This is a genomic window from Enterobacter sp. CRENT-193, from assembly GCF_002787395.1.
GTDB classification, from domain to species: Bacteria; Pseudomonadota; Gammaproteobacteria; order Enterobacterales; family Enterobacteriaceae; genus Enterobacter; species Enterobacter hormaechei_C.
Genome location: NZ_CP024812.1, coordinates 3,597,905 through 3,710,368, shown reverse-complemented (window position 1 = coordinate 3,710,368; position 112,464 = coordinate 3,597,905). Strand labels below are relative to the sequence as shown.

Genomic DNA, 112,464 nt, shown 5'->3' with positions numbered 1-112,464 from the left:
GTCCGTCCTACTTCCCGTTCACCGAACCGTCTGCGGAAGTTGACGTGATGGGTAAAAACGGTAAATGGCTGGAAGTGCTGGGCTGCGGCATGGTGCATCCAAACGTGCTGCGCAACGTGGGTATCGATCCAGAAGTGTATTCCGGCTTTGCGTTCGGTATGGGCATGGAGCGTCTGACCATGCTGCGCTACGGCGTAACCGATTTACGTGCGTTCTTCGAAAACGATCTGCGTTTCCTCAAACAGTTTAAATAAGGGCAGGACAGAACAATGAAATTCAGTGAACTGTGGTTACGCGAATGGGTGAACACCACGCTGGACAGCGACGCGCTTTCCAACCAGATCACCATGGCGGGTCTGGAAGTTGACGGTGTAGAGCCGGTTTCTGGCGCCTTCACCGGCGTGGTCGTGGGCGAAGTGGTTGAATGCGGTCAGCACCCTAACGCTGACAAACTGCGCGTAACAAAAGTCAATGTGGGCGGTGATCGTCTGCTGGATATCGTCTGCGGTGCGCCAAACTGCCGTCAGGGCCTGAAAGTGGCCGTGGCGACCGTCGGTGCGGTACTGCCGGGCGATTTCAAAATCAAAGCGGCTAAGCTGCGCGGTGAGCCGTCTGAAGGTATGCTGTGCTCCTTCTCCGAACTGGGTATTTCCGACGATCACTCCGGCATTATTGAACTGCCGCAGGATGCGCCAGTCGGTACCGATATCCGCGAATACCTGAAGCTTGATGACAACACCATCGAAATCAGCGTAACGCCAAACCGTGCCGACTGCTTAGGCATCATCGGTGTGGCCCGCGACGTGGCCGTGCTGAACCAGACCGAACTGAACGTGCCGGAGATCGCGCCGGTTGAGGCAACCATCAGTGACGTGCTGCCGATTCAGGTAGACGCGCCTGAGGCCTGCCCACGCTACCTCGGTCGTGTGGTGAAAGGTATTAACGTTAAAGCGCCAACCCCGCTGTGGATGAAAGAGAAACTGCGTCGCTGCGGTATCCGTTCTATCGACGCCGTGGTGGACGTCACCAACTATGTTCTGCTGGAGCTGGGCCAGCCAATGCACGCCTTTGATAAAGATCGTATCGAAGGTGGGATCGTCGTGCGCATGGCGAAAGAGGGCGAAACCCTGGTTCTGCTGGACGGCAGCGAAGCGAAACTGAACGCCGACACCCTGGTGATTGCCGATCACAACAAAGCGCTGGCGATGGGCGGTATCTTCGGCGGCGAGCACTCTGGCGTTAACGACGAGACGCAAAACGTCCTGCTGGAATGCGCGTTCTTCAGCCCGCTCTCCATCACTGGCCGCGCACGCCGTCACGGTCTGCACACTGATGCTTCTCATCGCTACGAGCGTGGTGTGGATCCTGCGCTGCAATACAAAGCGATGGAGCGTGCAACTCGCCTGCTGATCGATATCTGCGGCGGTGAAGCGGGTCCGGTAATTGATGTGACCAACGAAGCGACACTGCCGAAGCGTGCGACCATTACCCTGCGCCGCAGCAAGCTGGATCGCCTGATTGGTCACCACGTTGCCGATGCGCAGGTGACCGACATTCTGACGCGTCTGGGCTGCGAAGTCACAGAAGGTCAGGACGAGTGGAAAGCCGTTGCGCCATCCTGGCGTTTCGACATGGAGATCGAAGAAGATCTGGTGGAAGAAGTGGCCCGCGTTTACGGCTACAACAACATCCCTGACGAGCCGGTGCAGGCGGGTCTGGTGATGGGCAGCCATCGCGAAGCCGATCTGTCTCTGAAGCGTGTGAAAACCATGCTGAACGACAAAGGCTACCAGGAAGTGATCACCTACAGCTTCGTTGATCCTAAGCTGCAACAGCTGATCCACCCGGGTCAGGAAGCGCTGATCCTGCCAAGCCCGATTTCCAGCGAGATGTCAGCGATGCGTCTGTCCCTGTGGACGGGACTGCTGGGCACTATCGTTTATAACCAGAACCGTCAGCAAAACCGTGTACGTATTTTCGAAAGCGGTTTGCGCTTTGTACCGGATACTCAGGCGAATTTAGGCATCCGTCAGGATCTCATGCTGGCCGGCGCCATCAGCGGTAACCGCTATGAAGAGCACTGGGACCTGGCAAAAGGGACGGTTGATTTCTACGATATGAAGGGTGATCTGGAAGCAATTCTCGATCTGACCGGTAAATTATCCGAAATTGAATTCCGCGCAGAAGCGATTCCAGCCCTGCATCCGGGTCAGAGTGCGGCGATCTATTTAGACGGCAAACGTGTTGGTTTCATTGGGGTTGTTCACCCGGAACTGGAACGTAAGCTGGATCTGAATGGCCGTACCATCGTATTCGAACTGGAGTGGAACCCGGTTGCAGACCGCGTCATTCCTCAGGCGCAGGACGTCTCACGCTTCCCGGCAAACCGCCGTGATATCGCGGTTGTGGTCGCTGAAAATGTGCCCGCAGCAGATATTTTGGCCGAATGTAAGAAAGTTGGCGTAAATCAGGTAGTTGGCGTAAACTTATTTGACGTGTACCGCGGCAAGGGCGTAGCAGAAGGTTTCAAGAGCCTCGCTATTAGCCTTATCCTTCAGGATACCAGCCGTACACTCGAAGAAGAGGAGATTGCCGCTACCGTCGCCAAATGTGTAGAGGCATTAAAAGAGCGATTCCAGGCATCATTGAGGGATTGAACCTATGGCGCTTACAAAAGCTGAAATGTCAGAATATCTGTTTGATAAGCTTGGGCTTAGCAAACGGGATGCCAAAGAGCTGGTAGAGCTGTTTTTCGAAGAGATCCGTCGTGCTCTGGAAAATGGTGAGCAGGTTAAACTCTCCGGCTTTGGCAATTTTGATTTGCGAGACAAAAACCAACGTCCGGGCCGTAACCCGAAGACGGGGGAAGATATTCCCATTACAGCCCGCCGCGTGGTGACCTTCAGACCCGGACAGAAGTTAAAAAGCCGTGTCGAAAACGCAACGCCCAAAGCAGAGTAATATGAACTAACTAAAAAGGCCGCTCACGCGGCCTTTTTTCTTTGCGCTATTTGCTAAACCCGCCGTAAAATCAATGATATCTCAACCGGATAACCTATCGTCTATGCTTGATTTTGCCCGACTTCAGCACCGCTCCGATCTCCGCCGCCTGTGTCTGCTCGGGGTGCTGTTGATTGTCGCTACCACCGTCAGCCTGTGCGCGGGCGATCGGTGGCTGGGGCCGGAAAGCTGGTTTACGCCTGAAGGGCAGCTCTTTGTCTGGCAGATCCGCCTGCCGCGGACGCTGGCTGTCCTTTTAGTCGGCGCTGCGCTGGCGCTGTGCGGTACGATCATGCAGGCATTATTTGAAAACCCTCTGGCAGAACCCGGGCTTCTCGGGGTCTCGAATGGTGCAGGCGTCGGGCTTATCGCCGCCGTGATGCTGGGGGGAGGCGAGCTCTCCGCCTGGGGGATTAGCCTCAGCGCCATCCTAGGCGCGCTGTTGATAACCCTTATCCTTCTGCGCTTTGCTCGTCGCCATTTGTCCACCAGCCGGCTGCTGCTTGCCGGGGTAGCGTTGGGGATCATCTGTAGTGCGCTGATGACCTGGGCCGTCTACTTCTCCACCTCCTTCGATCTGCGCCAGTTAATGTACTGGATGATGGGGGGATTTGGTGGCGTCGACTGGCGTCAGGGGTGGCTGATGGTGCTCCTGATCCCGGTTATTCTGTGGATGGTTTTCCAGGCGCAGCCGCTGAATATTCTCGCGCTGGGCGAAACGTCTGCTCGCCAGCTCGGGATGCCGATTGGATTCTGGCGCAACGTGCTGGTTATCGCCATCGGCTGGATGGTGGGCGTAAGCGTGGCGCTGGCGGGGGCGATTGGCTTTATTGGGCTGGTGATCCCGCATATGCTGCGTCTGTGCGGCATGACGGACCACCGAACCCTGCTCCCGGCCTCGGCGGTTGCCGGGGCGGCAACGCTGCTGGTTGCCGATATCATCGCCCGACTCGCCCTGACGGCCGCTGAGTTGCCCATAGGCGTGGTGACCGCAACGCTGGGCGCGCCGGTCTTTATCTGGCTACTATTAAAAGCTGGACGTTAAAACACAACCTGTAAGTCAACCTGAGGGAATGCTATGCAGTCTGATATTCTGAATACCGAAGTGACGACCATTGACGGCGAGAAAACCACGCTGGAAGGCTACAAGGGCAAGGTGCTGCTCATCGTGAACGTGGCGTCGAAATGTGGCCTTACGCCGCAGTATGAACAGCTGGAAAACATTCATAAAGCCTGGGAAAAAGACGGCTTTACCGTACTCGGCTTCCCGTGCAACCAGTTCCTGGGCCAGGAGCCGGGCAGCGAAGAGGAAATTAAGACCTTTTGCAGCACAACCTATGGCGTGACGTTCCCGATGTTCAGCAAAATTGACGTGAACGGGGAAAATCGTCATCCGCTGTATGCCAAACTGGTGGCCGCGGCGCCGACCGCCGTTGCGCCTGAAGAGAGTGGTTTCTATGAGCGTATGGCGAGTAAAGGCCGCGCGCCGCTCTATCCGGACGATATTCTGTGGAACTTCGAAAAATTCCTGATTGGACGTGACGGTCAGGTCGTGCAGCGTTTTTCGCCTGACATGACGCCGGAAGATCCTATCGTGATGGAATCAATCAAGCTGGCGCTGGCGAAATAATGACGCTGCTGATGCAGCTCACGGACGTTGCCGGGAAGGGACGTCTTGAGCCTGTGACTGCCGCAGTCAACGCAGGTGAAATCCTTCACCTGGTTGGGCCAAACGGCGCCGGAAAAAGCACGCTGCTGGCTCGCATGGCGGGGCTGACCACCGGGGAAGGAGAGATAACCTTTCTCGGGCAATCGCTCGTCGACTGGCTACCCGCTACACTTGCCTCCCGTCGAAGCTACCTGGTTCAGCAGCAGGTTCCGCCCTTTGCGATGCCCGTCTGGCACTACCTGACGCTGCATCTGTCTGATAAAAATCAGGTGGGCTTGCTCAACGAGGTTGCTGCGGCGCTCGGGTTAGACGATAAGCTCACCCGGCAGGCAAATCAGCTTTCCGGCGGCGAGTGGCAGCGCGTGCGTCTGGCCGCCGTTATCCTTCAGATCCATCCGGCGGGAAATCCTCACGGGCGGATGCTGCTGCTGGACGAGCCGATGAGCGGGCTGGACGTTGCCCAACAGGCAGCGCTGGATACCCTGCTCAGCGCGCTATGTCGCAAGGGGATCGCCATTGTGATGAGCAGCCATGATTTAAACCATACGTTGCGCCACGCGCATCGGGTGTGGTTGCTGGCGCGTGGCAAACTGATTGCCAGCGGAACGCGCGACAACGTGCTGACGGCCGCCAATCTTGCGAGCGCTTACCACATGTCGTTCCGGAGGCTGGATATTGAAGGCCACAAGATGCTCATTTCCACGGCGCAGGAATAACCTTTCTTGCACAGTCGCATAGATGCACGCTAAATTACCGAAAGAACAAAAAAAGCAGAGGATTCGTCTGAAATGCGATTCTGGTTTCTCCTTGTTGCGGCGCTATTTCTTGCAGGATGCAGCAGCCATCGTGCACCTCCGCCCAACCCACGGCTTTCCGATTCCATTACGGTCATTGCCAGCCTGAACGATCAGCTCAGCAACTGGCGCGGCACCCCTTATCGCTACGGCGGCATGAGCCGGGGCGGGGTGGATTGCTCAGGATTCGTGCTGATGACCTTCCGCGATAAATTTGACCTCCAGCTTCCGCGAGAAACGCGTATGCAGGCGAAAATCGGCACTGAAATTGATAAAGACGAACTCCTGCCCGGCGATCTGGTCTTTTTTAAAACGGGCTCCGGTGAAAGCGGCCTTCATGTCGGCATTTATGACACCGATAATCAGTTCATTCATGCCTCGACCAGCCGTGGCGTGATGCGCTCCTCTCTGGATAATGTTTACTGGCGTAAAAACTTCTGGCAGGCCAGACGTATTTAACCGCTGCATAAGAATGTAGTGCGGAGGGCCTGGCGGTGAAAATAGACGTCAGGCTTTTCTTACGGGTTGATTAAAGTTAAATTTTTTGCCCAATTATTTATGGCGGCATGTGCCTGTTTTATCTAAAACTGGCTATTATTCAATAACCAGGATAAAATTAATTAAGATTCAGGGAAAAATCTGAAAATTAATACGGAAAGAATGAAATTAATCTTATTAAAATCAAGACAGTGGAATTGTGCCTGCAATTGCTCCAGGATGTTCTCTCTCATCTTTAATGCAGGACAAGCGCGATGATTATTACGCTAGATAATGCTTACCAGTCTGAACTTTTACTCCTTCCGGCGCGTGATAGTGCAGGTTTGCTTAAAGGTTTAGAGATTTTGGTTAACTTTACTGGCGTGGGTGCGGACGTACGGATCCCGACTGAACTGGTTATCCCCCATCTTTCTCAGGAAGATGAATTAGCGCTGTTTCAGGAGAAACTACAATTACTCGATACCTGTAAGCTATTTTTTATTCAGCATCAGTTAATTGCATGGATCAATATTACACCTGCAATTGTTGAGTTTTTATTAACTAATGAGAACGCTGTTTCAATCCTTGAACGATATCCGTTTCTTGAGTTTACTGTTAATGAGAACTATCCAGGTTTAAATAACGGGAAAGACGATCCCTGTCTGGCAAGAATGGCGATCCATTTCCCCTTAGTGCTGGCTAACTTCGGTGCAGGGGCTGCGTCCCTTAAGCCGGTTTATGATGGTCTGTTCAAACGGGTGGTTCTGGATAAAAACTTTATCCAGCAGCGTGTCTCGGCACTCTCGTTTGAGCCTTTTATGCGCGCTATTCTCTGGCAGATCGCGCCGCACTGTCAGTCGGTCATGGTCTCGGGAATTGACGATCACGGCATCTTACAACGCGTGCTGCCATTCAATTTTGGTGCAATGCAGGGAAGCCTGTGGCCTGCCGTCCCGGCAGAGCGGGTCACGACTCTCGTACAGCAATAACCCCTTTCTTCGCCCGTGTTTACGTCCAGGGAAACCCTCTACACTTAAAGCAGGAGGACTTATGACCCTGTCTTTTACTGCTCACTGGCACGATGAATTACCCGGCTTTTACACCGCGCTTAAGCCAACGCCTTTACAAAACGCGCGTCTTATCTGGCATAACGATGCATTAGCGGATTCGCTTGGCATCCCTTCGACGCTTTTTCAGCCAGAAAAAGGCGCCGGCGTCTGGGGCGGCGAAACGCTGCTTCCGGGCATGAAGCCGCTGGCTCAGGTCTACAGCGGACATCAGTTTGGCGTCTGGGCGGGACAGCTCGGCGATGGCCGCGGTATCCTGCTGGGTGAACAAGTTCTGCCGAATGGCGAAACGCTCGACTGGCACCTGAAAGGGGCAGGGCTAACCCCATACTCACGCATGGGAGATGGCCGCGCGGTGCTGCGTTCAACCATACGTGAAGGTCTGGCTTCCGAGGCGATGCACGCTCTGGGGATCCCTACCTCACGTGCGCTGTCCATTGTCACCAGCGACACGCCGGTGGCCCGCGAAACGATGGAGCAGGGAGCGATGCTGGTCCGCGTGGCGGAAAGCCATCTGCGTTTCGGTCATTTTGAACACTTCTACTATCGCCGCGAGCCGGATAAAGTCCGCCAGCTTGCCGATTACGCTCTTCGTCGTCACTGGCCGCACCTGCAAAACGAGCCGGACCGCTATGTTCTCTGGTTCCGTGATATTGTTGCGCGCACCGCCGCAATGATTGCCCGCTGGCAGGCCGTCGGCTTTGCCCATGGGGTGATGAACACCGACAACATGTCCCTGTTAGGGCTGACGTTTGACTACGGTCCGTACGGCTTCCTTGATGACTATCAGCCGGGTTACATCTGTAACCATTCGGACTATCAGGGGCGTTACCGTTTCGACAACCAGCCTGCGGTGGGGCTGTGGAACCTTCAGCGGCTTGCACAAAGCCTGTCGCCGTTTATCGACGTCGATGCCCTGAACGATGCGCTGGACAGCTATCAGGAGATCCTGCTGCGGGAATACGGTGTGTTAATGCGCACCAGGCTGGGGCTGATGACGCAGGAAAAAGGCGATAACGCGCTGCTGAATGGGCTGTTTGCCATCATGGCGCGTGAAGGCAGCGACTATACCCGAACCTTCCGTATGCTGAGCCAGACCGCGCAGCAGAGCGCCGCGTCACCGCTGCGCGACGAGTTCGTCGATCGACAGGCGTTTGATGACTGGTTTGCCGCTTACCGGGCGCGTTTACAGCAGGAACAAATTGATGACTATACCCGCCAGGCGCGGATGAAGGCGGTTAACCCGGCGATGGTATTGCGCAACTGGCTGGCGCAGCGGGCCATTGAGCAGGCAGAGCAGGGGGACTATACCGAGCTGCATCGGCTACATATCGCCCTGCGCACGCCGTTTGCCGACCGGGAGGATGACTATGTCAGCCGCCCGCCGGACTGGGGCAAGCGGCTGGAAGTGAGCTGCTCAAGCTAAGGGGCGAGAAAAACCTGCGGCGCGGCGTGCGCCGGATGTCTGCCGACGTGCACCTGCGCACCGTACCAGCGTGCCAGCGCGTCGGCCTGCAAAACCGTCTCCGGTATGCCCTGAGAAACAATCCTGCCGTTGTGTAACAGCAGGATCCGGTCCGACCATAATGCGGCAAGATTGAGATCGTGCAGCACCACGCAGGCGTGAAGATGGCCCTGACGGGTCAGCGATTTCAACAGGCGCAGCAGATGCTGCTGGTGGTAGAGATCCAGCGCGGAAGTGGGTTCGTCGAGAAACAGCCAGCCGCGTGGCGTTCCGTCACGCCACAGCTGCGCCAGCGCGCGGGCGAGCTGGACGCGCTGTTGCTCGCCCCCCGAGAGGGCATGATAGCGCCTGCCGGCCAGCGGCAGGCAACCGGTCAGCTGCAACACCTCACGCACAATTGACGGTTCCGGGTGACGCGTCCAGGGCGCACGCCCCATTCCAACGATCTCCTCCACCTGCCAGTCAAATCCAGGCTGAGATTGCTGGCGCATCACCGCCCGATAGCGCGACAGCGTCTGCGGATGCCATTCATCCAGCGCTTTTCCCGCCAGCGAACAGCCTCCGCTGTCGGGTTTCAGATAGCCGGTCAGCAGCCGCAGCAGCGTGGATTTCCCCGCGCCGTTGGGGCCGATCAATGTAACCAGCTCTCCCTGCGACAGTGACAGCGAAACGTTATCTGTCAGCGTGCGGCCAGACCGGGTAAAAGTCAGATTTTCAGCCGTATAACGTTCAGCCATGCTGTTCTCCACGACGAAAAATGAGCCATAAGAACCAGGGAGCGCCAAGGATACTGGTGAGCAGGCCGACCGGCATTTCTGCCGGGGCGACCAGGGTGCGCGCGACCGTATCCGCCACCAGCAGCAGTAACGCGCCCGCGAGTACCGTGCCGGGGAGGGTTGCCCGGTGATCGGCGCCCAACCACATGCGCATCAGGTGCGGCACCACGAGTCCGACAAAGCCAATCACGCCGCTGACGGCGACAGCCGCAGCGACCAGCAGGGCGCTGCATAACAGTAATATTCGCTGTACAAGGGCAACGTCCACGCCAAGGTAATGCGCTTCCTCTTCACCCAGTTGCAGTAAATTTAACGCACTGGCACAGCGCCAGATCGCCAGAGCGGCAGGCACCATCAGCGAGGTCACGGCGAGCAGCGTGGACCACTGCGCCTGACCAAGACTTCCCATTCCCCAGAGTGAAAGCTGACGCAGCTGGGCGTCATTGCTGACCCACGAAAGCACACCCACTGCCGCACCGCACAGGGCATTGATGGCGATACCCACCAGCAACAGACGTGACAGAGAGGTGTCATGCTGCTTGCTGAGCAGGAAGATCACGCCTGTGGCTGCCAGCGCCCCAAGAAATGCCGCCAGCATAGGGGCGTAGAGCATCACCAGCGCGGGCAGCGCGAGCGGGAGCACCACCCACAGGGCGACGGCCAGCGCCGCACCGCTGCTGATCCCGAGCAGGCCCGGGTCGGCAAGCGGATTGCGGAACAGCCCCTGCATGACGCAGCCGGCGAGCGCCAGCGACCCGCCAATCACCAGCGCCAGCAGCACGCGGGGCAGACGGATGGTGAGCCAGATCTGGCGTAGCGTCTCATCGCTGCCGCTCCAGAGCACGTTCACCGGCAGGCGTAACGCCCCAAAACCGGTAGCCATGATCGTCATGACGGTAAGCGACCCCGCCAGAAGCCATAACGATAATGTGATGCGCCGGGACATCAGGGCAGTTGCTCCGCTCTGGCACGCAGCTGTTGTATGGCTTTCGGCGTGCGGACGCTGAAGCCCAGCAGGGCCATGTCATCAATAGCCAGCACCTGCTTGCTTCGTCCCGCTGGCGTTTGCGCCAGACCGGGCAGTTTCCACAGATTTTCTTCGCCGCCCAGCGCGTTAAGGCCCTCCTGCGAAATCACCACCAGATCCGGCTGGCTGGCCATCACCCCCTCCTGGGAAAGCGGCTGATAGCGGGTAAAGCCCTGCATGGCGTTCTGCAACCCGGCGGCGCGTATTGCCGCATCCGCGCCGGTCTGTTGCCCGGCCGCCATTGCGGTCATTCCGCCGTGGCTGAGGATAAACAGCACCCGCTTGTTGAGCGGTATTGAGGGCAGTGCCGCCAGCGCCTGACGCAGCGAGCTGCGCAGGGTTTCCCCTTGCGCCTCATGATGCGTCGCCTGAGCTATCACCCTCACTTTTTCGTCAATCGCGCGCAGGTCAGGCGTGCCGGGAACGGTAACCACGCGGACGTGGCTCTGTTCAACCTGCTTCAGCGCCAGAGAGGGCTGCGCCTGGTCGCTTGCCAGCACCAGCGTCGGGCGTACGGACAAAATCCCCTCCGCATTCAGCTGGCGAAGATACCCCACGTCAGGCAGCGCGTTTGTCGCCTGCGGCCACTGGCTGGTACTGTCGCGCGCAACCAGAGAAGACTCCGCGCCGAGGGCGTAGACGATCTCCGTCACGTCGCCGCCGAGGGCGACAATTCTCTCCGGCGCGGCGACGGCGACCAGCGGCAGGGCGCAGAGCAGGGCAAACCAGTTTTTCATGCGGCCAGCCCTTCTGGCGTCAGGGCGTCAATCTGGCGACGCCACTGGCTCTGCTCAGGCTCGCCTTCGGTACGCTGCCCATAGAGCTGGGCGATTTGGGTGCCATCCGCCGCAAACAGCTCCAGGCTGGTGACGTGACCGTCCGCCGTCGGCTTGCGCGTTACCCACGTCTCCGCGACGGCCTCCTCCAGCAGGTGCAGGGTAAAGGTTGGGTTGAAGATGTTCAGCCAGCCTTTCATGGGCGTCAGTTTTTCCACCACACCGGTGAAAATCTGCACGCAGCCGCGGTTGCCGACGAAGATCATGATTTCGTTTCTGTCCTGTCGCGCCGTCTCCAGCAGCTGTGCCAGCGCGCTGTTATCCACCTTACAGGCCAGATCGTCACTCACAAGACGAAACGCCTGCTGGCGGCTCAGGTTATGGCGCTTCAGTAAGCTAAAGAACTGATGCACGTCGGTCATGGCGCGCCACTCTTTCTCCACCGAGCCTGCATCAGCACCGTCGGAATGCGCAGGGGCCTCGACAGCCTTTAGCGCCAGAGCGGGGTTATCGGCAATGATAAAACGGGTCAGCACGTCGCCCCAGGCGGCAACGTCGGTGTGATCCGTGGTGTAGACCTTAAGTAAAGCGTCGCCCTGATGATCGAAGAACTGAATGCTCTGACGTTCGCCGCGGGAGGTCGTTTCACTTATGTGAAACGCGCTCGCCCACTGGTTGAGGAACAAACGCAGATCCAGCGCACGCGGATTTAGCACCAGCCCGGCGTGGCCGCCGAGGTGCTGGTTAGTAAACGCTCCGATCTGTTCATGAACGGCGTATTCGTTACGGCAGATGCATTTGGTTTCCCCCACCGACTCCAGCGCCGCCAGAATCTCACGGATTTCACCGCGCAGCCGCCAGGCGTCGTGTCCCACGCGCGCAAATGCCAGCTCTGCTTCGCTGATGTGCATTAATCCGGCGATATCACGGGCGTACTTACCCGGATGTTCTTCTTTAAGCTCAAGCCAGCGTGTGTAGTGACCCATAATCTTATCCTTCTGAATCGTTGCCCCGAAGGGAATTACCATTGATAACTGACGAAGATCTTGCCGTTGCGGCCATCCTGCGGGATGCCCTGCGGTGACCAGTAGGCTTTGTCGAAGGCGTTCCCCAGCACGAGGGTGGTGGTGATGCCTTTGAACTGCTGCTGACCTTTATAGCTGACGTAGAAATCATTCACTGCGTAGCCAGGCTGCTCGCTGTAGCTGCTGCTGATGTGCGTTGAACGTTCGACGAAGGTGCCGATCCAGCCCACGGAGAATCCGCTTTGCGCCACCGGGATATCCAGCTTGCTGGTGACGGTGTCCGGGTTGATGCTGGAGATGTATTCGCCCGTGTCGGTATCTTTCCCGCGCGTGCGGTTGTAGGCCACGTCCAGGTTGAACAGGCTGGTCGCGTAGGTCGCCATCATGTCCCAGCCCCAGATTTTGGCATTTGGTACGTTATAGGACATGGTGGTGGCCGCCGCAAAATCGACGGTAGTGGAGATGTAATCTTTCGCTTTGGTGTCGAAGTAGCTGGCTTTGAACTCCAGCGCGTCGTTGGCGAGCAGCAGATCGTCAAAACGTAGCCCAAAACCGAACTCCTGGGTTTCGTTAGTTTCCGGACGCAGGTTCGGGTTCGGCACCCAGTAGTTGGTGTAGAAGCTGCCGATAGAGAAGTGCTTCGAGTCGTTATACATCTCGCCCATCGTTGGCGCGCGGAAGGCCTGGGCGTAAGAGCCGAACAGCATCAGCCAGTCGGCTGGACTCACGGTTAACCCGGCGCGTGATGACCACTTATCCGCATCCACGTCATCGTAACCGCTGCTGCTGCCGCGGTAGTTGTCGTAACGCGTCCCGCCGAGAAGCGTTACCGGCAGGTCGCGCAGGGTAATCTCATCCTGCAACCAGCCGGAGCTGAAGTCGATTTTAGCGTCCGGGAAGCCGGTGGTCGCGCCGCCAGGGTGTTGCTCCTGACGATAGTATTCCCCGCCGTAGGTCAGCAGGTGCGAGGCGAAGGAGTCGCTGAACAGGCGGGTGCGGTTTTCGACTTTTCCGCCTTTGGTGGTCTGCTTACGGAACTCGCCGCTGGCGTCGATGTTCTGGGCGTTGATCCTCGCTTCGGACCAGTAAATTTTCGCATCGGCGTTCAGCCAGTTGTTTCCGGCTGGCGCAATGCGGTAGCCAAGCTGGGCATCGCGCTGAATGGTGGAACGATCGGTCATCGGGTTACTGCTGCTGGCATCCGTGGTCTGCGGATTTTTTGGCTCCTGCGCGTCGTTATTGTAGTAACGCAGAGAGCCGCTCAGCGTCTGCGCCGGATCGATTTTCCAGCTGCCTTTCGCCAGCATATTGTTGATGGATTCGTCGTTTGGCGCCCTCGCGCCGTCACTCTGGCGAATGTCGCCGCGATCGCGGCTGGACCAGGAGACCACACCGTCCAGGGTATCGGTGCGGCCATAGGCGCTGGCGCCCATCCCGATGCTGTGATCGCCCGTTGCACCGGTAGCAAATACGCGATAGCCGCTGTTTTTACCTGCATCCAATAGATCGCTGGCGTCGACGGTGTCATACGAAATTACGCCGCCCAGCGCGCCGCTGCCGTACAGCAAGGCGGAAGGGCCACGTACCACTTCGATACGTTTGATCAGTGCCGGATCGAGGAACGTGCTGTTCAGGTGTCCGGTATCGGTGCCCTGGCGCACGCCATCCACCAGCACCAGCACGCCACGGCGGTCATAGCCACGGAGGTTAACGTCCTGACCGTTGGTGCGCCCGGTGCCGTCCAGCGTCAGACCGGGCACCTTGCGCAGCAGGTCGGCAGCGGAGCTGGCGGTCTGGTTTTCCGGCGCGGTGGCGTCAATCACGCTCACCATCATGGGGGCTTCAAAGGCGCTGCGGGCATTGCCGGTGGCGGTGACGGTGATCTCGTCTGCAGCGGCAAACGTAACGCCCGGCAGGGTGCTGACAATCGCCAGCGCCAGAAGAGACGGGCGTAAAGACGCGGATTGCAGGTGTGGCATAGCAACTCTCCATAAGAATTGAAAAGCGCTGGCTGCCTGGGGATCACCTGGGTGGCTGGCGAATGTGTTGTCTGGTTTATTTAGTCAGGATCAGTTTTCCGGCATTGGTCTGGCGCAGCAGGTAGTGCTGGCCGTCATGCTCGATAATGACCCGTCCCTCCTCACCCAACAGGCTTTTACTGTCGATTCGGCGATCGGTGGGAGCAGGGGACGGCGCTGTGTGTGTTTTTGTTGGCGTTGCCGCGCTGTTATCGGTCGGTGACATAATGTTTATAAATAACAATCAATGTAACAATGATAATCATTATCAATAAACTGCAAATTCACAGCAAGCGTTTTTGTGAAAATTGTGTGACGGGATCAAATTTGGGGGAGAGATGCGGTCTGACGCCCTCACCCCGACCCTCTCCCACGGGGAGAGGGAGAAGGGCACGAATCGTAGGCCGGGTAAGGCAAAGCCGCCACCCGGCAAGGGGTTAGAAGCGCGAATCTACCGCAGACGCCAGCATCTCCAGCAGCCGTTCGCTGTCTTCCCAGCTCAGGCACGGGTCGGTGATTGACTGGCCGTAGACCATTTGCTGTCCGGCGACGATCTTCTGCGTGCCTTCTTTGATAAAGCTCTCCGCCATAATTCCTGCAATGGCGGTCGAGCCGCTGCGGATCTGCTGGCAAACTTCCTCGCAGACGTCCAGCTGGCGGCGGTGCTGTTTCTGACAATTGCCGTGGCTGAAATCCACCACCAGATGCTCGGGCAGGTCAAATTCCGCCAGCGTTTCGCAAGCGGCGGCAATATCTTCTGCATGGTAATTCGGTTTTTTACCGCCACGCATAATGATATGTCCGAACGGGTTGCCGCTGGTCTGGTAGATGGTCATCTGGCCGTTTTTATCCGGGGAGAGGAACATATGGCTGGCGCGTGACGCGCGGATGGCATCTACGGCAATTCGGGTATTACCGTCCGTTCCGTTTTTGAAGCCCACCGGACAGGAGAGCGCCGACGCCATTTCACGGTGGATCTGACTTTCGGTGGTACGCGCGCCAATCGCGCCCCAGCTTATGAGGTCGGCAATAAACTGTCCGGTCACCATATCCAGAAATTCGGTGGCAGTCGGCACGCCCAGCTTGTTAACCTGTAACAGCAGCTTGCGCGCCAGCGCAATACCGTGATTCACCCGGTAGCTACCGTTCAGATCCGGATCGGAAATCAATCCTTTCCAGCCCACGACGGTACGCGGCTTTTCAAAGTAGGTACGCATCACGATCTCCAGGCGATCCTGATACGTGCCGCGCAGCGTCTGAAGGCGTTGTGCATAATCCATTGCCGCGTCCAGGTCGTGGATGGAGCAGGGGCCAATCACCACCAGAAGACGTTTGTCTTCACCATTGAGAATTTTTTCGATGCGGCGACGGGAGGCCGTCACATGGTCCGCCACCTCGGCGGAAACGGGATGCAGCCGGGCCAGTTCAGCCGGTGTGACCAGGCTATCAATGCGCGCGGTGCGCAGTTCGTCGGTTTTGTTCATGGAATGTCTCAGAAATTTTTTGCTTCATCGGCAGACTACCGGGAAGTGATGGGCATCACCTTAAACCAATCCCTGCTGATTTCAAGTTCGGGGCACGTCGCCCCGAGGATGGCATGATAATAACTGAAACTGGATTAATGTACTAGCATATTAGTACATGCGGCGATTTAGCCCCATGATATCGAGGATCTTGGTGGCAATTTCTTCTACTGAATAGTTGGTACTGTTCAGCCAGGGAATTTGATTTTTCCGGTACAGCGCTTCGACTTCAGAGACTTCCATTCGGCACTGGCGCATCGAGGCGTAGCGGCTGTTCTCGCGACGTTCTTCGCGGATCGCCGCCAGTCGTTCCGGGTTGATGGTCAGCCCAAACAGCTTATGCTGGAGCGGCTTGAGCGCGGCGGGCAGCATCAGGTTATCCATATCATCGGCAATAAAGGGGTAGTTGGCGGCGCGAATGCCAAACTGCATTGCCAGGTATAGGCTGGTGGGAGTTTTACCGCAGCGCGACACGCCGAGCAAAATCACCTGCGCCTGGTCGAGATTGCGCAGCGAGATCCCGTCGTCGTGCGCCAGGGTGTAGTCAATAGCGGCAATACGCGCATCGTATTTGGTCAGGTTACCGGGGTTCAGCCCGTGGGTACGGTGGGCGATCGGCGTCGGATCGAGCTTCAGCTCGCTTTGCAAGGGGGCAACCAGCGCCTGCACGATGTCCTGACAGAAGCCCTCGCTTTGCAGAATGATATTGCGGATCTCAGGGATCACAATGGAATAGAACACCAGCGGACGAACGCCGGTCTGCTGGTAAATGGCGTCGATCTGGTCCTTGACCGCTTTGGCCCGGCTCTCATTTTCCACGAACGGCAGCGTGATGCTGTTTATCGATACCGGAAACTGCGACATCACCGCGTGTCCCAGCACCTCGGCGGTAATCGCCGTCCCATCAGAAATATAAAAAACGTGGCGATCGACAGCATTATCCATTTTATCCACCCTGAATAGCGTACGTAATTGCCTGAAAGCATAAATTAAAAAAGTTAATTTCACAGCAAAGAACTTATCTGAATTTAAAATGAAATGGTGTTTTTGATTTTCCTGAAAAGTGGATTTCATTTTTCGATTAGCGGCTTTATTTCTAAGGTTTTTGCCGGAATCTATAGGAATCATCGGGTTAGCGAGTGCGGGGAAACTGTCCGAAAAGTTGAAAATTTAAATTGCTTACACGATTCACCGTTTTTTTAGCGGAAATAAATATGCCAGTATAAATACGTAGTCAGGTGTTTCTTACTCCGATCAAATATCACAAAAGGATTGTTTCGATGTCCAACAATGGCTCGTCACCGCTGGTGCTTTGGTATAACCAACTCGGCATGAATGATGTAGACAGAGTTGGGGGCAAAAATGCCTCCCTGGGTGAAATGATTACAAATCTGTCCGGTATGGGTGTCTCCGTACCTAACGGGTTTGCCACAACCGCCGATGCGTTTAACCTGTTTTTAGACCAGAGCGGTGTAAACCAGCGCATTTACGACCTGCTGGATAAAACGGATATTGATGATGTCACCGAGCTTGCCAAAGCCGGCGCGCAAATCCGCCAGTGGATTATCGACACACCTTTCCAGCCGGAACTGGAAAAAGCCATCCATGACGCCTACAACCTGCTCTCCGCTGACGACGCGCAGGCCTCCTTTGCCGTGCGCTCTTCCGCTACCGCAGAAGATATGCCGGATGCCTCTTTCGCCGGGCAGCAGGAAACCTTCCTCAACGTCCAGGGTTACGAGGCGGTACTGGTGGCGGTGAAGCATGTGTTTGCTTCCCTGTTCAACGACCGCGCCATCTCCTATCGCGTCCATCAGGGCTATGACCACCGCGGCGTCGCGCTCTCCGCAGGCGTACAGCGCATGGTGCGCTCCGACGTGGGCTCTTCCGGCGTGATGTTCTCTATCGACACTGAATCCGGCTTCGACCAGGTGGTGTTTATCACCTCCGCATGGGGTCTGGGCGAGATGGTGGTGCAGGGGGCGGTGAACCCTGACGAATTCTATGTGCACAAGCCTACGCTGGCGGCTAACCGTCCGGCAGTGGTACGCCGCACCATGGGCTCGAAAAAAATCCGCATGATCTATGCCCCGACGCAAGAACATGGCAAGCAGGTCACCATTGAAGATGTGCCGCAGGAGCAGCGGGATCGCTTCTCCCTGACCGACGCCGAAGTGGAAGAGCTGGCGAAGCAGGCGGTGCAGATTGAAAAACACTATGGCCGTCCGATGGACATCGAGTGGGCCAAAGACGGACACACCGGCAAGCTGTTTATCGTGCAGGCGCGTCCGGAAACCGTCCGTTCACGCGGTCAGGTCATGGAGCGCTACACCCTGCACGCGCAGGGCAAAATTGTCGCGGAAGGCCGCGCAATCGGCCACCGCATCGGTGCCGGTCCGGTGAAAGTGATCCACGACATTAGCGAGATGAACCGCATTCAGCCAGGCGACGTGCTGGTGACCGACATGACCGACCCGGACTGGGAACCGATCATGAAAAAAGCGGCTGCCATCGTCACCAACCGCGGTGGCCGTACCTGTCACGCGGCAATCATTGCCCGTGAGCTGGGGATCCCGGCGGTAGTCGGCTGTGGTGACGCGACCGAACGCATGAAGGACGACCAGAACGTGACGGTCTCCTGTGCCGAAGGCGATACCGGTTACGTGTATGCTGATATCCTCGACTTCAGCGTGAAAAGCTCCAGCGTGGATACCATGCCGGATCTGCCGCTGAAGATCATGATGAACGTCGGCAACCCGGACCGCGCGTTTGACTTCGCCTGCCTGCCGAACGAAGGCGTGGGCCTGGCGCGTCTGGAATTTATTATTAACCGTATGATCGGGGTGCACCCGCGTGCGCTGCTGGAGTTCGACGACCAGGACGCAAAACTGCAAAACGAAATCCGCGAGATGATGAAAGGTTACGACTCGCCGAGAGAGTTCTATGTTGGTCGTCTGACGGAAGGGATCGCCACGCTCGGCGCGGCCTTCTACCCGAAACGCGTGATCGTGCGTCTGTCGGACTTTAAGTCGAACGAATACGCCAACCTGGTGGGCGGCGAACGCTACGAGCCGGAAGAAGAGAACCCGATGCTGGGCTTCCGCGGCGCCGGACGCTACGTGTCGGAAAGCTTCCGCGACTGCTTCGCGCTGGAGTGCGAGGCGGTAAAACGCGTGCGCAACGACATGGGGCTGACCAACGTGGAAATCATGATCCCGTTCGTCCGTACCGTGGATCAGGCGAAGGCGGTGGTAGATGAGCTGGCGCGTCAGGGGCTGAAGCGCGGCGAGAACGGGCTGAAGATCATCATGATGTGTGAAATTCCGTCCAACGCCCTGCTGGCAGAGCAGTTCCTGGAGCACTTCGACGGCTTCTCCATTGGCTCGAATGACATGACGCAGCTGGCGCTCGGCCTGGACCGCGACTCCGGCGTTGTCTCTGAGCTGTTCGATGAGCGTAACGAGGCGGTGAAAGCGCTGCTCTCCATGGCCATCCGCGCGGCGAAGAAACAGGGTAAATATGTCGGGATTTGCGGCCAGGGTCCTTCTGACCATGAAGACTTTGCGGCCTGGCTGATGGACGAGGGAATTGATAGCCTCTCCCTGAACCCGGACACCGTGGTGCAGACCTGGCTGAGCCTGGCAGAGCTGAACAAGTAAAACCTGCATAATCTGAAAAAGGCGAGGATATCTGTCCTCGCCTTTTTTATTTTCCTGCGAATATGCTCACCATCACAAATAAAGCAAAAAACCAAATATCATAATTTATCTGTTAATTTAGACAATTGTTAGCGGGCAGGGCGTTGCTAATACTTGAGCCTTACCGCGTACATCCGTCGGGATGATGCGCGACTGGTTGAAATACGTTTTAACCTGATAAAAAGGCAAATAACAATGACAATCTCCTCTGTATTACGTACCAAAGATAAAATAGGTTATGGCCTCGGCGATATGGCCAGCGCGCTGGTCTGGCAAACGGCAACGTTATTTCTCGCTTATTTCTATACGGACGTATTCGGTTTGCCTGCCGCCATTATGGGCACCATGTTTTTAGTGGTGCGCGTGGTCGATGCGTTTGTCGACCCGTGCATTGGCGCGCTGGTGGACCGCACTCAGACCCGCCACGGTCGTTTTCGTCCCTGGCTGCTCTGGTTTGCCATTCCGTTTGGCGTGAGCTGCCTGATTACCTTCTACGTACCGGATGCCGGGCAGACGGCAAAAATTGTCTATGCCTGCGTAACCTATGCCATCCTGAGTCTGATCTATTCTGCGATTAACGTCCCTTACTGTGCCATGCCCGGCGCGCTGACGCTCGACCCGCGCGAACGCCACTCGCTGCAATCCTGGCGCTTTGGCCTGTCGTTTATCGGCGGGTTGATTGTAACGGTCATCGCGCTGCCGCTGGTCTCATTATTAGGCCAGGGGAATGTGCAAAAAGGCTATTTCTATGCCATGAGCCTGATGGGGCTGCTGGGCATTGTTTTATTCTTCTGCTGCTTCTTTATGACCCGGGAGCGTTACTCGCCGCGCAATGACACCTCCGGTTCGATGCTGACGGATTTAAAACTGCTGGCCGCCAATAGCCAGTGGCGAATTGTTTTTCTGTTTAATATTTTACTGTTAACCGCCGTCGTGACGCGTGGCTCTGCGACCATGTATTACGTTAACTATGTTCTGTTACGTCCGGAACTGGTTTTTGCCTTTATTGTTTCCGGCATGGTGGCCTCCTTAAGCGGCGCATTATTATCTGAACGCCTGCTGGGGAAATTTGACCGGGTGCGTGCCTATCAGTGGACCATTATTTCTTTCGTTATTTTTGGCGCGCTGATTTTCTTCATTCCGCCTTCGCAGGTGTGGCTGATATTCGGTCTGAATATTGTGTTTAGCTTTATTCAGAACCTGACCACGCCGCTGCAATGGACCATGTTCTCCGATGTGGTGGACTACGAAGAACACCGTAGCGGCCGCCGCCTGGACGGGCTGGTCTTTTCTACCGCCCTGTTTGCCATCAAGTTTGGGCTGGCGCTGGGTGGGGCGGTGGTCGGTTGGGTGCTTGGCATGGTGGATTACGCTCCGGGTCAGGCAAACCAGGCGCCTCATGTTCTTGCAACCATCAATGCCCTGTTCACCCTGATCCCCTGCGCGCTGTTCCTCTGCATGGTGGCGCTCCTTGCCATCTACAAACTTAACAGCCGGCTGGTGGACAGCATCGCCCGCGAGCTGGCCAGCAAACGCGATAGTCGAAACGATGCGGGGCAGCTCAGCCCGGCAACCCAATCCGCACTACAGGAGTAAACCATGACTGCGATCTACAAGGACGCGGGACGTCCCGTACACGAGCGTGTCGCTGATTTACTGGCGCGTATGACGCCGGAAGAGAAATTTGCCCAGATGCACGCGTACTGGCTGATCCTCGATGAACACGGCAACCACCGCGAGCGCAGCGATCTGAGCGATGAATTCGCTGGCGTGAGCGAACAGGCGTCCCTCAACGAAAGGCTGAAGCTCGGCGTCGGGCAGATCACCCGTCCGCTCGGCACGCACATTGTTAATGCAAAAACCGGCGTGCGTGCCGCCAACCGCCTGCAACGCATGATGATGGAGGAGACCCGGCTCGGCATTCCGGCGCTGTTTCATGAGGAGTGTCTGGTGGGGCTGCTGTGCAAAGATGCAACCCTGTTCCCGTCGTCGCTAAACTACGGTTCCACCTGGGACCCGGAGCTGGTACAGCGCGCAGCGGAGCAGATTGGCAAAGAGGCCCGATCCGTCGGGTGCCAGCAGGGGCTGGCCCCGGTGCTGGATGTCTCGCGCGATGTGCGCTGGGGACGGACGGAAGAGACCTTTGGGGAAGATCCTTGGCTGGTAGGGGTGATGGCGACGGCGTACGTGAAGGGGTTGCAGGGCGATAAGCGCGATCTGCTGGCGACCCTGAAACATTACGTCGGCCACTCCTTCAGCGAAGGGGCGCGCAACCATGCGCCGGTCCATCTCGGTTTCAGCGAGCTAAACGATACCTTCCTGCTGCCGTTTGAGATGGCGGTGAAGCTGGCCAACGCCGGTTCGGTGATGCCAGCCTATCACGACATTGATAATCAGCCAGGGCACAGCGACCATTTCCTGCTCACTACCGTGCTGCGTGAACAGTGGGGCTTCGACGGCATTATCGTGGCGGATTACGGCGGCGTCAGCCTGCTGCACCAGCACCACGGAATTTCTCACGATCCAGCGGAATCGGCGGCGCTGGCGTTTAACGCCGGGCTGGACGTGGAATTGCCGAAGGATGACTGCGCGCGTAATCTGGCGGAAGCGGTAGAGCGTGGGCTTATCTCAATGGCGAAAGTGGATGAGATTGTGGCGCGCGTGCTAAGTGAAAAATTCCGTCTCGGGCTGTTTGAAAAACCGTACGCCGACGAAGACGGCATCGATTTGCAGAGTGAGGCGACCCGGCAGGTGGCGCGCGAGGTGGCAACAAAATCGATCACGCTGCTGGAAAATAACGGCATTTTGCCCCTCGGCGGAAAACCCCGTGTAGCGGTAGTGGGGCCGACGGCGGACGATCCGCTGGCGCTGCTGAGCGGTTACAGCTTCCCGGTTCACCTGATCATCAGCGATATGGTTGAAGAGACCTCGCAGGTGACTACCCCGCGCGCGGCGCTGGAACAGTACCTTGGTGCATCGCAGATACGTTACGCCAAAGGGTGCCAGATTATCGAAAAACGGATGGCGGGTGCGCCGGTGTTCCCGGGCGACAGCGGCGGTAAACCGATGCAGCAATCGCCGGTTTCACAACGCACGGATTTGATCCCCGACGCCGTGAGCGCGGCAAAAGAGAGTGACGTAGTGGTGGCCTGCGTGGGCGACCTCGCCGGGCTATTCCAGAGCGGCACCGTGGGGGAAGGATCGGATACCGACTCGCTGGATCTGCCAGGCGTGCAGCAACAGCTGCTGGAGGCGCTGGTGGCAACCGGTAAGCCGGTGATTGTCGTCATGACGGGCGGGCGTCCTTATAACCTTCAGGGGCTGGAAGAGAAGGTGGCCGCGCTGATGATGGCCTGGGCGCCGGGGCAGGAAGGGGGCTGGGCGATTGCCGATGTCTTAACCGGCCGCGCGGAGCCGCAGGGCAGGCTGGTAGTGAGCGTGCCGAAAAACGCCGGGGCGATGCCGTACTACTATAACCACAAGCTGAAAAGCGGCGGCACGCCGTTTGGGTTCCATTTCGGCGCACTTTACCCGTTCGGTTACGGTCTCGGCTGGACGCAGTTTCGCTGGGGCGCGGCCCGCCTGGCTGAAAGCCGCGTCCCGATCGACGGAGAGGTGGCGTTAAGCGTCGATATCACCAACACCGGCGAGCGCAGCGGCAGCGAAGTGGTACAGGTGTACGTACGCGATAAGGTCGCCACGCAGGTGCGTCCGCTTCAGGAGCTGAAAGCGTTCCAGCGCGTTACGCTTTCACCGGGAGAAACCGCCACGCTGACCTTTACCCTGCCGGTGGAGATGTTTAATTTCACCCGCCGGGACGGAAAGCGAATTGTCGAGCCAGGGGAGTTTGAGCTACAGGTTGGCGCGTCCTCGGCGGATATTCGCGCGGTGGTGAACGTGCAGGTAAGCGGAAAGACGCGGGTACTGGCGGGGGATTGGCGGATGCTTAGTCGCTGTGACATTACACTGGCGTAAAAAGGATAAAAAAAAGCCCATCGTGGGAGATGGGCAAAGACTACACACAGCAATTCGTTGTTTCACTCAGGGGATTTCCATGCTTATAAATCAAGGTGTTGATTTATAACCGTGTCTTAATAGTAGGCATGCCAGGATTTTGAGTCGATCGGATTCGTCTCAATAGTTAAAGGCAGGTAAAGATTTCTTGAAGAGAATGACGGTTTTAGGCAGGAAAAGGCGGGTCTGACCAGTGTGCAGAGAATAAATAGTTTAGCAACGTTTAAGTATTGCTGTGGAGAGTGTAGGCCGGGTAAGCGTTAGCGCCACCCGGCATCCGTTCTTACTGCGCGTTCTTATCTTCCAGCTCTTCAAGTTCGCTTAAGATGACGTCTGGATCGGTTCCCGGCGGCGGTACTTCATGCACCCAGGCGGAGAAGAGACGCCAGGTCACCGCTAGCAGAACCGGACCGATGAACAGGCCAATCATGCCGAAGGCAATTAACCCCCCGATTACCCCGGACAGGATCAGAATCAGCGGCAGGTCAGCGCCCATGCGGATGAGGATGGGACGGATCACGTTATCCATGGTGCCCACCACGCAACTCCAGACCAGCAGCACCGTGCCCCAGGTCGTATCCCCCGTCCAGTAAAGCCAGATAATGCAGGGAACCAGCACCAGCAGCGGACCGAGCTGCGCCAGACAGGTCATCAGCATGACGACGGTGAAAATGGTGGCATAAGGTACGCCGGAAATCGCCAGCCCGATTCCGCCAAGTACAGCCTGCACCAGCGCTGTGACCACCACACCGAGCGCCACCGCGCGGACGGCCTGGGCTGCCAGCAGCACGGCCGCATCGCCGCGTTTACCTGCCAGTCGGGTGGCGAAATGACGTACCCCCAGCGCAACCTGCTCGCCGCGCCAGTACAGCAGGGCGCTGAAGACCAGCATCAACGTACAATGCATCATGAAGCGACCAATGTGCGCAGCCTGCCCCACAAACCAGGTGGTGGTTGTGCCGATGTACGGACGCACTTTGGCCATCAGGGCGCTACCGCCCATCTCCAGCAGGCTGTGCCAGCCGCTGTACAGTTTTGCGCCCACAACAGGAATACTGTTCAGCCACGCGAGATCCGGCAGCGTCATATCACCGCTGGTGACCGCGCGAATAACCGGGCCGCTACTGTCAACCAGGCTGTTAACCAGTAGTGCAATGGGAATAATAAACAGCAGGAACAACAGCAACGTCATCACCAGCACGGCCAGGCCGCGGCGACCAAACAGCAGTTTCTGCAAACGCAAGAGTAAAGGCCAGGTGGCGACGACGACGGTCGCGGCCCAGGCAAATCCGAGCACGAAAGGACGAACGATCCACAGACACGCAATAATCATAATGGCTAAGAACAGCACCGACAGCAGTATCTGCGCGACATCCCTGGGCTGACGAAGATTGACCATAAACGAAACTTTCCTTAAATGAACACCAGCAAGGCTGATGGGAATATAAACCGCATCTCTCTAATCATTAGTGATTTCAGCGATTTTTGACAGGCGGATTTTGCCCGTAATTCTACAAAGCACATAAGAAAAAAATGTGATAAAACTTTCCAGACACAACGCAAGCGATTTCACACTATTCTCATTAGGGTCGACAGCAATGATCCCACAGATTTCTCAGGCACCGGGCGTCGTTCAGCTGGTGCTTAATTTTTTGCAGGCACTGGAGCAACAGGGTTTTACAGGTGACACCGCTACCGATTATGCCGACAGGCTGACGATGGCGACCGATAACAGTATTTACCAGCTTCTTCCCGATGCCGTCGTTTTCCCGCGCTCTACCGCCGATGTGGCGCTCATCGCCCGTCTGGCATCGCAAGAGCGTTTCAGCTCCCTGGTCTTCACCCCGCGTGGCGGCGGGACGGGTACCAATGGGCAGGCGCTGAACCAGGGCATCATCATTGATATGTCCCGCTATATGAACCGCATCATTGAGATCAACCCGGAAGAGGGGTGGGTGCGTGTGGAAGCGGGGGTGATCAAAGATCAGTTGAATCAGTTTTTGAAACCTTACGGCTATTTTTTTGCGCCGGAGCTTTCCACCAGTAACCGCGCGACCATTGGCGGGATGATCAACACCGATGCCTCGGGGCAGGGCTCACTGGTGTACGGCAAAACCTCCGACCACGTTATGGGTGTGCGGGCGGTGCTGCTGGGGGGCGATATCCTCGATACCCAACCGATGCCGATCGAGCTGGCCGAAACGCTGGCAGCAGAGAGCACCACCAGCGGACGGATTTATCGCACCGTGCTGGAGCGCTGCCGCGAAAATCGCGAGCTGATCCTTGACAAATTCCCGAAGCTAAACCGCTTCCTGACGGGCTACGATCTGCGACATGTCTTCAATGACGATATGAGCCAGTTTGATCTTACCCGCGTACTGACCGGGTCAGAAGGGACGCTGGCCTTCATCACCGAAGCGCGTCTGGATATCACCCGGTTGCCAAAGGTGCGCCGTCTGGTGAACGTCAAATACAACTCCTTTGACTCGGCGCTGCGTAATGCACCGTTTATGGTGGAGGCGCGGGCGCTGTCGGTGGAAACCGTCGATTCAAAAGTCCTGAACCTGGCCCGGGAGGATATTGTCTGGCATTCGGTGAGCGAACTGATTACCGACGTGCCGGATAAAGAGATGCTCGGCCTGAACATCGTCGAGTTCGCCGGGGATGACGCAGAGCTGATTGAGAGCCAGGTAAGCACGCTCTGCCAGCGTCTGGACGAGCTGATTGCGCAGGGGGAAGGCGGCGTCATTGGCTGGCAGCTGTGTAACGATCTCTCCGGCATCGAGCGAATCTACGCGATGCGTAAAAAGGCGGTGGGGCTGCTCGGCAACGCGAAAGGGGCGGCGAAGCCGATTCCGTTTGCGGAAGATACCTGCGTGCCGCCGGAACATCTGGCGGATTATATCGTGGAGTTTCGCGCGCTGCTCGACAGCCATGGTCTGAGCTATGGCATGTTCGGGCACGTTGACGCGGGCGTGCTGCACGTGCGCCCGGCGCTGGACATGTGCGATCCGCAGCAGGAGATCCTGATGAAGGCGATCTCCGACGAGGTCGTGGCCCTCACGGCCAAATACGGCGGTTTGCTGTGGGGCGAGCACGGCAAGGGGTTCCGCGCCGAGTACAGCCCGGCCTTTTTTGGCGAACAGCTCTACGCCGAGCTGCGTAAGGTGAAGGCCGCGTTCGATCCTGATAACCGCCTCAATCCGGGAAAAATCTGCCCGCCGGAGGGCGTTGATGCGCCGATGTTGCAGGTGGATGCCGTTAAGCGCGGCACCTATGACCGCCAAATTCCGATTGCGGTACGCGCTTCCTGGCGCGGCGCGATGGAGTGTAACGGCAACGGGCTGTGCTTTAACTTCGATGTGAAAAGCCCGATGTGTCCGTCGATGAAAATCACCAGCAACCGCATCCACTCCCCAAAAGGGCGTGCCACGCTGGTGCGCGAATGGCTGCGCCTGCTGGCCGACCGCGGCGTTGACCCGCTCAAGCTGGAACAGGAGCTGCCGGAAAAACGCGCGAGCCTGCGCGGGCTTATCGAACGCACCCGCAACAGCTGGCATGCGAACAAAGGCGAATACGATTTCTCGCATGAGGTGAAAGAGGCGATGTCCGGCTGCCTGGCGTGTAAGGCGTGTTCAACCCAGTGCCCAATTAAAATTGACGTACCGGAATTCCGTTCCCGCTTCCTCCAGCTGTACCACACGCGTTATCTGCGCCCGATGCGCGATCATCTGGTAGCAACGGTGGAGAGTTACGCGCCGCTGATGGCCCGTGCGCCAAAAACCTTTAACTTCTTTATCAACCAGCCACTGGTGCGAAAACTGTCTGAAAAACATATCGGCATGGTGGATCTGCCGCTGCTGTCGGTGCCATCGCTCCAGCGTCGGCTGGTGGGGCACCGCTCGGCGAATATGACCCTGGAACAACTGGAAGCATTAAGCCCTGAGCAGAAAGCGAAGGTGGTGCTGGTGGTGCAGGATCCATTTACCAGCTATTACGATGCGCAGGTGGTGGCCGATTTTGTCCGACTGGCCGAGAAAATCGGCTACCAGCCGGTGGTGCTGCCGTTCTCGCCGAACGGCAAGGCGCAGCACATTAAAGGCTTCCTCACCCGCTTTGCGAAAACCGCGCAGAAAACTTCAGATTTTCTGAATCGCGTGGCGCAGCTCGGCATGCCGATGGTGGGCGTCGATCCGGCGCTGGTGCTCTGTTACCGGGACGAATATAAGCAGACTCTCGGCGATAAGCGCGGTGATTTTCAAGTCTTACTGGTACACGAGTGGCTGCCTGCGGTGCTGACGCAAACGCCCCCTCAGGAGGTCAGCGGAGAATCCTGGTACCTGTTTGGGCACTGCACCGAAGTGACGGCGCTGCCGACGGCGCCTGCCCAGTGGGCTTCTATCTTCGCCCGGTTTGGCGCGAAGCTGGAAAGCGTCAACGTGGGCTGCTGCGGTATGGCCGGAACCTACGGCCATGAAGTCAAAAACCACGCTAATTCGCTCGGCATTTACGAGCTGTCGTGGCATCAGGCGATGCAGCGCCTGCCACGCAACCGCTGTCTGGCGACGGGCTACTCCTGCCGCAGCCAGGTGAAACGGGTGGAAGGTAACGGCGTTCGCCATCCATTGCAGGCTTTACTGGAGATTATCGGATGATCTGGAAACGTGCGGTCACGCTGGAGGCCTTAAATGCCATGGGCGCGGAGAACATGGTCGGTTTGCTGGACATCCAGTTCACGCGCATTGGCGACAACGAACTGGAAGCGACGATGCCGGTAGACTGCCGTACTCATCAACCGTTTGGCCTGTTACACGGCGGCGCGTCCGTCGTGCTGGCCGAAACGCTGGGATCGGTGGCGGGCTACCTGTGTACGGAAGGAGAGCAGAAGGTGGTAGGTCTGGAGGTCAATGCCAACCACATCCGCTCCGTTCGCAGCGGGCGCGTGCGCGGCGTCTGCCGGGCGCTGCATGCCGGAAGCCGTCATCAGGTGTGGCAGATTGATATCCTGGACGAGCAGGATCGCCTGTGTTGTTCATCAAGGCTGACGACGGCCGTTGTGTAAAGTTTCCGGATGTCTTGCTTTTGGTCAAAAATTAGCCGCCTGATTGTGATATACTGGTCACGTTTTGAACATAAGCGAGGACATCATGGATACTGAAATAACCCCAACACAGCTGGCAATTGAATATTTACGTCGCGATAAAAGCAATCTGTCTCCCGCGCAGTACCTGAAAAAGCTGAAACAGCTTGAGCTGGAATTTACGGATTTGCTGGCGCTCTCTTCAAACGAACTGAAAGAAGAGATCTACTTTGCCTGGCGGTTGGGCGTTCACGTCCATTAAGCAGTGAAGAAAAGGCCGCAAGCGCGGCCTTTTTTGTGTCTGACAGTCAGTATCTGGCAGGCAGTTTGTTAATTTTAATCAGCCGGCCTTCTTCCATTTCGATGAACCCGCCCGTTTTCAGGTCAGCCAGGATCCGCATTACGCCGCTGCGGGAAAGCTGGGTTTTATCCCTGATATACCTTTCCGCCGTCACGCTACGTCGGTAGCTGTCATCTTCCTGCATCAGCAGCACGAGCTGCTGGCGAATCATCTCGTACGCGGTTGGCGCGCCTTTCGGCATGACGTTGTGATAAAGCCGGTTATAGACAAACATCAGATGATTAGAAAGCAGCCCCCACAGCGCCTTCTCTTTGATAATTTCAGCCGCCCGATCGGTCGTGAGCACACCAATCAGGCAAGGCGTTACCGTTCGAAGGTAGTCGGTAAAATAGATGTCCGTCAGGTTAGCGAGGCCAAACAGGGCGGGACTGCGCGCCGTCGAAAGCATCATGTCGTCGCTTCTTCTGTATATGGCGACCGTGCCGTCAAGAATTAAATAACACATGCTCTGCCCGTTTACCTGGAGATTAAGTTGCTCGCCGGGATCGGTTTTATGCGTGGTGCAGTGCGGCTGTAAATGAGAAATCAGTTCCTGAGCATAGGGAGATCCGCGATGCGATGGTTTGTCAGAAGACATAGCGTTAACCTGGAAAGAGACTGTACTCTCTATAGTGTCGCTCTTCTTTTCCACCTTCTCCAGAGATAAATACAGCCTCAGTATTTACGGGGTAAGTGATGGATCTCTACTAGAACGCCACGCTCCATGGTGATGTATTTCCCCGTCCGCAACTCCGCGAGGATCCGCATAATGCCGCTGCGTGAAAGATAGGTGCGGCTTTTGATATAGGCTGCGGCGGTAATGTTTTGTCTAATGGCTTCAGGCTCCTGCATCAACTCAACCAGCTGAAAGCGGATAATGTCATAAGCCGACATTTGCGATATCTGGGCGCAATGTTCGTAAACGCGCGATGCGGTATAGATCAGCAGGTTTGAGAAGTGCTCCCATAAATTCTGTTGTGCGACAACATGATTGAAACGCGCCAGCGAAACGCTGGCCACCTCTGAGGTTTCCAGCGCTCTGACGTACAGGTGCTCAGACGATAACTGGCTGCTCACGCCGAGTATAAATGGCGCAGATTCAGAATTTAAGACGATACCGTCCCCGCGACGGTGCAACGCCACGCTGCCATGCAACAGTAAAAAGCATTGACGGGTATCGCCGGAGCAATAATGGATAATTTCTCCTCTGGCAATAATGCCTCTCTCCGCATGCGGCAAAACATTATCGATTATTTTTTCAATGTGCTTAAAAGGCTTAGCGCCGAGCACTGTTGATTTATCAATTTCTGACTCAGGCGCGAATCGGGTATTCATTTGAGACCTCACTGACTGATGCGATCATTTTTTGATCGGCATAAAGAATTATCTTAAAAAACAGCAGGTCAGGGAATGTTAGCAGCGAGTCTAATTATAGACTTATCTTTTTTTAAGTGTTAATTAATTGAAATTGCAACTTTTTTTGTTCAGGTCTAAAAGTAGACTGTGGACATTATTCTTAAGCTATTCCCGAGTGAATATGTTTTTTATTTGTTAAAAGAGGGTCTACAGCTAGACCTCAAAATTGATTGTATGCGGAAAAGGAGTTGTATAAATTTTGACTCGTCGGAAGGGGTTTAATTTCTGCAACTGAATGTCGGTAATAAATAGAGTAATACGGGATATAAAATTATGAATAAAAAATTGATGATGGCAATGTTAGCGGCAGGTTCTGTACTCACTATGACCAATGCATTGGCAGCGGCCGGTACCGTTAATTTTAACGGAAATATTCTGGATTCTGCCTGCGACGTTGATGTGGCATCCCAGAATCAGGTGGTGGTATTGGGCGATTATTATAAAACGGAATTCCCGACAACCGGGGCGAGAACGGCTGCGACGCAGTTTAATATTATTTTGAAAAACTGTCCGGTAACGGTCACCAATGCAAAAGTCCGTTTTGATGGCACGCCGGATTTAACCAACGCCAGCCTGCTGGCGATTGATACGTCCGTGGCGGGAGCGGCTACCGGGGTGGCGATTAACCTGATGACGGCAGATAAAGCCGATCTGCCGCTGCACGGCAGCAACAGCTATACCTACGCACTCAGCAGTACGGCTGATAATACGTTGAGCTTCTACGCGCAGTATATTTCCACCGCGGCATCCGTTACCGCGGGCCCGGCTAACTCGGTCGCGAACTTCTCTGTGGTGTACAACTAAGTCAATGGCAGTAATTAGCAGGGGGCCGCCTGGCCCCTTGTTTTATGAGGTAAAAAAATGCGTTTTATCACCACAACGGGCCTGGTTATGGCGCTGTTACCGCTGACGTTAACATCCGCCAGTGCAGGAGTAATTATTGGCGGCACCCGTGTTATTTTTGATGGGGCTAAAAAAGAAGCGTCAATAAATATTACGAATCCTGATAACGTTCCTTATTTAATTCAGTCGTGGATAGATGTTCAGGATGAACAATCGGGTAAAGCGCCTTTTATTATTACTCCTCCGCTGTATCGGCTGGACGGCGGGCAAAAAAACCTCGAGCGTATTGTCATGGCAGGCTCTCTGCCTCAAGGGCAGGAGAGTTTATTCTGGCTGAACATCAAAGCTATTCCGTCAGCCTCTAAGCAGATGAACTCGCTGCAAATTGCCGTCAAAACGCGCATCAAATTAATTTATCGACCAGAGGCTCTTCGTGCGTCTACCCCCGAGGAGCAGGCCAATAAATTAACCTGGCGTCGTGCGGGAAATACCCTTCTGGTTAATAATCCAACGCCGTACGTTATCAATTTCAATGAAATTACGTTGGGTAATAAGAAACTTGACGATGTCACGTATGTGATGCCTTCGGGCACAGCCCGTTTCCCGTTACCGAATGGAACCAGTGGCAATACGCTGACGTTTAAAGTCATTAACGATTATGGCAGCCCTGGTGAATTACACCGGGCCAGTTTGTGATCCTTACGCGTTAATCAGGTGCTCGTCATGACAACGGCATTGAATACAATGCAGCCTGCGCGCCTGGCAATATTTATTGCCCTCGCGCTTGCTGGTGTCTCTTCCACACTGTATGCCAGTGAGACGTTTAATACGGAACTGGTTGAGCTGGATAATCCCGGAATGGGGAAAGCGGATTTATCTGCCTTTGAATCCGGCTCGCAGGCGCCCGGGACATACCATGTTGATATTATTCTTGACGATCGGCTGCTGGAAACGCGGGATATTCGTTTCATGGCAGTGAAGGATGCTAACGGCAGTGAAACGTTGCAGCCGTGCCTGAGTATCGGGCAGTTAAAAGCGTGGGGCGTGAAAACGGCGCTTTTCCCGCAGCTCGACGCCGCGGAAGGAGAATGCGCCGATCTCAGGGCGATTCCACAGGCCAGCGCGGATTTCCAGTTTGGCGCCCAGCGCCTGGCGATCAGCATCCCACAGGCGGCCATAGACCTGCCAGCGAGAGGTTACGTTCCGCCGGATATGTGGGATGAAGGCATTACCGCGGCCATGCTCAACTACAGCCTGAGCGGGGCAAACAGCCGGGCAAGAAGCGGGGCAGGCACCCGCAGCGACAGCCAGTATGCAAACCTGCGGCCGGGGATCAACGTCGGTCCCTGGCGGTTACGCAACTACACCACCTGGTCCCGCGATGCGTCCGGCCAGGATAAGTGGGACAACGTCTACACCTTGATTCAGCGCGCGATTATTCCCCTGCAAGCCCAGCTTACGCTCGGAGACAGTTCCGCGCCTGCCGATGTCTTTGACAGCATGCCGTTTCGCGGCGTCCAGCTGGCGTCCGACGACGATATGCTGCCGGATTCCCTGAAAGGCTATGCGCCGGTGGTGCGCGGTATTGCGCGAACTAACGCGCAGGTCGTGGTGCGTCAGAATGGCTATCAAATCTACCAAAGCTACGTGGCGCCGGGCGCGTTTGAGATCGCGGATATGTATCCCACCGGCGGCGCGGGCGATCTTGATGTCACGATCGTCGAAGCCGATGGCAGTGAGCAACATTTCACCCTGCCGTACGCTTCGCTGCCGGTCCTGCAACGGGAGGGGCGACTGAAATATGCCCTTACCGCCGGGCAATATCGCTCGTATAACCGTAGCGTGGAGAAAACCCCCTTCGGGCAACTGACCGGAATTTACGGCCTCCCTCACGGCATCACGCTCTATGGCGGCGTCCAGGGGGCAGATAAGTACCAGTCGGCGGCTCTGGGGATGGGCAAGAACATGGGCGATCTCGGGGCAGTATCCGCAGACGTCACCCTGGGCTGGTCAACGCCGGAGCATACCGCGAAAACAAACGGTCAGTCGTGGCGGGCCAGATACAGCAAGAATTTTATCACTACCGGAACCAACTTTTCGATTGCCGGGTATCGCTACTCGACCCGCGGCTATTACGGGATGCAGGACGTCCTCGGTTCGTACGGCGACAGCAGCGCGCTTCAGGACAGGCGACGTAACCGTGCCGAGCTGACGATGAGCCAGACGCTGGGGGACAACCTGGGCGCGCTTACCCTCAGTGCGGCGCGGGAAGATTACTGGAATGACGGTAAGTCGATGGCTTCGTGGAGCGTCGGCTATAGCAACTACTGGCACAACATCAGCTATGGCCTGACATGGACCTACAGCAAAAATGTCCGCTCAGCGTCAGAAAACCGCAAAAGCCAAAAAAACGCTGACCACGACCAGCTTCTGTCGTTCAACGTCAGCATTCCGCTGGATAAATTTTTGCCGCAGACATGGGCTAACTATGGCATGAACGCCAGCAGCAATAACGGGACGACGCATAACGTCGGCCTGAACGGGGTGGCACTCGAGAACCGTGCCCTGAGCTGGAACGTCCAGCAGGGATATGGCACAGAGGGCGTGGGGAATACCGGCAACGTGAACGCGGACTATAAAGGCACCTATGGCGAAGTCACGGCAGGTTATGGTTATGACAAAAACAGTGAACGCCTGAATTACGGGCTGCAAGGCGGCATTCTCGCCCATGCTGATGGCATCACGCTTTCCCAGCCGCTGGGGGAGACCAGCGTCTTAATCAAAGCCCCAGGCGCCCACGACGTGGATATCCGCAATCAGCCCGGTGTACGGACAGATTTTCGCGGATATACGGTCGTGAGCAACCTTTCTGTCTACCGGAAAAACGATCTCACCCTCGACCCGGAAACGATGCCGGACGATGTAGAGCTGGAGATCAACACCCGCACGGTGACGCCGACGCGGGGAGCGGTGGTGAGAGCCGATTATCTGCCGAAGTCAGGTCGCCGGGTGCTGATGACCTTGACCGACAATGACCGCGCCGTTCCGTTTGGGGCGGTGGTCACCCTTGTGGGTGATGACAGCGGCAGTTTTATTGTCGGCGACCGCGGTCAGGTCTATTTAACCGGGATGCGCGAGCAGGGAACGTTAGTCGCCACATGGGGAAGTCAATCCAGCCAGCAATGCCGCGCTGATTTCACGCTGCCGAATCACTCAACGTACGGTGGGATCGCTGATATGCGCGCCACCTGCCGTCAGGAACGCTAACATGAAATGTCTTAACACGATGCTGCTGCTCTGTTTGCTCGCGGCGGGAAGTATCGCTCGTGCCGGTACCTGCACCACCATCATCCCACAGCTTTCCACCCTGTCCGTGGGGACGATCAACGTGCAGCGCGATGCGCCTGTCGGCACGGTGGTATTTTCCGGCGCGGCGTCAGCCACAGGCTCCTATCTTACCGGGTGTACGAATCCGCTGATGCTGGGATTCAGCATGCGCTACAACAGCGCCACGTTGAGCAGCTACGGCAACCATGTTTACAACACGAACGTCAGCGGGATAGGGATACGCTTTTCCTCCAACGGCTATTTTGAAAACCCGAGCAATACGTTCTCGTACAATGCGCAGACCTCCTATGTGGACTGGTACGGCGGGAGGATTGAGCTGGTGGTGACCGGCCCGGTCTCATCGGGGGCATTAACCCCGGGGGTGATTGGCGTCGTGACGCTTCAGGGAAGCGACGGCCTCTACCGTGACGGTCTGACCACGCAGCTCACCTCCGGCAACATCAATGCCCTGGCGTGCACGGTGAATACGGCCCAGCTGACGTTTCCGATAGGGGATATTCCCGCTTCGGCGTTCGGCACCGTGGTGGGCACCACGCCAGCGGGAGCACAGAACACGCAAAACCTGGGCTTAACCTGCGCCGCCGGAACCAATATTACGGTCTCGCTCAGTGGAATACAGAATCCGGACAGCGCCAATACCAGCGTGATGGCCTTAACCGGGCAGGGAAATGCCGGCACTGCAAAAGGGGTGGGGGTGCAGCTAATCTATAACGGTGCACCGCTGGTGATGAACAGCCGACTATTTTTGCGGCAGTCTGCCGGGGGGCAAGAGACGTTGCCATTAACGGCCCGATATTACCAGACGTTAACCCGCGTGGAGTCAGGTTCAGCGAATGCCTCCGCCACCCTGAATTTGACCTACCAGTAGCAGGTAAGAAGATGAAAATAAGATGCAGGACACTACTGTTACTTGCCTTACTCAGCGGGAAGGTATGCTCCGCTGATAGCGTCAACATCGGTGTGACGGGAAATATCGTGGCGTCGCCATGCATATTCAATGGCGGCAATAACAATCTCGATGTCAATCTGGGCAATATTCAGGCAACCAATATGGCGACGCCGGGCTCAACATCGGATCCGGTGCCTTTCAGTCTGCTGTTTACCCAGTGCCCAACGGGAACGCAGAGTGTGACCGTCGCTTTCACCGGCAGCCCCGATCCTGAGGCGGGTGCGGACTATTTTATGAACAGCGGTTCGGCCACACATGTGGCGATAGCCATGCGCGATGCCCAAACCGGTGCGCTTAAAGGAACAGGCTCCAGCATGACCCAGACCATTGCCGCGGACAGAACCGCGACATTAGCTATGCTGGCCTCGGTAAAATCCATGACGGGGGGCGCCACGCCGGGAAGCATCCGCGCGGTTGTGGTGATGACGATGCAGTACAACTGAATGCCGGTGATAAGCCTTTTTTAAAGACGTTGGTGTGAACTATGTTAAATATTCTGATTCAGGAAACGGATCTGTTTTTTCAGGCTGGACTACAGAGCTTTTTCGAAGATTTTTTTAAGCATAACTTTCATCGCTCCATCACTTTTCACCTGGCGCTGACCAATGAAAACGTCAGCCAGGCCGATATTATTGTTCTTTCATTATGTCAGGGGGAAACGCTGACCTGTTTTCCGGAATTACTGGCCCGGCAAAAAGGAATTGTGATAGGTCTCGTCGACGATGAGCTGCGCTTTTCGGCGCTGCCTTCCTGCTTTCAGGACATTATTTTTCTTCCTCGCCGGGCATCGCTTGATCGTATAAGCGGCGTTCTGTTTATTGCGTGGTTCACGACGCAATTACCGGGTTACACCTGGAATAAAAAGACCTGTTTCGACTGCCAGCATAAAGGGTTATCCCGGCAACAAATTCGTATTCTGGTCAATTTTTACCGAGGGCTGTCGGTAGTGCAGACCGCTCAGGCGCTGGAGATGAGCGAAAAAACGGTCTTTACCCATAAATATATGATGATGCAAAAATTTAATCTGCGAAGCGATTACGAGCTGATCGTACTGTTGAGAAGGCTGATGGAGAAAAAGAGCTGGCCGAACCTGCTTCGCGATTACCTGGAAAATAATTATGCACAACAAATAGCCTGAAACGGCAGCGGATAGCTGGCCGGGCAGCGATAGCCGCCACCCGGCAAGCATTTAAACGTTAACCGCAGCGATCAACCGCGTCTTCATGGTCTGGTACGCGGAAGCCGCAAAATCCTCCGCCCAGCGCTGGTCCTCGATTGCCTCAAGCTGCACGGCGCAATACTTCGTTTCCGGCGTTCTGGAGATCGGGTCGAGATTATCCTGCGTCAGCTCATTACAGGCGCCAATCCACCACTGGTAGGTCATATAGATTGCACCCGCATTGATGCGCTCGCTGATGCTGGCGCGGGTGATCACTTTACCCCGGCGTGAACGTACCCAGACCAGCTGGCCTTCTGCAATCCCCCGTTCATCCGCGTCGGCCGGGTTAATTTGCACCCGGCCCGGCTCGTCGGCCAGGCTTTGCAGCGCCGCGCAGTTCCCGGTCATGGAGCGGCAGGAGTAGTGGCCCACTTCGCGCACTGTGCACAGTACCAGCGGGTAATCCGCATCCGGTGTCTCCGCCGGGGCGCGCCAGGGGGCGGCAAATAGCTGGCCTTTGCCAGTGGGGGTGTCGAACTGATTATCCTTGTACAGGTAGGGAGTGCCGGGATGATCGAGGGTTGGACAGGGCCACTGCACATGACCCATCTCGCCCATTTTTTCGTAGGTCACGCCGTAGAAGAGGGGGCACAGCTCGCGCATTTCGTCCCAGATCTGCTGGTTATCCTCGTAATGCATGGGATAGCCCATTTCCGTGGCCAGCAGGCTGATGATCTCCCAGTCGCGCCTGACATTGCCGCTGGGCTCAATGGCTTTGCCGAAACGCTGAAAGCCGCGATCGGCACAGGTGAACACACCGGCGTGTTCTCCCCATGAGGTGGCAGGGAGCAGCACGTCAGCCAGCTCTGCCGTTTTGGTCATAAAGATGTCCTGAACCACCACAAAATCGAGCGCCTCAAAGCCGCGGCGGACCAGACCCAGATCGGCTTCTGTCTGAAGCGGATCTTCCCCCATGATGTAATACGCTTTGATCTTACCTTCCAGCGCGAGATGCGGCACTTCGGTGATACGCGTTCCGACGCGATCGTCCATCCGGTTGACATTGATTTTCCACGCATCGGCAAATTTCAGTCTGACCGCCGGATCAGTGACGTCCTGGTAGCCGGGGAACATATTGGGCAGAACACCCATATCGCAGGCGCCCTGAACGTTATTTTGCCCGCGAACCGGCCCCACGCCGACGGCAGGGCGGCCCAGATTGCCGGTCAGCAGTGCCAGGCTGGAGAGACCTTTCACCACATCGACCGCCTGACCAAACTGCGTGACGCCCATACCCCACATCACCGTTGCTGAAGGCGCCGCTGCGAACATGCGAATTGCCTGACGAACATCCCGCGCGGGGATCCCCGTCAGATGTTCAACCTGCTCGGGTGCGTAATCTTTTACCGTCAGTCGGTACGCCTCAAGCCCTTCTGTAAAGCGAGCAACGTAGTTTTTGTCGTACAATTCCTCTTCAAGCAGGACATAGCCAAAGGCATTGACCAGCGCCATGTTACTGCCATTTTTTAACTGAAGATGAAGATCGGCAATGCGTGCCGTTTCAATATGACGCGGATCGCAGACAATGATTTTAGCGCCATTTTCACGTGCTTTAAGCACGCGTCGGGCGACGATGGGGTGAGAGTCGGCGCAGTTATAGCCGAATACCAGCAGGCATTTTGAGTTTTCAATATCGTTAATGGAATTGCTCATGGCGCCGTTGCCGAGGGTCTCCTGTAAACCGGCAACGGACGGACCGTGACAGACGCGGGCGCAGCAGTCGACGTTGTTAGTATTCAGCACCGCACGGGCAAATTTTTGCATCACATAGTTGGTCTCATTGCCCGTTCCCCGCGAGGAACCCGTGGTCATAATGGACCGAGGGCCGTACTGATCTTTGATGCTTTTAAGCCTGTAAGCGGTATAGCGAATGGCCTCTTCCCAGGTAACAGGGGTAAAGGCCTCCCCTTTGCTGTAGCGGATCATGGGCTGCGTCAGGCGGGGGGTAAGCAGCCGTGTATCATTAAGAAAGTCCCAGCCGTAGAACCCTTTCAGGCAAAGCGTGCCCTGATTAGTTACGCCATCAGCGGCTTCGGCACGGATAATCCGGTTATTTTTAACGACGAGGTTAAGTTTGCAGCCTGCACCGCAGTACGGGCAGACGCTGGCGGTTTTTTTCATCAATAACAGACCTGTTAAGAAATGAAGCAATGTTTACTGGAAAGCCCAGTCCCTTAGCGGACTAAGCAGGATCCATGCCACATTCGGCGTGCTTGATTAACAGGGCGTTAGGGGAGAGAGGACGTGTCATCGTCAGTCCGTTCGTCAGAATTGACGATGACACGCTATCCGAAGAGATGGGAAGAGAGAGGCGTTAAAGATCGTCCATGGTGTAACCGACGACAATTTCCAGCGTCTTGCGGATCACATCCGCCTTAACGACATCGTCGGTGGATTCCAGCGTCTGGATCAGCCAGAGAATGATCGCTTTGTTGGTCAGATGACCTTCGGAAGCAAGAACACAACGAACCGCAGTCGAAAAAATGGCAGACTCTTCAGCAAAGCGATCGCCTGCGTGACGGAAATACTCCGACAACGCGCTATCTAAAAAGGCGGAGTGGTATTCGGGTTGAAGCTGAATATTTTGTCTCATTTGTTCTCACCGTAGCTGTAAAGTTGTAGTCAATGTATCTTTTTGGGATCGGACGGTTTTCCATTTCCAAATAACGGCACTACATTGTCTCGGTTATTTTTGAGAGATCCCTCTCTCTGAATTCGTCCTTGTGCGGTTCTGCGACCTTTAAAAGCGACCGTGCCAGAGCTGATTTCAGCTATCACCCTCGCTAATGTCTCCCGCCGCTGGGGATCCGTCTCACAGGCTTGCATGTTACGCAGACGCTGAACCAATCCCTCGGTCGTTACAGGACCGCGCTCCTTCAAAAGTGAAAGAGCGGCTTCTCCAATAAGCTGGTCGATCAGTCTGTCCGCATCACTGCTGTTCATAACATTAACGTTCGAAGAGCAGGCCAAGAAGCATGTGATAATGATGCTCCTCTTCCGGGCCATTGGCCTTTTCAAGGCGACTTAACAGTTTTGTGCAGAGCGATTTGCGATTCAGATTCCGCCCGTCGCTAAGGATTTCAACAACAACCTGACCCAATGTTTCCTGTTGGGTTGGAAGCGCGGCTTTTTCGAAGTACTGCGCAATTGCTGTTGCTGTGTCTGCGAGGTGTCCGTTCTGCTGCATGTTTCGCTCCTGTAAATTTTCGTAATCAGTAACGTTACATTTAAGGTATACATAATTTTCAAATCTGTACATTAAAAATGTACAATTTTTTAAATATTTTATTATATATTTGATAAAGTATATATTTATCATATGGTTATATGTATACAGCTTACTGCTAAATTCACAAAATATATTGTACAATTCGAAGTGGCGTTGCAGAGTTGTACAAGTCCGGAAAAGGCGCAAAGAAGTCATGTAAATTGTTGAGATGTAAATTATTTATTGGGTAATTAATGTGCTATAACAGAGTTCTCCCCACGTGTTTTCGTGGTCACCCCCTCAATCTTCAGGATTAGCATGCTCACAACCATTATTTACCGCAGTCATATCTGCGAGGACGTTCCAGTGAAAGCGCTGGAAGACATGGTCGCTGCTGCAAATTGTAGAAATCGCCAGTTCGATGTGACGGGGATTTTGCTGTTTAACGGCACACACTTCTTTCAGTTACTTGAAGGGCCCGCTGATAACGTTAAGGAGATCTATCAGCTCATCTGCCGTGACCCACGGCATCACAACGTGGTCGAATTATTAAGCGATCACGGGCCTTCAAGACGTTTTGGCAACGTAGGTATGGAGCTCTTTGACCTTCGTCAGTACGACACCGACGAAGTGCTACAAAAGGTACTCGATAAAGGCACAACCCGCTATCAGCTGACCTATAACGATCGCGCCCTACAATTTTTCCGCACCTTCGTTGAGGCCACTGAAAAAGCCAACTACTTTGAGCTGCCTCCGGCTGACGCCTGGGAGTTTGTCACCGAAAACACGCCATTATCCTCCCAGCCAACGGTAGTGGCAAAGGGCGCGGACTGTAGTTTCGCATTTCAACCTATCGTCGATCCGTTTATGCAGCAGGTGGTTTCCTGGGAAGCCCTGATCCGCACGCCGTCCGGTGAGTCCCCGGAAAGTTACTTTGCCAACCTGTCGCGTGAGGCGCTGTACGAATCGGATCTGAAGAGTAAGCAGGTGGCTTTGTCGATGGCCAGCGCGCTGGGCCTACAGACTCAAACGTTGTCCATTAATCTGTTGCCGATGACGCTGGTCAATGTTCCTGGCGCCGTCGATTTTTTACTGACGGCAATTGAGGCGAACGGTTTTGTGCCGGAGCAAATTGTGGTCGAGTTCACCGAGAGCGAGGCGATCTCGCGCTTCGAAGAGTTCACCAGCGCGGTCAGACAGCTTAAAAGCGCCGGGATCAGCGTGGCCATCGATCACTTTGGCGCGGGATTCGCCGGTCTGCAACTGCTGGCCCAGTTCCAGCCGGACAGAATCAAGATCAACCGTGATTTGATTGCTAACGTGCACAACAGCGGCCCGCGTCAGGCAATCATTCAGTCAATCATTAAATGCTGCGCCTCCCTGGAAATTCTGTTCTGTGCGGTAGGCGTAGAGCTAGCTGAAGAGTGGATGTGGCTGGAATCTGCCGGGATTTCTCAGTTCCAGGGTCACCTTTTCGCCAGTCCGCGTCTGGGGGGCATTCCGGCGATTGCCTGGCCCGAGAAAAAGTACGATTTATAAAAAACCTGTACGTAACTGTTAAAAGTGACCTGTACGTACGGCTAAATTTATACAACAATATATTAACGAGTGAGTGGTTCTTTGAGCCATTCACTTGTCTCAGAACGAGGAGTTAGTTATACAAATGATTTGTACAATCTGATAAGGTTGGTTTGGTTAGGTATGGAAGTATTGTGCGTGAGGGAGTTAATGGCCTATTACAGTATCGGCGAAGTGGCCGAACGATGCGGTATCAACCCCGTTACGTTGCGTGCCTGGCAGCGCCGTTATGGATTGTTGAAGCCGCAGCGAAGCGAAGGGGGCCATCGTCAGTTTGACGATGAAGATATCCTGCGTATCGAAGAGATCAAACGCCTGATGAAAACGGGTGTTTCGGTCGGTAAAGTAAAAGCGCTTCTTGAAAATACAGAAGTGATGACTCAGGGGAACTGGGCATCGTTTCAGGAAGAGATGTTAACCGTTCTGCGCTATGCCAGCCCGGCAAAACTGCGCGCCAAAATCGGCGAGTTCCGCCGTGACCATGCGATGGATGTTCTGATAGATAACATCATCACCCCTGTGCGGCAGCGAATGAACCAGGACCAGAATACGGTGCGTCACATGGCGAGCCTGCTGGACGGTGTCCTGATTGAGTTTGCCGTTGCAAGCCTGGGTGAGTCGCGAAAAAAAGCAGGTAAGGATGCGCTGCTGATTGGGTGGGAGTGCGACGACCGTACGCATTTGTGGCTGGAAGCGGCCCGTCTTGCCTACAAAGGCTGGCATATCGACGTGCTGGCTGAGCCGATTGATTCTCCGCGTCCGGAACTCTTCCCCGGGCAAAAAATCTTCGTCTGGACCGGTAAAGCGCCTACGCCTCGTCAACAGGAGCAGCTCGACCACTGGCGTGAACAGGGTTTCGCCGTTTCGATCCATCACTGATGTTAAGGGGGCCAACGGTAAACCGCCAGTGCGGGATTTTGCCTTCTGGCGATACGACAGGGGTATCCGCGAAGATGCATAGCATCAGTACCCCTGTCATATCGTCGGTTTATTCCATCATTAGGTTGTCTGAAATATTCATACTGGCCACGGATTCAACTTTCCACACGCCATCTTCCTTGACCATGCAGTCAATCACGGTGTGATCCCGCTTTTTGCCGAATGAGATATAAACCTGCATACAGGCGGCATCGTAATCCAGCGCCCGTGCACTGACGATGCCCCAGTCATCTTCATATCCCTGAGCCTTGATGAACATATCGACGTCAGGCACGTCATATTCATCTGGATCCAGCTTATCCATGGCTTTGAGTTTGCTGATAGTTTCGCGGGTTACATATGGCCTCAGCGCTTCATAGTTTTTCAGGGGCTCTTTCCCGATAATAATTTGCGAGATGTACCACTTATTAAACTGAAGGGCAGCGGATACCTCAGGGGGGAACTTCTGTGCAGCGGATGCGAGAGTGGGCAGAAGCAGGATCGCCAGAATTAAATTGCTTTTCATATCCTTAGCATAAAGTGTGTTCTGTAGATTAGCACCGCCGGAGCGAATGGATTTTGAAACAAATTCTGCACATCTTCTTTGGCTATACTGATCTGCATGCTGGCGAGAATGAACTGCGGCTTTATGGGCACTCCACATAATTTGATCCCTTACTGAATGAGTGGTTAAAAAGGGAAACATTACGCCGAAAAGGGACGAGTTTATGTAAATAATCATGAGCGGAATTTAACCACTATCAGACTGATAAAAAATGGTTAACTCATCCATTAAACGTCTATATGCGCGCCCAGGTAAGGCAAAAAAGGATTAAAAAGAACCTGGCTTAAGGGGGAGGCATACGTAAATAATGTATTTGGTGCCTGGGCGTACTTTAGCTATCTTAAAAATAGGTATTTCCAATACAATTTTTATCATTGCCCGCTACCTGACCGCCTTTCTTATGAAATGCATTATTTATCAATGCATTGAACAAATCTAACCATCCCATCCGCATCCCGTCACAGGGTCTATGCTTAATGAAAGTAGCCAAAAAGGGCGGTTTAGCCCAAAGCCCCTGCTCGCAGGGGGTTGAAGTGATAATCGTTATCACTAACATGGTGTTATGCCCTGGTGGCTTATCAGATGAGGTGGACCTATGGAACTGCATTCAGAAACCTTCAATCCGGCCGATTTTGCCTGGCGTGGCTTAACGCTGACGCCCGCGGCGGCGGCGCATATTCATGAGCTGGTGGCAAAAAATCCCGACATCCTCGGCGTACGCTTAGGCGTTAAGCAGACTGGCTGCGCGGGATTTGGCTACGTGCTGGATACCGTAACCGAACCTGAAAAGGACGATCTGGTCTTTGAAACCGACGGTGCAAAGTTATACGTCGCACTACAGGCGATGCCTTTTATCGATGGAACCGAAGTCGACTACGTTCGGGAAGGTTTAAACCAGTTATTCAAATTTCATAACCCGAAAGCCCAGAACGAATGCGGCTGCGGCGAAAGCTTTGGGGTATAGGCGGTACTATGTCTCGTAATACTGAAGCAACGAGTGATGTAAACACCTGGAGCGGCGGACACCTCAACTATAAAGAGGGTTTCTTCACGCAGCTGCAAACCGATGAACTGGCGAAAGGCATCAACGAAGAGGTCGTGCGCGCCATTTCGGCGAAACGTAACGAGCCGGAGTGGATGCTGGAGTTTCGCCTGAGCGCATTCCGCGCGTGGCTGGAGATGGAAGAACCCCACTGGCTGAAAGCGCATTACGATAAGCTGAACTATCAGGATTATAGCTATTACTCTGCGCCCTCCTGCGGCAGCTGTGATGATACCTGCGCCTCGCAACCCGGTGCGGTACAGCAAACCGGTGCCGAGAACAGCTTCCTGAGTAAAGAGGTGGAAGAGGCGTTCAATCAGCTCGGCGTGCCCGTGCGCGAAGGCAAAGACGTGGCGGTAGACGCCATTTTTGACTCCGTCTCGGTGGCAACCACCTACCGTGAAAAACTGGCGGAGCAGGGGATTATTTTCTGCTCCTTCGGGGAAGCCATTCACGATCACCCGGAGCTGGTGAAAAAGTACATTGGCACCGTGGTACCCAGTAACGATAACTTCTTCGCGGCACTGAATGCGGCGGTGGCGTCAGACGGTACCTTTATCTACGTGCCGAAAGGCGTGCGCTGCCCGATGGAGCTCTCGACCTATTTCCGCATCAACGCGGAAAAAACCGGCCAGTTTGAACGCACCATCCTGGTGGCCGATGAAGGCAGCTACGTTAGCTACATCGAAGGGTGCTCCGCTCCTGTGCGCGACAGCTACCAGCTGCACGCGGCGGTGGTGGAGGTCATCATCCATAAAGATGCGGAAGTGAAGTACTCTACGGTACAGAACTGGTTCCCGGGCGACGGTAACACCGGCGGTATTCTGAACTTCGTCACCAAGCGTGCGCTGTGCGAAGGCGAAAACAGCAAAATGTCCTGGACGCAGTCAGAAACCGGCTCCGCCATTACCTGGAAATACCCGAGCTGTATTCTGCGCGGCGACAACTCCATCGGTGAGTTTTACTCCGTGGCACTGACCAGCGGTCATCAGCAGGCCGATACCGGCACCAAGATGATCCACATCGGTAAAAACACCAAATCGACCATCATCTCCAAAGGGATCTCTGCCGGTCACAGCCAGAACAGCTATCGCGGGCTGGTGAAAATCATGCCGACGGCAACCAACGCGCGTAACTTCACCCAATGTGACTCCATGCTGATTGGCGCGGACTGCGGGGCGCATACCTTCCCGTATGTCGAATGCCGCAATAACAGCGCCCAGCTTGAGCATGAGGCAACTACGTCACGTATTGGTGAAGATCAGCTTTTCTACTGCCTGCAACGCGGGATCAGTGAAGAAGATGCGATTTCAATGATCGTTAACGGCTTCTGTAAGGACGTGTTCTCTGAACTGCCGCTGGAATTTGCCGTTGAAGCCCAGAAACTCCTCGCCATTAGTCTTGAACACAGCGTCGGTTAAGGAAAGCACATGTTAAGCATTAAAGATTTACAGGTTAGCGTGGAAGAGAAAGAGATCCTGCGTGGCCTCAATTTTGACGTCAAACCCGGTGAAGTTCACGCCATCATGGGGCCAAACGGCTCCGGGAAAAGTACGCTTTCAGCGACGCTGGCAGGACGCGAAGATTATGAAGTTACCAGCGGCTCCGTTGAGTTTAACGGCAAAGATCTGCTGGAGATGTCGCCGGAAGAGCGTGCCGGCGAGGGCATCTTTATGGCCTTCCAGTATCCGGTGGAAATTCCGGGCGTCAGCAACCAGTTCTTTCTACAAACCGCGCTGAACGCGGTGCGCAAGTATCGCGGCCTTGAGGCGCTGGATCGCTTTGACTTCCAGGATCTGATGGAAGAGAAGATCAAGCTGTTGAAAATGCCGGAAGATCTGCTGACCCGCTCGGTAAACGTAGGTTTCTCCGGCGGTGAGAAGAAACGTAACGATATTCTGCAAATGGCGGTTCTGGAGCCAGCGCTGTGCATTCTCGATGAGACCGATTCAGGGCTGGATATCGATGCCCTGAAGATCGTTGCCGACGGGGTGAACTCCCTGCGTGACGGCAACCGCTCATTTATCATCGTGACACATTACCAGCGAATTCTGGACTACATCAAGCCGGACTATGTCCACGTGCTTTACCAGGGACGCATTGTGAAATCCGGTGACTTTACGCTGGTTAAACAACTGGAGGAGCAGGGTTATGGCTGGCTTACCGAACAGCAGTAATGCACTTCAGCAGTGGCACCGGCTGTTTGAAGCGCAGGCTGGAGCGCGCTCTGAACAGGCTCAGCACCATCTCCAGCAGATGCTGCGTCTCGGTTTACCGACGCGTAAACATGAGAACTGGAAATATACCCCGCTGGATGGCCTGCTGAACGGCGAGTTTGTCACCCGTCTGGCGCAGGTCAGCCCCGATCAGCGCGACATGCTGGCGCTGAGCGTGGATGCCGTGCGTCTGGTGTTTGTCGACGGTCTGTTCCGTGCGGAGCTGAGCGACAGCGTGCAGGAGAGCGGGTTCGATATCGTCATTAACGATGAACGTCAGTCGCTGAACGCGCCCGTTCAGCCTGAAGTCTTCCTGCACCTGACAGAGAGCCTGTCGCAATCTGTCACCCATATTCGCGTTAAGCGTAACCAGCGTCCGGCGAAACCGCTGCTGCTGATGCATATCACCCAGGGCGTTGCGGGTGATGAGATTAACACCGCCCACTATCGCCACCATCTTGAGCTGGCAGAAGGGGCGGAGGCGACGGTGATCGAGCATTACGTCAGCCTTAACGACACCCGTCATTTTACCGGTTCGCGTCTGACGATGAACGTGGCGGCCAATGCCCAGCTGCACCACATCAAGCTGGCGTTTGAGAATCCGCTCAGTCACCACTTCGCCCACAACGATATTCTGCTGGGCCAGGATGCCGCGGCGTACAGCCATAGCTTCCTGCTTGGCGGCGCGGTGCTGCGCCACAATACCAGCACCCAGCTGAACGGTGAAAACACTACGTTGCGTATTAACAGCCTGGCGATGCCGGTGAAGTCAGAAGTGTGCGACACGCGCACCTGGCTTGAGCATAACAAAGGCTACTGCAACAGCCGTCAGCTGCACAAAACCATCGTCAGCGACAAAGGACGTGCGGTGTTCAACGGCCTGATCAACGTGGCGCAGCACGCCATCAAAACTGACGGGCAGATGACCAACAACAACCTCTTGCTGGGACGTCTGGCAGAGGTGGACACCAAACCACAGCTGGAAATCTATGCGGACGACGTGAAATGCAGTCACGGCGCGACGGTCGGGCGTATTGACGATGAGCAGATGTTCTACCTGCGCTCGCGCGGGATAGACCAGCAGGCCGCGCAAAAGATGATTATTTACGCCTTTGCGGCTGAGCTGACGGAAGCGCTGCCCGATGGCGGACTTAAACAGCAGGTGCTTGCCCGTATCGGTCAGCGACTGCCTGGAGGCGAAGCATGACATTTCCCGTAGAGAAAGTCCGGGCAGATTTTCCGGTACTGACCCGTGAAGTGAACGGTCTGCCGCTGGCCTATCTCGACAGTGCGGCCAGCGCGCAAAAACCGAATCAGGTGGTGGATGCGGAAGCCGAGTTTTACCGCCACGGTTATGCGGCGGTACATCGTGGGATCCACACCCTGAGCGCCGAGGCGACCCAGCGCATGGAAAACGTGCGCACGCAGGTTGCAGCCTTCCTCAACGCGCGTTCGCCGGAAGAGCTGGTGTTCGTGCGCGGCACCACCGAAGGGATCAACCTGGTGGCTAACAGCTGGGGCAATGCGCAGGTGCACGCGGGGGATAACATCATCATCACCCAGATGGAGCACCATGCCAACATCGTGCCCTGGCAGATGCTCTGCGAGCGTGTGGGGGCGCAACTGCGGGTGATCCCCCTGAATGAAGACGGCACGCTCCAGCTGGAAAAGCTGGACGCTCTGCTGGACGACAGAACGCGGCTTGTGGCGGTGACCCACGTTTCAAACGTGCTGGGCACGGAAAATCCGGTGGCGCTGATCGTCGACAAAGCCCATCAGGCCGGTGCGAAAGTGTTGATTGATGGTGCCCAGGCGGTGATGCACCATGCGGTTGACGTTCAGGCCCTGGACTGCGATTTCTACGTCTTCTCCGGGCACAAGCTGTATGGCCCGACGGGCATCGGCGTGTTGTATGTGAAAGAGGACATTCTCCAGGCCATGCCGCCGTGGGAAGGGGGCGGGTCAATGATCGCCACCGTCAGCCTGACGGACGGCACAACCTACGCCCGTGCGCCCTGGCGCTTCGAGGCGGGTACGCCCAACACGGGCGGGATCATCGGGCTGGGCGCGGCCATTAGCTACGTCTCTGAAACGGGGCTGGCGGCGATTCAGGAGTACGAACAGCTGCTGATGCATTACGCCTTGCAGGAGCTGGTCAGCGTCCCGGACCTGACCTTATATGGTCCTGCTGACCGTCTGGGTGTGATAGCCTTCAACCTCGGCAAGCATCACGCCTATGATGTGGGCAGTTTCCTTGATAATTACGGCGTCGCTGTGCGTACCGGGCATCACTGCGCGATGCCGCTGATGGCGTATTATGAGGTACCGGCCATGTGCCGCGCATCGCTGGTGATGTACAACACAACGGAAGAGGTCGACAGACTGGTGGCGGGACTAAAACGTATTCACCAGCTGCTTGGCTAACGGAGAGGCGAGAGATGGCAGATTTGCCGGACAGAGATAAATTGCTGCGCAACTTTGGGCGTTGCGCGAACTGGGAAGAGAAATACCTTTATATCATCGAACTGGGTCAGCGCCTGCCGCCGCTCAGCGAAGAGGCGCATAACCCGGACAACATCATTCAGGGCTGCCAGAGCCAGGTCTGGATCCAGATGCAGCAGACGGATGATGGCGTAATCGATTTACAGGGTGACAGCGATGCCGCCATTGTGAAGGGGCTTATTGCCGTCGTATTTATTCTTTATCACCAGATGTCGGCGCAGGATATTGTCGCCTTTGACGTTCGCCCGTGGTTTGAAAAAATGGCCTTAACCCAACACCTCACCCCGTCCCGATCCCAGGGACTGGAAGCGATGATCCGCGCCATACGCGCCAAAGCCGCAATCCTTAGCTAAACTGACAGAACAGCATTCATTCTGTTTCGCGGGGTGGTTTCCACCTCGCTGGTTTTTCAGCTTTCTGACGTTTGGTCAGTGAATAAGGAATCTCAGCATGAAGCGCGCGTCTCTAATAACTCTATTACTCCTTGGTTCGCTCAGTGCTGTTAATTCAGCCAGGGCGGTTGATTATCCTTTACCGCCCGCAGGCAGCCGCCTGATTGGGCAAAACCAGACATACACCATTCAGGAAGGGGACAATAAACTTCAGTCTATCGCTCGTCGGTTTAATACCGCCGCACAGCTCATCCTTGAAACCAATAATACCATTGCACCGGTGAATCCTGCGCCAGGAACGGTCATTACGATCCCTTCCCAGATGCTACTGCCGGACACCGAGCGTGAGGGCATTGTGGTGAATCTGGCGGAGCTGCGTCTTTACTTCTATCCGCCTGGCGAAAATATCGTGCAGGTCTATCCGCTGGGTATTGGTCAGCTTGGGCTGGAAACACCGGTCAGCACCACCCGTGTGAGTCAGAAAATCCCTAACCCTACCTGGACCCCCACAGCGGGCATCAGAGCGCGCTCACTGGCCCAGGGAATTAAACTGCCGCCTGTGGTACCCGCAGGGCCAAATAACCCGCTGGGGCGCTTTGCGCTTCGTCTGGGTATCGGGAATGGGGAATATCTTATTCATGGCACCAGCGCGCCGGACAGCGTAGGGCTGCGGGTCAGCTCGGGCTGTATGCGGATGAACGCGCCGGATATCAAAGCGTTGTTTGAGCAAGTGCGCGTCGGCACGCGGGTGCAGATTATCAATGAGCCGGTGAAGTTCTCCGTCGAGCCGGACGGCAAACGTTATATCGAAGTGCACAGGCCGCTGGCGCAGGCAGAGGGCGAAAACCCACAGACGGTGCCGTTCACGCACTCGGCGGCGTTTACCGCTTTTGCAGCGGAGTCAGGTAGCGATAAAACGCTTATCGATAAAGCCCTGGCGCGCAGAGCCGGGATCCCGGTTGCCGTTTCAACAGGCAATGGTTCGTCAGCCAGCAATTCTGTCCTGTCGGTTCAGAATAGTCGTGTCTCAGCGGCGGTGGCGGAAGACGAGGGAGAGAAAGCGCTTCAGTAGAGGTTTGACTAAGGCAAAAAAAATGGCGCACAATGTGCGCCATTTTATTAACAGGTACTATTACTTACGGTATTTAGTAGCCTGGTTGTCCAGACGCTGGTTAGCGCGAGCTGCGTCGTCTTTAGCAGCCTGAACGTCGGAACGCATTGCGTTCACGTCGTTGCTCAGCTGGTCAACTTTAGCGTTCAGAGTCTGAACGTCAGAAGACAGCTGATCGATTTTAGCGTTGCTGGAGCAACCTGCCAGCAGAGTAGAACCCAGGATTACCGCGCCCAGTACCAGTTTAGTACGATTCATTATTAATACCCTCTAGATTGAGTTAATCTCCATGTAGCGTTACAAGTATTACACAAAGTTTTTTGGGTTGAGAATATTTTTTTGATGGGATTACGCCTATTTTTGATCGTTCGCTCAAAGAAGCAACGAAATCGGCAATTTTGACGAAAAAGCTATGTTAAAAAAGGCATTTTTCATCGGATTCATCTTAGATAAATCGCGATTAAATAGAAAAACCCGATTTGCTTTTTGAATAGTTCTGGTTAAAGGCGGGAATAAAAAAAGCGCCCCGAAGGACGCTTTTTAACAAAACAATAATTTGTTCGTGAAATATTACAGCACGTGGACAGATGCCGTGTTGGTGGTGCCGCTTGGAACCAGCGCGCCAGAAACCATAACCACCACGTCGCCTTTCTGAGCCAGGCCACAATCAACCAGTTCCAGAGCCACTTCTTTACCCAGACGATAGAAATCATCGGTAGAGGCAATCTCTTTCACCAGATGTGGGATCACGCCTTTGCTCAGCACCAGCTGACGCGCGGTGGTTTCGTTGGTGGTCAGCGCCAGAATGGTCGCATCCGGGAAGTATTTACGCACGGCACGCGCAGATTTACCGCCCTGGGTCGCCACGACAATCAGCGGGGCTTCCAGTTTCTCGGCGGTTTCTACCGCACCACGGCACACGGCTTCGGTGATGCGCAGTTTACGGCTGTCGTTGTTGTAATCCAGACGGCTTTTCATCACGCGGTCGGTACGCTCACAGATGGTCGCCATGATGCTGACCGCTTCCAGAGGGTATTTCCCTTTTGCAGATTCGCCAGACAGCATAACGGCATCGGTACCGTCGAGGATGGCGTTCGCAACGTCGCCTGCTTCAGCGCGGGTAGGGCGTGGGTTTTTGATCATGGAGTCCAGCATCTGCGTTGCGGTGATAACCACTTTACGCGCGCGAACACATTTCTCGATCATCATCTTCTGCGCGAAGATCACTTCTTCAACCGGGATTTCAACGCCCAGGTCGCCACGCGCTACCATGATACCGTCAGACGCTTCGAGGATTTCGTCGAAGTTGTTCAGGCCTTCCTGGTTTTCGATCTTGGAGATGATCTGGATGTTCTCGCCGCCGTGCGCTTTCAGGTGCTCACGGATCTCAACCACGTCAGAACGTTTACGGATAAAGGAGGCAGCAACGAAGTCCACGCCTTGTTCGCAGCCGAAGATCAGGTCTTGTTTGTCTTTTTCAGCCAGCGCTGGCAGAGCAATGGACACACCCGGCAGGTTGACGCCTTTGTTTTCGCCCAGATCGCCGTTGTTCAGCACTTTACAGATAACTTTGTTACCTTCGATAGCGGTCACTTCCATGCCGATCAGGCCGTCATCTACCAGCACGGTGTTGCCAACAGACAGGTCGCTGGTGAAGCCTTCGTAGGTCACGGCAACGATTTCGTTATTACCCACAACGGATTTGTCGGTGGTGAAGGTGAAGGTCTGGCCCGCTTTCAGGGAAACGTCGTTACCGCCTTCCAGTTTGATGGTGCGGATTTCAGGACCTTTGGTGTCGAGCAGGATTGCCGCTTTTTTCCCGGTCTTGCTCATCACGTTGCGCAAGTTCTGGATACGCTGGCCGTGTTCAGCATAGTCGCCGTGGGAGAAGTTCAGACGCATCACGTTCATGCCGGCATCCAGCATTTTGCTCAGCATCTCTTCGGATTCGGTTTTCGGGCCGATAGTACAAACAATTTTCGTCTTTTTCATGACAGTCTTAGTCTTTAAGTTGGGAAGGATATGGAAATCTCGCTCCGGGGGCGCACCGCCGCGGAGTCAAACCTGTGTTGCGAAAGAGTATATGACACGCACTAAGAATAGGTGACATCAAATGAGCGTGCAGAAGAAAGTGTGCCTGAGTGCCAGCCCAACGAAGGAGAGGAGAAGTTGTACGTTGTTTTTTGTATTCCAAGCGCTGAAACCATTCACCAGGGATTTGGCGCGCATTATACGCTGATTTACAGTAAAAAGGAAAATGGAAACAGCGTTTCAAAAACAATCTGTGCAGATTCACATAAGTTTGTTATCAAGGCGTTAAGGCCTAATGTCATCTTATGACGGCAGGCGCAACGCCCGCCGTTTTTTGCTCACTTTTTCAGCGCTTGTTTAAGGTCGGCGATCAGATCCTTCGCATCTTCAATCCCCACCGACAGGCGGATAAGCTGCGGCACAATGCCGTTTACAAGACGCTGCGCCAGTGGAATGGAGGCGTGGGTCATGCTGTAGGGCTGGCTCACCAGACTCTCCACACCGCCAAGGCTTTCCGCCAGGGTAAAGAGCGTAAGATGACGGATCACCTCTGTCGCGCGCTGCGCATCGCCTTTAATCACAACGGAGATCATGCCGCCCGGCAGCGCCATTTGTCTGCGGGCCAGCGCATACTGGGGATGTGACGCCAGCCCGGGATAGAACACGCTGTCTACCTGCGGATGCTGCTCCAGCCATTGCGCAATCGCCAGCGCATTGGCGCTGTGCTTCTCAACGCGCAGTGAGAGGGTGCGAATGCCCCGCAGCGTCAGGAAGCTGCTGAACGGATCCAGAACGCCGCCAATCGCGTTTTGCAGATAGCCCAGACGCTCCGCCAGATCCTTATTCGACCCCACAACAGCCAGCCCGGCAACCACGTCTGAATGACCGTTGAGATATTTGGTGGCGGAGTGGACCACTATGTCGAACCCCGCCTCCAGCGGCCGGTGAATGACCGGGGAGGCGAAGGTATTATCCGCCACGCTGATCGCATTATTGCGCCGGGCAATGTCCGCGATGGCCTCCAGGTCGGCCAGTTTCAGCAGCGGGTTCGTTGGCGTTTCCACCCAGATCATGCGCGTGTCCGGGCGAATGGCGGCCTCAAGTCCGGCTACATCGTCCGGCTTAACCCAGCTCACCTGTAACCCGGTGCTGCGCTTGCGCACGTTTTCGATCAGGCGATACGTACCGCCATACACGTCGTCAATGGCGACGATATGGCTGTCTTTATCCAGCAGTTCGAGCACGGTGGAAATGGCCGCCAGCCCTGACGCGAAGGCGTACCCGCGCGTGCCGCCTTCCAGTTCGGCGATGGCGGTCTCCAGCGCATGGCGGGTTGGGTTGCCGCTCCGGGAGTATTCGTAGCCGGTATGTTCACCCGGTGCCGGTTGCGCAAACGTCGACGTGGCGTAAATTGGCGGCATCACGGCGCCGTGCGGGTCGTGATACTCACCGCTGTGAACGCTGAGGGTGGCCAGGTTTTTCATCTTTTGCTCCTTTTATTTTGTCAGGCGGTTACGCCAGGCGGTGAGTACGTCACTGCGTGTGATCAAACCCAGAAAGCGGTTTTCGTCATAAATAATCGCCACCAGGCCACGGTCAAAGATGGCGTACAGGGCGCTCTCCGGGGCCTGCTTATCCATATATTCAACCTGACGCGTCATGGCCGCCGTCACGGGGAGGGAGAAGCGATCGGCATCTCCCCCGATGTGTCGCAGCAGGTCCCACTCGTCGATGATGCCGACGACCTTGTTGTCATCGAGCACCGGCAGCTGAGAGATGTCGTACAGGCGCATGCGGGCCAGCACGGTGGAAAGCGTGTCGTCCGGGGCGGCAGTCACCGTCGCGCCTTCATCGTGGCGCAGGGCAATATAGTCCGAGAGATCGCCTGCCTGCGGACGCGAAATCAGCCCCTGCTGGCGCATCCAGTCGTCATTGAACATCTTCGAGAGGTATTTATTGCCGCTGTCGCAGGCGAAGGTGACCACACGTTTTGGCGTAGTCTGCGCCTGGCAATATTTCAGCGCTGCCGCCAGCAGCGTGCCGGTGGAGGAGCCTGCCAGGATCCCTTCCGTTTTTAGCAGATCGCGGGCGGTGGTGAACGCCTCGCGATCGGTAATGCGCCAGGCGCGGTTAACCCCCTCGATGTGCGCCAGCGGAGGAATAAAGTCTTCGCCAATCCCTTCAACCAGCCACGAGCCGGCATCGTGATAACGTCCGGTCTCAACCTGGTCCGCCAGTACCGACCCGGCCGGATCGGCAAGCACAAATTCCGTCTGCGGCGAATGTTCTGCAAACCACGCCTGTAAGCCGCCCAGCGTACCGCCGGACCCCACGCCGACGACGATGGCATCGATCTGGCCGTCAAGCTGTTCAAACAGTTCCGGTGCGGTAGTGGTGCGATGCGCCAGCGGATTGGCCGCGTTACTGAACTGGTCGATATAAAACGCGCCTGGCAGTTCATTCGCCAGCCGCAGGGCATAATCCTGATAATAGGCCGGATGCCCTTTGTTCACATCCGAGCGGGTCAGCACGACCTGCGCCCCTAACGCGCGCAGGTGGAAAATCTTCTCGCGGCTCATTTTGTCCGGCACCACCAGGATCAGCGAGTAGCCCTTCTGCGCCGCAATCAACGCCAGCCCCAGGCCGGTGTTCCCCGCCGTAGCTTCAATAATGGTGCCGCCGGGCCTTAGCTGGCCCGTACGCTCGGCTTCGTTAATCATCGACAGCGCGACGCGGTCTTTAATCGAGCCGCCGGGATTCTGGTTTTCCAGCTTCAGAAACAGCGAGCAGGGGCCGGTGTCCAGCTTGTGCAGCTGGATGAGCGGCGTACGGCCAATCAGTTCGGTGACGGAGTGGTAAAGCGTCATGGTCATGTCCTGTGAAGAGGTGATGACCGGATGATAGAACCATGAAATTTTCTCAATAAAGAACGTTTCACCAGGTTTAAGAACAGAAAGGAATAATCCTTGTGTTTTCAGATGGAAAGACAGCAAGACGTAAAGTTGTCCGGATGTGAGGATGGCTAAATCCGCATAAAGTGCTGCAAAATTAACCGATTTCGCCGGGTGAGTGTGACCTGATATGCAAATGGCAGATAATTATTGCTGATATTCATCTAAATGCTTTTTCACCCGCCAGTTCGCTGCTTATTCCGCAGAATTATAAGAAATTCTTTTTTGGTCATTTAAAAGCTGATAACGGCTGTTTACTATCTTTTGGACATCCATACTGCTAAACCGCTATATGCGTAACGGATAACGAATAAGAATGATCGTACTCAGCAATATTTCGAAGGTCTTTGACAACGGAAAGCTGGCGCTGACAGCCGTTGATAACGTCAACTTGACGATAGAGCAGGGACAGATTTACGGGATCATCGGTTACAGCGGGGCCGGGAAAAGTACGCTGATCCGTCTGCTGAACGGTCTGGAAAAGCCCAGCGCCGGCAGCGTCACCATTAACGGTCAGGATATCTCCGCCGCGAAGGGAGAAGCGCTGCGTCAGGCACGCCTGAAAATCAGCATGGTGTTCCAGCACTTTAATTTGCTCTGGTCGCGCACGGTGAAGGAAAACATCGCCTTTTCAATGCAAATTGCCGGTGTGCCAAAAGCGCAAATTCAGGCTCGCGTTGCCGAGCTGGTGGAGCTGGTCGGCCTGAAGGGACGCGAGAATGCTTACCCGTCGCAGCTGAGCGGCGGGCAAAAACAGCGTGTGGGCATTGCCCGCGCGCTGGCCAATCATCCGGACGTACTGCTGTGTGATGAAGCCACCTCGGCGCTGGATCCACAAACCACCGATCAGATCCTCGATCTGCTCCTGGACATTAACCGTCGCTTTAACCTGACCATCGTACTCATTACGCATGAGATGCACGTGGTGCGCAAAATCTGCGACCGCGTGGCGGTTATGGAGAACGGTAAGGTGGTGGAAGAGGGGGACGTGCTGAGCGTGTTTACGCATCCGCAGCAGCCGATCACCCGGCAGTTTGTCCGCCAGGTGAGCCAGTACGCGGAGGAAGAGACCTTCAATACCGAACTGGCAAACGATCTGGAAGGCACGGTGATCAGGCTGACCTTCACCGGGCACAGCACGCACAGGCCGATCGTCGGTGAACTGACCCTGCGCTACGGCCTGCCGTTTAACATCCTGCACGGCAAAATGACGCAAACCGCCCACGGTGTTTTCGGGCAGCTCTGGGTGCACGTGGTGGCATCGGACGAACAACTGAACAATATCCTCGCCGACCTGAAGCAAAGCGATATTGAAGGCGAGGTAATCAAGCATGGCTGAAGAACTCTTTCCGCACCTGAAGTGGGATCAGCTTTGGGCTGCAACCCAGGAGACGCTTTACATGACTGCGCTTTCCGGCGTGGCGACGTTTGTCCTGGGGATCGCGCTCGGTCTGGCGCTGTTTTTAACCGCCCGCGGCGGGTTATTCCACAACCGCACGGTCTACAGCGTGATGTCGATTGTGGTGAACGTGTTCCGCTCGATTCCGTTCATCATTCTCATCGTTCTGCTGATCCCGTTCACCAAGACCGTTGTGGGGACCATTCTCGGCGCTAACGCTGCGCTGCCCGCCCTGATTGTGGGCGCGGCGCCGTTCTACGCCCGTCTGGTCGAGATTGCCCTGCGAGAAGTGGACAAAGGGGTCATTGAGGCCACGCGTTCGATGGGCGCGCGGCTGAGCACGTTAGTGTTTCGGGTTTTATTGCCGGAATCCTCACCCGCACTGGTTTCAGGTATGACGGTGACGCTGATTGCGCTGGTGAGCTACAGCGCAATGGCAGGGGTGATAGGTGCCGGCGGTTTGGGAAATCTGGCTTATCTGGAAGGATTCCAGCGCAACCATGGTGACGTCACGCTGGTGGCAACGGTGACCATTCTGATCATCGTGTTCATTATCCAGTTCTGCGGCGATGCCATTACTTCACTGTTAGATAAACGCTAATAAATACACACAGGAACCACATCATGAAAAAGACACTGACACTGATCGCCGCCGCAACCCTGAGCGCCCTGAGCTTTGCCTCCTGGGCGGATACGCTCACCGTGGGGGCGTCCAACACCCCGCACGCGGAAATTCTGGAGCAGGCTAAGCCGATTCTGGCGAAGCAGGGGATCGATCTGGAGATTAAACCCTTCCAGGACTACATACTGCCAAACACGGCGCTGGCGGGGCATGACATTGACGCCAACTATTTCCAGCACATCCCTTACCTGAACAGCGTGCTGAAAGATCACGCGGGCGATAAGGATTATGATTTTGTCAGTGCGGGCGCAATCCACATTGAGCCGATCGGTATCTATTCAAAAAAATACAAATCGCTGAAGGATCTGCCGGAGGGCGGCAAAATCATCATGCGTGATGCGGTTTCCGAGGAAGGGCGTATTCTCTCCATCTTCGAAAAAGAGGGCGTGATCAAGCTGAAGCCGGGCATCGATAAAGTGACCGCGCGCATCAGCGATATCGTGGAGAACCCGAAAAAGCTGCAATTTACCCCTAACGTCGAAGCGTCTCTGCTGCCGCAGATGTACAACAACGACGAAGGTGCTGCGGTGGTGATCAACGCCAACTACGCGATTGATGCTGGCCTGGATCCGGTCCACGATCCAATTGCGGTTGAAAGCGGTGAGAATAACCCGTACGCCAACATCATTACCGTTCATCGCGGTGACGAGAAGAAGAAGGATATCGTCGCGCTGGTGAACGTGCTGCACTCCAAAGAGATTCAGGACTGGATCCGCACCAAATACAAAGGCGCAGTCATCCCGGTTAACAACTAATCGACTGATTTTCCAGACGAAGCCCGGCGAACAACACGCCGGGCTTCTTTTTTGTATCCAGCCGACGAATGATTTAAGCTGACGGTTTAGGGCAACGGAGTGATGGCAATGGGCAATGTGACCAAAGACGAAGCGCTGTACCAGGAGATGTGTCGGGTGGTAGGCAAGGTCGTTCTCGAAATGCGTGATTTAGGGCAGGAGCCGAAACATATTGTCATTGCGGGCGTACTGCGTACCGCGCTGGCGAACCAGCGCGTTAAGCGCAGTGAGTTGACCACCAAAGCGATGGAAACGGTGGTTAAAGCGCTGGCCGGCTAACGCGCCAGCGCTTCGCGAGCAGCTCAAGCGAGCAGCAGAGCAGGTAATAGATCACACCCGTAAAGATAAAAATGGCCGCCGGGTAAATTTGCACCCGGTTGTTGACCTGTCCCGCCACCGTGGTCAGTTCAGGAACGTTCACGATAAACGCCAACGACGTATCCTTCAGCAGGCTGATAAAAATCCCCACCAGCGACGGCAGAATATTTCTCAGCGCCTGCGGCAGCAGCACGCGCCACAGCGTTTGCTGCGTACTGAACCCTTGAGAAAGCGCGGCCTCATTCTGGCCCGACGGTAGGGCTCTCAGTCCGGCTAATACCGAATGCATCACCGCAGCCGCGGTAAACCAGGCCAGCGCCAGCGTGACGGTCGTCGCGCCAGGGAGATCCCTGCCGGTTATCAGCGGCAGCAGATACCACATCCAGAATATTACGAAGATCAGGGGGATCCCGCGAATCAACTCTGCCCACGCAAACAGCGCACTGCGCACCACGCCGGGATAGCGCCAGGCGACGCATGCCAGCACAATCCCGCCGGGCAGGGCAAGCGCGGCGGCGCCAGCGGCCATCAGCAGTGAGAGCAGTACGCCGCCGGGTTCTCCCGCAGTCGCACGTCCCCAAAGCAGATAATCCAGGTTTTCGACAATAACGTTAAATCCGGGGATCATGATTTTTCCTCCCTGAATGGGGGCCGAGGCGCACCAGCACGCTCCCCGTCACCATCCCGGTAAGTAAGTAGAGCACCGTACCGACGGTAAAGGCTTCCAGGGCATGGGCGTTGTAACTTTCTATCTGGCGAACCTGGTAGGTCAGTTCGGCGAAGCCAATTCCGCTCGCGAGCGAGGAGAGCTTCATCAGGTTAAGGTACTGGCCAACGACGGGTTGCCAGGCGTTAGCGAGTCCCTGTGGCAGAAGAATGTAGCGAAACAGACGCCATGAGGAAAATCCCTGGGCGAGCGCCGCCTCCCGTTGCCCGGCAGGTACGGAACGCAGCCCCGATTCGACTTCTTCAATTAAAAACGCTGAGGTAAATACGCCTAACCCCCAGGCAGAGCATAAAAACTCGGGCGTAAACCACCAGACGTCACCGGGCAAAATGGACCAGCTGTGGTCTGCGATCACCGCGTCACGCAGCCCCTGCGGCAACCCGTTCCAGGCGGCGAAATACCAGAACAGCAGCTGCACCAGCAGCGGCGTATTGCGAAACAGCGATACCCAGCCGCTGACGAACGACGTCCCGAGACGTCCCCCGGAAAGCCGCAAAAGCATAAAGAACAAGGCGAGCAGGCTTGCCAGCATAATCCCCGCCAGCGTCACCCACAGAGTGGTGAGAAATCCGGAGAGGATCCAGTGCAGGGGCTGTCCGGCCAGCACCCCCTGCCAGTCCAGAGCGGGCATTACAGTTGCTCCTGATGCAGCGGATCCAGCACTTTTTGCAGGAACCGCCTCGCACGCGGATGCGACGGTTGGTTGAAAAATTGCGCCGGGGACGCGGTTTCCAGAATGTGTCCACCGTCGATAAAGACGATTCGATCGGCAATTTCCCGGGCGAACTGCATCTCATGGGTGACGACAATCATGGTGATCCCGCTGTGGGCAAGGGCTTTCATCACCAACAGCACTTCGCCAATCATCTCCGGGTCGAGTGCCGACGTTGGCTCGTCAAAGAGAATGATTTGCGGCGACGAGGCCAGAGCGCGGGCAATCGCCACGCGCTGCTGTTGTCCGCCGGAAAGTTCAGCAGGGTAGCGGTGCGCCTTCTCCAGCATGCCGACCTTCTCCAGCAGCGCCAACGCGCGCTCCTGGGCGGGCAGGGGTTTCCAGCCGTGAACGTGCTCCAGTGCCAGGGTGATGTTCTGGCTGGCGGTAAGGTGGGCATAGAGATTGAACTGCTGGAATACAAACCCGACGCGGCTGCGTAACTGACGTAGCCTGCTGCCGGAAAGCTGTCCGGTCGGCTTGTGGTCGACCAGAATCTCCCCGCCGCTCAGGCTCTCAAGCTGGTTGATAAGCCGAATCAGGGTCGATTTTCCGGAACCCGAAGGGCCGAGAATGGCAACCACTTCACCCGGCATGATGGTGAGATTAATGTCGGTTAAAACCGGATGGTCGCCGTAGCGTTTGTCCACATGGCGAAACTCAACGCTGGCCTGTTCCAGACGTGAAAAATCCGCGGCATTGGCCGCGGAGTGCGAAAATAAACCTGAGAGCATATTACCGGGCTTCTATTTTAAAGTTACGAGGCTGTGGAGCAGGGGTGCCTGGACCGAACCAGACGTCATAGATTTTTGCCGCCTGGCCGTTTTTCTCCAGGTTAACCAGCTCATCGTTAACGGCTTTCAGCAGCGCCGTTTCACCCTTTTTCACCCCCACGCCAATCTCTTCTTTACTGAGCAGGTCGGGCAGGATTTTGAAGTCGGCTTTATCCGGCGCCTGCGCCAGCAGACCAGCCAGAATGGTGCTGTCCTGGGTAATGGCCTGCACGTTGCCATTGCGCAGTGCCGTCAGCGCCAGCGGGATGTCATCGTAAGAGAGGACGCGGGACTGCGGAAAACGCTGGTGCAGCGCCTGTTCACCCGTCGTACCTTTTACGGCGCCAATGCGTGCCCGGCTATAGTCATCAAGCTTGTCCGGTGATTTTACCGGGACCAGGAACTGCTGGCCGGTGACAAAGTAAGGCGTCGAGAAATCAATGACCTGTGCGCGTTCCGGGGTGATGGTGATATCCGCCACGATGAGATCCGCTTTTCCGGACTGTAGCAGCGGAATGCGGTTAGCCGGATTGGTGGTGACCAGTTCAAGCTTGACGCCGAGCGATTTCGCCAGCGCTTTGGCGAAGTCCACATCGTAACCCACGATCTCATGCGTTTTGGCATCAATCGAGCCAAAGGGTGGATTAGCATCAAATGTGGCCACTTTCACCACGCCTGCTGCCTTGATATCCGCCAGCCGATCGGCCTGCGCCTGCGCTGAAACCAGGCCCCAGGCTGCCACTAATCCCAGAACCTGCGCCCGTTTTTTAAACCCTTTCATTTTTGCAGCCATAGTCATACGCCATCCCGTTGTTTTTGTTTTACCCCGTTACGCTCCCATAAGGGAAAGCTATCGCCAAATAAGAAATCGTTCTTTGCTATGTGAAAAAAAGCATGAGTGAACAAGGTGTTAAAGAAGAGAGCAGACGGTGGGGCGCTATTTGCAGATCCTGCACATCGACAGTGGATTTTGATATTTCCCCCCGGCGCAATTTGGGTGTTTAACTGAGGACAGGTTAAGCGAGAAGGGTAATGACGATGAAAAAATGGATAAGCACGTTACGGCGGTTTTTTGCGCCCCGACCAGCGAATGCGGAGAACAGCGCGCAACGTGTTCTTGAGTCAATACTGCCTGTCGCCAGCCTGTATGGCGTGGACGTAGCCAACATCGACCCGGAGTGGTTCCATGATAAAACGTCACGCTGAACTGCGCCGGACGCGCGAAATGTACTGGAATGAGTTGTGCGTGGTGTCTGTAAAGCGAGGATGAAGGGAAAAATACCCAGGCTAATCCTCGGTAATTGATGGCCGTTTTGTTACCACTATCTCCTTTCACAGATGGAGATAATAATGAAACGGACAGTATTAACCCCCGCGCTTTCTGCCACCGCACTTCTGCTTACCATGCAGGCGGCACACGCTGGTCCACAGGCACATGTTGTATGCAGTTATTCCCACACCCTCGGCGATGATGCCATTATGATGTTCGGCATGCCCAACGAGGCTATGCTGCACGATTTTTTTGGTAACGTGCATACGGATGCTTACTCCAGCCGTGAATCGCTGCGTACCCAGGAAAAGACCACCTGCGATAACAAAGCAGACAGCTCGGCCTACTGGGCTCCGTCGCTAAAATTGCCGGACGGAACGGTGGTCAAACCCGCCTATCAAAAAACCTATTATCAAGCATCGAACGTTGACGCCTGGCCGCTGCACCCGTTCCCGGCGGGGCTGTCGCTGCTGGCGGGCGATCACCACGGCACCGCGCCAAATCCGCATATCACCTTTTTATGCGCCAATGGCAAGGGTTACACCACCAGAACGGGTGAAGTCTGCGGCTTACGCAAGGCGAAGGATGCCGTGCAGTTTAATATCGGCATTCAGTTCCCGAACTGCTGGGACGGGGTCAACCTGAAGCCCGCCCACGGCCTGGCTAACGCCACCTACGATACGAAAGGACAGTGTCCGTCCGCCTTCCCGGTGAAGATCCCGACGGTGAACATGAATATTGCGTACGTGCTCCCGACAATTAGCTCTTTGGATACCAGTAAAGTCCAGCTTTCCCTCGACCCCATCATGCATGGCAGTGAGCGTGAAGAGCGGTGGGGTAGCCTGTATACGGCACATGCTGACTTCATGAACGGCTGGACGGAAGATGCCGCGCGCTTTATGACCGACCTGTGCATGAACCGCGGAATGGATTGCGGCACCACCGTGCCGTATGGTTATTCAAAAGCGAAGGCCAACGTCTGGCTCAGCAGCATGGAACCCGCACTTTCACAGCCCGATCCCCAGGTCTTACTGGTGCAGGATAACTGGAAGAACGGTGGACGCACGAAAAACAGCGAAACATTGTCGCTGGTGAAGTTCCACATTCCACCGCTGCCTGCCGGACAGGATCCTGCCCTGTTCAAATACCGCGTAAGAATTTTTGGCGGGAAAGTGGAAACCAACGGCGCGGATCAAATTTTCTTCTATCCGGCGAGTAACGACTGGGATCCGGCCACCGTAAGCTGGCATTCACGACCGTCCTGCAACTACCGCTCGGATGCGGTGCTTTACCTGAACCACTCCCGCGAATACCGGATGGTGGACGTGGATAAAGTGGTGCGTAAGGCGCTGGCAGAAGGGAAAACCGAAATTTCGTGGTATATCGGCGGCGATCGTCAGGGAAATCACTATCAGTTTGAGACGGGCTCATCTCCCCAAAGCCTGATCCTGATGCTGACCGGGTTTAGCAAAACGCCGGAGATCTGATATCGGGTAGCAAAAGGCATCCATAAAAAAGCACCGGGGAGCCCGGTGCTTTTTCTTCAGATCTTGCAGGCATCGCCGCAGTCGTCATCGGCGACAATCGCCTGGGCTTTTTTATCCGCATCGTCGAGACGTTCCGCGTTGCGCTCTTCTGCTTCATCCAGCCCGTTAAAGACTAAGTTATCGAGATCAATTTCCATGTGCCACCTGCGTTATTCAGTTTTTGATACTGGCACAGTATAAGTCAAAAAAAGTGGGCCAGACACCCCTCAGCACATATGGATAATCCCTGCCATACTCAGTGCTTTATTGCTGAGGAAAGCCGATGATTACACTCTGTAAAACCTGCGGTACCGCTTACGATGAACAGCCCAAAAACTGCCCGATTTGCGACGATGATCGCCAGTATGTCCCGGTGACGGGCCAGGCATGGACGGACTTCGACAGCCTTACGACCACGCACACCAACAAATGGCAACAGCTGGAGCCGCAGCTGTTCAGCATCAAAACCGTTCCCGCTTTTGCCATCAACCAGCGCGCGCTTCTGCTGCGTACGCCACAGGGCAATGTTCTGTGGGACTGCATCGCCAATCTTGACCCGGCGACCAGAGCGTTAGTTGACGCGCTCGGGGGCATCAGCGCGATCGCGATTTCGCACCCGCATTACTACACCACCATGCAGGAATGGGCCGCCGCGTTTAACGCGCCGATCTACCTGCACGCCAGCGATCGGCAGTGGGTGATGCGTGACAGCCCGGCGATACGCTTCTGGGAGGAGGACGCCCTGGAGATTATGCCTTTGGTGACTCTGCTGCGGCTGGGCGGGCATTTTGCAGGCGGCACAGTGCTGCACTGGCAGTCAGGCGACGGTGTGCTGCTGGCCGGTGATATTTTGCAGGTTACACCCGGAAAAGACGCCGTGTCGTTTATGTGGAGTTATCCGAATATGCTGCCGCTGCCTGCCCGCACCGTTGAGTCGGTGATTGGCCGACTGACCGGGAAAACGTACCAGCGCCTGTACGGGGCCTTTGAAGGGCAGAACATCCCGGTGAACGCAGATGAGATCGTGCAGCGGTCGGGCCAGAAATATATTGCTTGTCTCCGCTAAGACGCGGTGGTTAAATTTTACGAGTGTGATCGCGATCATACCTAAACTAAAACAGATAAAAGAGAAATGGCTATGCAACATATCATTGAAGGTTTTCTCAGCTTTCAAAAAGAGATTTTCCCGCAACGTAAAGAGCTTTTTCGTAGTTTAGCGTCCAGTCAGAATCCCAAAGCGCTGTTTATCTCCTGCTCCGACAGCCGTCTGGTTCCGGAACTGGTTACGCAACAGGAGCCAGGACAGCTCTTTGTCATTCGAAACGCGGGCAACATTGTGCCTCCGTTCGGGCCGGAGCCTGGCGGTGTCTCTGCGACCATCGAATATGCGGTCGTGGCCCTGGGCGTGACCGATATCGTTATTTGCGGCCACTCCAACTGCGGCGCGATGAAGGCGATTGCTGACAACGCCGATCTGGAGCCGATGCCGGCCGTTTCCCACTGGCTGCGCTATTCTGATGCGGCAAAAGCGGTGGTGGAGAAGAAAACCTGGGATAAGCCAATCGATAAAGTGAATGCGATGGTGCAGGAAAACGTCTTTGCGCAGCTGAGCAACATCAAGACCCATCCGTCGGTGGCGGTAGGCCTGCGCAACAATGCCATTCGCCTGCACGGCTGGGTATATGACATCGAAAGCGGCAAAATCCTTGCCCTGGACAAGAACACAAAATCGTTCGTGTCGTTGTCGGAAAACCCGGAAGTCTTCTTCGAGTAATCCGACACCGCAGGGCAGGGAAGCCCTGTTAAAACTCCATGTAAGGTAACTTCCTTCGCACCCCCGACGCAGGTTTTCCAGCCGCTTTCGCCATCGCTTTACCAATTTCAGCGCACTCAGACAAACCCTGAACAAATGGATGATCGTGCATCAGCCAGGGGATCGCCCCAAAAGCGATACGCCCCCGTAGTGATGCCGGCGCCAGCAACGTATAGTCTTCCCCCACGTCCGGAACGTCATCGCCGGTTCCCGCAAGCTGTTTACGCAGGGTGGGGAAGGGAATGTCCTTGTTTCTGAGCGGCTTTTGTCCGCGCGCGTCGATAAACACGTCGAAGCGGTAACTTTTTTTTGCCGTGGTGATGACGGTCTGATCGCTGCCGATATCCAGGTCGTAATCATCACCGAGTGCGACCACGCTAATGATCCCTGCCTCGCGCAGCGCCAGTAACCGGCGGATAGACTGCGGTGGAATGGCGGCATAATTATCGATAAACACACGCTCCAGCCCCGATTTAAACCGCTCTCTGTCATGCTCATTGAGTGAAGGGACGATGGCCTGTACCACTTCATGCAGACGAAGCACGGTATAGCGCCAGGCAACGGTGCGTTTTTCGCGCTTGTTGCGCTCCACTTCTTTCAGATTCGCTTCGGCCCAGGTGAAAGGACCGTGCTTTTTACGATCCTCAAACCAGGCATCACGGAGCGTGTCGGCATTCAGCGTGCCGAGCGCTATCGCCTGACACCATCGCGGATCGGCCAGCTCAAGCTCTTTCACCATCAGCGCAAAGATGCGGTCAAGCAGCCCATCCGGGCCTTTGTCGATTTCGCTTTCCACCACACAATCCGTTAACACCGACAGTGGTTCATAAGGGATAGGGCAGTAAAAATCGGCCTCCGGCAGAACGCCCGTGCGGGACATCAGCATGATTTTTAGCCCTTCGCTGCCTTTATTGACAACGAACTGCTTCCCGCTAAACCGGCCATGCTGCATCACAACCGCCATTGCAGCGTCCAGCCCGCTGAGGGAGGTACCCATGATCCCCACCTCACAGGCTCGGACCTCCGCGTCCATCAGCCCTGACCATGGGCTTGGGAAATATGCGCGGGTGGTTTCATTTTCATCAGGCCAGACGTGGCCGGTGGCAACAACCGCAAGATCAAACCGCCTTGAGAAAGGGGCATCGTTCACTGAAAGGGCCACGCCGTCTGCATCAGCCTTAATATCAGTGACTTCTGCGTTGGGGTGAACCTCGATATGAAACCCAGCCTTTTTCGCCTCGGCAGCGACAGCGAGAAACCGGTCGTGGAAATATTCACCCAGCAGAATACGGGGCAGAAATTGCCGGTCGTGCAGCTTCTCACTGTCGACGTTATAGCGGGCAAGGCGGGCCGCATTCTGCTGTTTGAGCCAGTCCAGGTAAGTGATGAAAATGGGCGGTATTTCAATACTGGCGATGTTCGCCAGCATCAGCCGGGAATTATCCTCGTCGCTGTAGGGCATTCCGACACCGGGTTGGTCTGCCTTTTCGAAAACGGTGATCGAAAGCGGCGCTGCGTTGTTAAGAAGTGAGTAAAAGGTGTAAATCCCTGTTGGGCCTGAGCCGATAATGGCGATTTTTTTCATCGAAAGCGTTCCTGCGTTTCTGAACCATACAACAAGCGTAGCAGGAGAAAGGCTAAGTCATTCAATGAAGGGAGAAATTAAGACGTTTAGAAGAGGGGATGTTGCGCCCCTTCCTGAATTTATGGGAAAGTCAATTCAATTGACCCTGCTGATTAGATATAATTCTGCCTGATTTTCTGAAAGGAATAACTGTTTGGTCCCAGGTTTATCGATTATCTGTATGTGATAGGGGTTAAAAAAAGAGATAGGATATTTAAATATATAGTGGGGCCAATATTATCCTTATTTTTTATAACTGTGAGTGATGGAATGGTCCGTGGCTGGACTATTCCATCACTTCGATAAAGTAACAAAATAATCTGGTAGCCAACCTTTGAGCAACTTTTTGTCAGGCTCACAAAAAGCGCGCAAGGGCATTTCGGCAGGCCGCTACGCGGCGTTCTTTTTTATTCTTGTTGGTGGAATATTCTTAAGAAAAGTCTAATTGTAGATCTTTGATCTGAAAAGTTCAGCCGGTCAGCCTGAAGCACCGGCCGGTGATGGGCACGCATGCCACGGATGTGAACGGCCAGGTGCTGTTGCGCCTGAGCACGGACAACCCGGAAGAGATCCGGGGCTGGCTGCCGGGCGGTGACCTGCACGCTGACCTGATGGCGCTGCTGCACGTGTGGCTGGGCGCGCACCTGGATGTACGTATGCAGTTATGCGTTGCCCGGCATTTGCTGCCGGATGCGCGGCTGTCCTGCAATGCGGAACAGATCGCGCAGGTCGGGCGCACGGCAGTGCTGCGTCCCCTTAATCCGCAACAGAACAGAAACGACATTATCACCATTCACCCTGGACGCTTTCAGCGCGTCCGGGAAAACATTCAGCGAAGGAAAAACGATGAAGATGGCGATTACCGCTGGTAAAGCGCTGGCAATCACTCTGGCGACCCTGTTAACCGGCTGCGGTCTGACGCAGAAAGTGACGGATGGCACCGTCGCCGTCACGAAGTCCATTTTTTACAGACAGGTGAAAACCCTTCACCTGGATATTCAGGCGCGCGAAGGGGTGAACAACAACGCGAAGGGGGCATCGCTGGCAACGGTGGTGCGAATTTACCAGCTTAAAGAGCGTAAGGCGTTTGACAGTACTGATTATCCGTCGCTGTTCGCCAGTGACACTCAGGCCATTAAAGCCGATCTTGTGGCGGAAAAGGATATCCGCCTGCGCCCTGGCGAATCGGTGACGCTGGATATGCCGATGGAAGAGAGCGCGCAGGTTGTGGCGGTGGCGGGGATGTTTATGGCACCGGACCAGGTAAACGATACCTGGCGTATTACCCTGACCCGTGACGGCCTTGACCCGGATAAGGCGCGGGTTATCGAAGTCAGTAATAATCGTCTGACGCTGAAACCGCTGGAGGGGGAATGATGCCGCGTCCGTCTCTGTATGACATGCTGTACGGTAACTTCGCCGGCGGGCTTGACCTGCACAGTGTCAGTGAGGAGAACCAGCTGATTTTATCAGTACTCGATAACATGCAGCGCATCCTCAACTGCCGCGCCGGTACGCTGGCTCACCTGCCGGACTACGGTCTGCCGGATATGACAAAAATCCTCCAGGGAATGCCCGGGACCGCCCACCAGCTGATTACCACACTGTCGGCTGTGTTGCTGAAATACGAGCCGCGCCTGAGCCGGATTAACGTGGTGATGCAGGAACAGATTCAGCCCGGTGAACTCCGCTACGCCATTGACGCGGAGCTGAAGGGGGTGGGGCTGGTGCGCTACGGCACGGAGTTTATGCCCGAGGGCAGGGTATTAATCCGTCATCTGAAACAACAGCAGTATCTGGATAATACAGCCCGATTGTGAGCCAATTTTGAAATTCAGCACGTAAAACCACCCCACATCTTTTACCGACATCGCGAGGATGCATATTGCAGAGTTTCGCCTGCGAAAATAACCACTTCATGAAAATTGGGCGAGCAGGCAACATGAACGACCAAATATTTATTTTACCATGGTCAGAAAAGATACATTAAAGAGTTACTTTTCAATGGGTTATTGTAAAGCTTGTGCTGTGGCGGGTACTGAAATATTAATAATTGATTTCTTCGCCGTGAGTCATTGCATTTTATCTGGCGAAAAGGTCAATGGCTGAGGGGATACCCTGAGTATGATGACGTCAATCATGGATACAGATATGAAAATGAGAATTCTCCTTCTTATGGTCAGTGTACTTTTTAACATGCAGGCTGATGCCGCCCGTGGAAGACAGCCCTGCTCTGGCTCAAAAGGTGGCATAGCACACTGTACATCGGATGGTCGTTTTGTCTGCAATGACGGAAGTCTGAGCCAGTCGAAGCGATTCTGTTCAGGTTATGGTGCCTCCGAACTGCCCCGGCAGGTAAAACCCTCCCCCTCCGCCAGGAAAGCGCAGACGAAAAAGAGAATAGCCGTGAAAGGCCAGGAGCAGCGTGTTGTAGAAAACAATGCGCAGTTCGATACACAACCGCGGCAACCTACATGCGCCCCTCTCTATATGGCCAACAAGCCCGGATTCACCCATTTACCCATTTGTTCAGGTAATCAGTATTAATCCGCCAGTGTAAACGTTCTTTGTCTGTTATTCGAACTGATAAGACGCTTGCAGGTGGAAACCCACCTGAACGCGCTGGGCGACCTGTTACAGCGTCTGGCATTAAAGCACGCCGTTCGCACCTTCCGGATACGTGGCAAACTTACTGCATGGCTGGCGTTTATGTTTTCTGCATGAGTGATAAAAGGGAGGGAAAATCATGACCAGGGCTGAAGAGTTTTGTCGTTCCTGAAATGTGAACACTGGCAGATGGATGCGCACGCGTCGCTCAAAAAACGCTCTTTTTCAGGCGGATACTGAGATCAGAAAAGCATATGACCTTGAACAGTAACCGCAGCGACTGGAGGGATATGCTAATGAAGCGACAAGATATAAACGCATTAAAGAATTTTGATTTTCTGGCACGCAGTTTTGCCCGTATGTACGCCCTGGGCCAGCCAGTTGATATCGATGCCGTGACCGGCAATATGAGTAATAAACAGCAGGCATGGTTCCGGGAGCGATATGACCACTACCGAAAGCAGGCTGAGCGGGCGAGAGTAATAGAACTGCGATGATGTAACGAACAACGGGCTTAACGGCCCGTTGCTTTTTTAGGTTCCAGCTACATTTTTGCAGGCTCCTGAGGTTGAAATATTTTGCGGTAACCTCATATAGAAAGCGGGTAAGGAACACCTGCCCATAAGACATGAACTTTTTGAATATTCTTTTTTACTGTTCAGGAGGTACATGATGACTCTCAGAACCTTTCCCGTGTTGAACGATCTCTCCGACTCTCTGTTTGCGGACCGTTTTAACCGTATCGATCGCCTTTTTAGCCAGCTAACCGGCAGTACGCCGTTGCCCTCCACGCCTTCTTACAATATCCGGCGGCTGGGCGATAACCGCTATGAACTGACGCTCAGCGTGCCGGGCTGGAAAGAGAGCGAACTGGAAATTGAAACCGTTGGCGGTCAGCTGAATATCAGCGGTAAACGTGAAGAGGAGAAAACCGAAAACGGCGAAGAAGGGTGGATCCATCGGGGTATCAGCCGCAGCGACTTCCGGGCCAGCTATAGTCTGCCGGAGCATGTGAAAGTGACCGGCGCTTCGCTGGAAAACGGCTTACTGGCAATTGAATTACACCAGGATATCCCGGAAGAAGAGAAACCGCAGCGCATCGCCATCAACAACAACCCAGCGATTGAACATAAGCCGTAATCGTTGACTGACGTTGTTTTCACGCCCGGCAAACGCCGGGCGTTTTGCTAACCTGATGGGGCTTATGCCATTCCGCTTTTCCCGGTACGCGCGGGCTGGAGGTCACTTTCGATGTGCTTAAAAGGTTTGCTGCCTCTGCATGAGGCTGAACGGGAATGAAATGTGAGAGAAAACAGATTGGTGCGTCTGAATGGACTCGAACCATCGACCCCCACCATGTCAAGGTGGTGCTCTAACCAACTGAGCTACAGACGCAAGATGGTGCGTTCAATTGGACTCGAACCAACGACCCCCACCATGTCAAGGTGGTGCTCTAACCAACTGAGCTATGAACGCATTGTGTTGTCGGTGACAACGGGGACGAATATTAGCGGCACAGCACCAAGGTGGCAAGAGGGAAAATGCATTTTTCTCTCTGATTTCACGCGATTGCTTCATTACCGCGCAAAGTGAAGAGAAAGTAGCCGCCAGCCGGCGGCTACAGGGTCATCAACGTGCAGCGCGCTGCAAAATAACCGTAGAGGGCTGACGTTGCAGGAAACGCATGCGCAGCATCATCATAATGGCCGCAGACGTTAAGCCGATGATAAAGCCCATCCAGAATCCGGCTGGCCCCATGCGATCCACCACCAGATCCGTGAGCGCCAGAATGTACCCGCACGGCAGACCCAGCACCCAGTAAGCGATAAAGGTGATAAAGAAGATGGAACGCGTATCTTTATACCCACGCAGCACGCCGCTGCCAATGACCTGGATGGAGTCAGAGATCTGATAAATGGCCGCCAGCAGCATCAGGTGCGAGGCCAGAGTCACTACCTCCGGGTTGTCGTTATAGAGCAGGGCAATTTGCTCACGCAACAGCACGGTAAAGAGGGCGGTACAGACCGCCATGCAGACGCCGACGCCCAGCCCGGTGCGGGCAGCCGTTTGCGCATCCAGCGTAGAACCTTGCCCCAGACGGAAGCCCACGCGAATCGTCACCGCAGCCGCCAGCGACATCGGCAGAACAAACATCAAAGAGCTGAAGTTCAGCGCGATCTGGTGGCCTGCAACATCAATAATCCCTAACGGCGAGACCAGCAGGGCGACGACGGCAAACAGCGTCACTTCAAAGAACAGCGCCAGCGCAATGGGCAGACCCAGCTGTGTCAGGCGGGTCAACATCGACCAGTCAGGCGTGCTAAAGGTGGTGTCGTTGCGAATGTCGCGCATGGATCGCGCATGCTTAATGTAGGTGAGCATGCTTCCGAACATCACCCAGTACACCGCTGCCGTCGCCACGCCGCAGCCCACGCCGCCGAGTTCCGGCATGCCAAAATGACCGTAAATGAAGATATAGTTCACGGGAATGTTCACCAGCAAGCCGATAAAGCCCATCACCATGCCCGGCTTGGTTTTTGCCAGCCCTTCACACTGGTTACGTGCCACCTGGAAGAACAGATAGCCGGGCGCGCCCCAGAGCAGGGCGCGCAGATAACCGACCGCCTTATCCGCCAGCGCCGGGTCGATATTATGCATGGCGCGAATAATATACCCGGCGTTCCACAGGACGATCATAATCAGGACGGAGACGAACCCGGCCAGCCAGAAGCCCTGGCGCACCTGATGGGCCACGCGGTCACGTCGACCGGAGCCGTTAAGCTGTGCGATGACGGGCGTTAGCGCCAGCAGCAGGCCGTGACCAAACAGAATGGCCGGGAGCCAGATTGAGGTTCCGATCGCCACGGCGGCCATATCGGTGGCGCTGTAACCACCGGCCATTACCGTATCCACAAATCCCATTGCGGTTTGGGCTACCTGCGCGACGATCACCGGTATTGCCAGTGCCAATAACTGACGCGCTTCGATCATATACTTCTGCACGTGAACACCTTTGTATTGTAGTTATTTGAGAGACTAAAAAGGCCGCCGTTACTGGCAGCAAGAAGAAAAAACAGAGGGATGCCAGCTATTGTAGCGGGGTTTAACTAATTATCTAGTGAAAAAATCGCCAGAAATTGCGCATCACTGGCAACCTGTTTTTTCAACTGTTATTGTGGTGGGATTATACGGTGTCATCGCCGTTCGGAATGAACAGGAGCTGTAAGCATGTTTACTGGTATTGTGCAGGGCACTGCCAAAGTGGTGTCCATTGATGAAAAACCGAATTTCCGCACTCACGTGGTTGAGCTGCCTGAATATATGCTCGACGGCATTGAAACCGGGGCGTCGATAGCGCATAACGGCTGCTGCCTGACGGTGACCGAAATTAACGGTAATCAGATTAGCTTTGATTTAATGAAAGAGACGCTGCGCATCACTAACCTGGGTGAGCTGGTGGTAGGAGATATCATCAACGTTGAACGCGCGGCGAAATTCAGCGATGAGATTGGTGGGCATCTGATGTCGGGCCATATTATGACCACCGCAGAAGTGGCGAAAATCGTGACCTCGGAAAATAACCGTCAAATCTGGTTCAAGGTGCAGGATCCGTCATTAATGAAATACATCCTTTATAAAGGATTTATTGGCATCGATGGGATTAGTCTGACCGTCGGTGAAGTGACGCCTACGCGTTTTTGCGTGCATTTAATTCCTGAAACGCTGCAACGTACTACGCTTGGCGCAAAAAAATTGGGGCAGCGCGTAAATATCGAAATTGATCCCCAGACCCAGGCGGTCGTGGATACCGTTGAGCGCGTGCTGGCGGCGAAAGAGGCGGCGATAATAAAGACCGTGGAAGAAGAATAAAAAATAACCCCGGGAAACCGGGGTTATTTTTTCAGCGAGCCACCCGCAAGCCGTGCTCAATCCCACGACTAAACACCACCTGCCACAGCTGTATATCCCGCGCACGGAACGCGCCCGCACAGGCATTCAGATAATAGCTAAACATCCGTTTGAATCGTTCCGAATAGTTGTCGGCGATTTCAGGCCATGCAGCCTGGAAACGTTCATGCCAGGCCATCAGAGTCGTGTCGTAATCTGCGCCGAAGTTATGCCAGTCTTCCACAATAAAATGCGGTTCGCTGGCGTTCGCAATCTGGCGAACAGAGGGTAAACAGCCATTCGGGAAGATATATTTGTTGATCCAGGGGTCCACATTGTTATCGGTGCGCTTAGAGCCGATGGTGTGTAGCAGGAAAATTCCGTCAGGCTTCAGGTTACGATCGGCGACCTCAAAGTAGGTCTTGTAGTTCTTCGGCCCCACGTGCTCGAACATACCTACGGAAACAATACGATCGAACTGCTCATTCAGGTCGCGGTAGTCCTGAAGCCGAATATCAACATCCAGTCCCAGACAGCGTTCCTGCGCCATCTTCTGCTGTTCAGCCGAAATCGTGACGCCGACTACGCTGACGCCGTAATTTTTCGCCATAAACCAGGCAAGACCACCCCAGCCACAGCCGATGTCCAACACACGCATACCGGGCTGTAACTGCAATTTATCGCAGATCAGTTGCAGCTTATCCTGCTGCGCCTCTTCCAGGGTCGTCGCTTTTTTCCAGTATCCGCAGGAGTACTGCATTAAAGGATCGAGCATACGGCTGAACAAATCGTTGCCAAGGTCGTAATGCTCTTTACCGACGATCCATGCCCGTTTTTTACTTTGCAGATTGAACAGGCGGGCGGAGGCGATACGTAAGGTATCTTTGAAATGACGAGGGAGCTGTTTTTCAAGACCGGCGCGTAATACGCTGGAGAAGAACATATCCAGCCGCTCACACTCCCACCAGCCGTCCATATAGCTTTCACCCAGCCCTAACGATCCCTCCTGTAACACGCGTTTGAAAAAATCGGGATGCTTTATCTGGGGATCGGAGGGGGATGAGCCATTAATCGTAATGCCCGCACGTCCCAACAGTTCACTGACGATCCGGGACCAGTTATCGTCCGGAACGCTGACTTCTTCTATACACGATGAACTCATAGCTTCTCCATCACCTTGCTGTGATCAGAACCTTAAAACAGCGTAGACGCTTTTTTGGTTTGTGAGAAATCTCACGGTAAATGCCCGCGAGGCTAATATCCGACGTAGAACAGAGGAAGGGAGATAACCCTTGCCGAAATGCCTTCCATGGTAAAACGGGAGCGCTCCGGCTCCCGTTAACACTTAATATTTATCGTATTTAATCGAACCAAATTCAGTATAGGCCGCAAAATTTGGTGATTCAACAGAAAATTGTTAGCTACCTAATCACTGGTTTTTAACATAGTTTCCCGCGCAATCAGGCGTGCGACGTTTCGGTTTGTGCATTGTCATTCTGCTCGCGAAGCGCGGAGGACTGCATGCGATAACCCAATCCCGCCAGCGCAACGGTGATCAGCATCACGCTGGTAGTGGTGAGCAGCGGGGTTGCAATCAACGCAGAGACCACGAGACTTGCCAGGAAGCACAGGCCAAGTTGCAGGGTATTTTGCAGCGCGGCAGCGCGGCCTGTCGCCTGCGGAAATGGACGCAACGCCTGGGCTACAACGATAGGGTAGATGGCCCCGTTAGCGATCGCCATGACGCAGAACGGAATCAAAATTTCTGCAAGCCCGGCGCCGGGAATAAAGCCGACAGCCCAGGTCGCAATCACGCTTAGCGCATACAGCACCAGCAGCCAGGGCAGCATCTGTTGGCCTTCCCATTTTTGCAGCGCGGCGCGACAGCCATAGCCACCCACCAGGAAGGCGATGGTCTGTGGTACATAGCTCAGGCCGATAGCCGCCGGGCTGTAGCCCATGTCATGCAGAATGAACGGCGAACCGGTCAGCCAGGCAAAGAAGCTGGCAGAGCAGGCGGCATAAATCAGCACGTTACCGCGATAGGCTTTCGACCGCAGTAAAGAGGTAAAGGTGATGGGCTTCGCGTCCGGATGCGTCTCTTTTTTATGCGCCGGTTTAAGCCCGAACGCGGGCAGCATCAGGACCAGCGTAATAGCAAAGAGCGTGGCGAAAATGGCCTGCCAGTCGAAATGCGCCAGGATCCAGCTTCCCAGTAACGGGGCAAGCGCCGGCGACAGGCCGACCAGGGGCATAATGGTGGCGAATATACGGTTAGTGCGCGAGGCGGGGTAGTAATCGGTTACCAGCGCCTGCCAGGTCACCGCAGCGGCACAGACACCGACCGCCTGAATAAAGCGCAGCGCCAGCAGCCAGGCGGCATCGCGGACCCACAGCATGCCCAGACAGCCTGCGGCAAAAATCGCCAGCCCCAACAACAGGACGGGTTTACGGCCAAAACGATCCGAGAGCGGCCCCCACAGCAATTGCGCAAAAGCAAAACCGGCGAGGAACAAACTCAAACTGGCGCTGATGGCGGCGGCAGGGGTTTGCAAATCTTCCTGCATCGCGGCGAACGCGGGCAGATACATATCGGTCGCCAAAAAGCCCAGCACGCTTAAGCCGCCGAGCCAGACTAAAAATCCTTTCCTGGGTTGCACTTTTTTTCTCCTGAGGAGGCAGGTGTACGTTGGCGCAGAGTGTAGGGAGTGCAAAGCGGCTTGTGAAACGCTAATATTTGGCGGGTGCATTCAAAAAATTTGCAGGCTAAAGATGTGGTCAGATTATTCCCTTGAAGTGGTTGATGCCGTGGCGCGTAACGGCAGCTTTACCGGCGCCGCCCAGGAGCTGCATCGCGTTCCCTCGGCGATCAGTTACACGGTGCGTCAGCTGGAAGCGTGGCTGGCGGTGCCGCTGTTCGAGCGGCGTCATCGCGACGTGGAGCTCACGCCTGCCGGAGCGTGGTTTTTGAAGGAAGGGCGGTCTGTCATCAAAAAAATGCAGATCACCCGTGAGCAGTGCCAGCAGATCGCCAACGGCTGGCGCGGGCATCTCGCTATCGCGGTGGATAACATTGTTAAGCCGGAGCGGACCCGGCAGATGATCGTCGATTTCTATCGTCATTTTTCCGACGTCGAACTGCGTGTTTCGCAGGAAGTGTTCAACGGCGTCTGGGATGCGCTGGCGGACGGCAGGGCGGAGATGGCGATTGGTGCAACCCAGGCGATCCCGGTTGGTGGGCGCTACGCGTTTCGCGACATGGGCATGCTGAGCTGGACCTGCGTGGTCGCGCGCGATCACCCGCTGGCAGCGCTGGAAGGGCCGCTGAGCGATGACACATTACGCAACTGGCCCTCGCTGGTGCTGGAAGATACCTCCCGCTCGCTGCCCAAGCGCATTACCTGGTTGCTGGATAATCAGCGCCGCGTGGTCGCGCCGGACTGGGAGTCGTCAGCCACCTGTCTGAGCGCGGGGCTGTGCGTTGGCATGGTGCCGGTGCATTTTGCGCGCCCGCGCATCGACGCGGGAGAGTGGGTGGCTCTGACGCTGGAAAACCCCTTCCCGGATGCCGCATGCTGTCTGACGTGGCAGCAAAACGACGTCTCGCCCGCCATGGCCTGGCTGCTGGATTATCTGGGAGACAGCGAAACGCTGAACCGGGAGTGGTTGCGGGAACCAGCATAGCTGGCCCCGGAAAGTGATTAACGACGGTAGTCGCGGAACGGACCGTCCGCAACGGAACGGCGTTCTATCAGGCGCGGGTGAACTTCAATGGACTGGGACTGTTCACGCTTGTTGACGATCCTGTCCAGCAGCATGTTGAAGGCCGTTTCACCCAGCGAATCTTTCGGCTGGTGAATGGTGGTCAGCGCCGGGGTAAAGAAGCGGGCGTTGCGCACGTTGTCATAGCCGATCACCGAGATATCCTGGGGGACGCGCAGGCCGAGTTCATCTGCCGCGCATAGCGCGCCCATCGCCATGATGTCGCCGCCGCAGAACACCGCGGTAGGGCGATGCGGCTGGGAGACGATCTGCTGCATGGCGCGATAGCCTGACTCCGGCTCGAAGTCGCCCTGAACAATCCAGTTTTCCGGCACGGTGATCAGCGCCTCTTCCATCGCTTTCATGAAACCGGCCAGACGGCCAGCACCGGTGTTACGCTCCAGAGGACCCGGGATCACGCCAATTTCACGATGACCGCGTTCTACCAGATAACGCCCCGCCATGTAGCCGCCTTCAAAGGCGTTATCAATAACGGAGTCGGTGAAGTCTGCGCGCGCCTCGCCCCAGTCCATGACTACCATCGGAATGTGGCGATACTCTTCCAACATGGAAAGGACCGACTCAGGGTATTCAGAACACATTACCAGCAGGCCGTCGACGCGCTTTTGCGCCATCATTGACAGGTAAGCGCGCTGTTTTTCAATGTTGTTCCACGCATTGCCCAGAATCAGGGTATAGCCTTTCTGGAAGCAGTTTTTTTCAACGGCTTCGATGATTTCAGCAAAATAGGCCGCTTCACTGCTGGTGGCCAGCAGGCCAATCGATTTGGTGTGATTAACCTTCAGGCTGCGGGCGACGGCACTTGGCGAGTAGTGCAGTTCTTTGATTGCCGCCCAGACGGCATTACGCGTCTCTTCAGCGACGAAACGCGTTTTGTTAATAACATGTGATACGGTTGTAGTGGAAACGTTTGCGCGTTTTGCTACGTCTTTAATTGTTGCCATTAAATGTCACTCCAGACCATATCCTAAGCTCCTGAAAAAATTGAAGGTAAACGTTTGCCTTCTCTCACCCTTATTACGCAAACATGAGTTGCGACACGCCGGGAAAACGACACAGGACGTCAGGAGGGGGTCAGTGGCCGGTACGCTAATAAATTTAGCGTGGAATTTTGTCCTATCTTGATGAAAAGGGGAAGAGGTAAAGTGGATATCCGTTTAAATCCTGGAAGATTTTTGACCTGAACTGTGTAAAAATGAGCAAGCTCACTTTTCGTAGGGTGAATAAAAGGAGAAAAATTGATGAGTACCGATCTGAAGTTTTCGCTGTTTACCACCATTGTTGTTCTTGCTCTGATTGTTGCCGGTGGTTTAACCGCTGCACTGCACTGATTCAGGCGGAGGGAGAACCTTCTCCCTCTCTTGCCGCTATTGTTACCTCTCCGGCAAAAATCTTTTGTCAAAATGTTAACTTCTCATTTTTTGTGATTGATGTCATGCTTTTGACTTCTTAGTTCTGTGCCGGGTTATGGCACGGTATCCGGAGCCTCTTCATGAAAATCAATTTTCCCCTGCTGGCCCTGGCGATTGGCGCCTTTGGGATTGGCACCACTGAATTCTCCCCGATGGGGTTATTGCCTGTTATCGCCCGGGGGGTAGACGTCTCTATCCCTGCGGCCGGTATGTTAATTAGCGCCTACGCGATCGGCGTGATGGTGGGCGCGCCGCTGATGACGCTGCTGCTTTCGCACCGTGCGCGCCGCAACGCGCTGATTTTCCTGATGGCGATTTTCACTCTCGGCAATGTGTTTTCCGCGATTTCGCCCGATTACACCACTCTGATGCTTTCGCGCATTCTTACCAGCCTCAACCATGGCGCCTTCTTCGGACTGGGCTCGGTTGTTGCTGCCAGCGTGGTGCCAAAACATAAGCAGGCCAGCGCGGTAGCCACTATGTTTATGGGCCTCACCATCGCTAATATCGGCGGCGTTCCCGCCGCCACCTGGCTGGGAGAAGCCATCGGCTGGCGTATGTCTTTCCTCGCAACCGCCGGACTGGGCGTGGTCGCGATGGTTGCGCTGTTCTTCTCACTGCCGAAAGGAAGTGCTGGAGAACGTCCGGAAGTACGTAAAGAGCTGGCGGTGCTGATGCGTCCTCAGGTGTTGTCCGCGCTGCTCACCACGGTGCTGGGGGCCGGGGCGGTGTTTACGCTCTACACCTATATCTCCCCGGTGCTGCACGACATAACCCACGCAACGCCACTCTTTGTTACCGCGATGCTGGTGCTGATTGGTGTCGGGTTCTCGATTGGCAACTATCTCGGCGGGAAATTTGCCGACCGCTCCGTGAGTGGGACGCTGAAAGGTTTTTTAACGCTGCTGATTGTCATCATGGTGGCGATTCCGTGGCTGGCGCGTAACGAAGTGGGTGCCGCGATTGCCATGGTGGTGTGGGGCGCCGCAACCTTTGCCGTGGTGCCACCGTTGCAGATGCGCGTAATGCGCGTTGCACACGAAGCGCCGGGGCTCTCTTCATCGGTGAATATCGGTGCGTTTAACCTGGGCAATGCGCTGGGGGCCGCAGCGGGCGGGGCGGTGATCTCCGGTGGTTTGGGTTACAGCTTTGTGCCGGTGATGGGGGCGATCATTGCCGCACTCGGCCTGCTGCTGGTGATAATGTCTGGTCGTAAACAGCCTCAAGCGGTGTGTACGGCGGAATAAACAAAAACGCAGAAGGGCTGCCCCTTCTGCGTGTCTCTTACGCGGCGAAGTTCTTCGCAACAAATTCCCAGTTAACCAGTGCCCAGAAGTGTTCCAGGTAGTTCGGGCGCGCATTACGGTAATCAATGTAATAGGCGTGTTCCCATACGTCCACGGTCATCAGCGGCGTGGCGCTGGTGGTCAGAGGGGTACCCGCATTAGAAGTGGAAACGATAGCCAGTTTGCCATCAGCCTCTTTTACCAGCCAGGTCCAGCCGGAGCCAAAGTTTTTAACGGCTGCGTCAGTAAACTTCGCTTTAAAATCCGCGAAACTGCCGAACGCGGCGTTAATCGCTGCCGCCAGCTCACCGTCAGGTTCTCCGCCTGCATTCGGGGCCAGGCAGTGCCAGTAGAAGGTGTGGTTCCACACCTGTGCGGCGTTGTTGAATACGCCGCCGTCTGAACTGCGCACGATCTCTTCCAGCGTTTTGCCTTCAAAATCGGTGCCCTTGATCAGGTTATTCAGGTTGGTGACATAGGTCTGGTGATGCTTGCCGTAATGGTACTCCAGGGTTTCCGCGGAAATATGCGGGGCCAGGGCGTCTTTTGCATACGGTAGTGCAGGTAATTCGAACGACATTGCTTCTCTCCTTATAGTTTTATACGTTGCCAATAACCCTATAGACAACAAGGACAGAATAGCAAATTGAAAGGGTATGCAAAAGAGGAACTTACCCTGCCACAGAGGCGGCAGGGCAGGGGCTATCGGATGGTTTTTGGCGTCATCACGCGGCGCGCACCCACATAGTGGCGCACCCAATAATCTTCGCTGAGAGAGGTGATCTGAATGTCCTGACCGCTGCGCGGTGACTGGATAAATTTACCGTTACCCACATACACCCCAACGTGATCGGCCGTACCGCGTCCCTGGGTGCGGAAGAACACCAGGTCGCCATTTTGCAGTTCGCCACGGTTTACAGGGGCGGCGTCGCGCAGATGGTACATCTCATTGGCGGTGCGTGGAATGCGAAACTTCACCAGATCTTTATAGGCATAATAAACCAGCCCACTACAGTCAAAACCGGTGCGCGGAGAGGTGCCACCCCAGCGATACGGCTTACCTATTTGCCCCATCAGTTTGTTCATCGCCGTTTTTTGCGCTTTCTGCATACGCGCTTTATGCACGTCAGCCAGCTTCGTCACTTTTGCGCATTTCGTTTTATGGCCTTTGCGGACGGTGCATTTTTCATTCACCAGGCTGGCGGTTGTTCGGGTGGTTTTGTGCGTGCCGGAACGGAGAGTTTTGGTTTTACTGGAGGCGGTCTTTTTGGTCTGAGCGGTGGTTTTCTTCTTTACTGTTTTACTGGTGGTTTTTTTCTTACGTTCTGTGGATTTTGCCAGATGCGTTTTTTGTACAGCAGAATGCCGCGCCTGTTCAGAGGCGTTCGCCGCTGGCGTAAATGAGAGTGTGGTAAACAGTAAAGCACAGAGCGTCATCGAGATTTTAGTTATCCGCGCCACTGGGCAGTCCCCTGATAAATGCAGGCCACAATGCATACCCGCGTGAGATTTACAAAACCTGTCGATTCTAATCCATAAAATCAGAAGAAGTTAATAGCATTTTTCATTCAAAAATTATGTTTCGTTAGCAAGTGCAAAAAAATTCACCATTCTGACGCACTCCTGTTCGCTCCTTAAGCAAAACCGCACCCCGTCTGGCGATAAACGACATTAGCAATGCAACTTTATGCGATAAGCGATAAAATAATTAGACGTGACAAAAATGTTATTTTCCGATGTCGGCCTGACCCGCTACAATGTCAGACTGATGCCGTAACAGAAGTTAAAGGAAGCAAGACATGAGCACCACTATTGAAAAAATTCAGCGCCAGATCGCTGAAAACCCGATTCTCCTGTACATGAAAGGTTCTCCGAAGCTGCCAAGCTGCGGCTTCTCCGCGCAAGCGGTTCAGGCGCTGTCCGCCTGTGGTGAGCGTTTTGCTTACGTTGATATCCTGCAAAACCCGGACATTCGCGCTGAATTGCCAAAATACGCAAACTGGCCGACCTTCCCACAGCTGTGGGTTGATGGTGAACTGGTTGGCGGATGCGATATCCTGATTGAAATGTATCAGCGCGGCGAACTGCAACAGCTGATCAAAGAGACTGCGGCGAAGTATAAAACCGAAGAGCCGGACGCAGAATAAGTTTTCTGCGGCTATAAAAAAGCGACCACATTATGTTGGTCGCTTTTTTTTGTCCTGTGGGGCTGTTGATAACCCAACCTACGATTGAAGATCGGCCTCGTCGCCCATCGGCAGCGGCCAGCCGCCCAGACGTTTCCAGCGGTTGACGATCTCACAGAACAGCTCCGCCGTACGCTCGGTATCGTATAACGCGGAATGCGCCTGGGTACCGTCAAACGCAATACCCGCCGTGATGCAGGCTTTCGAGAGCACGGTTTGCCCCAGCGCCAGGCCGCTCAGCGCGGCGGTGTCGAAGGTCACAAACGGATGGAATGGATTACGCTTCAACGAGGCGCGCTCGGCGGCAGCCATGGTGAAGCTGTGATCGAACGTAGCGTTGTGGGCTACCATGATGGCGCGGCTACAGTCATTCTCTTTCATGCCTTTGCGCACCATTTTGAATATGGCGTGCAGCGCCTCGTATTCGCTTACCGCCCCGCGCAGCGGGTTTGTCGGATCGATACCGTTAAAGGCCAGCGCCTCTGGCTGTAAGTTTGCCCCTTCAAAGGGTTCAACGTGGAAATGCAGCGTGGTGTCCGGTACAAGCCAGCCCTGTTCATCCATCTTCAGCGTGATGGCGGCAATCTCAAGCAGCGCATCGGTTTTAGCGTTAAATCCGGCTGTTTCTACATCAATGACAACGGGATAAAAACCACGAAAACGGTCGCACAGACCGGTAAATTGAGCGTTATCGGACATCAGGGTCTCTTACAAGGGGGAAAAAGCAGTGCGCATTATGGCAAATTTTGAGAGGGGATGCAGCAAAACAACGGGCGCATAGTGCGCCCTGAGGGATCAATTGCCCAGACCGCGACCAGCGTCTTTGGCTTCAATCAGTTCGATTTTATAACCGTCCGGATCTTCCACAAACGCAATGACGGTGGTACCGCCTTTAACCGGACCGGCTTCACGGGTGACGTTACCGCCATTGCTGCGGATACGTTCGCAGGCTTCGGCGGCGTTATCCACTTCCAGCGCGATGTGTCCGTAAGCCGTACCCAGCTCATAGCTGTCTACGCCCCAGTTGTAGGTCAGCTCGATGACCGCTTCATCAGATTCCGGGCCGTAACCGACAAACGCCAGAGAGTATTTATATTCCGGATTTTCGCTGGTGCGCAGCAGCTTCATGCCCAGAACGTTAGTGTAGAAATCGATGGAACGTTGCAGGTCGCCAACGCGCAGCATGGTGTGAAGTAGGCGCATAATTTCCTCATTAACCAGTGGAATGGATTATCTTTTTGAACAGAAACGATGTTTTAGTATAGCGGCGAAAGGTCGCCGCTATCAATGTACAAAGCGGGATTACAGTGAAGGGTAGTCGGTATAACCTTCCGCGCCGCCGCCATAGAAACTTTCAGGGCGCTGCGGGTTCAGTTCGGCTTTCTTCTGCAAACGGGCAACCAGATCCGGGTTAGCAATGTAGTCACGGCCAAAGGCCACGGCGTCGATCAGGCCTTTCCCGATCAGATCTTCAGCTTTCTCTGCCGTATACGCGCCCGCCCCGATAATCACGCCGTGGAAGCGCTCGCGCACTTTCTGGCGGAAGGCTTCACTATAAGGCTTGCCGCCTGCCCAGTCCGGCTCGGACATGTGCAGATAGGCGATACCGCGTTTCGCCAGCTCTTCAATCAGATACAGCGCGTCTGCTTCTTCGTTCGGACCGTTGTCGACGTTCTGGAAAGTACCGATCGGGGAGACACGAATACCAATGCGGTCTGCGCTCCACTCATTACAGACAGCATCCACCACTTCAAGCACCAGACGCGCGCGGTTTTCAACGCTGCCGCCGTACTGGTCGGTACGCTGGTTGGAAGAAGGGGACAGGAACTGATGCAGCAGGTAACCGTGCGCAGAGTGCAGCTCAACCAGGTCGAAGCCCGCTTCACGAGCGTTGGCGACGGCCTGACGGAAATCATTCACAATACCCGGGATCTCGTCCAGCTCCAGCGCGCGTGGCGTGGTGGTGTCAACGCGGATCGCATTACCGTTTTCATCGCGCAGGGAAGTGCGGGTATTGGCGTTCAGGGCAGAAGCAGAAACCGGCGCCTGACCGCCAGGCTGGATGCTGCTGTGTGAGATACGACCGGTGTGCCACAGCTGAACCGCAATACGGCCATCTTCAGCATGAACACCTGCGGTGATTTTTTTCCACGCGGCGATCTGTTCCGGGCTGTGCAGACCCGGCGCACCGGCGTAGCCTTTTGCCTGGGCTGAAATCTGCGTGGCTTCGGAAATAATCAGGCCCGCGCTGGCGCGCTGACGATAATACTCACCCATCAATGGCGTTGGGATATCGCCCGGCTCGATGCTGCGCAGACGGGTGAGTGGGGCCATAAACACGCGGTTTGGGGCAGTAACGGCACCCACTTTCAGTGGGGTAAACAGCTTTTCAGCGGACATAATGGCTCCTGAGTAGACCAGTCGACTAGTAAAAGGGTAAATAAAAACGCCGGCTACACGCCAGGCGCGGTTATACAGTTTTTCACGTGCGCCAGCGCGCTTTCGAGCGGCACGGCGCTGCGAGACATTTTTGCTTGCAGGTTGGCGCCTAACCAGAGGGAATAGAGCACCTGTGCCTGCGTGAGCGGATCGCCGGAGAAGGAGAGCGTTTTTTCATTGCGCCCGCTCTCCAGCGCCTGAGCCAGCAGGGCAATCACGCCGCTGGCCCCTTTATCCATGGCGGTGCGCATATCTTCGGAGAGATCGCACACTTCGGCAGACAGTTTTACCGTCAGGCAGCCGCTGATGATGCCCTGCTGACAGAACTGCGTCAGCGTTTCCTGATAGTAGTTCAGAACACGATCCCGGTAGTCACCTTCACCGCTGGCGAAGTGGGCTGCCAGGCGCTGATGGTAGCTGGCGTAGTGCCGCTCCAGCATGGCAACGCCGAACGCCTCTTTGGAACGAAAATAGTGATAAAACGATCCCTTAGGTACTTCAGCGGTTTTTAACAACTCGCTAAGCCCCATCCCGGTAAACCCGCGATGCATGCAAAGGCGCTCGCCGGTAGCCAGCAAATGTTCTCGTGTATCGTGTTCAGTGTGTCTGCTCATGCCCTTACTCTAATAGACCGTTCGGTCTAATGCAAGCCCGCTTGGCGACGACACTGTGACAGAATATCCAGCTGCGGCTGATAAACCGCTGATTTCACGTCCATCATGCCCAGAACGGTGGCGAATAAATTGTCCTGTGAAACCGCCTCTTTTGCGGCATGGTCACGCAGGCAATCCGTGTTTACGCCGAAGTTTTTCGCATAATCCGGGGAGAGCCAGAACATAAAAGGAATATGCGTTTGCTGCTCCGGGGCCAGCATATACGGCGTACCGTGCAGGTAAATTCCGCTTTCGCCCAGCGATTCACCGTGATCGGAGAGGTAAATGAGCGCCGTGTTCATGTTGGCCTGCCGGGCTTTCAGTGCGTCGATGGTTCGGCTGACGACGCTGTCGGTATACAGAATCGTGTTGTCATAGGTATTGATCAGCGACTGATGATCGCAATCCTGAATTTCATTGGTATCGCAGGTTGGGGTGAACTTGCGGAAGCTGTCCGGGTAGCGTTTGTAATAGGCCGGACCGTGGCTGCCCATCAGGTGAATAACCAGAACCGTATCCTGCTTTATTCCATCCAGCACGTTGTCCAGGCGGTACAGGTTAACGTCGTCGATACAGGATTTGTCCTTACAGAACTGATCCAGTTTCCACTGGGTCATGTCCGTGTGCGGCACGCGGTCGCAGGCGCCTTTACATCCGCCGTCGTTGTCGCGCCACAGCAGGTTGAACCCGGCGTGGTTAAGCACATCAAGCAGACCTTCCTGATGATGGGCGAGGTCCGCGTCATATTTTTTCCGCGTCATGCCGGAGAACATGCAGGGGACGGAAACAGCGGTTTCCGTGCCACAGGAGGAGGCCCGCGGGAAGTTGATGACATCCTGCTTTTTCAGCTCGGGGTTGGTTTCACGCGGGTAACCATTTAACGAGTAGTTTGCAGCGCGGGAGGCTTCGCCCACCACCACAACCAGCACGGTTTTTTTGCGTTGGCTGGCAATCAGCGCGCCTTTATGAGCATCTTCGCCAATGCGGACCAGCGTCTGGTCGCCGGCAAACCAGCGCATTTTGCTGTATTTCACCACGGCGCTCACGTAATTCGCCGGGGTGACCATTTTTACGATGCTTTTGTTATTGCGGAACAGCGAAGCATAGTCTTTATAGAACACTGACGCGACCAGGATGATCACCAGCAGCGCACCCAGCATAGCGGCGAAGCGCGTCAGGAGGGCATACCACCATTTTCCGGTGCGAATGCGCGTCAGGGCTAACACAACAGATGGAACCAGACCCGCTACGACCAGCCACAGGATCATCTGCGGCGTCACCAGGGCTGTCGCTTCCTGAGAATTAGTCTCGAACACGTTCACAATCATGTTCTGATCGATAACCGCGCCATAGGTATACATAAACCAGGTCGCGGCGGCACATCCCAGGGTCAGGACAATCAGGAGCGGCTTACGAATATAGGGGATATTTAACAGGCTGAAGACAATCACCCAGCCGCAGAACAGTACCAGCGGCACGCTGGCAGCAAACAGGACATCGTGCAGATGCGCAGGCGCAATAATTGACCAGCTGCGCTGGATAAACAGTGCATTCAGTACGGTAAAGAAAAATGCACAGCCCAGAGTAAATTTTATATCGTTACAGTGTAACTTTTTTGCGAACCACATGATAAGCAGACCATTCGTTATATCAATGCGGCGAGTATAAGAATGGAAGATTAGCGAAACCTTAATGTCCTGTTTGTGGCAGACATCCTTGCATGCAAGCCATTTAGGGTCTTCACTGTAGGGAATAATGACGTTCTGGAGGTAGGTGTGGCAGAGCAACTGGAATTTTTCCCTGTCCAGAGCCCGTGCCGGGGTATTTGCCAGGTTGATGAACGAGGATACTGTCGTGGCTGCATGCGCACGCGCGATGAACGTTTTAACTGGCAAAATTTCAGCGACGCGCAAAAGCAGGAGGTCTTACGGCTTTGCCGACAGCGTCTGCTGCGTAAAATTCGTGCAAACAAAGCGGTTGAACCCGAAGAACCTCAGCAACCTTCACTGTTTTAGCAGGGTAATTGCGTATACTGGTGACATGACTTCCTTGAGGAAAATGTTATGGTTCAGCGTATTACCCTTGCCCCACAGGGCCCGGAATTCTCCCGATTTGTTATGGGCTACTGGCGCCTCATGGACTGGAATATGTCTCCGGTCCAGCTGGCGGACTTTATAGAAGAGCATCTCGATCTTGGGATCACCACCGTCGATCACGCTGATATTTATGGCGGCTATCAGTGCGAGGCCGCCTTTGGCGAAGCGCTGAAGCGAGCGCCAGCGCTGCGTGAACGTATGGAGATTGTGACCAAATGCGGTATTGCCACCACAGCAAAACCGGAGCATGCGCTTGGACATTACATCACTGACAGCGCGCATATCGTTAAAAGCGCCGAGCAGTCACTGGTCAACCTGGCCACCGATCGTATCGACCTGCTGCTGATCCACCGTCCCGATCCGTTGATGGATGCGGATGAGGTCGCGGAAGCCTTCCTGACGCTGCACCAGAGCGGCAAAGTGCGCCATTTTGGCGTGTCTAACTTCACCCCGGCACAGTTTGCGCTATTGCAGTCTCGCCTGCCGTTTACGCTGGCGACGAATCAGGTGGAGATCTCGCCTGTTCATCAGCCGCTGCTGCTGGATGGCACGCTCGACCAACTGCAACAGCTGCGCATCCGTCCAATGGCATGGTCTTGCCTGGGAGGCGGCCGTCTGTTTAACGATGAGGCATTCCAGCCGCTGCGTAACGAGCTTGAAACGGTGGCGCGCGAACTGAATGCGGAGAGTATCGAGCAGGTGGTTTACGCCTGGATCCTGCGCCTGCCGTCTAAACCGCTGCCAATTATTGGCTCCGGCAAAATTGAGCGTGTCCGCGCTGCGCTTGTAGCTGAGGAGCTGGATATGACGCGTCAGCAGTGGTTCCGCATTCGTAAGGCGGCGCTGGGCTACGACGTACCCTGAGCACGCCTGAACCTGACTTTCCGGTGAAATCTGCGCCTCTGGTATAGACTTAAGGTGCAAAAAATAACCCGTGGAGGTCATATGAAGCGTTTTGCTCTGGCAATGGTCACGCTGGTTGTTTGCGCAGGGGCGCAGGCAGCCAGCGAGGACGTTGAAATGAATCTCGTCACTTCTCAGGGGGTAGGTCAGTCCATCGGGACGGTGAAAATCACCGAGACCGATAAAGGGCTGGAATTTGCTCCCGATCTCAAGGCTCTTCCACCCGGCGAACATGGTTTTCACGTTCATGCTAAAGGCAGCTGTCAACCCGCGATGAAAGAGGGGAAACCAACAGCTGCGGAAGCCGCAGGGGGGCATCTCGACCCGCAGAACTCCGGTAAGCATGAAGGCCCGGAAGGGATGGGGCACCTCGGCGATCTGCCGGTGCTGGTGGTAAATAACGATGGTAAAGCCACCGATCCGGTTGTGGCGCCACGACTCAAAAAGCTTGACGAGGTCAAAGGCAAGGCGCTGATGGTCCACGTGGGCGGCGATAACATGTCCGATCAACCTGAAGCGCTTGGCGGCGGCGGGGCGCGCTATGCCTGCGGGGTGATCTGATCGCCAATCGTTCCGGGTGGCGGCGCCTGTTCAAGCTGTGACAGGGAGCAGTGCAGCCGCCAGATAATGGATGCCAGATCGCGGGCCGCAGGCTGATGATGGTGCGCCAGCGTGTCGCAAATACGCTGAAGCTCGGCGAGCGTGACGCTCAGGGGGCGCTGCTGCACCCCGCGCTCGCTCATCACATCGCGGAGCATGGAAATACAGTTATCACGGACCTGCGACAGCGGATCGGAACGCGTCTCCCAGGCGCGCAGCTGCCACACCACGTGCGAACAGTTTAGCAGCACCACGCCCCAGCGCAGTAGCCAGCGACGGGAGAGTGAATCCTGGCTGTTGTTCAGCTGGCTGACATGATGGTAAACCAGCGATTCATACTCGCTTTCGCGCAGATGCGGCCTGCGGCTCAGCTGATCGACAAAACCCCTGCGCAACTCCCGAATATGCCTGCGGCTTTTACGCGCGTCCGAGCCCGGGCGTAGCACGGCGAAAGCCAGCCACGCCAGCCCCACGCCGAGGATCTTCGCCAGGTTGTCGTTGAGAAAATCAGCGTAATCGTAAACCGGTGGATTCGTTACAGAGATAAATGAGCCCATAAAAACAATTAACTGACCCCACAGACCGGCCAGTTTAGGCATTTGCAGTTTGAGCAACTGCATGGTGGTTAATAGCGGGAAGAGAAACAGCAGAAATTGCCAGAGGTCGGTTATCTGCACCATCAAACCAAATTTCACCACGAAGCTGAACAGCGACAGCAGCACCAGCGTACGCAGCAGAAGCGTCAGGGAGTTAAAGGGGGAAGCGGCGACGGAATAGAGCACGCAGCTGATTGCCGCAAGCGTCAGGGCCGCACTGCCCGCATCCCATTGCGTGGTGATGGCCCATGCGCCTACGGCCGTCAACGCGCAAAACGTACGAAAACCGCTCCACAGCGCCTCCATTGCGTCGGTATGCCGCGCCAGAGCAGGACTACCGGGAACGGAAAATTCGGTGACGGGCGTGGCATTCTCGACGGCTTTTAACCAGCGGCTGCTGCGCAGATACAGGCGGCAGAAATAGTTCAGACGCTGCCAGAAGGCGCGATGCCGGTAGTCATATTCATCCGCTGGGGCGAGCGGCGCGATAATGCGGGCCACGGTATAAATATCGGCATCCGAACGCGCAAGGGCAGCGAGCAGCGCCTCGATAATCTCCCGGGTATGGGCTGGCGGTGCAGGCCAGTTCAGCAACATCCGACGAAGGCTCGAGATCGCGCTCGTCATCCGCAATTGCTGGTGCAGTAAATAGTTCAGAAGCGTGTTCTGGCGACGAAAACGGTAGTGGCTCCAGAAAGCCTGGATGCGCAACAGGTTCATGGTCAGGATCTGGCCGATGACCTTTTCGTGCGCGAGGCGGATGTCATCGCTGCTGTCAGGCTGCCAGAGCAGGCTGGCATGTTCCAGCAAACGTGCGTGCATCGTTTTAAGGGCGGTGATAAGCGTAGTGCCATCTGAGGTACTGGGCAGGATCATCATCATGACGCCCCCGCACAGAATGCCGACCATCACTTCACACACGCGTGCCTGGGCGATATCCCACAGCTCGGTGGTATCCAGCACGTTGACGACCGGAAAGGCGATAATGGCCGCGGTGTAACCCGCCAGTTGAAACGCATAGGCAACGTTATTGGTAAAATGAGCGCAGGCCCAGGTACACAGCCCCAGCCATGCCGACATGCTTAACAAAAAGAGCCAGGGATCGTTCAGAGTATGGCCGGCAAGAAGCAGTGCGGCGGTTGCCCCCAGCAGGCTACCCGCCACGCGCCCGAGGCTTTTACTGATAACGCCCCCGACGGTAGGGAAGCTGACGACCGCCGCAGAGGTCATCGCCCAGTAAGGCTCATCCAGATTCAGATAATAGGCAACCGTAAGCGCAAGGCACATGGCGATGCCGTTACGCAGCGCGTAACGCCACTGCGGCCGTGTCGCTTTTATCCACGGCGTATTGCGCCAGGAGAGAGCTCCCAGGTTCATCATCGCGATCCGATGGCGACGGTGCAGGTTGTGCCAGAGACCAGGGTAATGTCTTTCGGCAATTGATCAAACTCGACGCGAACAGGCACCCGCTGAGCCAGACGCACCCACGGTACGTTGGGTTTGATGTCGGGCACCAGGCCAGAATCGGTTTCCACGCTCTGATCGTAAATTGCCCGACCTATGCTGCTAACGTGACCCTGTAACGTTTCTGCGCCGCTGTAAAGCGTGATTCGGGCAGGCGCTCCCTCGCGGATATGGCGCAGCTTGGTCTCTTCAAAATAACCTACAACATAGAAAGAGCGGCTGTCGACCAGGGCAAAGACCGGCTGGCCTGTGGTGGCGTAATCCCCCACACGGGTCGACAAGCTCGTGATCCATCCATCCACCGGAGCTTTGACAACGGTCTGGGTCAGTTGCCACTCGGCTTGTTTCAGCGTTGCCTCTGCAACCTTCAGGCTGGCCTGCATGGCTTTTACATTGATATTGGCGGTATCGAGATCTTCCGCAGAGATGTAATTCCTCGACAGATGTCGGCGACGTTCGGCTTCGTTATTGGCTTTTGCCAGATCGGATTGAGCTTTTGCGAGCTGCGCCTGGGCATTGAGCACCGCAATGTGAAAAGGGGTCTCGTCGATGCGGAATAACACATCACCCGCATGAACGAACTGGTTGTCCTTCACCAGCAGCGCGCTGATACTGCCGGACACCTGTGGCGTGATGCTGACCTGTTCTGCGCGGATCTTGCCGTCACGCGTCCAGGGCGACTGCATGTAATAATTCCAGAGCCACCAGCCGGCGATAAGCGCCAGCGCTAAGACGAAAAGAGTGGAAAAATATTTTAACGTTTTCAATGCTATTCTCACCACACGGTTAACACGGCAAGGCCAAGACAGACGGAGAGGGTAAACAGGGAGAGATCCATTAACATCGGGTGCCAGATTTCACCGGAATACATCCAGTCGCGCAGCAGACGATGCGCAATGAGCCAGATCACAAAACCGACCATCACGGCTTTAAACAGTGGCGGAAAGTAGACCGATGCGCCAACAATCAGATCCTGGAGGGGCAACCCTGCGGAGAAGGAAAACAACGTCACAAGCAGCGATCCTTTGCGGTGGAATGAGGGCCACAATGGCAGATTTCAATGCGATGGCGCATTACCGTTCAGTGTAAATCATCCTTTAAGGAATGATGAATACCGTGATTGCATTTGTTTTGGCAATACAAATACTGCAAACTATTCTAAAATCACTATAATCACTTAGCAAGCTAATTATAAGGAGATGAAATTGGAATCGCCATTAGGTTCTGATCTGGCAAGGTTGGTACGCATCTGGCGTGCTCTGATTGACCATCGCCTGAAACCTCTGGAACTCACACAGACGCACTGGGTTACGCTGCACAACATCCATCAGCTTCCGCCCGATCAGTCACAGATCCAATTGGCAAAAGCGATTGGTATTGAACAGCCTTCCCTGGTGCGTACCCTTGACCAGCTGGAAGAGAAGGGACTCATCTCCCGACAAACCTGCGCCAGCGACCGTCGCGCCAAGCGGATCAAATTGACGGAAAAAGCGGCCCCGATTATTACTGAGATGGAAACCGTCATCAGTAAAACGCGAGGGGAGATCCTGGCCGGTATTTCACCCGCTGAGCTGGAGATGCTGATCGGACTCATCGCCCGTCTTGAGCAAAACATCCACGATTTACAGTCGCGCGACTGACGTTGTTCACTGGCCTTGCTCGTGCAAGGCCTTTGTCATGTTCTGAACACCACCACCCGGTTGCGGCCCGTCTCTTTTGCCTCGTACATGGCTTTATCCGCGCTTTCCACACAGGTTTCAGCGCTGGTTTCCGGCGAGGTAGCGGTGAATACTCCCATACTAATGGTAATCGGTTCCGGAAGCTGCCCACCGCTGCTGGCCTTGTCAAACCCGCTCAACTTGAGGCGAATACGTTCGGCAACCTGATGCGCGACATCGGACGGTGTATTTGTCAGCATGAGCACAAACTCTTCGCCGCCGATCCGCGCCGCGATATCCTGCGGTCGCACCGAATCGGTCAACAGGTTTGAGACAAACTGTAAAACCCTATCCCCCTGCAAATGACCGTAGCAGTCGTTAATGCGTTTAAAACGGTCAAGATCGCTCACGACCACCGACACCGGATGTGTCACCGTGGCCGTGTTTAGCGCGTGATTTAATGAATCATAGAAATAGCTGCGATTATAAAGACGGGTGAGGGGGTCGCGGATGGAATTTTGATAAGACTGCTGATATTTTACATGCGAGTCACGATACAAATTAAATACGTCGGAAAGTAAGATGAAAATAATCATTAACGTAGCGACAGTTTCGAATAACCGTGCCCGGTACCATGAAATATCTTCAGCGTGTCCGCCTAACAATAGCATGAGCAGAGTGACGATATAACAGACACATAAAAAATTGCCGCCGACCCAAAACAAATTCCTCACGCGGGTAATGGCCAACAGGGTGATTAACGTTACTACCCACAGGACGATCAAAATGATATTGATCGCCTGGCTCCAGAGAACCATAAACTGTCGGGTTTCATTATCCACCAGGTCCAGTGTGAGCAGGGTTGAATGGCTGGAATAGAACAATGCCAGCCCAAGCATACAGCCCGTAAAGAGCGAGGCGCCGACAACGATACCAACATGGGCGCTTCGTGAGAGCGCAGAATTGCGCAGGGTATACAGTAATGCTGCGACGATCATCAGCACCGCCATTAAAAAGTGGCGGAACATGTAGAAAATCATGGCGTCGTTATAGTTCGCTTCGTTGAACTGATAGAGATCAAGCCAGGCCGGGAAGCTGGCCAGTGTCCCCACCATCAGTAACGCCGAACCGGCAAAGGCCAGGGCAATGGGAACAAGATATAATCGCCTTTTGTCGCACCAGTATTTCATTGCCATAAAACAGGCAATAAACAGATGGAACACCAGAAGAAATATCGTCAGCGTAGGGAAAAACAAAGGTGAAAACGAAGGAACCCATGCAACAAGTTTTATAAAAAAACCTTGTAATACGGCAATGATAACAATGCACCCAAGCGCGAAGGCCACAAAGCGGTTCTTTACAAATCGACAGATCGCAAGCATAGAGAATTTAAAAATTAAAAAAGGAAAAAGAGATTGCGAAGAGTCTAAGCGAGGGAAATAAAAAATACTTTGCGCACGGACAAGAACGGGTGAAATGAATAATTCACCATGTGAATATATTGTGCCAATATATTATTGGAAATGATGATTTTGGTAAATGGATGCGGTCTGAAAGACCACATCCATCAGGATATTAACGCGGGGAGACGGTGACCTGGCTGCCGTTGCTTGCAAGAACAACACGCTGGCCAGCAGAGAAGCGGGTGTTACCCTGTTTCTGCACAACCATAATAGTGCTGCCATCGTCTTTGCGGATTTCCAGCTCAACGCCCTGAGTTTTGTTCATCGCACCCTGAACGCCCTGACCCGCTACGCCGCCTGCAACTGCGCCCGCTGCGGTCGCCAGAGAACGTCCGGTGCCGCCGCCAATGGTATTACCCAGGAAACCACCCAGCACAGCACCGCCGATTGCGCCCACCACGTTCGTGTCATCGCCACCCTGAATCTGAACAGGACGGGCATTAACGATAGTACCGTATGTCACGTTCTGTACCTGTTTAGCTTCAGAAGCACTATATACGTCGCCGGAGAGTGAACTGTCATTCACACAACCCGCCAGTGTTAAACCAATCAGCGAAACGCCCAGTACACGTAAAATCATTTGACTCTCCTGTTCACCAAAAAACGCCCGGTTGGGGCATCCGTTATGGCTAAATTATATGGCATTCCTGACCACAGTTCATATCTTTGCATGCCGAATAAATAAATTTTACCTGAACAGGGCTTAACGGGACATAAACAAACATCGCCTGTGCTACAGGTCTGAGATTGTTAAAAATTATTATCACCGCATAGCAAAGCCGCGTTATTTATGATGGAGTGTTTGCACTTAGCCCATGTAACGTAAGGAAAGCGCATGAAATCGGGTCGCTATATCGGTGTGATGTCTGGTACCAGTCTTGACGGTGTGGATGTCGTTCTGGCCGCCATTGATGAAAACATGGTGGCGCAGCAGGCAAGCCTGACCTGGCCAATTCCGGTCTCGTTAAAAGAAGAGATCCTGAACATCTGCCAGGGGCAACAGCTGACGCTTTCCCAACTGGGCCAACTGGATGTGCGTCTGGGGGCGCTGTTTGCTGATGCGGTACTGGCCCTGATGCAGCAGGAAAGACTCCACCCGCAGGACATCGTGGCAATAGGCTGCCATGGGCAGACCGTCTGGCATGAACCTGTCGGCGAGGCGCCGCACACGATGCAAATTGGCGATAACAACCAGATTGTGGCAAAAACCGGCGTAACGGTGGTGGGTGATTTCCGTCGTCGTGATATGGCCCTCGGCGGGCAGGGGGCGCCGCTGGTTCCGGCATTTCATCAGGCGCTGCTGGCGCACCCGGTAGAGCGCAGGATGGTCCTGAACATCGGCGGGATCGCCAACCTGTCGATGCTTATTCCCGGGCAGCCCGTGCGGGGGTACGATACCGGACCCGGTAATATGCTGATGGATGCCTGGATTTGGCGTCAGAGCGGTAAAGCCTATGACAAAGACGCGCAGTGGGCCAGCCAGGGGAAAGTGATCCTTCCCTTGCTGCAAACCCTGTTAAGCGATCCTTTCTTTGCTCTGCCTGCGCCAAAAAGCACGGGGCGGGAATATTTCAACTACGGCTGGCTTGAACGTCAGCTGGCGCGCTTCCCCGGCCTTGCGCCTCAGGATGTTCAGGCTACGCTGACGGAGCTCACCGCGGTGTCGATCTCTGAACAGGTGTTGCTGAGCGGCGGGTGTGAGCGCTTGCTGGTATGCGGAGGCGGAAGCCGAAACCCGCTGGTGATGGCACGCCTCGCCGCCTTGCTGCCGGGCACCGAAGTCACGACCACTGATGAAGCCGGGATCAGCGGAGACGATATGGAAGCGCTGGCCTTCGCCTGGCTTGCCTGGCGTACGGTTGCCGGTCTGCCGGGTAATTTACCCTCCGTAACCGGTGCGCGGGAGGCGAGCGTCCTCGGGGCCATTTTCCCCGCAAACCCGCGCCATAATCAGAGTTAACTGAAATTCAGCGGGAGGCGTAACCCGTAAAATAGGGAAAAACAGGAGGGCGGTTAGGCCCTCCAGGACCAGGATAGTCTTCGGAATCTGCCCATGAAAAAACTTCTTCTCATTGCTGTACCTTTTCTTATGACCGGATGCAGCGTCTATAACCAGTTCGTTGAGCGTATGCAAACCGATACGCTGGAATATCGTTGTGATGAAAAACCGCTGACGGTGAAGCTGAACAACCCGCGTCAGGAAGCCAGCTTTGTTTATGACAATAAGTTGTTGACGCTGAAGCAGGGAATGTCGGCCTCCGGTGCGCGCTACTCAGACGGGATCTACGTCTTCTGGTCAAAAGGCGACAGCGCCACCGTCTACAAGCGTGACCGCATTGTGCTGAACAATTGTCAGCTTCAAAATCCGAAGCGTTGAGATTTTTGAAGGGGGCGCGCACAATAGCGCCACCCAATCTCACTTTCAGCTAACGCCATGTCAGATAACGACGAACTACAGCAAATTGCGCATCTGCGCCGTGAATACACCAAAGGCGGTTTGCGCCGCCAGGATCTTCCCGCCGAACCGCTGGTGCTTTTTGAACGCTGGCTGAAGCAGGCCTGCGAAGCGAAACTGGCCGACCCGACGGCGATGGTCGTTGCCACGGTTGATGAAAATGGTCAGCCGTATCAACGCATCGTTCTTCTCAAGCATTATGACGAGAAAGGGCTGGTGTTCTACACCAACCTGGGCAGTCGTAAAGCGCATCACCTTGAAAATAATCCGCGTATTAGCCTGCTCTTCCCGTGGCATATGCTTGAGCGCCAGGTGATGGTTACCGGCAAGGCGGAGCGCCTCTCTACGCTCGAAGTGGTGAAATATTTCCACAGCCGCCCGCGCGACAGTCAGATCGGTGCCTGGGTCTCTAAACAGTCCAGCCGAATCTCAGCCCGCGGCGTGCTGGAGAGTAAATTCCTCGAACTCAAACAGAAGTTTCAGCAGGGTGAAGTACCGCTGCCGAGTTTCTGGGGTGGGTTCCGCATCCCCATTGAGCAGATGGAATTCTGGCAGGGCGGTGAACACCGTCTCCACGACCGCTTTTTATACCAGCGCGACAACGGTGGCTGGAAAATCGACAGACTGGCACCGTAATCCCCAAAATTTGTTGATTTAAGCGCTAGCGCACACCGCGCTGGCGCTTTATTCTATGGTCCTTTCGCATCAGGCGAAAAGTCGTGTACCGGCAAAGGTGCAGTCGTTTATACATGGAGAATTTGATGGCAAGCAGTAACTTGATTAAACAATTGCAAGAGCGGGGCCTCGTGGCCCAGGTGACGGACGAGGAAGCGTTAGCAGAGCGACTGGCGCAAGGCCCGATCGCGCTCTATTGCGGCTTCGATCCCACCGCTGACAGCTTGCATTTGGGGCATCTTGTTCCATTGTTATGCCTGAAACGCTTCCAGATGGCCGGCCATAAGCCTGTCGCTCTGGTTGGCGGCGCGACCGGTCTGATTGGCGACCCAAGTTTCAAAGCCGCTGAGCGTAAGCTGAATACCGAAGATACCGTGCAGGAGTGGGTGGATAAGATCCGTAAACAGGTTGCACCGTTCCTGGATTTCGACTGCGGTGAGAACTCTGCGATTGCGGCGAACAACTACGACTGGTTTGGTGGCATGAACGTGCTGACGTTCCTGCGTGACATCGGCAAACACTTCTCTGTTAACCAGATGATTAACAAAGAAGCAGTGAAGCAGCGTCTTAACCGTGACGACCAAGGTATCTCTTTCACCGAGTTCTCCTACAACCTGTTGCAGGGGTATGACTTCGCCTGCCTGAACAAGCTGCACGGCGTATCTCTGCAAATTGGCGGTTCCGACCAGTGGGGTAACATCACCTCCGGTATCGATCTGACCCGTCGCCTCCACCAGAATCAGGTGTTTGGTCTGACCGTGCCGTTGATCACCAAAGCAGACGGTACCAAGTTCGGTAAGACCGAAGGCGGCGCGGTATGGCTGGATCCGAAGAAAACCAGCCCGTATAAATTCTACCAGTTCTGGATCAACACGGCGGATGCCGACGTTTATCGCTTCCTGAAGTTCTTCACCTTTATGAATATCGAAGAAATCAATGCGCTGGAAGAAGAAGACAAGAACAGCGGTAAAGCACCACGCGCCCAGTACGTGCTGGCGGACGAAGTAACCAAACTGGTTCACGGCGAAGAAGGTTTGGCGGCGGCGAAACGCATTACGGCGAGCCTGTTCAACGGGACCCTGAGCGATTTAAGCGAAGCGGATTTCGAACAGCTGGCGCAGGATGGCGTACCGATGGTGGAGATGGAAAAAGGCGCCGATCTGATGCAGGCGCTGGTGGACTCCGAGCTCCAGCCGTCTCGCGGTCAGGCGCGTAAAACCATCGCCTCTAACGCGATCACCATTAATGGCGAAAAACAGGCCGATCCGGAATATACCTTTACCGAGAACGACCGTCTCTATGGTCGCTACACGCTGCTGCGTCGCGGTAAGAAAAATTACTGCCTGGTCTGCTGGAAGTAATTAAAAGTATGCAGGGGCGTGGGAAACCACGCCCCTTTTGTTTTGACAGGGTTTGGTAAGTACAACATGAAGAACATCCTCGCCATTCAGTCCCACGTTGTGTTTGGACATGCTGGCAACAGCGCTGCGGAATTCCCGATGCGCCGCCTCGGCGTTAACGTCTGGCCCCTCAATACCGTCCAGTTTTCGAATCACACCCAGTACGGTAAATGGACCGGCTGCGTGATGCCGCCGTCGCATCTGACGGAAATCGTTCAGGGGATTGCGGATATCGACCAGCTTAAACGCTGCGATGCCGTACTGAGCGGCTATCTGGGATCGGCGGAACAGGGGGAGCACATCCTCGGCATTGTGCGCCAGGTGAAAGCGGCAAACCCCGCGGCGAAATATTTCTGCGATCCGGTGATGGGACATCCGGAAAAAGGCTGCATCGTAGCGCCGGGCGTTGCGGAGTTTCATGTCCGTCATGCATTGCCCGCCAGCGATATTATTGCCCCCAACCTGATTGAACTGGAGATCCTCAGCGAGCATCCGGTTAACAGCGTAGAAGAGGCTGTAAGCGCCTCTCGCGAGCTGATCGCCCAGGGGCCAGAGATTGTACTGGTGAAACACCTGGCACGCGCAGGGTTGAGCCAGGACCGTTTTGAGAAGCTGCTGGTGACGAAGGATGAAGCCTGGCATATCAGTCGACCGCTAGTGGATTTCGGTACACGTCAGCCTGTCGGGGTCGGGGACGTGACCAGCGGTTTGCTGCTGGTGAAACTATTGCAGGGCGCGAGCCTGCGCGATGCGCTGGAGCACGTAACCGCAGCCGTTTATGAAATCATGATTGCGACGAAGACGATGCAGGAATATGAGCTCCAGGTCGTCGCGGCACAGGATCGCATCGCGAAGCCGGAGCACTATTTTAGCGCAACGCAGCTATAGACACTGCCCGGCGGCGCTGCGCTTGCACGGGCCTACGGAATTTGTAGGCCGGGTAAGCGTCAGCGCCACCCGGCTCCCCAGGCCGCTCCGTTAATTCAACCCTTCCGCTTTCAGCGCCGCCGCCACCGCAGGACGCTCCGCCACGCGCGTCATATACGATGCGACATGGTCTAATCCTTCCATGTTCAACTTAACCGCGCGCGCCCAGCGCAGAACGGTAAACAGATAGGCATCGGCGATAGTGAAACGCGAGCCACAGATCCACTGGTCGTCTTTCAGCGCGTCGTTAACGTACTGCAACTTTTTCTCCAGCAGCGCGCGCACGGTAGGTTTGTACTCTTCTGGCGTGTCCGGGCGGAACAGGGGCGTAAAGCCTTTGTGCAGTTCGGTGGCAATATAGTTCAGCCACTCCAGCGTTTTATAACGCGCAATGCTGCCGGTGGGGGCAAGGAGCTGACGATCCGGTACGTTGTCCGCCAGGAATTGCATAATCGCCACCCCTTCGGTCAGCAGGGTGCCATCATCCAGCAGCAGGGCCGGAACCTGCCCTTTTGGGTTAATCGCAAAAAAGTCATCCCCGTTTTCCAGGCGCTTTTTCATCAGGTCAACGCCGTCCAGCGTGAAATCTTTACCGCTCTCGCGAAGCGTAATATGGGAAGCAAGAGAGCAGGCGCCCGGTTTATAGAACAGTTTCATCGGTAACTCCTTTTTGCTGAGGTTCCAGCTATGTTAGTGCGCGTTCGGATAAAAAAAAAGCCGCTAATCAAATAGCGGCTTCTGTTCAGTCGTTTCCCGATGACATTACGCGTTCGCGGTTTTAATCGCTTTAGCGGATTTGTCGTCGTCCTGCGTCATACGATTCAGTTTAGGTGCGGTCAGCAGCATCAGTACGGCAATCACGGCGGTTGCGATACCAATTTGCATGAACACGGTGCCGTAGACATTCAGGGAAACCAGCGGGTCGGTAACGTTGTCTGGTACCGCCATCAGGTTCGCAATCTTACCTGCGATGATGGCCGCGCCAGCGGTAGTCAGGAACCAGCTACCCATGATGAAGCCCATCAGACGCTGAGGGACCAGCTGCGCAACCATCGCCAGGCCCAGACCGGAGATCATCAGTTCACCGATGGATTGCAGCGCATAGCTCAGGATCAGCCAGTTAACAGAAACGATACCCGCGTCGGTCGCGAATTTCGTCCCCAGCGGCAGCACCAGGAATGCGCCAGAGCACAGCACCATACCGATAGCGAATTTGTGCGGCATAGGCAGACGGTCGCCCATCTTGTTATAGATAGCGGCCAGAATCGGGCTACCAATCATGATCCAGAACGGGTTCAGGGCCTGATACTGCTCCGGCTCGAACGCGATACCGAGGATGGAGTGCTCAACGTTGCGGATAGCGAAGAAGTTCAGAGACGTTGGCATCTGGCTGTACAGAACGAAGAAGATGATTGCTTCCAGCATCAGAATGAACGCCACAATCATCTTACGACGTGCCGCACCCTGCATCGCGAAGGCTTCTTTCGCGAAGATAATCACGATACCCAGCGCAACCACGCCCAGTACGGCACGTGCAACGCCCTGGTTATGCAGCAGCCAGGTGGCGACAGCGGCCAGGATCACGATGCCGACGATGGTTGCCAGCAGTTTGCCCATGTGCACGGGTTCGAAGTCTGGTTTTGAACCATAGTCTTTAACCCAGCTACGGCAAAACAGGAAGTTCACAACGGTGATCAGCATACCCACGAAGCTCAGCGCAAACGCTACGCTCCAGCCGAATTTTGCGGCCAGCCATGGGGTTGCCAGCATAGAGAAGAAGGAGCCGATGTTGATGGACATGTAGTACATGGTAAATGCACCGTCCAGACGTGGGTCATCTTTGCTGTAGCAGGTAGAGAGCAGGGAAGATGGGTTCGCCTTGAAGAGGCCGTTACCTACCGCGATGGTAGCCATGCCCATGTAAACCACACCTGCATCGTGCCCGGACCAGGCAACCAGCCCATAGCCAATCGCCAGAACAACGGCGCCCAGCATAATGACTCGTTTAGTACCGAGGACTTTATCGCCTAACCAGCCGCCGATAGCGACGAGGCCATACACCAGGGCGCTGAAGGAAGAGAATAGCGTGATGGAATCGGCTTCAGACATACCCAGCTGTTTAACCAGGTAAACCGCCATGATCCCTTGCAGGCCGTAGTAGCCAAAACGTTCCCATAATTCGATAGAGAAAATGAGATAGAACGCTTTAGGCTGTTTGAAAGCGTTAAGACTTACGCTCTCATCTGTTGGTTTATTGTTTGCAGTAGACACATATACCTCTTTTTTTACATCCCATATTAACGGGGGTGTTCATAGCGTGATGACCGTAGTACATCCGCTTTATAGTTATATTGGGAGGGGAAACGGCGGGTAATGTTCACTATCCAGCCCCATCTGGCAATACGTTTGTAATAATCTGTTACATATAACTCTGGCGGTATAATCATCGGTTCACGCAAATGTTATGCAGCTTTAAATTTCATTGGTTGAAAATTAGTGGTTTTTTTGACTGTGAGCGACCCTGTTTAATGGCTGTATGGCGATATGTTCTGCTATTTCGGGTGATTGGCAGTGATATAGCCCATGTTCTGAAAAATGACTGGTCTTATGTGCGGTGTTGAATAGACGAAATCTTGTCTGACAAAGGGGTTGGGCGGGTTTTAACAACAAAAATCCAACATCAGGTTATCAGAGTGATCGCGATCACAGATGTATAGAAATTTTTGGTGATGAAAAAACTATTAACCTGTTTGAGTGTTAAATGACCGAAGAATCGACAATGCGTAAAGGAGAAAGAGAGGGCAATTTATGGTCAATCGAGAAGATATCAGAGCCCTTGTTAATTCTAAGGGCTTGAACAGGTAAGAAGTAAGGTGGTTTACGCTCAGGGATAGACTTTTTCTTTGTATTCGCAGAGATCTTCGATAATGCAGGAACCGCAGCGTGGCTTACGGGCAATACAGGTATACCGTCCGTGCAGGATCAGCCAGTGGTGGCAGTCCACCTTAAATTCCGCAGGAACGACTTTTAACAGCTTCTCTTCAACCTCTTCCACGTTTTTACCCGGCGCGAAACGGGTGCGATTTGAGACGCGGAAGATATGGGTATCCACGGCGATGGTCGGCCAGCCAAACGCCGTGTTCAGCACCACATTTGCCGTTTTACGCCCGACGCCCGGCAACGCTTCCAGCGCGGCGCGATCTTCAGGGACTTCACCGCCGTGCTTCTCCAGCAGGATCCGGCAGGTCTTAATGACGTTTTCGGCCTTGCTGTTAAACAGGCCAATGGTCTTGATATAGGATTTCACACCTTCAACGCCCAGCTCCAGCATGGCCTGCGGCGTATTGGCGACAGGGTAGAGCAGGGCCGTGGCTTTATTGACGCTCACGTCCGTCGCCTGTGCAGAGAGCAGCACCGCGATCAACAGTTCAAACGGCGAGTTAAAGTTCAGCTCTGTCGTTGGATGAGGATTCTCATCGCGCAGGCGCGTCAGGATCGCAATGCGTTTCTCTTTATTCATACTGCTTTCTCGGGGATCCCTTCCTGTACGCTGCGTTCAGCGGCGCGGCGTTTACGTTTTTCATCAATCAGGTATTTTAACGCCAGCATCATCCCAAGGCCAATGAAGGCGCCAGGAGGTAGCATGGCCAGCAGAAACGGGGTGTCCGTATGGAACACCTCAATACGCAGCGACTTCGCCCAGCCGCCAAGCAGCGCGTCCGCACCGTCGAAGAGCGTACCGTTGCCCAAAATTTCACGCAGAGAGCCGAGGACGAACATGGCGGCAGTCGCGCCCATGCCGATGGAAAACCCATCCAGCGCGGATATGGCCGGATTGTTTTTCACGGCGAAGGCTTCAGCGCGGCCTACGACAATACAGTTAGTCACGATAAGCGGAATGAAGATCCCGAGCGACTGGTACAGGCCAAATGCGTAAGCGTTAATCAGCATTTGCACGACGCTGACCACCGACGCAATGATCATGACATAAATCGGAATACGGATTTCTGACGGCGTCCAGCGGCGCAAAACAGAAATGGAAAAGTTAGTCAGGGTCAGCACCAGCGTGGTCGCCAGCCCCAGCCCGAGCGCGTTGGTGGCGGTAGACGTCACCGCCAGCAGCGGACATAGCCCCAGCAGCTGCACCAGCGCGGAGTTGTTCTTCCAGAGACCCTGGACGATAACCTCTTTAACCTGGCTCATGGTCACTCCTCACAGGTGGAAAGATGATTGATCTGCGCGGGCAGCGTTTCGGCATACAGCCCGGCGCGCTTTACGGCGTTGACCACCGCGCGCGGAGTAATCGTGGCGCCCGTGAACTGGTCAAATTCGCCGCCATCTTTTTTCACCGCGAAAGCAGGATCGTCCTCGCCATGAATCATCTTTCCGGCGAAGTGTAAGATCCAGTCGCTTAAGCGTGTTTCAATTTTGTCGCCAAGGCCCGGCGTTTCGTGATGCTCCGTCACGCGCGTACCCAGTACGGTGCCGGAAAAATCGCTGCCCACCAGCAGCTGAATCGCACCGGAGTAACCGTCCGGCGCGGTGGCTTCCATGACGGCGCCCACGGGGTTATCTCCCTTGCGGGCAATATAAACGCGATGGGGTCCTTTACCAAGCTGCGGAGCCTGCACGACAAAGCAGCTTTTTTGCAGGTCATTATCGTAGAGATCGGATGGGATCACCTGATCGAACAGCGCTTTTTGCTGCTTCATTGCCTGCTCTGCAATGGTGGTTTTCGTCAGTTCATTTACCAGCGCGGTCAGCCCGGTGAGGGCGGCGGCGAAGATCGCCAGCGTGACGCCGTGTTTTTGCATTGTCTTTAGCATGGCGCGACCCTTAGCGATGACCGTACACGCGTGGACGCGTGTAGTAGTCGATGAGCGGAACGGTGATGTTAGCCAGCAGCACGGCAAATGCCACGCCGTCCGGATAGCCGCCAAAGCTGCGAATAAGCCAGACCAGCAAACCTGCCAGCGCGCCGAAAATCAGACGACCACGGTTGGTGGTAGAGGCGGTGACCGGATCGGTCAGAATAAAGAATGCCCCGAGCATGGTCGCGCCGGAGAGCAGATGGAGCTGCGGGCTGGCCAGTGACTCAGGTGAGATAACCCAGCCGAGCGTCGAGCAGACGGCCAGCGTCACCAGGAAGCTCACCGGAATATGCCAGCGGATCGCCTTCTGTTGCAGCAGGAACACGCCACCCAACAGGTAGGCCAGATTGACCCACTGCCAGCCAGCACCTGCCAGTACGCCGCTGTAAATAGACGATTTCATCACCTGCTCCACGCTTTGTCCGGCACGCAGGGAGGTTTTGAAGGTATCGAGCGGAGTGGCCTGACTGATGCCGTCCACGCCCATGCGAAGCGCGTTCATATCTGCGCCCAGCGCGGTGTGGCCGGTAAAGATAACGTGCAGGGCATCCATAAAGCCGGGCACCGTGGCGGCGATCTCATGCGGCGGCAGCCAGCTGGTCATCTGTACCGGGAAGGAGATCAGCAGTACTACGTAGCCAATCATCGCCGGGTTAAACGGGTTATGGCCCAGCCCGCCGTACAGCTGCTTGGCGATGATCACCGCAAACACCGTTCCCAATACCACCATCCACCACGGGGCGAACGGGGGAATGCTGATGGCCAGCAACAGGCCGGTCAACAGGGCGGAGTTATCGCTCAGGATGCGAGTCACCTCCATTTTGCGCAGCTTCAGGATCGCGGCTTCCGCTGCGACGGCACTGGCGCAACCCAGAACTAACTGGAAAAGCGTACCCCAGCCGAAAAACCAACACTGTACGGCAATACCTGGCAGCGCGGCCAGGCACACCAGCATCATAATACGCGATGTCTGGCGCTGGTTATGGGTATAAGGGGAACTTGCAATTCTGAAAACCATTTAATCCTCGTTAACGGCTTGCTGCGCGGCTTTCTTTGCCTGAACGCGCGCAATCGCGGCGGCGACTGCGGCTTTGCGTGGATCGTCATTAGCGGCCGCAGGCAGTTCGTCCTGCTGTGCCGCTTTTCGTGCTTTGGCACGGGCGATGGCCGCTTCAACGGCGGCTTTACGCGGATCGACAGGGGCTTCACTCTCTTCGGCAGGTTGTAGCTGTGCCGCTTTACGTGCTTTGGCGCGGGCGATAGCGGCTTCAACGGCCGCCTTGCGCGGATCCGTCGCTTCCTGTTCAACCACCACTGTCTGCTGACCGGCTTTGCGGGCTTTTGCCCTGGCAATAGCCGCTTCCACCGCCGCTTTACGCGGGTCGATGTCGGCTTCCGGTTTGGCGTTTTGCGCTTTCTCCGCCTGACGCGCGCGTGCTTCGGCTTTCCGCGCTTCGCGGGCTGCAATCGCTTCGCTGTTGTCCGGTTTTTCTCCCGGAGCGATCACAACCGTCTGGGCGGCGGTGGCTTTCTTCTCGCGTACGCGGGCCAGGGCTGCGTTAATGGCATCCTGATCTTTCGCCGCAGGCTGCACGGCAGCCTGCTTATGGCGTTCCTGACGGGCTTGTTTCTCGCGCTCCAGTCGCGCCTGGCGCGCTTCAAAGCGGGCCTTCGCTTCAGCGGCACGTTTTTCTTCCATGGAGATGGCGTAGATTTCAGCTTTCTCCTGACGGAAATACTGCACCAGCGGAATATTGCTTGGGCAGACCCAGGCGCAGGCACCGCATTCAATACAGTCAGCCAGGTTATGCGCCTGGGCTTTATCGTGCAGCTGGCCTTTGCTGTACCAATACAACTGCTGCGGCAGTAAATCTGCCGGGCATGCGTCCGCACAGGCGCTACAGCGTATGCAACCTTTCTCTTCCTGCGTTTCGCCCATCTCCGTCAGGGAAGGGGCGAGCAGGCAGTTGGTAATCTTCACCACCGGCACATCAAGCCACGGCAGGGTAAAGCCCATCAGCGGGCCGCCCATAATGACCAGTTGATCGCTACCCGGGCAGAAGCCAGCCTGTTCCAGCAGATGACGCACCGGCGTACCCAGACGCGCCCAGATGTTGCCGGGACGGGAGACGGACTCGCCGGTCAGCGTGACGACGCGCTCGGTCAATGGCTCGCCGTCAATCACCGCACGTTTCACCGCGTAGGCAGTCCCCACGTTTTGCATCAGCACGCCGATGTCGGACGAACGGCCTCCGTGGGGGACCTGTTTTCCGGTCAGGATCTGCGTCAGCTGTTTTGCCCCACCGGACGGATATTTGGTCGGGATCACGCGCAGGGCGATATCATGGCTGTCCGCCAGTACCGCACGCAGCATCGAAATGGCCTGCGGTTTATTGTCCTCAATACCGATCAGCACTTCGCGGGGTTGCAGGATATGCGCAAGAATGCGAATACCTTCCACCACCTGCGCGGCACAGTCCTGCATCAGACGGTCATCGGCGGTGATGTACGGTTCGCACTCGGCGGCGTTGATGATCAGCGTTTCGATTTTATCGCCGCCGCCGTGAAGCTTAGCGCCGGTCGGGAAGCCTGCGCCCCCCAGACCCGCCACGCCGAACTGATGAATGCGTTGAATCAGCGCTTCACGGCTGTGGGAACGGTAGTCGCTCCAGCCGTCACGCTCGATCCAGCGGTCTTCACCATCGGCTTCAATGATCACGCTCAGCTCAGACAACGCCGACGGATGGGCAACGGTATGGGGGGCAACAGCCACCACCTTACCGGAAGTCGGGGCATGTATCGGCAACATCCGTCCGCGACCAAAGGTCAGCGGCTGGCCGCGAAGAACGCTATCGCCTTCTTTCACGCACAATTCGCCTTCCGCGCCGATATGCTGTTTCAGGGGCATAACGTAACGGGTCGCCAGCGGGATCTGGCGCAGCGGCGTGCCGTTAGACTGCGATTTCATCTCAGGCGGATGAATGCCGCCGTCGAAATCCCAGATCTTCTCTTTTCTGAAGGCAGAAAATAACTTAAGCATGTTGTTCCACAGGAATATTGCGAACCGGAATGGTCTGAAGGTCCCACTTCCAGTTTTCGGTAGTCGTTTCAACCGGGCGTAGTTCTATACACTGCGTCGGGCAGGGCGCCACGCAGAGATTACAGCCGGTGCACAGATCCGCCACAACGGTATGCATCGCGCGCGTTGCGCCCACAATGGCGTCAACAGGACACGCCTGAATACATTTTGTGCAGCCAATGCAGTTGGCTTCGTCGATAACAGCAAGGGCACGAACAGGCTCCTGGGCCTGTTCATCGCCGTCGACAGGCTGGGGATCGACGTTCAGCAGGGCAGCTATTTTAAGCATGACCGCTTCGCCACCCGGCGCGCAGCGGTTGATCTTTTCTCCCTGCACGCCCACCGCCTCAGCGTAAGGGCGGCAGCCAGGGTAGCCGCACTGCCCGCACTGGCTCTGGGGTAAAAGTTCATCAATTTTTTCAACCACCGGATCGTCCTCCACCGCAAACCGGCGGGAGGCGTAACCCAGAATGATGCCAAAGACGAGTCCCAGCACGCTGATGGACGCGATGGCAATCCAGATAGCACTCATTACAACTTCACCAGACCACTAAAGCCCATAAAGGCCAGAGACATTAAACCTGCGGTCACCAGAGCGATGGCGTTACCGCGAAACGGCGCGGGAATATCCGCCGCGGCCAGACGCTCGCGAATCGAGGCGAACAGGACCATAACAAAAGAAAAACCGACCGCGGCGGAAAAACCATACAGCGCCGATTGCAGGAAATTATGCCCAAGGTTGATATTCAGTAGCGCCACGCCCAGCACCGCACAGTTAGTGGTGATGAGGGGCAGAAAAATACCCAACAGGCGATACAGGGCAGGGCTGGTTTTCCGCACCACCATTTCGGTAAATTGCACCACGACCGCAATGACCAGAATAAAGGCCAAAGTGCGCAGGTAGAGCATGTCGAGCGGGATCAGGATCCAGGTATCAATCAGCCATGCGCAAATGGAGGCCATCGTCATCACGAAGGTGGTTGCCAGCCCCATGCCCATTGCCGTCTCCAGCTTTTTGGAGACGCCCATAAACGGGCACAGGCCAAGGAACTTCACCAGTACGAAGTTATTCACCAGCACAGTTCCGACAAAGAGCAGTAAGTAATCGGTCATTATTTAGCCTGAAATAAAATAGCCGCCTATTATCGGATAAACGACAACAGGCCACAACAGGTTAACTGTAAGGTTATTACGGGTTGACAAAGGTCTTTTTAACGCGCGTCGAACGCTTGAAGTAAGGGACCAGAAGCGCCGTCGCCAGTAGCGGAAACAGTAACTGGCGAACCGCCAGCGCGTCAGACACAGGCGAGAAAGCGAACGCTTTGACAGCCAGCAGCACGGAGACCAGCAGCCAGATAATGTAATGCTTTGGCACGCTTTTGCGGCGTTTGAAGAAGGCGATAGTCAGCCACAGCGTGTAGTACCACATCGCGATCGCGAAAACGAACGACACAAACCACGTCGCAATATTGAGCGCACTCTGGGACATCAGTGTCTGGATTGCATGAGGCGTAACCAGTGCGGTGGTGTAAAGCAACAGCGCCAGTGAAGCGCTTAATAATGCCACCAGCAGCCATGCCAGCGGGGCGATTAACCAGCCCCCAATTCTCTCTCCAGGCAATGCGGTCATACGCTCTCCCATAGTCTGCGCGAAATGTTATACAGAAATTTGCAGGGCGGAGAGTATATAACATTTCACGCCGAAGGCTACTTTCTTATACAACGTAACGCCATACGGATTTAGGCACTTCCCCCACATTGAACAGACGACCGCCAGAGACCAGTTCGGCGCGACGATGGTCAGCAGCGCGGTACATATTGATGATGTCCTGATTATCCGACAGCGTGTAGTTCAGATGGTCAAACAGTTTTTCCAGGCTTTCAAGGGAATTGATCTTGCGAAATTTTAATAAATAGTCCTGAACTGTCATATTAATAAGTTTCCATATAAAAGGGTAATACCCATAAAGGTAATGCGTTCGAATAATAAACGGATTAATAAAGACGTAAACTGTCCACTCGGGTAACGCGACGAAATTAGGAGTTTTCTTTGCGAAGAATCAGGCATCAGGAGATGCCTGAAAGAGAAGGGTAACCCCGTTCATTACGGCTGGCAATATGTTCCATGACGTAATGTGTCACGCTTTATGACGACACGGCTTACTTTTGTTGTGCGACAGTCACAGGCTCCGGCGGCTGGTAGTTATCGATATGGCTGGCAATGCCGAGCAACACGACTGAAACCCCAAGGACAATCCATCCCGCTAATTCAATGATTCGATTAATTATTGACGTCATAATTTGTGTTTGTAATTTATCCATAAATACAGATTACAAATGTTACAGCGCCCTTTTCTTCAGAGCAAGCGCTTTGGGAACGATTCCCCGGCCCCCTATGCGCACTTTAATGCGAGGTAACAAAAAACGCTGTCGTGAGATGCTATTTTAACTCACAGGGCACATTATTAATGTGTGCGTTAAGCACAAGGCCAGTGATAAATAAGCGCACAGCGAGGGGGCAAACGATGAGTGAAAACATCCGCGTCGGTCTTATTGGCTACGGGTACGCAAGCAAAACCTTTCATGCACCGCTGGTTGCCGGCACGCCGGGAATGGAACTGGCGGCCATCACAAGCAGCGATGAGACTAAGGTCCGCGCCGACTGGCCAGCTGTGCCGGTGGTAACGGAGCCTAAGCATCTGTTTAACGATCCTAATATTGACCTTATTGTCATTCCTACCCCTAACGACACTCATTTCCCCCTGGCGAAAGCGGCGCTGGAGGCAGGCAAACATGTTGTTGTCGATAAGCCCTTCACCGTGACGTTGTCACAGGCGCGCGAGCTGGATGCGCTGGCGCGAAGTCTGGGTCGGTTATTATCGGTCTTTCACAACCGGCGCTGGGACAGCGATTTCCTGACGGTCAAAGCGCTGCTCAACGAAGGCACGCTCGGCGAAATTGCCTTTTTTGAGTCGCACTTCGATCGTTATCGTCCGCAGGTGCGAGATCGCTGGCGCGAGCAGGCGGGACCGGGCAGCGGCATCTGGTATGACTTAGCGCCGCATCTTCTCGATCAGGCCGTTCATCTGTTTGGTCTGCCCGTAAGCATGACGGTCGATTTAGCGCAGCTCAGGCCGGGGGCGCAGACCACCGACTATTTCCATGCCATTTTGAGTTATCCGCAGCGGCGCATTGTGCTGCACGGGACAATGCTTGCGGCGGCGGAATCGGCCCGCTATATCATTCATGGGGCGCGCGGCAGCTATGTGAAGTTCGGCCTGGATCCGCAGGAAGAGCGCCTCAAAAATGGCGAACGCTTACCGCAGGAGGACTGGGGCTACGACATGCGCGACGGGGTGGTGACGCGTGCGGAGGGTGAGGCGCTGGTTGAAGAGACGGTATTGACCCTGCCGGGGAACTATCCGGCGTATTACGCCGCCATTCGTGACGCGCTGAACGGTTCAGGTGAAAATCCGGTTCCCGCAAGCCAGGCAATCCAGATTATGGAGCTCATTGAGCTGGGGATCGAATCTGCCAAACATCGCGCAACGCTCTGTCTGGCATAAGTGCCAAACGCTTTCGTAGGCCGGGTAAGCGCAGCGCCACCCGGCAGTAAAGAGGACTACTGAGCAACTTTATCGCGCAGCGCCTGTTTCTCTTCAGGCGTCAGGAAGGCGATCTCCAGCCCGTTGATTTGCGCCTGACGGATCTGCTCGCGGCTCAGCCCGGCCTGCGGCGCGGCGATGTTGTATTCGTGAATAATATCCACGCCCTGAACCGCCGGATCGTCCGTGTTCAGTGAAGCCAGCACCCCGTGTTCAAGGAAGGTTTTCAGCGGGTGTTGCGCCAGCGATGCCACTGTACTGGTCTGAATATTGGAGGTCAGGCAGGATTCGATTCCAATACGTTGTTCGGCGAGGAAATCCATCAGCGCGCGATCTTCAATGGCTTTCACGCCGTGACCTATACGTTCCGCACCCAGTTCACGAATGGCCTGCCAGATGCTTTCCGGCCCCGCGGCTTCGCCTGCATGAACGGTAATATGCCATCCTGCATCACGTGCGCGGTTGAAATGAGACAGGAACAGGCTGCCCGGGAAGCCCAGCTCGTCACCGGCCAGGTCGATGGCGGTGATCTGGTCGCGATGCGCCAGTAATGCTTCCAGCTCCTGAAGACAGGCCGCTTCACCGAAGGTACGGCTCATAATGCCGATCAAACGCGCCTGAACGTCAAAGGTTTTGCAGCCTTCACGCACGCCTTCAATGACCGCTTCAACCACGCCCGCTACGGGGAGATTGTGGGTCATCGCCATATAGCCCGGGGAGAAACGCAGTTCGACATAGTGCAGGCCGTTGCGCGCGGCATCTTCGATGTTTTCAAAGGCGACACGGCGACAGGCATCGACCGAGGCCAGCATCTTCACGCCCCAGTCGAGCTTGCTCAGAAAGCTCACCAGATCCGGTTCGTTCGACGTGACCTGAACATGGGGGATCAGGGTTTCAAGCGTTTCGGCAGGGAGGGTTAAATTGAACTGGCGACCAAGATCGAGAATGGTTTGGGCACGAATGTTGCCGTCGAGGTGGCGGTGAATATCGGTTAAAGGCAGGCGTGTATCAATCATGGTCGCACTCTTTGCTGGTTAAAGTGCGCCATATTATAAAAACAAAACGGGGTAAAAAGCTATTTGCGCAAGGGGATATTCCGTTGCGCAAATGATTTACAGCAGAGTGTTGATGCCGGCGATAAGGCGCTGAACGCCCTGTTCAAGCTTACTACGGGGGCAACCCGCGTTCAGACGAACGTAGCCTTTCCCTTCGGCTCCATAGGTATATCCTGGCATGATGGCCACTTTTTGCTGCTCAATAAGCACCTTTTGCAGCGTATTGTCGTCAATACCGAGCGGGCTGAGATCGACCCAGGCCAGATAGGTTGCCTCGGGCGGTTGCCAGCTGAGTGCCGGAAAAGCACTGTTTAATTCGCGAGCAACATACCACAGATTCTCTTCGAGATAGGTCCGCAGCGCGTCCAGCCAGGGTTCGCCCTGTCGGTAAGCAGCAATATGCGCGGTCAGCGCCAGCACGGAAGGGGAAGAGAGTCCGTCCCGACCTTTTAATGCATTCAGATAGGCGTTACGGCTGGCGTCATCGGCGATAAGCCCCCAGGCGCCCGTCAGCGCCGGAATGTTGAAGCTTTTGGAACCCGAGGTCAGCAGCGCCCATTTACCGCGCGCAACCTCATTCCACGGGGTATGACGATGCTTGCCCCATACCATGTCCATATGAATTTCGTCGCTGATCACCGCTACGTCATAACGTTCACACAGGGCCGCCATTGTGGTCAGCGCCTC

At 55.2% G+C, this 112,464-nt stretch carries 116 protein-coding genes, 2 tRNA genes, 1 other RNA gene and 1 pseudogene (2 of these 120 only partly in view); 60 read left to right on the top strand and 60 right to left on the bottom strand.

Translation table 11 applies throughout. The annotated features are described in order from the left end of the window. The 9 genes from pheS to selO form a co-directional block, all read left to right on the top strand. On the top strand, positions 1-254 hold the 3' end of the coding sequence (gene pheS / locus CU081_RS18430; protein ID WP_033145275.1) for a phenylalanine--tRNA ligase subunit alpha. Its footprint begins 730 nt before the window's first position; only the last 254 of its 984 coding nucleotides appear in the window; its start codon lies off the left edge, out of view; the stop codon is at positions 252-254. A 15-nt stretch (positions 255-269) separates the two neighbouring features. Beyond that, a complete protein-coding gene (gene pheT / locus CU081_RS18425; RefSeq protein WP_022650903.1) occupies positions 270-2,657 on the top strand; it encodes a phenylalanine--tRNA ligase subunit beta in 2,388 nt (795 codons plus the stop codon). 4 nt (positions 2,658-2,661) lie between these two features. After that, positions 2,662-2,961 (top strand): integration host factor subunit alpha, encoded by a 300-nt coding sequence (gene ihfA, locus CU081_RS18420; RefSeq protein ID WP_003857805.1) that lies wholly within the window; start codon positions 2,662-2,664, stop codon positions 2,959-2,961. Between the two features lie 103 nt (positions 2,962-3,064). After that, the gene (btuC, locus tag CU081_RS18415) at positions 3,065-4,045 is read left to right on the top strand and encodes a vitamin B12 ABC transporter permease BtuC (RefSeq protein ID WP_022650904.1); all 981 of its coding nucleotides are present in this window, start codon (positions 3,065-3,067) and stop codon (positions 4,043-4,045) included. Positions 4,046-4,078: 33 nt separating this feature from the next. Next, entirely contained in the window at positions 4,079-4,630 is a 552-nt protein-coding gene (locus CU081_RS18410) for a glutathione peroxidase (RefSeq protein WP_022650905.1), read from the top strand. Then, entirely contained in the window at positions 4,630-5,385 is a 756-nt protein-coding gene (gene btuD, locus CU081_RS18405; RefSeq protein ID WP_022650906.1) for a vitamin B12 ABC transporter ATP-binding protein BtuD, read from the top strand. The genes CU081_RS18410 and btuD overlap by 1 nt, the downstream gene beginning before the upstream one ends. A 72-nt stretch (positions 5,386-5,457) precedes the next feature. Beyond that, positions 5,458-5,922, top strand: a complete 465-nt coding sequence (locus CU081_RS18400) for an NlpC/P60 family protein (protein WP_015570730.1) — start codon at positions 5,458-5,460, stop codon at positions 5,920-5,922. Positions 5,923-6,215: 293 nt separating this feature from the next. Further along, a complete protein-coding gene (locus tag CU081_RS18395) occupies positions 6,216-6,929 on the top strand; it encodes an EAL domain-containing protein (RefSeq protein ID WP_003857794.1) in 714 nt (237 codons plus the stop codon). Between the two features lie 61 nt (positions 6,930-6,990). Continuing rightward, positions 6,991-8,433 (top strand): protein adenylyltransferase SelO, encoded by a 1,443-nt coding sequence (gene selO / locus CU081_RS18390; RefSeq protein ID WP_022650907.1) that lies wholly within the window; start codon positions 6,991-6,993, stop codon positions 8,431-8,433. On the opposite strand, the gene CU081_RS18385 is transcribed toward selO, so the two are convergent. The 8 genes from CU081_RS18385 to ppsR all read right to left on the bottom strand — a co-directional run bounded on the left by CU081_RS18385 (position 8,430) and on the right by ppsR (position 16,562). Beyond that, positions 8,430-9,209, bottom strand: a complete 780-nt coding sequence (locus CU081_RS18385; RefSeq protein ID WP_022650908.1) for a heme ABC transporter ATP-binding protein — start codon at positions 9,207-9,209, stop codon at positions 8,430-8,432. The genes selO and CU081_RS18385 overlap by 4 nt on opposite strands. Then, positions 9,202-10,194, bottom strand: coding sequence for a FecCD family ABC transporter permease (locus tag CU081_RS18380; RefSeq protein WP_039268858.1), 993 nt, complete (start codon positions 10,192-10,194; stop codon positions 9,202-9,204). The genes CU081_RS18385 and CU081_RS18380 overlap by 8 nt, the downstream gene beginning before the upstream one ends. Further along, on the bottom strand, positions 10,194-11,012 hold the full coding sequence (locus tag CU081_RS18375; RefSeq protein ID WP_022650910.1) for a heme/hemin ABC transporter substrate-binding protein: 819 nt from the start codon (positions 11,010-11,012) through the stop codon (positions 10,194-10,196). The genes CU081_RS18380 and CU081_RS18375 overlap by 1 nt, the downstream gene beginning before the upstream one ends. After that, positions 11,009-12,037: a hematinate-forming heme oxygenase ChuS gene (gene chuS, locus CU081_RS18370; protein ID WP_022650911.1), complete on the bottom strand. Its 1,029-nt coding sequence runs from the start codon at positions 12,035-12,037 to the stop codon at positions 11,009-11,011. Before chuS ends, CU081_RS18375 begins: the two co-directional genes overlap by 4 nt. A gap of 35 nt (positions 12,038-12,072) precedes the next feature. Then, a complete protein-coding gene (locus CU081_RS18365; protein ID WP_022650912.1) occupies positions 12,073-14,055 on the bottom strand; it encodes a TonB-dependent hemoglobin/transferrin/lactoferrin family receptor in 1,983 nt (660 codons plus the stop codon). Between the two features lie 76 nt (positions 14,056-14,131). Then, positions 14,132-14,320, bottom strand: a complete 189-nt coding sequence (gene hemP, locus CU081_RS18360; protein ID WP_015570723.1) for a hemin uptake protein HemP — start codon at positions 14,318-14,320, stop codon at positions 14,132-14,134. A gap of 211 nt (positions 14,321-14,531) precedes the next feature. After that, on the bottom strand, positions 14,532-15,578 hold the full coding sequence (gene aroH / locus CU081_RS18355) for a 3-deoxy-7-phosphoheptulonate synthase AroH (protein WP_003857781.1): 1,047 nt from the start codon (positions 15,576-15,578) through the stop codon (positions 14,532-14,534). 150 nt (positions 15,579-15,728) lie between these two features. Beyond that, complete coding sequence (ppsR, locus tag CU081_RS18350; protein WP_003857779.1) at positions 15,729-16,562, bottom strand: posphoenolpyruvate synthetase regulatory kinase/phosphorylase PpsR; 834 nt, start codon at positions 16,560-16,562, stop codon at positions 15,729-15,731. 335 nt (positions 16,563-16,897) lie between these two features. Here ppsR and ppsA point away from each other — a divergent pair, with 335 nt between their 5' ends. From ppsA to CU081_RS18335, 3 genes are all read left to right on the top strand, one after another. Then, positions 16,898-19,276 (top strand): phosphoenolpyruvate synthase, encoded by a 2,379-nt coding sequence (ppsA, locus tag CU081_RS18345; protein WP_003857777.1) that lies wholly within the window; start codon positions 16,898-16,900, stop codon positions 19,274-19,276. A gap of 234 nt (positions 19,277-19,510) precedes the next feature. Then, a complete protein-coding gene (locus CU081_RS18340; protein ID WP_003857776.1) occupies positions 19,511-20,911 on the top strand; it encodes an MFS transporter in 1,401 nt (466 codons plus the stop codon). Positions 20,912-20,914: 3 nt separating this feature from the next. After that, positions 20,915-23,290 (top strand): glycoside hydrolase family 3 N-terminal domain-containing protein, encoded by a 2,376-nt coding sequence (locus tag CU081_RS18335; protein WP_058647315.1) that lies wholly within the window; start codon positions 20,915-20,917, stop codon positions 23,288-23,290. A gap of 5 nt (positions 23,291-23,295) precedes the next feature. On the opposite strand, the gene rprA is transcribed toward CU081_RS18335, so the two are convergent. Together rprA and ydiK are read right to left on the bottom strand one after the other, a co-directional pair. Further along, an RNA gene (rprA, locus tag CU081_RS18330) (antisense sRNA RprA) lies at positions 23,296-23,403 on the bottom strand. A gap of 209 nt (positions 23,404-23,612) precedes the next feature. Next, entirely contained in the window at positions 23,613-24,728 is a 1,116-nt protein-coding gene (gene ydiK / locus CU081_RS18325) for an AI-2E family transporter YdiK (RefSeq protein WP_003857772.1), read from the bottom strand. Between the two features lie 199 nt (positions 24,729-24,927). On the opposite strand from ydiK, the gene ydiJ reads away from it, so the two are divergent. The 3 genes from ydiJ to CU081_RS18310 all read left to right on the top strand — a co-directional run bounded on the left by ydiJ (position 24,928) and on the right by CU081_RS18310 (position 28,671). After that, entirely contained in the window at positions 24,928-27,984 is a 3,057-nt protein-coding gene (gene ydiJ / locus CU081_RS18320; RefSeq protein ID WP_022650914.1) for a D-2-hydroxyglutarate dehydrogenase YdiJ, read from the top strand. Further along, the gene (menI, locus tag CU081_RS18315; protein ID WP_003857767.1) at positions 27,981-28,391 is read left to right on the top strand and encodes a 1,4-dihydroxy-2-naphthoyl-CoA hydrolase; all 411 of its coding nucleotides are present in this window, start codon (positions 27,981-27,983) and stop codon (positions 28,389-28,391) included. Before ydiJ ends, menI begins: the two co-directional genes overlap by 4 nt. A gap of 85 nt (positions 28,392-28,476) precedes the next feature. Then, positions 28,477-28,671, top strand: coding sequence for a YdiH family protein (locus CU081_RS18310; RefSeq protein ID WP_003857766.1), 195 nt, complete (start codon positions 28,477-28,479; stop codon positions 28,669-28,671). A gap of 46 nt (positions 28,672-28,717) precedes the next feature. Here CU081_RS18310 and CU081_RS18305 read toward each other — a convergent pair whose 3' ends face one another. Next, positions 28,718-29,347, bottom strand: a complete 630-nt coding sequence (locus CU081_RS18305; protein ID WP_003857764.1) for a helix-turn-helix domain-containing protein — start codon at positions 29,345-29,347, stop codon at positions 28,718-28,720. A gap of 77 nt (positions 29,348-29,424) precedes the next feature. Further along, positions 29,425-30,084 carry a winged helix-turn-helix transcriptional regulator gene (locus CU081_RS18300; protein ID WP_003857763.1) on the bottom strand — a complete coding sequence of 220 codons (660 nt, stop codon included), beginning with the start codon at positions 30,082-30,084 and terminating at the stop codon, positions 29,425-29,427. Between the two features lie 354 nt (positions 30,085-30,438). On the opposite strand from CU081_RS18300, the gene CU081_RS18295 reads away from it, so the two are divergent. Genes CU081_RS18295 through CU081_RS18270 form a run of 6 tightly spaced genes read left to right on the top strand, consistent with a single transcriptional unit; the run spans position 30,439 to position 36,443 of the window. Next, the gene (locus CU081_RS18295) at positions 30,439-30,969 is read left to right on the top strand and encodes a fimbrial protein (RefSeq protein ID WP_022650915.1); all 531 of its coding nucleotides are present in this window, start codon (positions 30,439-30,441) and stop codon (positions 30,967-30,969) included. Between the two features lie 57 nt (positions 30,970-31,026). Then, on the top strand, positions 31,027-31,704 hold the full coding sequence (locus CU081_RS18290) for a fimbrial biogenesis chaperone (protein WP_003857759.1): 678 nt from the start codon (positions 31,027-31,029) through the stop codon (positions 31,702-31,704). Between the two features lie 27 nt (positions 31,705-31,731). Continuing rightward, positions 31,732-34,275 carry a fimbria/pilus outer membrane usher protein gene (locus CU081_RS18285; protein WP_003857757.1) on the top strand — a complete coding sequence of 848 codons (2,544 nt, stop codon included), beginning with the start codon at positions 31,732-31,734 and terminating at the stop codon, positions 34,273-34,275. Between the two features lies 1 nt (position 34,276). Continuing rightward, on the top strand, positions 34,277-35,224 hold the full coding sequence (locus CU081_RS18280; protein ID WP_003857755.1) for a fimbrial protein: 948 nt from the start codon (positions 34,277-34,279) through the stop codon (positions 35,222-35,224). 11 nt (positions 35,225-35,235) lie between these two features. Beyond that, positions 35,236-35,748, top strand: a complete 513-nt coding sequence (locus CU081_RS18275; RefSeq protein ID WP_022650916.1) for a fimbrial protein — start codon at positions 35,236-35,238, stop codon at positions 35,746-35,748. Between the two features lie 41 nt (positions 35,749-35,789). After that, entirely contained in the window at positions 35,790-36,443 is a 654-nt protein-coding gene (locus tag CU081_RS18270; protein WP_003857752.1) for a helix-turn-helix transcriptional regulator, read from the top strand. A 51-nt stretch (positions 36,444-36,494) separates the two neighbouring features. Here CU081_RS18270 and fdhF read toward each other — a convergent pair whose 3' ends face one another. The 4 genes from fdhF to ycgZ all read right to left on the bottom strand — a co-directional run bounded on the left by fdhF (position 36,495) and on the right by ycgZ (position 39,711). After that, positions 36,495-38,645: a formate dehydrogenase subunit alpha gene (gene fdhF / locus CU081_RS18265; protein WP_003857750.1), complete on the bottom strand. Its 2,151-nt coding sequence runs from the start codon at positions 38,643-38,645 to the stop codon at positions 36,495-36,497. 193 nt (positions 38,646-38,838) lie between these two features. Then, on the bottom strand, positions 38,839-39,117 hold the full coding sequence (locus CU081_RS18260; protein WP_003857748.1) for a biofilm/acid-resistance regulator YmgB/AriR: 279 nt from the start codon (positions 39,115-39,117) through the stop codon (positions 38,839-38,841). 29 nt (positions 39,118-39,146) lie between these two features. Beyond that, a complete protein-coding gene (locus tag CU081_RS18255; protein WP_032658210.1) occupies positions 39,147-39,467 on the bottom strand; it encodes a hypothetical protein in 321 nt (106 codons plus the stop codon). 4 nt (positions 39,468-39,471) lie between these two features. After that, a complete protein-coding gene (ycgZ, locus tag CU081_RS18250; protein WP_003857747.1) occupies positions 39,472-39,711 on the bottom strand; it encodes a regulatory protein YcgZ in 240 nt (79 codons plus the stop codon). 339 nt (positions 39,712-40,050) lie between these two features. Here ycgZ and CU081_RS18245 point away from each other — a divergent pair, with 339 nt between their 5' ends. Then, positions 40,051-41,271, top strand: a complete 1,221-nt coding sequence (locus CU081_RS18245) for a diguanylate phosphodiesterase (RefSeq protein WP_022650917.1) — start codon at positions 40,051-40,053, stop codon at positions 41,269-41,271. Positions 41,272-41,460: 189 nt separating this feature from the next. After that, entirely contained in the window at positions 41,461-42,189 is a 729-nt protein-coding gene (locus tag CU081_RS18240; protein ID WP_003857744.1) for a MerR family transcriptional regulator, read from the top strand. A 109-nt stretch (positions 42,190-42,298) separates the two neighbouring features. On the opposite strand, the gene CU081_RS18235 is transcribed toward CU081_RS18240, so the two are convergent. Further along, on the bottom strand, positions 42,299-42,892 hold the full coding sequence (locus tag CU081_RS18235) for a DUF3828 domain-containing protein (RefSeq protein ID WP_022650919.1): 594 nt from the start codon (positions 42,890-42,892) through the stop codon (positions 42,299-42,301). A 496-nt stretch (positions 42,893-43,388) separates the two neighbouring features. Between CU081_RS18235 and sufA the strand changes: the two genes are divergently transcribed. The 7 genes from sufA (at position 43,389) to ldtE (ending at position 50,017) form a co-directional block, all read left to right on the top strand. Beyond that, positions 43,389-43,757, top strand: a complete 369-nt coding sequence (sufA, locus tag CU081_RS18225) for a Fe-S cluster assembly scaffold SufA (protein WP_003857741.1) — start codon at positions 43,389-43,391, stop codon at positions 43,755-43,757. A gap of 8 nt (positions 43,758-43,765) precedes the next feature. Further along, the gene (sufB, locus tag CU081_RS18220) at positions 43,766-45,256 is read left to right on the top strand and encodes a Fe-S cluster assembly protein SufB (RefSeq protein ID WP_022650921.1); all 1,491 of its coding nucleotides are present in this window, start codon (positions 43,766-43,768) and stop codon (positions 45,254-45,256) included. Between the two features lie 9 nt (positions 45,257-45,265). Beyond that, a complete protein-coding gene (gene sufC / locus CU081_RS18215; RefSeq protein ID WP_003857736.1) occupies positions 45,266-46,012 on the top strand; it encodes a Fe-S cluster assembly ATPase SufC in 747 nt (248 codons plus the stop codon). Next, positions 45,987-47,258 carry a Fe-S cluster assembly protein SufD gene (sufD, locus tag CU081_RS18210; RefSeq protein ID WP_022650922.1) on the top strand — a complete coding sequence of 424 codons (1,272 nt, stop codon included), beginning with the start codon at positions 45,987-45,989 and terminating at the stop codon, positions 47,256-47,258. Before sufC ends, sufD begins: the two co-directional genes overlap by 26 nt. Continuing rightward, positions 47,255-48,475, top strand: coding sequence for a cysteine desulfurase SufS (gene sufS, locus CU081_RS18205; protein ID WP_003857731.1), 1,221 nt, complete (start codon positions 47,255-47,257; stop codon positions 48,473-48,475). Before sufD ends, sufS begins: the two co-directional genes overlap by 4 nt. A 14-nt stretch (positions 48,476-48,489) precedes the next feature. Further along, a complete protein-coding gene (gene sufE, locus CU081_RS18200; RefSeq protein WP_003857730.1) occupies positions 48,490-48,906 on the top strand; it encodes a cysteine desulfuration protein SufE in 417 nt (138 codons plus the stop codon). Positions 48,907-49,003: 97 nt separating this feature from the next. Beyond that, entirely contained in the window at positions 49,004-50,017 is a 1,014-nt protein-coding gene (ldtE, locus tag CU081_RS18195) for a L,D-transpeptidase LdtE (protein WP_022650923.1), read from the top strand. A gap of 60 nt (positions 50,018-50,077) precedes the next feature. On the opposite strand, the gene lpp is transcribed toward ldtE, so the two are convergent. The 5 genes from lpp to CU081_RS18175 form a co-directional block, all read right to left on the bottom strand. Further along, entirely contained in the window at positions 50,078-50,314 is a 237-nt protein-coding gene (lpp, locus tag CU081_RS18190; RefSeq protein ID WP_001082307.1) for a murein lipoprotein Lpp, read from the bottom strand. A gap of 312 nt (positions 50,315-50,626) precedes the next feature. Beyond that, positions 50,627-52,048: a pyruvate kinase PykF gene (gene pykF, locus CU081_RS18185; RefSeq protein ID WP_003857687.1), complete on the bottom strand. Its 1,422-nt coding sequence runs from the start codon at positions 52,046-52,048 to the stop codon at positions 50,627-50,629. Positions 52,049-52,055: 7 nt separating this feature from the next. Further along, positions 52,056-52,352, bottom strand: a complete 297-nt coding sequence (gene ynhH / locus CU081_RS26900; RefSeq protein ID WP_418249985.1) for a protein YnhH — start codon at positions 52,350-52,352, stop codon at positions 52,056-52,058. Between the two features lie 73 nt (positions 52,353-52,425). Then, positions 52,426-53,571 carry a trans-sulfuration enzyme family protein gene (locus CU081_RS18180; protein ID WP_022650924.1) on the bottom strand — a complete coding sequence of 382 codons (1,146 nt, stop codon included), beginning with the start codon at positions 53,569-53,571 and terminating at the stop codon, positions 52,426-52,428. Between the two features lie 12 nt (positions 53,572-53,583). Then, positions 53,584-54,954 carry a pyridoxal-phosphate dependent enzyme gene (locus CU081_RS18175; RefSeq protein WP_058647316.1) on the bottom strand — a complete coding sequence of 457 codons (1,371 nt, stop codon included), beginning with the start codon at positions 54,952-54,954 and terminating at the stop codon, positions 53,584-53,586. 400 nt (positions 54,955-55,354) lie between these two features. Here CU081_RS18175 and CU081_RS18170 point away from each other — a divergent pair, with 400 nt between their 5' ends. The 4 genes from CU081_RS18170 to fumD all read left to right on the top strand — a co-directional run bounded on the left by CU081_RS18170 (position 55,355) and on the right by fumD (position 58,192). Beyond that, positions 55,355-56,377, top strand: coding sequence for a methionine ABC transporter ATP-binding protein (locus tag CU081_RS18170; RefSeq protein WP_022650926.1), 1,023 nt, complete (start codon positions 55,355-55,357; stop codon positions 56,375-56,377). Beyond that, positions 56,370-57,038 carry a methionine ABC transporter permease gene (locus tag CU081_RS18165; RefSeq protein WP_017384621.1) on the top strand — a complete coding sequence of 223 codons (669 nt, stop codon included), beginning with the start codon at positions 56,370-56,372 and terminating at the stop codon, positions 57,036-57,038. The genes CU081_RS18170 and CU081_RS18165 overlap by 8 nt, the downstream gene beginning before the upstream one ends. A 23-nt stretch (positions 57,039-57,061) precedes the next feature. Further along, positions 57,062-57,874 carry a MetQ/NlpA family ABC transporter substrate-binding protein gene (locus CU081_RS18160; protein ID WP_003857677.1) on the top strand — a complete coding sequence of 271 codons (813 nt, stop codon included), beginning with the start codon at positions 57,062-57,064 and terminating at the stop codon, positions 57,872-57,874. 108 nt (positions 57,875-57,982) lie between these two features. Beyond that, complete coding sequence (fumD, locus tag CU081_RS18155; protein WP_003857676.1) at positions 57,983-58,192, top strand: fumarate hydratase FumD; 210 nt, start codon at positions 57,983-57,985, stop codon at positions 58,190-58,192. On the opposite strand, the gene CU081_RS18150 is transcribed toward fumD, so the two are convergent. Genes CU081_RS18150 through CU081_RS18135 form a run of 4 tightly spaced genes read right to left on the bottom strand, consistent with a single transcriptional unit; the run spans position 58,173 to position 61,236 of the window. Next, positions 58,173-58,859, bottom strand: a complete 687-nt coding sequence (locus CU081_RS18150; RefSeq protein WP_022650927.1) for an amino acid ABC transporter permease — start codon at positions 58,857-58,859, stop codon at positions 58,173-58,175. The two genes, fumD and CU081_RS18150, sit on opposite strands and share 20 nt — an antisense overlap. After that, positions 58,843-59,589, bottom strand: coding sequence for an amino acid ABC transporter permease (locus CU081_RS18145; RefSeq protein ID WP_022650928.1), 747 nt, complete (start codon positions 59,587-59,589; stop codon positions 58,843-58,845). Before CU081_RS18145 ends, CU081_RS18150 begins: the two co-directional genes overlap by 17 nt. Next, positions 59,589-60,404, bottom strand: a complete 816-nt coding sequence (locus tag CU081_RS18140) for an amino acid ABC transporter ATP-binding protein (RefSeq protein WP_022650929.1) — start codon at positions 60,402-60,404, stop codon at positions 59,589-59,591. Before CU081_RS18140 ends, CU081_RS18145 begins: the two co-directional genes overlap by 1 nt. Position 60,405: 1 nt before the next feature. After that, positions 60,406-61,236: an ABC transporter substrate-binding protein gene (locus CU081_RS18135; RefSeq protein ID WP_044704414.1), complete on the bottom strand. Its 831-nt coding sequence runs from the start codon at positions 61,234-61,236 to the stop codon at positions 60,406-60,408. Between the two features lie 245 nt (positions 61,237-61,481). Between CU081_RS18135 and CU081_RS26320 the strand changes: the two genes are divergently transcribed. Continuing rightward, positions 61,482-61,649 carry a hypothetical protein gene (locus CU081_RS26320; RefSeq protein ID WP_032609053.1) on the top strand — a complete coding sequence of 56 codons (168 nt, stop codon included), beginning with the start codon at positions 61,482-61,484 and terminating at the stop codon, positions 61,647-61,649. Positions 61,650-61,793: 144 nt separating this feature from the next. Next, positions 61,794-63,200 carry a DUF1996 domain-containing protein gene (locus CU081_RS18130; RefSeq protein ID WP_022650932.1) on the top strand — a complete coding sequence of 469 codons (1,407 nt, stop codon included), beginning with the start codon at positions 61,794-61,796 and terminating at the stop codon, positions 63,198-63,200. Between the two features lie 56 nt (positions 63,201-63,256). Here the strand turns inward: CU081_RS18130 and CU081_RS18125 are convergent, their stop codons facing one another. Beyond that, positions 63,257-63,397, bottom strand: coding sequence for a hypothetical protein (locus CU081_RS18125; RefSeq protein ID WP_003857665.1), 141 nt, complete (start codon positions 63,395-63,397; stop codon positions 63,257-63,259). Positions 63,398-63,522: 125 nt separating this feature from the next. Between CU081_RS18125 and CU081_RS18120 the strand changes: the two genes are divergently transcribed. Together CU081_RS18120 and CU081_RS18115 are read left to right on the top strand one after the other, a co-directional pair. Next, a complete protein-coding gene (locus CU081_RS18120) occupies positions 63,523-64,305 on the top strand; it encodes an MBL fold metallo-hydrolase (RefSeq protein ID WP_022650933.1) in 783 nt (260 codons plus the stop codon). A gap of 72 nt (positions 64,306-64,377) precedes the next feature. Further along, positions 64,378-65,013 (top strand): carbonic anhydrase, encoded by a 636-nt coding sequence (locus CU081_RS18115; RefSeq protein ID WP_003857662.1) that lies wholly within the window; start codon positions 64,378-64,380, stop codon positions 65,011-65,013. A 28-nt stretch (positions 65,014-65,041) separates the two neighbouring features. Here CU081_RS18115 and CU081_RS18110 read toward each other — a convergent pair whose 3' ends face one another. Beyond that, on the bottom strand, positions 65,042-66,637 hold the full coding sequence (locus CU081_RS18110) for an FAD-NAD(P)-binding protein (RefSeq protein WP_003857659.1): 1,596 nt from the start codon (positions 66,635-66,637) through the stop codon (positions 65,042-65,044). Between the two features lie 509 nt (positions 66,638-67,146). On the opposite strand from CU081_RS18110, the pseudogene CU081_RS18105 reads away from it, so the two are divergent. The 7 genes and pseudogenes from CU081_RS18105 to CU081_RS18080 form a co-directional block, all read left to right on the top strand. Further along, positions 67,147-67,548, top strand: a pseudogene (locus CU081_RS18105) (type VI secretion system baseplate subunit TssG); the annotation flags it as partial. Continuing rightward, positions 67,529-68,053, top strand: coding sequence for a type VI secretion system lipoprotein TssJ (gene tssJ / locus CU081_RS18100; protein WP_171820643.1), 525 nt, complete (start codon positions 67,529-67,531; stop codon positions 68,051-68,053). The pseudogene CU081_RS18105 and the gene tssJ, both read left to right, overlap by 20 nt. Continuing rightward, on the top strand, positions 68,053-68,496 hold the full coding sequence (tssE, locus tag CU081_RS18095) for a type VI secretion system baseplate subunit TssE (RefSeq protein ID WP_003857652.1): 444 nt from the start codon (positions 68,053-68,055) through the stop codon (positions 68,494-68,496). Before tssJ ends, tssE begins: the two co-directional genes overlap by 1 nt. A gap of 331 nt (positions 68,497-68,827) precedes the next feature. Further along, positions 68,828-69,223, top strand: coding sequence for a hypothetical protein (locus CU081_RS26160; RefSeq protein ID WP_032610209.1), 396 nt, complete (start codon positions 68,828-68,830; stop codon positions 69,221-69,223). A 54-nt stretch (positions 69,224-69,277) separates the two neighbouring features. Further along, positions 69,278-69,400 carry a hypothetical protein gene (locus CU081_RS26745; RefSeq protein WP_255343977.1) on the top strand — a complete coding sequence of 41 codons (123 nt, stop codon included), beginning with the start codon at positions 69,278-69,280 and terminating at the stop codon, positions 69,398-69,400. A gap of 179 nt (positions 69,401-69,579) precedes the next feature. Further along, positions 69,580-69,780, top strand: a complete 201-nt coding sequence (gene glgS, locus CU081_RS18085; protein WP_022650936.1) for a cell surface composition regulator GlgS — start codon at positions 69,580-69,582, stop codon at positions 69,778-69,780. Positions 69,781-69,952: 172 nt separating this feature from the next. Next, positions 69,953-70,423 (top strand): Hsp20 family protein, encoded by a 471-nt coding sequence (locus tag CU081_RS18080; protein WP_003857647.1) that lies wholly within the window; start codon positions 69,953-69,955, stop codon positions 70,421-70,423. A gap of 178 nt (positions 70,424-70,601) precedes the next feature. On the opposite strand, the gene CU081_RS18075 is transcribed toward CU081_RS18080, so the two are convergent. The 3 genes from CU081_RS18075 to mdtK all read right to left on the bottom strand — a co-directional run bounded on the left by CU081_RS18075 (position 70,602) and on the right by mdtK (position 72,286). Further along, a tRNA-Val gene (locus CU081_RS18075) sits at positions 70,602-70,678 on the bottom strand. A gap of 4 nt (positions 70,679-70,682) precedes the next feature. After that, positions 70,683-70,759: transfer RNA gene (locus CU081_RS18070), tRNA-Val, on the bottom strand. A 153-nt stretch (positions 70,760-70,912) separates the two neighbouring features. Further along, positions 70,913-72,286, bottom strand: coding sequence for an MdtK family multidrug efflux MATE transporter (gene mdtK, locus CU081_RS18065; protein WP_003857645.1), 1,374 nt, complete (start codon positions 72,284-72,286; stop codon positions 70,913-70,915). A gap of 225 nt (positions 72,287-72,511) precedes the next feature. Here mdtK and CU081_RS18060 point away from each other — a divergent pair, with 225 nt between their 5' ends. Continuing rightward, positions 72,512-73,153 (top strand): riboflavin synthase, encoded by a 642-nt coding sequence (locus CU081_RS18060; protein ID WP_003857643.1) that lies wholly within the window; start codon positions 72,512-72,514, stop codon positions 73,151-73,153. A gap of 31 nt (positions 73,154-73,184) precedes the next feature. Here CU081_RS18060 and cfa read toward each other — a convergent pair whose 3' ends face one another. Together cfa and punC are read right to left on the bottom strand one after the other, a co-directional pair. Further along, positions 73,185-74,333: a cyclopropane fatty acyl phospholipid synthase gene (gene cfa, locus CU081_RS18055; RefSeq protein ID WP_003857641.1), complete on the bottom strand. Its 1,149-nt coding sequence runs from the start codon at positions 74,331-74,333 to the stop codon at positions 73,185-73,187. 298 nt (positions 74,334-74,631) lie between these two features. Then, positions 74,632-75,831, bottom strand: coding sequence for a purine nucleoside transporter PunC (gene punC, locus CU081_RS18050; RefSeq protein ID WP_003857639.1), 1,200 nt, complete (start codon positions 75,829-75,831; stop codon positions 74,632-74,634). A gap of 112 nt (positions 75,832-75,943) precedes the next feature. Between punC and punR the strand changes: the two genes are divergently transcribed. Continuing rightward, positions 75,944-76,855, top strand: a complete 912-nt coding sequence (gene punR / locus CU081_RS18045) for a DNA-binding transcriptional activator PunR (protein WP_003857638.1) — start codon at positions 75,944-75,946, stop codon at positions 76,853-76,855. Between the two features lie 17 nt (positions 76,856-76,872). Here punR and purR read toward each other — a convergent pair whose 3' ends face one another. Next, on the bottom strand, positions 76,873-77,898 hold the full coding sequence (gene purR, locus CU081_RS18040) for an HTH-type transcriptional repressor PurR (protein ID WP_003857634.1): 1,026 nt from the start codon (positions 77,896-77,898) through the stop codon (positions 76,873-76,875). 297 nt (positions 77,899-78,195) lie between these two features. Here purR and cydH point away from each other — a divergent pair, with 297 nt between their 5' ends. Both cydH and CU081_RS18025 read left to right on the top strand, forming a co-directional pair. Then, the gene (gene cydH, locus CU081_RS18030; protein ID WP_003857632.1) at positions 78,196-78,285 is read left to right on the top strand and encodes a cytochrome bd-I oxidase subunit CydH; all 90 of its coding nucleotides are present in this window, start codon (positions 78,196-78,198) and stop codon (positions 78,283-78,285) included. A gap of 161 nt (positions 78,286-78,446) precedes the next feature. Then, complete coding sequence (locus CU081_RS18025) at positions 78,447-79,613, top strand: MFS transporter (protein ID WP_022650939.1); 1,167 nt, start codon at positions 78,447-78,449, stop codon at positions 79,611-79,613. A gap of 37 nt (positions 79,614-79,650) precedes the next feature. Here CU081_RS18025 and sodB read toward each other — a convergent pair whose 3' ends face one another. Further along, positions 79,651-80,232, bottom strand: a complete 582-nt coding sequence (gene sodB, locus CU081_RS18020) for a superoxide dismutase [Fe] (protein ID WP_003857629.1) — start codon at positions 80,230-80,232, stop codon at positions 79,651-79,653. A 122-nt stretch (positions 80,233-80,354) separates the two neighbouring features. Beyond that, positions 80,355-81,113: a C40 family peptidase gene (locus CU081_RS18015; protein WP_022650940.1), complete on the bottom strand. Its 759-nt coding sequence runs from the start codon at positions 81,111-81,113 to the stop codon at positions 80,355-80,357. A 338-nt stretch (positions 81,114-81,451) separates the two neighbouring features. Between CU081_RS18015 and grxD the strand changes: the two genes are divergently transcribed. Beyond that, on the top strand, positions 81,452-81,799 hold the full coding sequence (gene grxD / locus CU081_RS18010) for a monothiol glutaredoxin 4 (protein WP_003832760.1): 348 nt from the start codon (positions 81,452-81,454) through the stop codon (positions 81,797-81,799). Positions 81,800-81,877: 78 nt separating this feature from the next. On the opposite strand, the gene rnt is transcribed toward grxD, so the two are convergent. The 5 genes from rnt to eptA form a co-directional block, all read right to left on the bottom strand. Further along, on the bottom strand, positions 81,878-82,537 hold the full coding sequence (gene rnt / locus CU081_RS18005; protein ID WP_003857625.1) for a ribonuclease T: 660 nt from the start codon (positions 82,535-82,537) through the stop codon (positions 81,878-81,880). Positions 82,538-82,633: 96 nt separating this feature from the next. Continuing rightward, complete coding sequence (gene gloA, locus CU081_RS18000) at positions 82,634-83,041, bottom strand: lactoylglutathione lyase (protein WP_003857623.1); 408 nt, start codon at positions 83,039-83,041, stop codon at positions 82,634-82,636. 99 nt (positions 83,042-83,140) lie between these two features. Then, positions 83,141-84,238 (bottom strand): alkene reductase, encoded by a 1,098-nt coding sequence (locus tag CU081_RS17995; RefSeq protein ID WP_015570682.1) that lies wholly within the window; start codon positions 84,236-84,238, stop codon positions 83,141-83,143. Between the two features lie 53 nt (positions 84,239-84,291). Then, positions 84,292-84,891: a TetR/AcrR family transcriptional regulator gene (locus CU081_RS17990; RefSeq protein WP_003857618.1), complete on the bottom strand. Its 600-nt coding sequence runs from the start codon at positions 84,889-84,891 to the stop codon at positions 84,292-84,294. Between the two features lie 26 nt (positions 84,892-84,917). Further along, positions 84,918-86,558 (bottom strand): phosphoethanolamine transferase EptA, encoded by a 1,641-nt coding sequence (gene eptA, locus CU081_RS17985; RefSeq protein ID WP_032645825.1) that lies wholly within the window; start codon positions 86,556-86,558, stop codon positions 84,918-84,920. 147 nt (positions 86,559-86,705) lie between these two features. Between eptA and CU081_RS17980 the strand changes: the two genes are divergently transcribed. From CU081_RS17980 to sodC, 3 genes are all read left to right on the top strand, one after another. Beyond that, on the top strand, positions 86,706-86,945 hold the full coding sequence (locus CU081_RS17980; protein ID WP_003857614.1) for a DUF1289 domain-containing protein: 240 nt from the start codon (positions 86,706-86,708) through the stop codon (positions 86,943-86,945). Positions 86,946-86,993: 48 nt separating this feature from the next. Further along, positions 86,994-87,890, top strand: a complete 897-nt coding sequence (locus tag CU081_RS17975) for an aldo/keto reductase (RefSeq protein WP_003857612.1) — start codon at positions 86,994-86,996, stop codon at positions 87,888-87,890. Positions 87,891-87,971: 81 nt separating this feature from the next. After that, complete coding sequence (gene sodC / locus CU081_RS17970) at positions 87,972-88,490, top strand: superoxide dismutase [Cu-Zn] SodC (RefSeq protein ID WP_003857610.1); 519 nt, start codon at positions 87,972-87,974, stop codon at positions 88,488-88,490. Here the strand turns inward: sodC and CU081_RS17965 are convergent. The 3 genes from CU081_RS17965 to CU081_RS17955 are packed head-to-tail and all read right to left on the bottom strand — an operon-like array spanning position 88,469 to position 91,601. Continuing rightward, a complete protein-coding gene (locus CU081_RS17965) occupies positions 88,469-90,502 on the bottom strand; it encodes an FUSC family protein (RefSeq protein ID WP_003857609.1) in 2,034 nt (677 codons plus the stop codon). The two genes, sodC and CU081_RS17965, sit on opposite strands and share 22 nt — an antisense overlap. Next, positions 90,502-91,362 (bottom strand): efflux RND transporter periplasmic adaptor subunit, encoded by an 861-nt coding sequence (locus CU081_RS17960; protein ID WP_032610212.1) that lies wholly within the window; start codon positions 91,360-91,362, stop codon positions 90,502-90,504. The genes CU081_RS17965 and CU081_RS17960 overlap by 1 nt, the downstream gene beginning before the upstream one ends. A 2-nt stretch (positions 91,363-91,364) precedes the next feature. Beyond that, the gene (locus CU081_RS17955) at positions 91,365-91,601 is read right to left on the bottom strand and encodes a DUF1656 domain-containing protein (protein ID WP_003857607.1); all 237 of its coding nucleotides are present in this window, start codon (positions 91,599-91,601) and stop codon (positions 91,365-91,367) included. Positions 91,602-91,788: 187 nt separating this feature from the next. Here CU081_RS17955 and slyA point away from each other — a divergent pair, with 187 nt between their 5' ends. Further along, a complete protein-coding gene (gene slyA, locus CU081_RS17950) occupies positions 91,789-92,229 on the top strand; it encodes a transcriptional regulator SlyA (protein WP_006808997.1) in 441 nt (146 codons plus the stop codon). A gap of 35 nt (positions 92,230-92,264) precedes the next feature. Here the strand turns inward: slyA and CU081_RS17945 are convergent, their stop codons facing one another. Both CU081_RS17945 and slyB read right to left on the bottom strand, forming a co-directional pair. Beyond that, positions 92,265-93,629 (bottom strand): GGDEF domain-containing protein, encoded by a 1,365-nt coding sequence (locus tag CU081_RS17945; protein ID WP_022650943.1) that lies wholly within the window; start codon positions 93,627-93,629, stop codon positions 92,265-92,267. Between the two features lie 193 nt (positions 93,630-93,822). After that, positions 93,823-94,290: an outer membrane lipoprotein SlyB gene (gene slyB / locus CU081_RS17940; RefSeq protein WP_003857604.1), complete on the bottom strand. Its 468-nt coding sequence runs from the start codon at positions 94,288-94,290 to the stop codon at positions 93,823-93,825. A 255-nt stretch (positions 94,291-94,545) separates the two neighbouring features. Here slyB and anmK point away from each other — a divergent pair, with 255 nt between their 5' ends. The 5 genes from anmK to pdxY all read left to right on the top strand — a co-directional run bounded on the left by anmK (position 94,546) and on the right by pdxY (position 99,128). Beyond that, on the top strand, positions 94,546-95,670 hold the full coding sequence (gene anmK / locus CU081_RS17935; RefSeq protein WP_022650944.1) for an anhydro-N-acetylmuramic acid kinase: 1,125 nt from the start codon (positions 94,546-94,548) through the stop codon (positions 95,668-95,670). 93 nt (positions 95,671-95,763) lie between these two features. Next, positions 95,764-96,087 (top strand): C-type lysozyme inhibitor, encoded by a 324-nt coding sequence (mliC, locus tag CU081_RS17930; RefSeq protein WP_003857602.1) that lies wholly within the window; start codon positions 95,764-95,766, stop codon positions 96,085-96,087. A gap of 57 nt (positions 96,088-96,144) precedes the next feature. Continuing rightward, complete coding sequence (gene pdxH, locus CU081_RS17925; protein ID WP_003857601.1) at positions 96,145-96,801, top strand: pyridoxamine 5'-phosphate oxidase; 657 nt, start codon at positions 96,145-96,147, stop codon at positions 96,799-96,801. A gap of 125 nt (positions 96,802-96,926) precedes the next feature. Further along, positions 96,927-98,201, top strand: coding sequence for a tyrosine--tRNA ligase (gene tyrS / locus CU081_RS17920; RefSeq protein WP_022650945.1), 1,275 nt, complete (start codon positions 96,927-96,929; stop codon positions 98,199-98,201). Positions 98,202-98,267: 66 nt separating this feature from the next. Then, entirely contained in the window at positions 98,268-99,128 is an 861-nt protein-coding gene (gene pdxY / locus CU081_RS17915; RefSeq protein WP_003857599.1) for a pyridoxal kinase PdxY, read from the top strand. Between the two features lie 90 nt (positions 99,129-99,218). On the opposite strand, the gene gstA is transcribed toward pdxY, so the two are convergent. The 12 genes from gstA to blr form a co-directional block, all read right to left on the bottom strand. Beyond that, positions 99,219-99,824, bottom strand: coding sequence for a glutathione transferase GstA (gene gstA / locus CU081_RS17910; protein ID WP_003857598.1), 606 nt, complete (start codon positions 99,822-99,824; stop codon positions 99,219-99,221). Positions 99,825-99,929: 105 nt separating this feature from the next. Then, positions 99,930-101,438 carry a dipeptide/tripeptide permease DtpA gene (gene dtpA, locus CU081_RS17905; protein WP_003857596.1) on the bottom strand — a complete coding sequence of 503 codons (1,509 nt, stop codon included), beginning with the start codon at positions 101,436-101,438 and terminating at the stop codon, positions 99,930-99,932. Positions 101,439-102,051: 613 nt separating this feature from the next. Further along, positions 102,052-102,687, bottom strand: a complete 636-nt coding sequence (gene nth, locus CU081_RS17900) for an endonuclease III (RefSeq protein ID WP_003857594.1) — start codon at positions 102,685-102,687, stop codon at positions 102,052-102,054. Beyond that, complete coding sequence (locus tag CU081_RS17895) at positions 102,684-103,370, bottom strand: electron transport complex subunit E (RefSeq protein ID WP_003857592.1); 687 nt, start codon at positions 103,368-103,370, stop codon at positions 102,684-102,686. The genes nth and CU081_RS17895 overlap by 4 nt, the downstream gene beginning before the upstream one ends. 2 nt (positions 103,371-103,372) lie before the next feature. After that, positions 103,373-103,993, bottom strand: coding sequence for an electron transport complex subunit RsxG (gene rsxG, locus CU081_RS17890; RefSeq protein ID WP_003857590.1), 621 nt, complete (start codon positions 103,991-103,993; stop codon positions 103,373-103,375). 10 nt (positions 103,994-104,003) lie between these two features. Continuing rightward, positions 104,004-105,056 (bottom strand): electron transport complex subunit RsxD, encoded by a 1,053-nt coding sequence (gene rsxD / locus CU081_RS17885; protein WP_022650946.1) that lies wholly within the window; start codon positions 105,054-105,056, stop codon positions 104,004-104,006. Next, on the bottom strand, positions 105,057-107,078 hold the full coding sequence (gene rsxC, locus CU081_RS17880; RefSeq protein WP_022650947.1) for an electron transport complex subunit RsxC: 2,022 nt from the start codon (positions 107,076-107,078) through the stop codon (positions 105,057-105,059). It abuts the gene before it with no gap. After that, positions 107,071-107,649 (bottom strand): electron transport complex subunit RsxB, encoded by a 579-nt coding sequence (gene rsxB / locus CU081_RS17875; protein WP_003857583.1) that lies wholly within the window; start codon positions 107,647-107,649, stop codon positions 107,071-107,073. Before rsxB ends, rsxC begins: the two co-directional genes overlap by 8 nt. Continuing rightward, on the bottom strand, positions 107,649-108,230 hold the full coding sequence (gene rsxA / locus CU081_RS17870; protein ID WP_003857582.1) for an electron transport complex subunit RsxA: 582 nt from the start codon (positions 108,228-108,230) through the stop codon (positions 107,649-107,651). The genes rsxB and rsxA overlap by 1 nt, the downstream gene beginning before the upstream one ends. A 76-nt stretch (positions 108,231-108,306) precedes the next feature. Further along, on the bottom strand, positions 108,307-108,747 hold the full coding sequence (locus tag CU081_RS17865) for a DUF2569 domain-containing protein (protein WP_015570663.1): 441 nt from the start codon (positions 108,745-108,747) through the stop codon (positions 108,307-108,309). An 85-nt stretch (positions 108,748-108,832) separates the two neighbouring features. Then, positions 108,833-109,048, bottom strand: coding sequence for a transcription modulator YdgT (ydgT, locus tag CU081_RS17860; RefSeq protein ID WP_000217941.1), 216 nt, complete (start codon positions 109,046-109,048; stop codon positions 108,833-108,835). A 229-nt stretch (positions 109,049-109,277) separates the two neighbouring features. After that, on the bottom strand, positions 109,278-109,403 hold the full coding sequence (blr, locus tag CU081_RS17855; protein WP_151884424.1) for a division septum protein Blr: 126 nt from the start codon (positions 109,401-109,403) through the stop codon (positions 109,278-109,280). Between the two features lie 239 nt (positions 109,404-109,642). On the opposite strand from blr, the gene CU081_RS17850 reads away from it, so the two are divergent. Continuing rightward, positions 109,643-110,683, top strand: a complete 1,041-nt coding sequence (locus tag CU081_RS17850; RefSeq protein ID WP_003857576.1) for an oxidoreductase — start codon at positions 109,643-109,645, stop codon at positions 110,681-110,683. A 56-nt stretch (positions 110,684-110,739) separates the two neighbouring features. Here the strand turns inward: CU081_RS17850 and add are convergent, their stop codons facing one another. Together add and CU081_RS17840 are read right to left on the bottom strand one after the other, a co-directional pair. Next, positions 110,740-111,738: an adenosine deaminase gene (gene add, locus CU081_RS17845; RefSeq protein WP_015570661.1), complete on the bottom strand. Its 999-nt coding sequence runs from the start codon at positions 111,736-111,738 to the stop codon at positions 110,740-110,742. Positions 111,739-111,834: 96 nt separating this feature from the next. After that, a protein-coding gene (locus CU081_RS17840) for a MalY/PatB family protein (RefSeq protein ID WP_022650948.1) crosses the window boundary here: on the bottom strand, positions 111,835-112,464 show its 3' portion. The gene runs 543 nt beyond the window's last position; the window shows 630 of its 1,173 coding nt (coding positions 544-1,173); the start codon falls outside the window, past its right edge; its stop codon occupies positions 111,835-111,837.

Excerpts from the sequence above, each read along its gene's own strand:
- pheT (WP_022650903.1), top strand. The coding sequence starts at position 270 with ATGAAATTCAGTGAACTGTGGTTACGCGAATGGGTGAACACCACGCTG.
- ihfA (WP_003857805.1), top strand. The coding sequence starts at position 2,662 with ATGGCGCTTACAAAAGCTGAAATGTCAGAATATCTGTTTGATAAGCTT.
- btuC (WP_022650904.1), top strand. The coding sequence starts at position 3,065 with ATGCTTGATTTTGCCCGACTTCAGCACCGCTCCGATCTCCGCCGCCTG.
- CU081_RS18410 (WP_022650905.1), top strand. The coding sequence starts at position 4,079 with ATGCAGTCTGATATTCTGAATACCGAAGTGACGACCATTGACGGCGAG.
- btuD (WP_022650906.1), top strand. The coding sequence starts at position 4,630 with ATGACGCTGCTGATGCAGCTCACGGACGTTGCCGGGAAGGGACGTCTT.
- CU081_RS18400 (WP_015570730.1), top strand. The coding sequence starts at position 5,458 with ATGCGATTCTGGTTTCTCCTTGTTGCGGCGCTATTTCTTGCAGGATGC.
- CU081_RS18395 (WP_003857794.1), top strand. The coding sequence starts at position 6,216 with ATGATTATTACGCTAGATAATGCTTACCAGTCTGAACTTTTACTCCTT.
- selO (WP_022650907.1), top strand. The coding sequence starts at position 6,991 with ATGACCCTGTCTTTTACTGCTCACTGGCACGATGAATTACCCGGCTTT.
- CU081_RS18385 (WP_022650908.1), bottom strand. The coding sequence starts at position 9,209 with ATGGCTGAACGTTATACGGCTGAAAATCTGACTTTTACCCGGTCTGGC.
- CU081_RS18380 (WP_039268858.1), bottom strand. The coding sequence starts at position 10,194 with ATGTCCCGGCGCATCACATTATCGTTATGGCTTCTGGCGGGGTCGCTT.
- CU081_RS18375 (WP_022650910.1), bottom strand. The coding sequence starts at position 11,012 with ATGAAAAACTGGTTTGCCCTGCTCTGCGCCCTGCCGCTGGTCGCCGTC.
- chuS (WP_022650911.1), bottom strand. The coding sequence starts at position 12,037 with ATGGGTCACTACACACGCTGGCTTGAGCTTAAAGAAGAACATCCGGGT.
- CU081_RS18365 (WP_022650912.1), bottom strand. The coding sequence starts at position 14,055 with ATGCCACACCTGCAATCCGCGTCTTTACGCCCGTCTCTTCTGGCGCTG.
- hemP (WP_015570723.1), bottom strand. The coding sequence starts at position 14,320 with ATGTCACCGACCGATAACAGCGCGGCAACGCCAACAAAAACACACACA.
- aroH (WP_003857781.1), bottom strand. The coding sequence starts at position 15,578 with ATGAACAAAACCGACGAACTGCGCACCGCGCGCATTGATAGCCTGGTC.
- ppsR (WP_003857779.1), bottom strand. The coding sequence starts at position 16,562 with ATGGATAATGCTGTCGATCGCCACGTTTTTTATATTTCTGATGGGACG.
- ppsA (WP_003857777.1), top strand. The coding sequence starts at position 16,898 with ATGTCCAACAATGGCTCGTCACCGCTGGTGCTTTGGTATAACCAACTC.
- CU081_RS18340 (WP_003857776.1), top strand. The coding sequence starts at position 19,511 with ATGACAATCTCCTCTGTATTACGTACCAAAGATAAAATAGGTTATGGC.
- CU081_RS18335 (WP_058647315.1), top strand. The coding sequence starts at position 20,915 with ATGACTGCGATCTACAAGGACGCGGGACGTCCCGTACACGAGCGTGTC.
- ydiK (WP_003857772.1), bottom strand. The coding sequence starts at position 24,728 with ATGGTCAATCTTCGTCAGCCCAGGGATGTCGCGCAGATACTGCTGTCG.
- ydiJ (WP_022650914.1), top strand. The coding sequence starts at position 24,928 with ATGATCCCACAGATTTCTCAGGCACCGGGCGTCGTTCAGCTGGTGCTT.
- menI (WP_003857767.1), top strand. The coding sequence starts at position 27,981 with ATGATCTGGAAACGTGCGGTCACGCTGGAGGCCTTAAATGCCATGGGC.
- CU081_RS18310 (WP_003857766.1), top strand. The coding sequence starts at position 28,477 with ATGGATACTGAAATAACCCCAACACAGCTGGCAATTGAATATTTACGT.
- CU081_RS18305 (WP_003857764.1), bottom strand. The coding sequence starts at position 29,347 with ATGTCTTCTGACAAACCATCGCATCGCGGATCTCCCTATGCTCAGGAA.
- CU081_RS18300 (WP_003857763.1), bottom strand. The coding sequence starts at position 30,084 with ATGAATACCCGATTCGCGCCTGAGTCAGAAATTGATAAATCAACAGTG.
- CU081_RS18295 (WP_022650915.1), top strand. The coding sequence starts at position 30,439 with ATGAATAAAAAATTGATGATGGCAATGTTAGCGGCAGGTTCTGTACTC.
- CU081_RS18290 (WP_003857759.1), top strand. The coding sequence starts at position 31,027 with ATGCGTTTTATCACCACAACGGGCCTGGTTATGGCGCTGTTACCGCTG.
- CU081_RS18285 (WP_003857757.1), top strand. The coding sequence starts at position 31,732 with ATGACAACGGCATTGAATACAATGCAGCCTGCGCGCCTGGCAATATTT.
- CU081_RS18280 (WP_003857755.1), top strand. The coding sequence starts at position 34,277 with ATGAAATGTCTTAACACGATGCTGCTGCTCTGTTTGCTCGCGGCGGGA.
- CU081_RS18275 (WP_022650916.1), top strand. The coding sequence starts at position 35,236 with ATGAAAATAAGATGCAGGACACTACTGTTACTTGCCTTACTCAGCGGG.
- CU081_RS18270 (WP_003857752.1), top strand. The coding sequence starts at position 35,790 with ATGTTAAATATTCTGATTCAGGAAACGGATCTGTTTTTTCAGGCTGGA.
- fdhF (WP_003857750.1), bottom strand. The coding sequence starts at position 38,645 with ATGAAAAAAACCGCCAGCGTCTGCCCGTACTGCGGTGCAGGCTGCAAA.
- CU081_RS18260 (WP_003857748.1), bottom strand. The coding sequence starts at position 39,117 with ATGAGACAAAATATTCAGCTTCAACCCGAATACCACTCCGCCTTTTTA.
- CU081_RS18255 (WP_032658210.1), bottom strand. The coding sequence starts at position 39,467 with ATGAACAGCAGTGATGCGGACAGACTGATCGACCAGCTTATTGGAGAA.
- ycgZ (WP_003857747.1), bottom strand. The coding sequence starts at position 39,711 with ATGCAGCAGAACGGACACCTCGCAGACACAGCAACAGCAATTGCGCAG.
- CU081_RS18245 (WP_022650917.1), top strand. The coding sequence starts at position 40,051 with ATGCTCACAACCATTATTTACCGCAGTCATATCTGCGAGGACGTTCCA.
- CU081_RS18240 (WP_003857744.1), top strand. The coding sequence starts at position 41,461 with ATGGCCTATTACAGTATCGGCGAAGTGGCCGAACGATGCGGTATCAAC.
- CU081_RS18235 (WP_022650919.1), bottom strand. The coding sequence starts at position 42,892 with ATGTGGAGTGCCCATAAAGCCGCAGTTCATTCTCGCCAGCATGCAGAT.
- sufA (WP_003857741.1), top strand. The coding sequence starts at position 43,389 with ATGGAACTGCATTCAGAAACCTTCAATCCGGCCGATTTTGCCTGGCGT.
- sufB (WP_022650921.1), top strand. The coding sequence starts at position 43,766 with ATGTCTCGTAATACTGAAGCAACGAGTGATGTAAACACCTGGAGCGGC.
- sufC (WP_003857736.1), top strand. The coding sequence starts at position 45,266 with ATGTTAAGCATTAAAGATTTACAGGTTAGCGTGGAAGAGAAAGAGATC.
- sufD (WP_022650922.1), top strand. The coding sequence starts at position 45,987 with ATGGCTGGCTTACCGAACAGCAGTAATGCACTTCAGCAGTGGCACCGG.
- sufS (WP_003857731.1), top strand. The coding sequence starts at position 47,255 with ATGACATTTCCCGTAGAGAAAGTCCGGGCAGATTTTCCGGTACTGACC.
- sufE (WP_003857730.1), top strand. The coding sequence starts at position 48,490 with ATGGCAGATTTGCCGGACAGAGATAAATTGCTGCGCAACTTTGGGCGT.
- ldtE (WP_022650923.1), top strand. The coding sequence starts at position 49,004 with ATGAAGCGCGCGTCTCTAATAACTCTATTACTCCTTGGTTCGCTCAGT.
- lpp (WP_001082307.1), bottom strand. The coding sequence starts at position 50,314 with ATGAATCGTACTAAACTGGTACTGGGCGCGGTAATCCTGGGTTCTACT.
- pykF (WP_003857687.1), bottom strand. The coding sequence starts at position 52,048 with ATGAAAAAGACGAAAATTGTTTGTACTATCGGCCCGAAAACCGAATCC.
- CU081_RS18180 (WP_022650924.1), bottom strand. The coding sequence starts at position 53,571 with ATGAAAAACCTGGCCACCCTCAGCGTTCACAGCGGTGAGTATCACGAC.
- CU081_RS18175 (WP_058647316.1), bottom strand. The coding sequence starts at position 54,954 with ATGACGCTTTACCACTCCGTCACCGAACTGATTGGCCGTACGCCGCTC.
- CU081_RS18170 (WP_022650926.1), top strand. The coding sequence starts at position 55,355 with ATGATCGTACTCAGCAATATTTCGAAGGTCTTTGACAACGGAAAGCTG.
- CU081_RS18165 (WP_017384621.1), top strand. The coding sequence starts at position 56,370 with ATGGCTGAAGAACTCTTTCCGCACCTGAAGTGGGATCAGCTTTGGGCT.
- CU081_RS18160 (WP_003857677.1), top strand. The coding sequence starts at position 57,062 with ATGAAAAAGACACTGACACTGATCGCCGCCGCAACCCTGAGCGCCCTG.
- fumD (WP_003857676.1), top strand. The coding sequence starts at position 57,983 with ATGGGCAATGTGACCAAAGACGAAGCGCTGTACCAGGAGATGTGTCGG.
- CU081_RS18150 (WP_022650927.1), bottom strand. The coding sequence starts at position 58,859 with ATGATCCCCGGATTTAACGTTATTGTCGAAAACCTGGATTATCTGCTT.
- CU081_RS18145 (WP_022650928.1), bottom strand. The coding sequence starts at position 59,589 with ATGCCCGCTCTGGACTGGCAGGGGGTGCTGGCCGGACAGCCCCTGCAC.
- CU081_RS18140 (WP_022650929.1), bottom strand. The coding sequence starts at position 60,404 with ATGCTCTCAGGTTTATTTTCGCACTCCGCGGCCAATGCCGCGGATTTT.
- CU081_RS18135 (WP_044704414.1), bottom strand. The coding sequence starts at position 61,236 with ATGGCTGCAAAAATGAAAGGGTTTAAAAAACGGGCGCAGGTTCTGGGA.
- CU081_RS26320 (WP_032609053.1), top strand. The coding sequence starts at position 61,482 with ATGAAAAAATGGATAAGCACGTTACGGCGGTTTTTTGCGCCCCGACCA.
- CU081_RS18130 (WP_022650932.1), top strand. The coding sequence starts at position 61,794 with ATGAAACGGACAGTATTAACCCCCGCGCTTTCTGCCACCGCACTTCTG.
- CU081_RS18125 (WP_003857665.1), bottom strand. The coding sequence starts at position 63,397 with ATGGAAATTGATCTCGATAACTTAGTCTTTAACGGGCTGGATGAAGCA.
- CU081_RS18120 (WP_022650933.1), top strand. The coding sequence starts at position 63,523 with ATGATTACACTCTGTAAAACCTGCGGTACCGCTTACGATGAACAGCCC.
- CU081_RS18115 (WP_003857662.1), top strand. The coding sequence starts at position 64,378 with ATGCAACATATCATTGAAGGTTTTCTCAGCTTTCAAAAAGAGATTTTC.
- CU081_RS18110 (WP_003857659.1), bottom strand. The coding sequence starts at position 66,637 with ATGAAAAAAATCGCCATTATCGGCTCAGGCCCAACAGGGATTTACACC.
- tssJ (WP_171820643.1), top strand. The coding sequence starts at position 67,529 with ATGGCGATTACCGCTGGTAAAGCGCTGGCAATCACTCTGGCGACCCTG.
- tssE (WP_003857652.1), top strand. The coding sequence starts at position 68,053 with ATGCCGCGTCCGTCTCTGTATGACATGCTGTACGGTAACTTCGCCGGC.
- CU081_RS26160 (WP_032610209.1), top strand. The coding sequence starts at position 68,828 with ATGAAAATGAGAATTCTCCTTCTTATGGTCAGTGTACTTTTTAACATG.
- glgS (WP_022650936.1), top strand. The coding sequence starts at position 69,580 with ATGAAGCGACAAGATATAAACGCATTAAAGAATTTTGATTTTCTGGCA.
- CU081_RS18080 (WP_003857647.1), top strand. The coding sequence starts at position 69,953 with ATGATGACTCTCAGAACCTTTCCCGTGTTGAACGATCTCTCCGACTCT.
- CU081_RS18060 (WP_003857643.1), top strand. The coding sequence starts at position 72,512 with ATGTTTACTGGTATTGTGCAGGGCACTGCCAAAGTGGTGTCCATTGAT.
- cfa (WP_003857641.1), bottom strand. The coding sequence starts at position 74,333 with ATGAGTTCATCGTGTATAGAAGAAGTCAGCGTTCCGGACGATAACTGG.
- punR (WP_003857638.1), top strand. The coding sequence starts at position 75,944 with ATGTGGTCAGATTATTCCCTTGAAGTGGTTGATGCCGTGGCGCGTAAC.
- purR (WP_003857634.1), bottom strand. The coding sequence starts at position 77,898 with ATGGCAACAATTAAAGACGTAGCAAAACGCGCAAACGTTTCCACTACA.
- cydH (WP_003857632.1), top strand. The coding sequence starts at position 78,196 with ATGAGTACCGATCTGAAGTTTTCGCTGTTTACCACCATTGTTGTTCTT.
- CU081_RS18025 (WP_022650939.1), top strand. The coding sequence starts at position 78,447 with ATGAAAATCAATTTTCCCCTGCTGGCCCTGGCGATTGGCGCCTTTGGG.
- sodB (WP_003857629.1), bottom strand. The coding sequence starts at position 80,232 with ATGTCGTTCGAATTACCTGCACTACCGTATGCAAAAGACGCCCTGGCC.
- grxD (WP_003832760.1), top strand. The coding sequence starts at position 81,452 with ATGAGCACCACTATTGAAAAAATTCAGCGCCAGATCGCTGAAAACCCG.
- rnt (WP_003857625.1), bottom strand. The coding sequence starts at position 82,537 with ATGTCCGATAACGCTCAATTTACCGGTCTGTGCGACCGTTTTCGTGGT.
- gloA (WP_003857623.1), bottom strand. The coding sequence starts at position 83,041 with ATGCGCCTACTTCACACCATGCTGCGCGTTGGCGACCTGCAACGTTCC.
- CU081_RS17995 (WP_015570682.1), bottom strand. The coding sequence starts at position 84,238 with ATGTCCGCTGAAAAGCTGTTTACCCCACTGAAAGTGGGTGCCGTTACT.
- CU081_RS17990 (WP_003857618.1), bottom strand. The coding sequence starts at position 84,891 with ATGAGCAGACACACTGAACACGATACACGAGAACATTTGCTGGCTACC.
- eptA (WP_032645825.1), bottom strand. The coding sequence starts at position 86,558 with ATGTGGTTCGCAAAAAAGTTACACTGTAACGATATAAAATTTACTCTG.
- CU081_RS17975 (WP_003857612.1), top strand. The coding sequence starts at position 86,994 with ATGGTTCAGCGTATTACCCTTGCCCCACAGGGCCCGGAATTCTCCCGA.
- sodC (WP_003857610.1), top strand. The coding sequence starts at position 87,972 with ATGAAGCGTTTTGCTCTGGCAATGGTCACGCTGGTTGTTTGCGCAGGG.
- CU081_RS17965 (WP_003857609.1), bottom strand. The coding sequence starts at position 90,502 with ATGAACCTGGGAGCTCTCTCCTGGCGCAATACGCCGTGGATAAAAGCG.
- slyA (WP_006808997.1), top strand. The coding sequence starts at position 91,789 with ATGAAATTGGAATCGCCATTAGGTTCTGATCTGGCAAGGTTGGTACGC.
- CU081_RS17945 (WP_022650943.1), bottom strand. The coding sequence starts at position 93,629 with ATGCTTGCGATCTGTCGATTTGTAAAGAACCGCTTTGTGGCCTTCGCG.
- slyB (WP_003857604.1), bottom strand. The coding sequence starts at position 94,290 with ATGATTTTACGTGTACTGGGCGTTTCGCTGATTGGTTTAACACTGGCG.
- anmK (WP_022650944.1), top strand. The coding sequence starts at position 94,546 with ATGAAATCGGGTCGCTATATCGGTGTGATGTCTGGTACCAGTCTTGAC.
- mliC (WP_003857602.1), top strand. The coding sequence starts at position 95,764 with ATGAAAAAACTTCTTCTCATTGCTGTACCTTTTCTTATGACCGGATGC.
- pdxH (WP_003857601.1), top strand. The coding sequence starts at position 96,145 with ATGTCAGATAACGACGAACTACAGCAAATTGCGCATCTGCGCCGTGAA.
- tyrS (WP_022650945.1), top strand. The coding sequence starts at position 96,927 with ATGGCAAGCAGTAACTTGATTAAACAATTGCAAGAGCGGGGCCTCGTG.
- pdxY (WP_003857599.1), top strand. The coding sequence starts at position 98,268 with ATGAAGAACATCCTCGCCATTCAGTCCCACGTTGTGTTTGGACATGCT.
- gstA (WP_003857598.1), bottom strand. The coding sequence starts at position 99,824 with ATGAAACTGTTCTATAAACCGGGCGCCTGCTCTCTTGCTTCCCATATT.
- nth (WP_003857594.1), bottom strand. The coding sequence starts at position 102,687 with ATGAATAAAGAGAAACGCATTGCGATCCTGACGCGCCTGCGCGATGAG.
- CU081_RS17895 (WP_003857592.1), bottom strand. The coding sequence starts at position 103,370 with ATGAGCCAGGTTAAAGAGGTTATCGTCCAGGGTCTCTGGAAGAACAAC.
- rsxG (WP_003857590.1), bottom strand. The coding sequence starts at position 103,993 with ATGCTAAAGACAATGCAAAAACACGGCGTCACGCTGGCGATCTTCGCC.
- rsxD (WP_022650946.1), bottom strand. The coding sequence starts at position 105,056 with ATGGTTTTCAGAATTGCAAGTTCCCCTTATACCCATAACCAGCGCCAG.
- rsxC (WP_022650947.1), bottom strand. The coding sequence starts at position 107,078 with ATGCTTAAGTTATTTTCTGCCTTCAGAAAAGAGAAGATCTGGGATTTC.
- rsxB (WP_003857583.1), bottom strand. The coding sequence starts at position 107,649 with ATGAGTGCTATCTGGATTGCCATCGCGTCCATCAGCGTGCTGGGACTC.
- rsxA (WP_003857582.1), bottom strand. The coding sequence starts at position 108,230 with ATGACCGATTACTTACTGCTCTTTGTCGGAACTGTGCTGGTGAATAAC.
- CU081_RS17865 (WP_015570663.1), bottom strand. The coding sequence starts at position 108,747 with ATGACCGCATTGCCTGGAGAGAGAATTGGGGGCTGGTTAATCGCCCCG.
- ydgT (WP_000217941.1), bottom strand. The coding sequence starts at position 109,048 with ATGACAGTTCAGGACTATTTATTAAAATTTCGCAAGATCAATTCCCTT.
- CU081_RS17850 (WP_003857576.1), top strand. The coding sequence starts at position 109,643 with ATGAGTGAAAACATCCGCGTCGGTCTTATTGGCTACGGGTACGCAAGC.
- add (WP_015570661.1), bottom strand. The coding sequence starts at position 111,738 with ATGATTGATACACGCCTGCCTTTAACCGATATTCACCGCCACCTCGAC.